This is a genomic window from Bacillus smithii (genome assembly GCF_001050115.1).
GTDB classification, from domain to species: Bacteria; Bacillota; Bacilli; order Bacillales; family DSM-4216; genus Bacillus_O; species Bacillus_O smithii.
In genome coordinates this window covers 2,344,360-2,459,702 of record NZ_CP012024.1, presented here as the reverse complement: position 1 = coordinate 2,459,702, position 115,343 = coordinate 2,344,360, and the positions used below count along the sequence as shown (strand labels likewise).

The window sequence follows — 115,343 nt, the reverse complement described above, 5'->3', positions numbered from 1 at the left end:
CGGAGATAGACAAAAAAACACCGCAACCAAAAGCGAAAAGGAGCCGTTCCTTTATGCCGGGAGATGAAGTAAAAGTGTTGTCCTTCGGTCAAAAAGGAACGATACTCGAAAAAGTCGACGGGAACGAATGGCTCGTTCAAGTCGGCATTTTAAAAATGAATGTCAATGAATCGGATCTTGAATACATTCCTTTGCAAAAAAAGGTCGATCCGAAACCGTTGGCTACCGTAAAGGGAAAAGATTATCATGTGGGCTTAGAACTGGATTTGCGCGGGGAACGCTATGAAGATGCTTTGATAAAAGTAGAAAAATACATTGACGATGCCGTATTGGCCGGATATCCGCGTGTTTCCATTATTCACGGGAAAGGAACAGGGGCTTTAAGAAAAGGAGTACAAGAGCTGTTGAAGCGTCATCGATCAGTGAAAAGCATCCGTCTCGGAGAAGCGGGGGAAGGCGGCAGCGGCGTCACAGTGGTTGAACTGAAGTAAAATCCATATTGGCAAGTCTTCACCTTTTTCCTTCTCTTTAAACAAGCTCCACAACGTATTGGGGAGATGAAACAATGGAAAAATTGGCCAAAGTGCTGCTTGTTTGCTGCGGAGCATTTTTTATTCTTGGAATCATATATTTAGTCTTTTTTGCTTAAAAAGGTCGAACCTCTTTCGATTTTGGAGGGAGGTTCGATCTTTTTTCTTTGATTGTAAATAGGATAAATATATTGTATAATTCGTATATAATATTTTAAATTTTCCAAAAAATATCGAAGGGGGAGTTCGATGACGGATAAACCATGGCTTAAACATTATCCGGAGGAAATTCCTGCTACACTTTCATATGAGCCTATTCCGATTCAATCCTATTTAACTCGAGCAGCCGAAGAATATGCCGAGAACACGGCCATCCAGTTTATGGGGAAGAAAATGACCTTTCTAGAAGTGTATGAATCTGCTTTAAAGTTAGCGGGATATTTGCGCAAAATTGGCGTGCAAAAAGGAGACAGAGTGGCGATCATGCTTCCTAATTGTCCCCAAAGCGTGATCGGATACTTCGGTGTACTATACGCTGGTGGCGTCGTCGTACAGACAAATCCGCTCTATATGGAAAGAGAACTGGCATACCAAATGGAGGATTCAGGTGCAAAAGTGATTTTTACGCTGGATGTTCTTTACCCCCGAGTGGCGAAGATCATGGACAAGACGGACATTGAACATGTCATTGTCACAGCTATCAAAGATTATTTACCCTTTCCTAAAAATACTATCTATTCTCAAATGCAAAAAAAACAAACAGGAATATTGGTAAAAGTGCATCATAGAGGGAATATTCATTTATTTGATGTGGTTTTGAAAAACGAAACGGCGAATGAAATCGATGAAGATTTCGATTTTGAAGAAGATCTTGCTCTTTTGCAGTACACGGGGGGAACAACGGGATTCCCAAAAGGGGTCATGCTGACTCATAAAAACCTTGTTGCAAACGCTTCCATGATTGACGCTTGGCTGTACAAGTGCCGCAAAGGGGAAGAATCGGTATTGGCGCTGCTCCCATTTTTCCATGTTTATGGAATGACGGCTGTCATGATTTTATCCGTTATGCAAGCTTATAAAATGATTATATTGCCGAAATTTAATGTCAAAACGACACTAAAGACGATTGAAAAAGAACGTCCCACTTTGTTTCCCGGTGCGCCAACGATGTACATTGGTTTGCTCAACCATCCTGATATCAGCAAATATGATCTTTCCTCCATTAAATGCTGTATTAGCGGATCGGCTCCATTGCCGTTAGAAGTCCAGAAAAAATTTGAAGAAGTGACAGGCGGAAAATTAGTGGAAGGTTACGGATTAAGCGAATCTTCTCCTGTTACCCATGCCAATTTACTGTGGGGCAGAAAGGCGGAAGGAAGCATAGGGCTCCCTTGGCCGGATACAGATGCAGCTATTTTATCGCTGGAAACCGGAGATCCGCTTCCCCCTCATGAAATTGGCGAGTTGGCTGTAAAGGGGCCGCAAGTGATGAAAGGGTACTGGAATCGTCCCGAGGAGACAGCGGCCGTTTTGCGAAACGGCTGGCTTTTGACAGGGGATATCGGTTACATGGACGAAGAAGGATTTTTTTACATCGTCGACCGCAAGAAAGATATCATTATTGCAGGAGGCTATAATATTTATCCTCGCGAGGTGGAAGAAGTTCTGTACGAACATGAAGCGGTTCAGGAAGCTGTCGTAGCCGGGGTTCCGGATCCTTACCGTGGGGAAACTGTCAAGGCCTATGTTGTACTGAAAAAAGGCGCGGTTGCAACGGAAAAAGAGTTGGATGCTTTTGTCAGAAAACGTTTGGCAGCCTATAAAGTACCACGAATTTACGAGTTTCGGGAAGAATTGCCGAAAACCGCAATGGGAAAAATATTGCGGCGTGCTCTTACAGAAGAAGAAAAAGAAAATTTAGGCAAAAACGAAAAAGAAAGCTGAATAAGAAAAAATAATGATGAACCTTTCTATTGACAGTATGGGAGAAAAAAGATAAGATTCATTTATGAATGAATGATCATTCATAAATGATGATGTGTAGTTTGAAAGGGGATTGTCTTGAGAAGAAACAAACCGAAATACCATCAAATCATTGACGCGGCCGTGATTACGATTGCCGAAAACGGTTATCATCAAACACAAGTTTCAAAGATCGCCAAGCAGGCGGGAATAGCCGACGGCACCATTTACTTGTATTTTAAAAATAAAGAAGACATTTTAATTTCATTGTTTCAAGAAAAAATGGCGAATTTCATCGAAAAAATTAAAGAAGTCATAGCAGGGAAACAAACGGCTGCAGAGAAAATATTCATGATGATAGAAAATCATTTTCGAATTCTTTCTCAAAACCCGAAATTGGCAGTAGTAACGCAGCTGGAACTAAGGCAGTCCAATCAAGAATTACGCCGACGCATCAATAATGTGTTGAAAGAATATTTAGATTTTATAGAGCAAATTCTTCGCGAAGGAGTGGAAAGCGGGGAATTTGCTCCTGATCTTGATACTCGCATAGCTCGTCAAATGCTGTTTGGGACGATCGATGAAATCGCTACAACATGGGTCATGAACAAACAAAAATATGACCTTGTGGCTCTCACACCAACTGTAGCCAAACTGTTATTAAAGGGGTTTTTAGGAGAAAAATGATTTTCCGTTGTATAAGGGGATGGTAAGGAAATGGAATATCTTTCATGGCAACGACAAGGAAATGTGGCGGAAGTGATTTTGGATCGCCCGCCTGCAAACGCTTTAGCGAATGAGGTCATTTCAGAATTGGATTTGCTCTTGGATGAATTGGAGAACGAGCAGAATGTCCGAGTGGTACTTATTTACGGAAAAGGGAGATTTTTTTCCGCGGGAGCGGATATTAAGGAATTTGCAACTGTCAAAGATGGCAAAAAATTTTCTTCTCTCGCTTCTCATGGGCAGCAAGTGTTTAATCGCATTGAACATTTCTCCAAACCTGTAATTGCCGCTATTCATGGAGCGGCATTGGGCGGAGGTTTGGAATTAGCCATGAGCTGCCACATTCGCCTTGTGACGGAAAATAGCAAATTAGGTTTACCGGAGCTTAGCCTTGGGTTAGTCCCTGGTTTTGCCGGCTCCCAGCGACTGCCTCGTTATGTCGGTACCGGAAAGGCAGCCGAGATGCTTTTTACAAGTGAACCGATTTCGGGAAGTGAAGCGGTTCAATGGGGGCTTGCCAACGATGTTTGCAAGGAGGAAGAACTTCTACCGCGGGCACGGGAATTAGCAGCAAAAATTGCGAAGAAGAGTCCGCTTTCACTGAAAGCGGCTATTGAACTATTAAATTATTCCAAGCAAGGCGATTTTCAAAAAGGGATGGAGAAAGAAGCTGAATGGTTCGGCAAAGTTTTTGAATCGAAAGATGGGCAAGAGGGGATAAAAGCTTTTATCGAAAAACGAGCTCCTGTTTTTAAAGGAGAGTAGACATTTTGTCCATTTAATTATCCGAACATTATTAAAAGGATGAATATTATGATATTGGAGGGAGACGAATGAACATCTTTGTGTTGTTAAAAAGAACGTTTGACACGGAAGAAAAAATCACGATTACCAATGGATCCATTGATGAAGAGGGTGCGGAATTCATCATCAATCCATATGATGAATACGCCGTTGAAGAAGCTATTCAAATCCGTGATGCTCACGGCGGAGAAGTGACTGTTGTAACCGTCGGAGGCGAAGAAAGTGAAAAACAACTGCGCACTGCTCTTGCGATGGGAGCTGACAAAGCGGTTTTAATCAATGTTGAAGACGATTTAGAAGACGGGGACCAATTTACAACGGCGAAAATTTTGGCTGAATTTTTAAAAGATAAAGAGGCGGATGTGATTTTAGCGGGGAATGTGGCGATAGACGGCGGCAGCGGGCAAGTGGGGCCGCGTGTAGCAGAACTATTAGGCATTCCATATGTGACAACGATCACTGAGATTGAAATAAAGGGGACGCAAGCAAAATTGATCCGTGATGTGGAAGGGGATTCGGAAGTCATTGAAACTTCCCTGCCGTTGCTCGTAACGGCACAGCAAGGATTAAACGAACCTCGTTATCCGTCGCTTCCCGGAATCATGAAAGCGAAGAAAAAGCCGCTTGATGAATTAGAACTGGATGATTTGGATCTTGAAGAAGAGGATGTTGAACCAAAAACGAAAACGATTGAAGTGTTTCTGCCTCCAAAAAAAGAAACAGGAAAAATATTGGAAGGCGATTTAAGTGATCAAGTAAAAGAGCTGGTTCAATTGCTGCATACGGAAGCAAAAGTAGTGTAATGGAAAGGGAACAAGAAACAGGAGGGTCGAATATGGCACGAAAAGTGTTGGTATTAGGAGAAGTTCGTGAAGGAGCACTCAGAAACATTTCGTTTGAAGCTTTGTCTGCGGGTAAAACAATAGCGGAAGGCGGAGAAGTAGTTGGCGTCATCATAGGTGATTCGATAAAAAACTTAGGGGAACAGCTTATCCATTACGGAGCGGATCGAGTGGTTGTGGTTGAGAATGAACAATTAAAACAATATACACCAGATGGATATGCTCAAGCTTTTTTGGCAGTGGTCGAATCAGAAAAGCCAGATGGCATTGTTTTTGGCCATACGGCACTGGGGAAAGATTTGTCCCCTAAGATCGCCAGCAAACTGAATACAGGGCTGATTTCCGACGCGACGGCGGTCGAAATTGCAGGGGGAAACATCGTCTTTACTCGCCCGATATATTCGGGAAAAGCGTTTGAAAAGAAAATAGTCACGGATGGAATCGTTTTTGCTACAGTCCGCCCGAATAATATTATACCTCTTGAAAAAGATGAATCCCGGACCGGCGAAGTCACATCTGTTCAAGCCGATATTAAAGACATACGCACCGTGGTAAAAGAAGTGGTGCGGAAAGCGAGCGAAGGAGTAGATTTAACGGAAGCTAAAGTGATTGTTTCCGGGGGACGCGGCGTAAAAAGCGCAGAGGGCTTTAAAGTGCTGAAAGAACTGGCGGATGTCCTTGGCGGTGCGGTGGGAGCTTCTCGAGGAGCGTGTGATGCGGGATATTGCGACTACTCTATGCAAATTGGACAAACGGGAAAAGTGGTTACGCCTGATCTTTATATTGCTTGCGGCATATCGGGAGCCATTCAGCATTTGGCCGGGATGTCCAACTCAAAAGTGATTGTAGCCATTAATAAAGATCCGGAAGCAAATATTTTCAGCGTAGCCGACTACGGAATCGTTGGAGACTTGTTTCAAGTAGTGCCGATATTGACAGAAGAATTCAAAAAATTAAAGATAGCTTCTTCGTAATCCAATCAAAAAACGGCCATGGATTTGTCGAGGCCGTTTTTTGATTGGATGTTTGATTAAAAACGTTCGTCCGCTGCTTTTGTAATAGAGATAAAGAATAGAATTCAAGTAGATCGGGGAAAATGCAAATTGCAAACAAAAAATTAGCATTCCAATTTAAAGGATGGTATACTGTCCCTAGTACCTGAAAGGAAATAAGGAGGATTGGTAATAATGGCTATTGTTAAAGCTACTGATCAAACATTTGATTCTGAAACAAGCAGCGGTCTTGTTTTAGCTGATTTTTGGGCTCCGTGGTGCGGACCTTGTAAAATGATTGCTCCAGTTTTGGAAGAAATTGATGCAGAAATGAATGATAAATTAAAGATCGTGAAACTGGACGTGGATGAAAACCAAGAAACGGCCAGAAAATTCGGTGTTATGAGTATCCCGACTTTATTCTTGTTTAAAGATGGAGAAATAGTGGATAAAGTCATCGGATATCAACCGAAAGAAGCGTTAACTGAACTCATTAATAAACACGCTTAATGAATGTTGCCGCACTCATAATTCTCCGTCATTTCGAGGAATGCGGTAAAATCGAAGGTAAGCATCTCAATGTTATTGAGTTGAGGGCTTGCCTTTTTATTTTGGATCAGCATGATTTTGGTTTTTTATGAAATGGAAAAGACTTAACTTTTTTCAATGAAAGGAATATTAACGAGTGTCTCAACAGGACGATGACAACCGTTTTCTTGAAAATGACTGTTTTACTTTTTCCAAATGAAATAGGGTGACCCGTTTCATTTGGAAAGGGTAGCCTTCTTAAAATGAGAAGAATGGCGGGTGAATCGCCGAGTATGCATGCCAAAACAGCCAAAGCAAGAAAAAAGCGGGTGCGTGATTGTTTTCTCCATTCGTTTGCGAGAAGTCTCCCATTTTCACGGTGAAACGAATCAATACAGAAGAAACGAAAATGGTGTCGGCGATCCAATGTATGAACATGAACGTTTTTGAACATGGGAAAACATAAAATGGTTCTTGTATATAGGCAATCGTTCAGCTAAAATATACGAGTCTTTAAAGAAGCTCTCACTACAAACAGATGAAAGTGAGATTGGTTCACCAGGTGGTCCAGGAGGTGGCGATCATGAACGATATAATCAAGCATAAATTAGCTCTTCTTCCCGACCAGCCTGGCTGCTATTTAATGAAAGACCGTCATGGAACGATCATTTACGTCGGAAAAGCAAAAGTGTTGAAAAATCGGGTGCGCTCTTATTTCACCGGGTCTCATGACGGGAAAACCCAGCGGCTGGTCAACGAGATTGAAGACTTTGAATATATTGTAACCTCTTCTAACATTGAAGCGTTAATATTGGAAATGAATTTAATAAAGAAGCATGATCCGAAATATAATGTCATGCTCAAGGATGACAAAAGCTATCCTTATATAAAATTGACGGCGGAACGGCATCCTCGCCTGATTACAACAAGAAAGGTAAAAAAAGATAAAGGCAAATATTTTGGACCATATCCCAATGTGGGAGCGGCGAATGATACGAAAAAGCTGCTCGATAGGCTATACCCTTTGCGAAAATGTTCCACTCTTCCCGATCGAGTCTGCTTATATTATCATTTGGGCCAATGTCTAGCTCCTTGTGTCAATCATGTCCCAGAAGAAACATACAAAAAAATGACGGAGGAAATTACCCGTTTCTTAAATGGCGGCTATCAAGAGATTAAAGATGAATTGATGAAAAAGATGTCTGAAGCGGCGGAAAATCTCGAATTTGAACGAGCAAAAGAATATCGGGATCAAATTGCCCATATCGAGGCGACGATGGAAAAACAAAAAATAACAACAAACGACTTTACGGATCGTGATGTATTCGGTTATGCCGTTGACAAAGGCTGGATGTGTGTTCAAGTCTTTTTCGTCAGACAGGGGAAGCTGATCGAAAGAGATGTTTCGATGTTCCCCATTTACAATGAAGATGAGGAAGAATTTTTAACCTTTCTCGGACAATTTTATTCCAAAGCCCATCATATAAAACCGAAAGAAATTTTGCTGCCTGAAAACGTGGACATCGAGTTGGCGGAACAACTGATTCAAGTCAAAATGATTCAGCCGAAAAAAGGGCAAAAAAAAGAATTAGTTAAGATGGCGGTAAAAAATGCGGCGATCGCTCTTCAAGAAAAATTCTCGCTTATCGAAAGAGACGAAGAAAGAACGATCAAAGCTGTTGAAAAACTAGGGGCAGCGATGGGAATATCCACCCCATTGCGAATTGAAGCATTTGATAATTCGAATATTCAAGGCACGGATCCTGTTTCCGCCATGGTTGTTTTTATCGATGGAAAACCTGAAAAGAAGGAGTATCGCAAATATAAGATTAAATCTGTTCAAGGTCCGGACGATTATGAATCAATGCGAGAAGTGGTTCGAAGACGATATACAAGGGTATTAAAGGAACAATTGCCGCTTCCCGATTTAATTTTGATCGATGGTGGAAAAGGGCAAGTCGAAGCCGCAAAAGATGTATTGGAAAATGAACTCAATTTGTCGATACCGGTTGCAGGGCTTGCTAAAGATGAAAAGCACCGCACATCAGAGTTATTATTTGGCGATCCTCTGCAGATTGTCCCATTAGAGCGGAACAGTCAAGAGTTTTATTTGCTGCAAAGAATTCAGGATGAAGTGCATCGTTTTGCCATTACCTTTCATCGGCAGCTGAGGGGAAAAACAGCTTTTCGATCCGCACTTGATGATATTGAGGGAGTCGGACCGAAAAGGAAAAAACTTCTGCTAAAACATTTCGGATCATTAAAAAGAATGAAAGAAGCAGAATTAGAAGAGTTTACGAAAATCGGTATTCCCGAAAAGATCGCCCGCAACATTAAGAAAAAGTTGAAATAGCGCGTTGTCATAAAAATCCCATTATGCTATAATATCCTAAAATTAAATAAAATCACTTTCATACGTAAAAGTGATGATAGAGGCGCGGAGTTCAAGAGTACAAGCTTGGAGAAGAATGAGCTTCCATGAAAAGTTTGGAAAGGGGACGGCCGCCGAAGCAGTGAAAGGCTCATTCCTTTTTCTGCTGGTTCTGTGTTTAAGAAATGCAGAACTGTCAAGATGGTATCGTCTTGGAGAGCTATCTCACGCTTGATGTATTTTCTTATTACATCTTCACAGGCAATGAGATTTGGTTCTCATTGCCTGTTTGCGTTTTAGAAGTGAATCAATGAAAAGGCAGGGGATCTTTGTTGGGACTCATTGTTCAAAAATTTGGAGGAACATCTGTCGGTGATATAGACAGAATTTTCAATGTGGCCAATCGTGTAATCGAAGAAAAAAAGAGAGGAAATGATGTGGTGGTAGTCGTTTCCGCAATGGGGAAAACGACCGACCAGCTTGTCCAACTCGCTAAGGCCATCGATGATCATCCTCCCAAAAGGGAAATGGATATGTTGCTGTCGACTGGAGAACAGGTGACGATTTCGCTTTTGACAACTGCTTTGATCAAAAAAGGGTTTGAGGCCATTTCATTCACTGGATGGCAAGCCGGCATTCAGACGGAAAAACTTCACGGGAATGCGCGTATACTCAATATTGAAACAAAAAAGCTGACTAGTTTGCTTGAAGAAGGAAAGATAGTGGTCGTAGCCGGTTTTCAAGGCGTCACAGAAGACGGTGAAATTACGACTCTCGGGCGAGGAGGATCGGATACAACGGCGGTGGCGCTGGCGGCGGCGTTGAAAGCGGAACGCTGCGACATTTATACCGATGTGACTGGCGTGTTCACCTCAGATCCAAGATATATCAAAGGGGCGAGAAAACTTTCTTCCATTTCTTATGATGAAATGTTGGAGTTAGCCAATTTAGGAGCAGGTGTTTTGCATCCGCGCGCGGTTGAATTTGCAAAAAATTACAGCATCCCGCTTGTTGTAAGATCGAGCATGGAAAGGGAAAATGGAACGATCATTGAGGAGGAAATATCGATGGAACAGAATTTGGTGGTAAGAGGCGTAGCATTTGAAGATGACATTACGAGAATTACCGTAGAAGGCTTAAAGGATGAAATCAACAGCTTATCCTCCATTTTCGGCGTTCTGGCGGATCATGGCATCAACGTCGATATTATTATTCAAAGCCGCATCCATGATCAAACTGGCAGTGTGTCGTTCTCTATCAAAACGGATGATTTGCATGACACCATCCATGTATTGGAACGAAATAAAGAAAAGCTTGGATTTGATTCTATTACATATGAGGAAGGACTGGCAAAAGTATCTATTGTAGGATCCGGAATGATTTCCAACCCAGGAGTTGCCGCTGAAATGTTTGCCATTTTGGCTGAAAACCATATCTCTGTCAAAATGGTCAGCACTTCGGAGATTAAGGTGTCTACAGTCATAGATCAAAAAGATATGGAAAAAGCCGCTCAAGTCCTTCATGATGGTTTTGGGCTTGCTCAACAAAAAACAAAAGCGACGATCTGATCGTTGTCAAATGATTAAAAGACGGATGTTTTATTGCCCATCCGTCTTTTTGGCTTATGTAGAAAAAAGAAAGAAGCTGGGGAAAGCAGATTCTCGAAACCATAGTTTCTAAGACAACTATTTTAATGCAAATAGACGAGAAAAGATGCCGTTATTCCCATTTCACGAGAAGACGGACTTTTTTGGAACGTTTATGTACCTCTTCTATCGCTTCGGCAGTCACGTTTTTCTGCGTTTGAATTTGTTCCGCTAAAAAACCTGCTTCCAACGAAAAAAATGGTTCAGAATATATGTCAAATTTTCGTAATACAATAGGACCTGATAATTCAAACAGCAACTCTTTTTTTTCTTCTTTTATCACCTGGAGCGTTCCCCAGCAAGCTTCTTCAAAAAAAGAGCAGATTTCATCTATAGATAGAAGAGGAAATTTTCTTGCAAGCTGTTTTCCTGCCCAATAGAAAATGTCCGCCGTGTCTTTGCCGAATATTTCCGGTAACAAAATATCCCGGTACAGCTCATAGGCGAACATCGAAACAGATTGCGGCTCTTGTGGAATAATGTCTTTATGATTCTCCATTTGAAATCCCTACTTTCTGTATCCATTATATACAAGACTGATGGAGATGAAAAAACTTTTTTTCATTCCACGATCGATTTTTTATAGGTGTGGAATATTTGTCTCTAAGCTGAAAAATATTTATATTCTGCTAAAATACATTCTGTTGAATTGATCGACTTTTTTTATAATTGGTCATTTTATTAATATAGAAAAATATGTAGACGTTTTCTTGACGCTTTCCAGTGATGGGGTTACAATGAACTTGTCAAATAATTGTTACAAAATGATGGCAGTTGCCAGAAAACATTTCTTTTTGTAGAAATGTTGATTGGCGGCTCATAACCAAGGGGGGTACCGTATGGCAGGAAATCGTGAATTTTTTAATCGAAGGCTTCATTCTTTACTAGGTGTAATTCCGATAGGATTATTCCTGACTGAACACTTGATTGTGAACCATTTTGCCACTAGGGGAGCGGAATCTTTTAACCGTGCGGCGAAGTTTATGGAAAGCTTGCCGTTGCTTTATTTATTGGAGATCGTGTTAATCTTTTTGCCGCTCTTATATCACGCAATTTACGGCTTATATATTGCGTTTACGGCGAAAAATAATTTGGGAAATTTCGGTTATTTCCGAAATTGGATGTTTTTCTTGCAGCGTTTAACAGGAATTTTTACGCTCATCTTTGTTGTATGGCACGTTTGGGAAACACGCGTTCAAGCAGCCATGGGGGAAGAAGTTAACTATGATATGGTAGCTAATATTCTATCAAATCCATATATGCTAGCTTTTTACATAGTAGGGGTTGTATCGGCCATTTTCCATTTTTCGAACGGCTTATGGTCTTTCTGCGTAAGTTGGGGAATCATTGTGACGCCTCGTTCTCAACGCGTTTTCACGTATGTTTCACTGTTGGTATTCGTATTGCTTTCGTATGTCGGCCTTTCTGCTTTGTTCGCTTTTGTATGAGATAGGCAGATGGATGATGTACATCATTAGGTAAAAAAGGAGTGAGTGTCCATGAGTAAAGGAAAGATCATCGTAGTTGGAGGCGGCTTAGCCGGCTTAATGGCAACAGTGAAAATAGCGGAGTTAGGAACTCCGGTGGATATATTTTCATTAGTTCCGGTAAAGCGTTCTCACTCTGTTTGTGCTCAAGGTGGCATTAACGGAGCTGTCAATACAAAAGGTGAAGGAGATTCGCCATGGATTCATTTTGATGACACGATTTACGGAGGAGACTTTTTAGCCAATCAGCCTCCTGTAAAAGCAATGTGTGAAGCGGCGCCTGGAATTATCTCGCTGTTTGACCGCATGGGCGTTATGTTTAACCGGACACCGGAAGGATTGCTTGATTTCCGCCGTTTCGGAGGAACTCAACATCATCGCACAGCATATGCCGGTGCGACAACTGGACAGCAACTTTTGTATGCTCTTGATGAACAAGTGCGCCGCTATGAAGTAGCGGGATTAGTAACGAAGTATGAGGGCTGGGAATTTCTTGGCCTTGTCTTGGATGATGAAGGAGTTTGCCGGGGCATCGTAGCACAAAACTTGACTACTATGGATATTCAAACATTCCGTGCTGATGCCGTTATTATGGCTTCCGGCGGACCGGGAATCATTTTTGGAAAATCTACAAACTCCATGATCAATACTGGTTCTGCTGCATCGATCGTCTATCAACAAGGCGCTTATTATGCTAATGGTGAATTTATTCAAATTCACCCGACCGCGATACCGGGAGATGACAAACTTCGTTTGATGAGTGAATCTGCCCGTGGTGAAGGCGGCCGTATATGGACATATAAAGATGGAAAACCATGGTATTTCTTGGAAGAAAAATATCCGGCTTATGGAAACCTTGTTCCGAGGGATATTGCTACACGTGAAATTTTCCACGTCTGCGTTGACTTAAAACTTGGAATCAATGGGGAAAACATGGTATATCTTGATCTTTCCCACAAAGATCCGCATGAATTGGATGTAAAATTGGGCGGTATTATCGAAATCTATGAAAAATTCATGGGTGAAGATCCGCACAAAGTTCCAATGAAAGTATTCCCAGCGGTTCACTATTCAATGGGTGGACTATGGGTTGATTATGAACAACGTACAAATATTCCAGGGGTATTCGCTGCAGGTGAATGCGATTATTCACAACATGGAGCGAACCGCTTAGGAGCTAACTCATTGTTATCGGCCATTTACGGTGGAATGGTTGCCGGACCAAATGCTGTGAAATATATCAATGGCTTGGAAAAAAGCTCTGATGCTATATCTTCTACTTTATTTGATCGTTACAGAAAACGAGAAGAAGAAAAATGGAATCAAATTCTTAAGATGGACGGAACGGAAAATGCCTATGTTCTTCATAAAGAACTCGGCGAATGGATGACCGCTAACGTAACGGTTGTGCGTTACAATGATAAACTATTAAAAACCGATGAAAAAATAGTTGAATTGATGGAACGCTGGAAAAATATCAATATTAACGATACTGCTAAGTGGAGTAACCAAGGGGCCAGCTTTACACGTCAATTGAAAAATATGCTTCATCTTGCTCGAGTCATTACCATTGGTGCTTATAATCGAAATGAAAGCCGTGGAGCCCATTATAAGCCAGAATTCCCTGATCGTAATGATGAAGAATGGCTAAAAACAACAATGGCGAAATTTACTGGAGAAGACAGTGCGCCAGCTTTCCACTATGAAGATGTCGATATATCTTTGATTAAACCGCGTGTTCGTGATTACACGAAAAAACACTAAACTATGGAGAAAGAGGCGACATAATGATGAGTGAAAAGAAAACGATCCGCTTAATTATAACTCGCCAGGATAATCCGGATTCAGCCCCTTATGAAGAAGAATTTGAAATTCCTTATCGTCCGAATTTGAATGTCATTTCCTGCTTAATGGAAATTCGCCGCAATCCGGTCAATGCTAAAGGGGAAAAAACAACTCCGGTTGCTTGGGATATGAACTGTTTGGAAGAAGTGTGCGGAGCTTGTTCGATGGTGATCAATGGAAAACCGCGTCAAGCATGTGCTGCTTTGATCGACAAATTGGAACAACCTGTTCGTCTTGCGCCGATGAAAACATTTCCGGTTATTCGCGATTTGCAAATCGATCGCAGCCGTATGTTTGATTCGTTGAAAAAAGTGAAAGCTTGGATTCCAATTGATGGAACTTGGGATCTTGGACCTGGCCCACGGATGCCTGAGAAAAAACGCCAATGGGCTTATGAATTGGCAAAATGCATGACTTGTGGTGTTTGTTTAGAAGCGTGCCCAAACGTTAACAGTCATTCAAACTTTATGGGACCTGCTCCACTGTCACAAGTACGGTTATTTAACGCTCATCCAACCGGTGCTATGCACAAAGACGAACGTCTTGATGCTATCATGGGGGATGGCGGTCTTGCAAACTGCGGAAATGCGCAAAACTGTGTACAAGCATGCCCGAAAGGCATCCCGCTCACAACTTCCATTGCGGCGCTAAATAGAGAAACGACCATCCATTCCTTTAAAAAATTCTTCGGAAGCGATTATATGGTGTAATGTCTTTCCAAAAGCCTCAAAAGCCTTCAACCAAGTGTTGGAGGCTTTTTTTACAGACCTAAAGTCCAGAATAGATCATATTGCCTTAATAAGCGAGAGTTAGTCAGATTCATATGTGAATTTTATATGGTGAGATGAGAATGCCCTTTTCTTTTGATGATGAGAATTTTTTGGAAAGGATTTTATACCATATTTAATCACTTGAGCTAAAACAATACCTTGCATGGAATCCACATTTTGGAAGTGAATCACAAAAACGCAGTATGAGCATATAAGAATACAATGAAAGAAAAATGGTCAGGTGGGGGATTATATTATTTTTGTCGGACAATGATCGATCATGCTGTTCTTAAAAAAGAACGTTGATGGCAGACTGAAGCGAATGTCTTAGGAGAAAAAACTATTTTTCGCCTATTTCGCAACCCTTGCCTTTGTGAAGTCACTGATATGCTGGATTTTTCATATGATATCATGACGACGCTAGACCCATCCCTTTTGTTTTAAAGCTGGCGAAGGCAAGGAGGGTAATTATAGTTGAAGGATCGCGAATTTTCACATAAACCATTGCTGACCAAAAGAGAAAAAGAAGTTTTCGAGCTATTGGTTCAAGATAAAACAACAAAAGAAATCGCCAAAGAACTATTCATCAGCGAGAAAACTGTCCGGAACCATATTTCGAATGCCATGCAAAAATTAGGTGTCAAAGGTCGTTCTCAAGCAGTAGTCGAACTCCTACGTATGGGTGAATTAAAACTATAGCGGCGACCGGCGTGTCAATGGGCATGCCGGTTGTCTGTCTGTCCATACTTGAATACGTTAACGTACGACTATAGGTGATTTTTCGGATCATTAACAGATATGTTGATCATTGTGATTTCATCTATCTGTTTGATCTCAACGATTTTAACACTGTACAACCAACGATTATTGGATGCGCAAGTTTTTGAAGCTGTTTATTCAATAAGTTTTTGAGTTTACCATGGATGAATGATTTCAAACAAGGCCAAATGCCTTTTTATGAATCTTGAATCTGTATTAGAATTCATCAATGCCTTAATCCAACCCACCAAAGGACTTGCATTTAAGTGAGGAACAGCTGCTTTTCGTTGGTAAGGATAATATAAATGAACCTTTTATCAACATTCGTTAAAAAGATGTTGAGAGCCGGTAAACAGAATGGAGCATTCAAGTAAATCAGTTCTTTCAGATGCTGTAGCCTTTTAGAATTCATTTGCTGTGCATCTGATGGCAGCTGTTTTTTCGAAGAGGAACAATGGACTGGCTTATGTGGAATTTTTTAACACTTCCAGTCCTATCTTTTTGTTTACGGTATGCATCGTTTTGAAGGAAAAGCCCGTCTCATAACGAAGGAATGTTTTGGAAAGAAGAATAGAGTGAAGGGGAGAAACTGAAGTAGAAATTTGTGACGTAGATCGGAAAACACATGTTCAAATTACGTTTTCAATCGATCTGTGGTTTGGGATGGTGAATGGCAAAGTTGTAACCAGCTATCAGTCTACCCCATTCAGCTCGATCTGTTAAAAAAGAATATAAATAGAATAAAGAGATTGCTTCAAAATGGTGGGATTTCCTTTTGGGGCAATCTCTTGTTTTTGCGCAGTTACTTACTTATATAATTTCAATAAGATTTGGCTATGTTTTAAAATCCCCTTAGTAAAAGCAGAAATAACAGGATCGTCTTTGGTATTCAGAAAACTTCTTTCTCGATCCAATTTGATCTGTGTTTATCGGATTAAAACGTAAAATGTTAATTCATTTTTATTCAAAAGCTTTTCTTAAATTGCAATATTAAATGCAACAAGTATTGAAAGACCAGATAACCCATGATTAAGTAGAATCGGGACACTCTGCGCAACTTGACGTGGAGTGGCGGGCATGGTAGCCTGGTTGGCCCAGCCAGTACCGTATACCTGGCTTCATGGCTGGTAGCCATGCCCGCAGAGGCTCTTTGTCAAGTTGCTAAAAACCAACCCTTTGGGTTAGCTGGCTTAAGGTTAAGAAGCTAAGCCAGCTAACTCTATTTGGAAACACTCCTCAGGTGTACGATAATTGAGGATCTTCCTTGGAAGATGGTTACACCAATTTTCAACATAGGTAATGGTTTCGTCTGCCACAGAGGAAATGGGTCTCCCCTTTGGTATGAAGCGCCTAATAAGGCCATTATGACGCTCGTTGGTTCCTCGTTCACAGGATGTGTAAGGGTGTGTAAAATAAACCTCTGTTAGATCTTTTTCAACACTAAGGCCGAGGTCAGCAAATTCAGAACCGTTATCAGCCGTAATGGTTTTAAACACTTTAGAGAACCGATTACCATAAGACACTTTCAACTGAGATATGACTTCTGAAACGGATAGACTATCCTTGGCTGTCACTCTCAAAATTATTTCTTTACGGGTTTTGCGCTCAGTAAGAGTCAATAAGGCCTGATCTTTAGTCTTCTTGCCTATAACCGTATCAATTTCCCAGTGACCAAACTCTTGGCGTTCATTGACTTCAATTGGTCGCTCATCGATACTGCGTCCTAAGATCTTCTTATTCTTCCGGTTACGTTTTTTCTTGGTGTTCAGGGTAATTTTCATAGGTAGGTCAATGTTTTTAACGCCTATAAGTCCTAGATCAATATAGTTATAAAGGGTCTTGGTGCAAACCATTTTGTCTTTGAATTTCCCATCACGTTTGGCTCTCCCACATACCGCATCAGGAGACCATTTCTTATCAAGGATCTGAGTTTCGGCATACTTAATAAACTCGATGGCATCGTCTAGTTTTAGCTTGCGGCCACAGGCTTTCCTGTTTCTCTCATAGAGAAGTTGACCTGTGTCTGGAAAATAGACATGAACAATTTTCCCGTTGCTTTTTCTTTGTGGCACTGTACCTCTTCTTAACTCACGGGAGATGGTGCTTTTGTGACAACCAACATAATCTGCAATCTCCTGTTGAGTCTTACCAGCAGCGTGTAAGGCCGCAATTTTCCCACGGTCATAAGCCGTTAAGTGTTTGAAATGCCGAGCTCCTATGGTAGAATTAGTAATTGCCATAGATAAATCCTCCGTATCGATATTGTTTTAGTCGACTTAATCATACGTGGTTTATCTATGGTTTTTCATTTTTTATGCTTGTTGCATTTGATTATACAACTAGCCTTCAAAAGCTTTTTTGTAAACAAGAGAAAAATTACGAGAAATATCATAAGAAATCGAAATCATTATATTCCTATAGAAAGTGAAAATGGGTATTTATAACTCTTATCCTGAATCCGTGACAAAACATCTTTACAATGGTCGCAAACCGTTGATACGATAAGGAAAAACGACGTTGACGATTCTTCATCAAGTAGGTGATGTGATGAAAGATTTCCCGATTCGGTTTGTATTGACAGATGAAGCGATTACCCCAAGTGCTGGGCTTGCTCTCGTTGGCTACTTACTCCATCGAACGAAACTGGATAAACGGGTAAACGCACTTCGGCTTCCAACGGTTCGTCGAGAAGTGCACATTTCCCATAGCGATGTCATTCGCTCGATGATTGGCTTGCTTGCCACAGGAAAAACGGATTTCGATCATATCGAAGCGTATCGTCAGGACGATATCTTTTCGGCATCGATGGGGATTCAGCACGTGCCTTCCTCTCCAACCTTGCGACAACGACTCGATCAGCTCGCTTGTCTTCCGATGACCGAAACGATTCTTTGGGAGGAGTCCATACGTCTGTTGATTCAACGACATGCCACTTTGTCCCCTTGTTGGACCAAAGGAAAGACGACATGGCTTCCCCTTGATATAGATGGTTCCCCATTTGACAACTCCGATACGAAAAAAGAAGGAGTCAGTCGAACGTATAAAGGATTTGACGGTTTTACACCGTTGTTTGCGTATGCAGGGAAGGAAGGGGATCTCGTTCATGCCGAGTTGCGTCCAGGGAAACAACATGTGCAAGACAACATGCCCTCGTTTTTAGTCACCGCTATCCGTCGAGCTCGTCAACTGACTTCATCTCGTCTGCTTGTTCGCATGGATGCAGGAAACGATGCAGAAGCGAATGGGCACGTATGCCTAAAGGAAGACGTGGACTTTGTCATCAAGCGAAACTTACGCCGAGAATCGAAAGCGCTTTGGTTCCAGATCGCTTCGCAAAAGGGCAAACGTGTCGATGATGGACAAAGCGAAGGAGTACAAACCTATGAGCTATGCCTTCCACAGAAGGCAGCGATCGATGGAAACACGTATACGTACGTTCAAGTCACCCAAGTGACGGAACGGACGATGGAACGCAATGGACAGCTGATGCTCGTTCCTGATTATGAAGTGGAAAGCTATTGGGTGCGGCTCAAAGGATACGAGCATGTTCGAATGAGCGATGTGCTCGCGTTGTATCATGACCATGCGACAGGCGAACAGTTTCATAGCGAACTGAAGAGCGACTTAGATTTAGAGCGGCTTCCATCTGGGAAGATGAAAACGAATGCGCTCGTGTTGGTCATGGGAGCCTTCGTTTACAATCTTCTTCGTCTGATTGGACAAGATCTATTAAGCGATCCGAGACATCCGTTGCACCACAAAGTGAAACGCCGCCGCATCAAGACGATTATTCAGACGGTGATCACGATGGCAGGGCGACTCGTCCGTCGATCACGACAGATCTGGATGAAACGGACGCGAAGGAGTGGCTATAGCGAGCCCCTACTGAACGTCTATCAGAAATGGAGAGAGGCAAGATAACGAACGAATGTTCGGGCACTGATGTCCAACGTCACTCCCTGTGCTTTTTTGTCTATTTTTTTGGTTCGTATACCTAAAAAAAGAGATTTGTTCCATTTTCGGAAATAGAGATGACATAGGTCATAAGCATAAAAAGGGTTTTATGGATTATCAATCCATCAAAATTACAACAAAATCAAAGTCGATTTCAATTCATCACGGATTCAGGTCCTAATGTATATTGGAAAAATTTAGAGGTTGATTTTTGTGCGATTCAGCAATCATTGATGGATGGCCATGAAACGAGAATCCCTCCAGGTACATACCTCATAAATAGGCCGATTGAACAAGAGAATATGCGCCTGATTGGTGAGGAAAGAGGCAAATCTAAATTGGTTCAAACGGACACCACTCAGCCTGTGCTCATCACAGGTGGCGTTCCATACATATCTGATTTATACATCGGTCATTCTTCCCTTCCTTCTTCTAAAGAGAAAGTTCCCAATGGCACCGGAATCTACTTAAAAACTGGATTACGAGACGGAGCGGTTCTGGAACGATTGTATATTGAAAGTAATACTAGCGGCATCTATCTTCGTGAAAACAGCAAAGTTCATCTCTATTCTTCCTCTATTCGTGATATCCGTATTACTCGTTTTCGTCACTCCGCCATGTATTTGGCAAGCAGGGGAAATACAGGAAATGTCATATCGAATATATATGCGGTGAATTGGAATGACTACAACAAAAAAACAAAACTGCAAGCGAAATACGGTATGGTACTAAAAGGATTTGATGATGGGATTATTATGCAGTTGAATATCGAACATGGTTTATACGGCAAGGGGATCATTCTAAGCGGAAGCAACATCGATCTCGACAGCATTCACTTTGAAGGATACGAACCGAGTGAAAACTATGGTTCTTTTTTCTATATAGACGGAGATTCGAAAACCACTATCCGAAACACATCTCTTGTCTACAGCCGATTCGATGAAAAGAAAGCGCCGAATTACTCCATTCTTTCCGTAGGGAATAACGCCAACATCGTCATGGACGGTTTTCGTGAAAGAAAAAATAACGTTATCGGATCCCCTCGTTTACGAAAATTTTACGGGACCTCTACAATCGAAAACAAAGCGAGTATCAAAGCGGATAATTTTTATATGGAAGACAGGCTGTTTCGAACGGATGATTACTTTCCCATCCATCCTGTGATCCCGATCGTACGGCAATACAATAATGAACGATATTTTTGGATGGAAGGAGACACAAGGCATTTTGTGAAATCATCCATGCCCCAAAGCGGCACCTATCAAAAAGGAGATATTGTTCATAACGCAGATGCCGCTAAACAACTGGCTAAAGGCAAACCATTTGTCGAAGAATGGATTCGTCTAACAAACGGAAACCGCCATATATTAGGAAAAGACTGGATGAAAGTCAAAAAACAAGTAAAATAGCTTTTCTTTTTTCTCTTTCAACAAGCTAAAAGTCGGTACCCCATAAGGAATAAATCTTAGTGGGATGCCGGCTTTTTTTATTTAAAAGTAGTTTAGAATAAATAAATATGCATGTGATAATCAGTTTGTCTATTGGAATACCAATTACTTTTATATGAAAGCGACTATCCAACCATGTGATTACAAATTTTTCCGGTTTAGTAAAAATGAATCTTGATTTCTTACGTTTGTGTTGGTATACTCAAGTTACTACCTTGTTTTGCAAGTCAGTATCTTTTTTTGGTTAGGTAACTTGTTTAACAAGATACCGTGTTTGATCATGGTTCTGATCTTCCTAAGTTTTGGCAAGATAGAGGAATGTGTGGTGAATGATCTTTGTCATTAAAAAGTCAATTGCTGAAAGGAGTTTTAGAAGGATGTATTTTGGCGGTGATTGCCCGTGAAGAAATTTATGGGTATGAATTAAGCATGAAGCTGGTCGAGTATGGATTGACGTTTGTGAGTGAAGGAAGCATTTATCCGGTGCTTCTGCGCATGCAAAAAGAGAATCTTATTTCTGGAACTCTGAAAGATTCTCCGAACGGTCCAAAACGAAAATATTACCGGTTGACCGATTCAGGGCGACAACAGTTGGAAGAATTTAAAGAAAATTGGATGGACCTGAAGGTTGCAGTCGATCATATTTTGAATCAAAGGAGTGAGAACCATGACAGCAGAAGAGATGATCCAAGTAAACAATGAACGACGGAAGCAATTGAACGAGGAAAACAGGAAGTATTATGAAAACATGCTTGTTTATTTGCGGCTCAGTTCCATTCCGGAAAAAAAGACGGAGGAACTGCTGCTGGAAATGCTGGACCATTTGCTGATCGCCCAAGAAGAAGGGCGGTCGGCGGAAGACGTATTTGGCAAAAATCCGGAATCCTATTGCAAAGAAGTCGTGCAAACAATGGGCAAACAATCGTATTTCAGGTTCAGTCGTTTTGCCTTCATCTTTGGGATCGGCTTGTATATTGTTTTTTTCATAGACGGCATTTCCCGATTGATCATTTATCCTTTGTTAAACCAATTTACCGATCTGCCTCCGGTAAAAGGGTTTTCTGTTGATTATTTCTTTACACCTATTTTTATGTGTCTTGTCTTCGACATTATTTTATTGTTTCTGAGGGAATCCACGTTTAAGAAATTTAGCGTCCGCGTATTATTAGGATATGTTTTTCCTATTACGATCGCCTATTTTTTACCGCTCGTCATCTATTTTTTCTTAAAAGATATTCTGCCTGTCATTCCGATACCTGCATGGGCTAGTTTGCTGATCGGTCTTTTGCTTTGGAGGATCCATAAAGTTGTGTTTAAGCATGTGGATATATTTTGACAGATATTTTTCTAATGGCAAAAAGGTCATGTAAAGACGCTTTTAACAAAAGAAAGCTCTCTCGACAATTGAGGAACGGATGAGTGATTAAAAATGGAAGAAAGTTGTACACATCTGAAAGAAACCGGGATGACTTTTAGCCATAAGAGTGAGTTTCTTGTCTGTTGTTTTTGAAAAATAAGGATATTCCCACATTGTTCCGTGAAAAAATAGGCGGATCTTCACTCTTGAAAAACAAAGTAAAAAACGAGAAAATGTTTGATAGACTGCTGAAGCTTCTTTTCTCATAGAGTTCGTTTAGAAATGAAGAAACTAGGAAACTTTTAGAGCGAAAAGAATGTCGGTTTAGGAATGAAAATTTTCATATATACATAAAGAAATAGAACAAAGAGGCATTCTCAATGGCTCATGGAGATAAAGGATATAGTCTTTGAGTTTTGAAGCATTTCTTTTCAGAAATTGAAAAAACGAACGAAACGTTTGTAAAACGGCGCTGCCAATTTGCCAATAAGAAAATATTGCGGAAGATCCGTTCGTGCCGTTTAAGGGAGAAAAAATGAAAAAAGTGTTTCAGCAGCAATGGTTTTTATCGCATATTTAGAGAGTGATCATCTAAAACGGATGACATGATCAGAAAGATGCAACCAGAAAATACAAAAGAATGAGGCGAGATACGTTGATAAACAGGCCAATAGGTGTAATAGATTCCGGAGTTGGGGGTCTTACAGTTGCTATTGAGATCATGAGGCAGCTCCCTCATGAAACGATATATTATATTGGTGACACAGCCAGATGTCCTTATGGGCCTAGACCCGTGGAAGAGGTCAAACAATTTACTTGGGAAATGACCCGCTATTTGCTTCGTTATGATATCAAGATGCTCGTGATCGCTTGCAATACAGCAACGGCTGCTGTTCTCGACGAGATTAGAGAAGCACTCGACATTCCGGTTATTGGAGTCATTCATCCCGGAGCGAGAGCGGCTATTAAAATGTCAAAACATTTTCGTATTGGGGTTCTAGGTACGATCGGCACTATTAAAAGCCGTGCGTATGAAAAAGCTCTTCATTCTATCAATAAGAATGTAAAGATCTTTCCGCTTGCATGTCCTAAGTTTGTTCCTTTGGTAGAAAGCGGGGAATATCATAGTGCCATGGCCAAAAAAATTGTAGCGGAAACATTGCTGCCGCTCAAAGATAAACAATTGGATACGTTGATATTAGGCTGCACTCATTATCCGCTTCTTGAACCCATTATTTCGTCATTCATGGGCGAAAATGTTGCGGTGATTAGTTCAGGAGAAGAAACAGCAAGAGAAGTGAGCGCCATATTGCATTATAAAGAACTTTTAAACATGGAGAAATCTTGTCTCCCTAATCGATTCTTTACAACTGGATCTAAAGAGCTGTTTTATAAGATCGCTTCCGATTGGCTCCAAGATCCAACGATAGATGTTTCTACGATTCGTTTAGATGAAAATGAACTCGTTTTTTAAACTGCGGCGAATTTCTTTTGGAAAACGGTCTAATTTTCCTCACCAGCTCGTATACATGTAGTACAAACTGTGTGAGGAGGTTTCATGATGGTCAAAAAGAAAACTCTCGTCGCGGCGGCTGTCATTTTATCGTCTATTTATTTGACAGGATGCGGATTGCTCGGCAGCAATGAAAAGAAAGAGAACATTGATCCACCGCAAAAAGTAACTTATTTAAAAGAGGACGGGTCCTTAAAAGAATTGCAACATCAATCTGCTCAGGACATGAAAAAAGAAGACGTAATGATGACAGATTTGTATCTGATAGATAAAAACGGTTATGTAGTATCGCAGACGCTGCCGCTTCCCAAAACGCAAAGCATCGCCAAAGAAGCGCTTGAATATCTAGTAGACGACGGGCCGGTGTCAAATATGCTTCCGAACGGGTTCAGAGCGGTGCTGCCGGCCGGCACGGAAGTACGAAGCGTTCAAATTAAAGATGGAAAGGCCATCGCGGACTTTTCTCCTGAATTTAAAGAGTACAAAGCGGAAGACGAAAAGAAAATTTTACAGGCTATTACTTGGACGTTGACGCAGTTTGACGCGGTGAAAAAAGTCGAACTGAGAGTGGACGGCCAGCCATTAAAAGAAATGCCAGTGGATGGGACAGCGATTGATCCCAATGGATTATCCAGAAACATCGGAATTAATTGGGATGTTGAAAACGTGGTCGACATCACGAATACAAGACCGATCACCGTTTATTATTTAGCTCAAGACGGAGAGAATTATTATTACGTCCCCGTCACAAAAAGAGTGAGCAACAATAATAAAGATAATGTTACGGCGGTCGTCAATGAGCTCATCAAAGGACCAAGCCCTTCGTCTGAACTGGTAAGCGAATTTATGCCGGATGTGAAACTGATTAGTGCTCCGGTGGTAAAGGATGGAAAAGTCACATTAAATTTTAATAAATCGATTTTAGGTAGTTTCGAGGAAAAAATGATCTCCAAAAATACGTTAAATCCTCTTGTGCTTTCTTTGACAGAACAGAAAGGGATTAAAAGTGTAACCGTTGAAGTGGATGGCAAGACAAACTTAGTAGACGACAAAGGAAAACCCATCAGCGAAACCGTTTCAAGGCCCGAGCATGTCAACACCGGTAGTTTCTAAAAAAATTTTTTTGGTATATTATATAATAGATCAAAACAGAGGTTGGCAAATGCCACCTCATTTTTATTGGACATATCGAAAAAGCGAAGCGACTGAAGAGTCAATAAAAAATCGTTCTCACGGTAATGGTGGAAGTTTCGGCCTTGCGGGGATTTTGCCGTGGGACAGGAGCTGCAGCTTAAAAGGAGGATCTATGGTGCGAGTAGATGGAAGACAAAAAAATGAATTAAGAGCGGTTAAGATCGATACGGATTTTTTAAAACATCCGGAAGGCTCCGTGCTTATCACCGTTGGAGATACACGGGTTATTTGCACCGCTAGTATCGAAGACCGTGTTCCCCCTTTTATGAGAGGGTCCGGTAAAGGATGGATTACAGCGGAATATTCCATGCTGCCACGGGCAACTGAGCAAAGAAATATAAGAGAATCTTCCAAGGGAAAAGTATCAGGAAGAACAATGGAAATTCAACGATTAATTGGGAGAGCTCTTCGGGCGGTTGTCGATTTGGAATCCATTGGCGAAAGAACGGTATGGATCGATTGCGATGTCATACAAGCAGATGGCGGAACACGCACCGCTTCGATTACCGGCGCCTTTGTAGCGATGGCAATGGCGTTGCATCAATTATCTATTCAAAAAGAAATGTCGACTTTTCCGGTAACCAATTTTCTGGCTGCTACTAGCGTAGGCATTTTACATGGAGAGGGAGCAGTATTAGATTTAAATTATAAAGAAGATAGTGAAGCAATGGTGGATATGAATGTGGTCATGACTGGATCCGGAGATTTTGTAGAAATTCAAGGAACAGGAGAAGAGTCCACATTTTCCCATTCGCAGCTTCAAGAATTATTGTCATTGGCAGAAAAAGGGTTGCAAGAATTGATCGACATTCAAAAGCAAGCGCTAAGCGAAATAGCAGTGAAGATAGAAAGAAATATGTCAAAAGGTGGAGAAGCAAATCGATGATGCGAGAAGTTGTGATCGCCACGAAAAATAAGGGGAAAGCACTTGAATTTGAGCAAATGTTTCAACCGTTTCAGATTCAGGTAAAAACGCTTCTTGATCTTCCTGAATTCCCGGAAATCGAGGAAACGGGTGCGACATTTGAAGAAAATGCGATCATCAAAGCGGAATCGGTCATGAAAGAGACAAAAGCCATGGTTATGGCAGATGATTCAGGTTTGGTGATTGACGCGTTAGACGGCCGGCCGGGCGTGTATTCGGCCAGATACGCAGGTCCTGAAAAAGATGATGAAGCCAATATACAAAAGGTGTTAAGGGAATTGGAAGGAGTTCCTCTTTCAAAACGGACAGCTCGTTTTTATTGTGCTCTGGCTCTTGCAATTCCGGGACGAGAAACCATAACAGTGAACGGGACATGTGAAGGATTCATCACCTTTGAGAAAAAAGGGGCAAATGGGTTCGGATATGACCCTATTTTCTTTGTCCAAGGTTATGAGCGTACGATGGCGGAATTGCTTCCAAATGAAAAAAATAAAATCAGCCACCGCGCCGAAGCGTTGGCAAAAATGAGAACGATATTGGAACAATTGGAAAGGGAAAGTGTACTATGAAGCTTCTAGTTGTAAGTGACAGTCATGGGGACACGGAAATTTTAAAAGATTTAAAAGCACGCTACGAGCAAGAGATGGATGCCATGTTTCATTGTGGTGATTCTGAACTTCCGGCAGACAGTGAAGTAATGAAAGGCTATATTGTGGTTAGAGGAAATTGCGATATGGATGATCGCTATCCTTATGATATCGTGGAAGAGATAAAGGGTAAGAGAATATTTATGACACATGGACATCGCTACGATGTCAAAGCGTCTTTCTCGAAACTGAAACAGAAAGCAAAAGCAAACAAAGCTGATTTTGTGTTTTTCGGTCATTCTCATCAAGCGGTAGCGGAAAAAATAGGCGAAACGTTGTTTTTGAATCCGGGGAGCATTCTCTTGCCGCGAGGTAGAAAAGAAAGAACCTATGCAATCGTGGAATTGGATGGAGACGATTCGGTTGTTTATTTTTATAACGAACAACATCAGCTGTTAACGGATTGACAAGCGGCATTTAATACATAGAGAAGAACAAACTGGCAATGGTTTTGCCTTTTGTTCTTCTTTATCTGAAAAAATAATCGAATGTTCTTTTTCAACTTTTTATAAAAACGGGAAAAAATTTTTTCGGTTTAAGAAATTTTAAGAAATTTTGGCTAGTTGTATAATCAAATGCAACAAGCATAAAAAATGAAAAACCATAGATAAACCACGTATGATTAAGTCGACTAAAACAATATCGATACGGAGGATTTATCTATGGCAATTACTAATTCTACCATAGGAGCTCGGCATTTCAAACACTTAACGGCTTATGACCGTGGGAAAATTGCGGCCTTACACGCTGCTGGTAAGACTCAACAGGAGATTGCAGATTATGTTGGTTGTCACAAAAGCACCATCTCCCGTGAGTTAAGAAGAGGTACAGTGCCACAAAGAAAAAGCAACGGGAAAATTGTTCATGTCTATTTTCCAGACACAGGTCAACTTCTCTATGAGAGAAACAGGAAAGCCTGTGGCCGCAAGCTAAAACTAGACGATGCCATCGAGTTTATTAAGTATGCCGAAACTCAGATCCTTGATAAGAAATGGTCTCCTGATGCGGTATGTGGGAGAGCCAAACGTGATGGGAAATTCAAAGACAAAATGGTTTGCACCAAGACCCTTTATAACTATATTGATCTAGGACTTATAGGCGTTAAAAACATTGACCTACCTATGAAAATTACCCTGAACACCAAGAAAAAACGTAACCGGAAGAATAAGAAGATCTTAGGACGCAGTATCGATGAGCGACCAATTGAAGTCAATGAACGCCAAGAGTTTGGTCACTGGGAAATTGATACGGTTATAGGCAAGAAGACTAAAGATCAGGCCTTATTGACTCTTACTGAGCGCAAAACCCGTAAAGAAATAATTTTGAGAGTGACAGCCAAGGATAGTCTATCCGTTTCAGAAGTCATATCTCAGTTGAAAGTGTCTTATGGTAATCGGTTCTCTAAAGTGTTTAAAACCATTACGGCTGATAACGGTTCTGAATTTGCTGACCTCGGCCTTAGTGTTGAAAAAGATCTAACAGAGGTTTATTTTACACACCCTTACACATCCTGTGAACGAGGAACCAACGAGCGTCATAATGGCCTTATTAGGCGCTTCATACCAAAGGGGAGACCCATTTCCTCTGTGGCAGACGAAACCATTACCTATGTTGAAAATTGGTGTAACCATCTTCCAAGGAAGATCCTCAATTATCGTACACCTGAGGAGTGTTTCCAAATAGAGTTAGCTGGCTTAGCTTCTTAACCTTAAGCCAGCTAACCCAAAGGGTTGGTTTTTAGCAACTTGACAAAGAGCCTCTGCGGGCATGGCTACCAGCCATGAAGCCAGGTATACGGTACTGGCTGGGCCAACCAGGCTACCATGCCCGCCACTCCACGTCAAGTCGCGCAGAGTGTCCCGATTCTACTTAATCATGGGTTATCTGGTCTTTCAATACTTGTTGCATTTAATATTGCAATTTAAGTTTAAGAAATTTTTTCGGTTTGTACAAAAAAATGATTGACATTTATTTTGGATGTTAATATAATTAAAAATGTCCTTGATGAAATTGAAAAAATGTCCCAGTAGCTCAGCTGGATAGAGCAGCGGCCTTCTAAGCCGTCGGTCGGGAGTTCGAATCTCTCCTGGGACGCTAAAATTGTATAAACGCAGTATTGACGCGGTATTGTGACGTTTACATAAGCGTTAAAATAACGCTAAATGCTGCCGAGACGATGAACGTCTTGCCTAGTGAACGTTGGACGATATGTAACGTATCGTTCGACGGTAGCCGTTAAAGGAGGCTACACACAATGGCAAGGCGTTTTTTGTATGCCAGGAAAATGGCGGATAATAAAGAAGCGACCAAAATAAAAGGAAACAAAGATTTAACTTCGGCTGGAGTGTTTGAATGATTGATTAGAGCAAAATCGGAAGTGAAGTGATGCGGCATGATTACAAAATTTGATAAAATGCCACCAAGATAAAAAGAAGCCCGGAAACAAGAGATGAGTATTTACCTAATAGTTTGGAGATCGTTCCCTTTCCGATTTTATTACCAAGCCAAATCGTGATAATTCCCCATATGGTGATGCTGATTACTGTGGGCCAGATAAATAAATGATTGGAAATGGCCGCCCCGAAACCAGTGATAATATTTGAAAAGGAAAGAGTGAATCCGAGAAAGATGCCTTGACGGATTCCAAGATTTTGAATCTTTATATGTTGTTTTTTACCGAAAATCAATTGATGACCGTATTCACTATAAACAATAAATAGACCAATGCTGCATAAGACACTGAATGAAACCCACGCAGCCTCCTCCGAAGAAATATATCTAGAAATAAATGGTCCTAAATATACACCAACTAATGCAGTGACAAATCCAATCAAATTGACAATGAAGTTAATCCAAAAAGGAAATCGAATTTTTTTTAGACCATACGCTATTCCTACAGTCGTGTTATCCAAATTAGAACTGATTCCAATGAGATTGATAATTATAAAAAGTGTGAACCAATCCAAATTATGATCCCTCTCTTTTCGAAATGTCATTTCTCCGTAAGTATAGGTATATGAACATATATCGTTTTCAAGGCTAGTCTTATCCTATGATGAAAAGATGAAATGATATAGGACAAACACAGAGGGTCATTAATGTCATATATAAAATTAGACTTTTGATTGGCGTTGGACAAACACGAGTCAGTCAAGACTTTGTGGGAATTTTTTTGGTTCGCTGAAAATAGATGTAAGTCATAGGTTAGCGAACCATTTTTTTGAATTTCATCCGTAAGCGCTTTCGGACTCTCATCCCTTGCCATGACAGACGAATATGTATACCTTTTTTTACCATCCCTTGAATTCAGACAGGGCATGATAGATCGGAGTCCCGGACGATTGCTGTAAATATGGCACGTTATTCCGCGTTACCTCTGGAAGAAGACGGCGGATGCGTTGTTTCGCCTTGTTCACGATCGTCTGTTTGGTAGATGCCGTTTCCTCCGCCGGATGCGACGATTCTTCTCCTAAACGATGTCCGAAAAGACGAATCCCATCCATCCGGGCAATCATTGCCTTGAAAAACGCCCTGAGTCCCTTGTCTGTCCAACTGCGGCGGTATTTCACCCGATACGCCAGCTGGCTCATCACGCTTTCAGCCCTCCCCATCGGATACATGCCCGTTGTGTCCACTCCTTGCTCCTTCAGCCATTCCCGGTAATCACGGATGCATCCCGGCATCGATTCGATCCGGTGGATCAAGGCAGCCAGCTGTTGTTCTTTCGCTTCGTCCCCCAGCGTGCCGAGGGCGCTGTTCAGTTCCACAAGCAGCTTCTCTTCATCCTGCTTCGCCAGCTTTTGCCGAATCGCCTGCCACCGTGGATGGCCCGAGAGGCATTGGCGCAACTCACGCGCCACGTGGAATCGATCCAATTGGAAGCAGACCCGTCCTTTGAAATACTCCCGGCACGCGGTAATCCATGGAGCGCCGTCCCCGTTGATGACAAGAAGATCCCGACACGGATCATAGGCATATTCGTTCATCAAAAATTCCTCGAAGCCTTCCCACACCTCCCCCTTGCCTTCATGGACGTAATGGCGCTGATTCACGAATTCGATCCGTGAGCCGTTGCGCTTCCATCCTTCGTGAACGGTCAGGATTTTGTCTTCCTTGGCCCGTTTTCCCTTCCCTTGGAGAGAGACAAACAGTCCATCGGCCTCCACAAACAGCACCCGTCCATATCGCTGGTCAACCGGGCAGTGCAGCGGAACTTCAGCCTCGAGCACCAACTGGCGGATCGTCTCATGGCTCATCACCGGATACCCGACCATCTGGGCAAGCGTATGAGCCGCTTTGCGATAGGAAGAGCACTCCACAGCCAATCCCATCGCCGTTTCTTCTAGACAAGGGCTGATTGACTGCGATCCATCAAACGCTAAAAAGGAATCAAGCAAAAACGTGTAACGGTTTTGTTCTCGGTCTAAATAGTAGTTTCGCTCAAAGGTAACTTCGCCAAACAAGGTTTGAATCGTGGTGCGTCGTTTGTCTTTCAAGTGGTACCGGCGCTTGTCCCGGGTTTCCGCCAATTGTCGGTCGATGTCCTCCAACAGAGCCGTAAACAGCTCGGTGAAGGCGTTTTGCAAGGCTCGAAACAAATCAAGTTCGATCTCTTTCCATGTCAACGAATTTGTGGTAAGATGTTGTTGAATATTCATGGGACTCTCTCCTCCTGTTTGATGGTGTGAACAATGATCATCTTACCAGGGAGAGAGTCCTTTTTTCATGTTTCCTGCTTGGGATCCTACCGCACTTTGCTTGGTGGCCCCGATGAGGGGGATTGCGAACCTACGTTCCCAACCCCCTCATCGGGGAATTCTAAGAATTTCTCCCACAAACATTTTACTCACACGACAAACACTGTTGACTTCACGCCATTTTTCGGTTTGATAAAATATATGAATTTATATAAAATCATATCCGAAAGAAAAGCGCAGCTGGCAGGCATTAAGAAAAAAAGGTCGGTCATATTCGAAGTAAAATCATTATCGGCATGAACAACGCGAAAGAAAGTGGCCGATTCACAAGAAAAGTATAATAAATATGAGAGCGAGATGCTGGATGGATGATCATGGAAGTCATTAAGCTTTTGTTGATAAAGTCAGCTTTAGTCGAATGTGCCGGGGAAAACTTGCCAAAGTGATCGTGAAAACGATTTCTTTTGTTTTTTCTGCGTTTCCGTGCTAAACTTATGGCAACTCCATTTGAAAAAGGCGGTTCATATAAGAATGGGCAGAAGAAAGAAAAATCTCCAAAGATTTGATAATGTTGTTGTATTGCCTGGTACACGGGAAAGATTGGTTGAAAAGGGAATCCAAGCTTTGCAGGAAAAAAATTATGAAGAAGCTTCTGATTTTCTTATAAAGGCTTTGCATTTTTCCGAGGATCCCGGTGACGATGAGATTCAAATGGCCTTGTTGCTTGCCCTTTATGAATGTGGTCAATATGATGAGGCGAAAGAATTGTGCGAAGAAATGCTTCAAGCGGGAAACGGCGATTATTACGATGTAATGGATTTATACATATCAATTCTCTTTCAAATGAAGGAATATCAGCGAGCTTACATTACGCTATCTGCTCTCTGTGAGGAAAACCAAATTCCTTCCGATAAAAAAGAGCATTTTGAGAAACTTTTGCAAATAAGCCGGAAAATGGCTTCTACTTCGGCGATAAATGAATATCAATCTGACTTTGACCGTGCACCTAAATTGTTTTACGAGGATGAATCAATTGAGCAGCAAACGTTAAAAGCGGCGGAGCTAGTTCAACGAAATATTGCTCCGTATCTAGACGAATTGATTGATATCATCGGGGATGCACATTCCCATCCATTTTTGAAAACTCTTCTCCTCAATATAATGAGGGAGAAGGGAGTGGATAAAGAAATTTTCGTTCGAAAGCTTCATTTTTCAAAACGATTGATCCCAAATCAGTTGGAAGAAGTTTTTCAAATGACCTATTACAAACAAGTTTTAACCAAATTAGAGGAAGCCGTTTCTCAATCTAATCCCGTATTGTTTTCCCAATTAACAGAATTGGTGAATCGCCACTTTTTTCTTCTTTATCCATTCGAACCTGAGTTCAGCGTGGACACTTGGGCTGCCTGTACGCTCCAATTGGCTTGTGAATATTACGGGGAAGCGGAAGAAGCAGAAATTCTATGTCCGCAGCTCTTCTCTCATGACGATGCTGATCGAGAAAAATGCATGGCTTATTTGAAAGAGTTAGATGAATTTTCTGCTCCCGTCTCTTAGCTTTTTATTGAAAGACTTAGTACGTATGTTATAATGTAATGGTTATAATATGTACTTTTCTGCTTGGCTTTCTTTTTGTACACTAAAAGTACGAAATTGATAAATGATTCATTTTTCAACTATCAACTTATAGATTTGTTGTGGAGGGAATTGTATGTCAGTGAAATGGGAAAAACTAGAAGGAAACCAAGGTGTCCTTACTGTAACGGTGGATGCCGACAAAGTGAATGAGGGATTGGACTATGCCTTCAAAAAAGTCGTCAAAACGATTAATGTCCCTGGTTTCCGCAAAGGAAAAATACCGCGTCCTTTGTTTGAAAAACGATTCGGAGTAGAATCGCTTTACCAAGACGCGCTCGATTATATCTTGCCGGAAGCTTATGCAAAAGCGGTGGAAGAATCCGGAATTGAACCGGTTGATCGTCCGGAAATCGACATCGAACAACTGGAAAAAGGAAAAGAGTTAATTTTTAAAGCAACTGTCACAGTTAAACCGGAAGTAAAACTCGGCGAGTATAAAAACTTAGAAGTGGAAAAAGTAGATACAGAAGTAACAGACGAAGATGTTGAAAATGAATTAAAAGCATTGCAAGAACGCTATGCTGAACTTGTCGTAAAAGAAGACGGCAAAGCAGAAGAAGGAGATACGGTTGTTATTGATTTCGAAGGGTTTGTTGACGGCGAGCCGTTTGAAGGCGGTAAAGCGGAAAATTATTCGCTTGAACTAGGTTCCGGCTCTTTCATTCCTGGCTTTGAAGATCAATTAATCGGAACGAAAGCAGGGGATGAAAAAGATGTGGAAGTCACATTCCCTGAAGAATACCATGCTGAAGAGCTTGCTGGAAAACCTGCCGTGTTTAAAGTGAAAGTTCATGAAGTAAAAGCGAAAGTATTACCTGAGCTTGATGATGAATTTGCAAAAGATGCGGATGAAGAAGCAGAAACGTTGGAAGATTTGAAAGCAAAAATTAAAGACCGTTTGAAACATCAAAAAGAACATGAAGCGGAACATGCTTTGCAAGATGCAGTGGTTGAAAAAGCAACAGCCAATGCAGAAATCGATATTCCTGAAGTCATGATCGAAAATGAAATCGATCGGATGATGCAAGAGTTTTCTCAAAACCTTTCCGCTCAAGGAATGAACCTTGAATTGTATTATCAATTCTCTGGTCAATCGGAAGAAGATCTTCGCAATCAAATGAAAGAAAATGCTGAAACTCGTGTTCGGACAAGCTTGACGCTTGAAGCCATTGCGAAAGCAGAAAATATCGAAGCCAGCGAAGAAGACGTAGAAAAAGAATTGCAAAGAATGGCCGATCAATTTAACCTATCAGTAGAAGACATTAAGAAAGCACTCGGCGATCTGGAAAACTTAAAAGCAGATTTAAGAATCAATAAAGCAGTTGAATTTCTTGTGGAAAATGCAAAAGTTGTTGCATAATAGTAGTAAAACGGTATAAAAACAAGGCGCGGGTTATACGTGCCTTGTTTTATACACCAATACATAAAATATTTTTAAAATATTTTGGTAATGAGCTCGGCATATTGCACATTATATATAACACTAAGCTTTTTATTTCGTGTCTTGTGTAAAATGTGTTAAAATGCTGTACATAACTCTTTGAAGGCTTTGAAACAACGGAACGTGGCAAAGCGAAGACTCGGCAATAATTGGTTTAAGAAGAATTGAGGGGTGAAGTAAATTGTTTAAATTCAGTGATGAGAAAGGACAATTGAAATGTTCTTTCTGTGGCAAAACACAAGACCAGGTCCGTAAGCTGGTCGCCGGACCGGGTGTTTATATATGTGATGAATGCATCGAATTGTGTACGGAAATTGTGGAAGAAGAATTGGGAACCGAGGAAGAAGTAGAGTTTAAGGATGTGCCGAAGCCGCGTGAAATCCGTGAAATTCTCGATGAATACGTCATTGGGCAAGACCAAGCGAAGAAATCTTTGGCTGTTGCTGTCTATAACCACTATAAGCGGATCAACTCCAACAGTAAAGTCGACGATGTAGAACTGGCAAAGAGTAATATTTGTTTAATCGGTCCTACTGGGAGCGGCAAGACTTTGTTAGCGCAAACATTAGCGCGTATCTTAAATGTTCCTTTTGCGATTGCCGATGCGACTTCTCTTACGGAAGCAGGGTATGTCGGAGAAGATGTAGAAAATATTCTTTTGAAACTGATTCAAGCCGCCGACTATGATGTAGAAAAAGCGGAAAAAGGAATTATTTATATTGATGAGATCGATAAAGTCGCCAGAAAATCGGAAAATCCGTCCATCACCAGGGATGTTTCCGGTGAAGGAGTTCAACAGGCTTTATTAAAGATTTTGGAAGGAACAGTGGCAAGTGTTCCGCCTCAAGGAGGAAGAAAACATCCTCATCAAGAGTTTATCCAAATTGATACGACTAATATTTTGTTTATTTGCGGCGGGGCCTTTGACGGCATTGAACAAATTATCAAACGCCGTCTCGGTCAAAAAGTGATCGGTTTCGGATCGGATCCAACGAAAGGAGAAATCGAAGAAAAAGATCTGCTTTCCAAAGTGGTTCCGGAAGATTTGCTGAAGTTCGGATTAATTCCGGAATTCATCGGCCGCTTACCGGTTATCGCTAGTCTGGAACCTCTTGACGAAGAAGCGTTAATTCAAATTTTGACGAAGCCGAAAAATGCGCTCGTCAAACAATATCAAAAAATGATGGAACTTGATCATGTTGAATTAGAATTTGAACAAGAAGCACTTGTTGAAATCGCAAAAAAAGCAATCGAAAGAAAAACGGGTGCACGTGGATTGCGTTCCATCATCGAAAGCATTATGCTGGATGTAATGTTCGATTTGCCTTCAAGAGAAGATATTTCAAAGTGTATCATAACAAAAGATACCGTTTTAAATAACAGCATGCCAAAGTTAATCGGGACGGACGGAAGAATTATTCAAGAAACAGAAGAACGAAAAACGTCTGCATGACGAAGGAGCCGATGTGTTCGGCTCCTTTTTCCCCTATTTATGAGAAAAAGATAAGCTTCCCCGCTTCACTTGATCAAACCTGTTATCTGTTCGACGATTGAACCGTGAAAACGGTGAAAATGGTCGGCGCCAGGCGCTTTTGATTTATGTTTATTCCCCTCGTGTCCAGGAGATACTAGCCGTATATCGATGGTTAATCAGGAGGGGGATATAGTATGAATTGGACAGGTATTGCATTAATGATTCAAATGTTTTTTGGTGTCGTCATAGGGCTGTATTTTTGGAATTTGTTGAAAAATCAACGCACCCAAAAAATATCCATTGACCGTGAATCAAGAAAGGAAATGGAACAGCTTCGGAAAATGCGGTCGATTTCCTTAACGGAGCCTTTGTCGGAAAGAGTCAGGCCTACTTCTTTTTCTGATATCATCGGACAAGAAGATGGTATAAAAGCTTTAAAGGCAGCGATATGCGGTCCCAATCCTCAACATGTCATTATTTATGGTCCTCCCGGGGTCGGAAAAACAGCGGCGGCCCGTTTGGTGTTGGAAGAAGCGAAAAAAAATCCGAAAACGCCATTTTCTCCATCGGCCGTATTTGTGGAGATGGATGCGACTACTGCCCGGTTTGATGAACGGGGAATAGCTGATCCGCTTATAGGGTCTGTGCATGATCCCATTTATCAAGGAGCCGGAGCCATGGGACAAGCAGGCATTCCCCAACCGAAACAAGGAGCTGTAACCAACGCTCACGGCGGCGTCCTTTTTATAGATGAAATCGGTGAGTTGCATCCTATTCAAATGAATAAATTGTTAAAAGTGTTGGAGGACAGGAAAGTTTTTTTGGAAAGCGCCTATTATAATGAAGAGAATACACAAATTCCTGCCCATATCCATGATATTTTTAAAAATGGCTTGCCTGCGGACTTTCGATTAATCGGAGCGACAACCAGAACGCCTGAGGAAATACCGCCGGCGATTCGTTCTCGCTGTATGGAAGTGTTTTTTCGAGGATTAGAACAAGATGAGATCATCCAAGTAGCCAAAAAAGCTGCAGAAAAGGTCAAAATGAGCATGAGCGACAGTGGATTGAAAATTTTGAGCTCTTATGCACGAAACGGCCGTGAAGCCGTTAACATTGTTCAAATTGCAGCCGGCTTGGCGATAACGGAAGGCAGGAGAGCCATTAAGGATAAGGATATCCAATGGATCGTGCAGTCTAGCCAAATGACGCCCCGTTATGAACAGAAAATTAAAGATCATTCTGCAGTCGGCATTGTGAATGGTTTGGCTGTAATGGGATCGAACAGCGGAGCTTTGTTGGAAATTGAAGTGGCTGTCATCCCGGCAGCCAAAAAAGGGACGCTGACGATTACTGGCATTGTCGAAGAAGAAAGTATAGGCGGCCAAGGAAAATCCATACGGCGAAAAAGCATGGCAAGAGGCTCGATTGAAACTGTACTCACGGTTTTACGATCAATGGGTGTGCCTTGCCATCAATATGACATTCATGTGAATTTTCCAGGCGGAATTCCGGTGGATGGACCGTCCGCAGGAATTGCCATAGCCACCGGTGTTTATTCCGCTATTTACAAGATGCCCGTTTCTCATAAGATTGCTATGACTGGAGAGATCAGCGTCCACGGGACAGTAAAGCCAATTGGAGGCGTTATGCCGAAAATAAGGGCTGCCAAACTGGCGGGTGTCGAGAAAGTGCTTATTCCGAAAGCGAACATGCAGGAAATCATCAAAGAATTCGATGGTATTACGATTATTCCTGTGGAACATATTCGCGAAGTCATTGAACAGGCGATTGAAAAGAAAGCAGATGCAGAAGGAACGATTACGCATTGGCATAATAACCAGGAAATGCTCTGAATTTGTTAGGTCGTTCGTATGGCCTTCTGAAAACGGCTTAGCTTTTGGAATACAATCGAATATCCGTACTATGTGATGATGTAATGGCAGGATCTGTGTTCTTTTTGTTTGAATTTCTATAAATGGAGCGGGGAAGTCTGCTTGCATGAAGAAAGAAACATCCGTTTTCGGCAAGCGATCATAGAAAAGCATCATTCAGTTTCAAGACCTCCAAAGGGTTCCATTGGATTTTTCTGATTCAGCTGCATTTGATTAGAAGAATTCCAAATGGACAGGTGTTTATAAATAAGTTAGAATTGTACAAAGATCATACGAAAGTAACATAGAGATTACGGAGGTGCCAATATGAGTGAACAAACGGTCTATTCCATCCCCCTCCTTCCGTTAAGAGGATTATTGGTTTATCCTACAATGGTTTTGCATTTGGATGTTGGCCGCGAGCGTTCGATTGAAGCGCTGGAGCGTGCCTTGATGGATAATCATTTGATTTTTTTAACGACCCAAAAAGATATGAATATAGATAATCCCTCTGAAGAGGACTTATATAGGATAGGAACGTTGACAAAAGTCAAGCAAATGTTAAAGCTTCCGAACGGAACGATCCGCGTGCTTGTGGAAGGTCTTCGACGGGGCAGAATTAAAGAGTTTTATCATGAAGAAAAGTATTTTCACGTCGTCGTTGAAACCTTTGAAGAAGAAAAAATGAAAGATATCGAAACACAAGCTTTGATGCGAACGCTGCTGGATTCTTTTGAACAGTACATAAAGATGTCGAAAAAAATTACCGCTGAAACGTTCACGACCGTTTCGGACATTGAAGAACCGGGAAGGCTTGCTGATATAATCGCTTCCCATTTGCCGATTAAAATCCATCAAAAACAAGAAATATTGGAAACAGTGGCGATCAAGGAGCGGCTGCAAAAATTAATCGACATTCTCCATAACGAAAAAGAAATATTAAATCTTGAGAAAAAAATTGGACAGCGCGTAAAGCAATCTATGGAACGCACCCAAAAAGAATATTATTTGCGGGAACAAATGAAAGCTATTCAAAAAGAGTTGGGCGACAAAGAAGGGAAAACCGGAGAAGTCGAAGAGCTTACGAAACGAATTGAAGATGCCGGAATGCCTGAACATGTAAAAGAAACAGCCATGAAAGAACTCGGCCGCTATGAAAGCATTCCGACCAGTTCGGCGGAAAGCGCAGTGATCAGAAATTATCTAGAATGGCTGATTACGATTCCTTGGTCCAAAGCAACCAAAGATGACTTAAACATAAAAAAGGCCGAACGTATATTAAACAGGGATCATTACGGCTTAGAAAAAGTAAAAGAACGGGTTTTAGAATACTTAGCTGTCCGAAAACTGACACGATCCGTTAAGGGGCCGATATTATGTCTTGTAGGACCGCCGGGTGTAGGAAAAACAAGTCTCGCTCGTTCCATCGCAGAGTCGCTTAATCGTAAATTTGTCCGCGTCTCCTTAGGCGGTGTACGGGATGAATCTGAAATTCGCGGGCATCGCCGAACTTATGTGGGGGCCATGCCGGGACGAATTATAAGAGGGATGCAAAAAGCGGGGACAATCAATCCGGTATTTCTGCTGGATGAAATTGACAAGATGTCGAGCGATTTTCGCGGCGATCCATCCGCGGCCATGCTCGAAGTACTCGATCCGGAACAAAATCATGCATTCAGCGATCATTTTATTGAAGAACCATATGATTTGTCGAACGTGATGTTTATTGCGACAGCGAATGATTTATCAACGATTCCAGGACCATTGAGAGACCGTATGGAAATTATCAGCATTCCTGGTTATACGGAATTGGAAAAGATTCATATTGCAAAAGACCATCTTCTTCCTAAACAATTGAAAGAAAACGGATTGAAGAAGGGACAGCTGCAAATTCGAAACGATGCCATTCAAGACATTGTTCGCTATTATACAAGAGAAGCGGGTGTTCGCGGACTTGAACGTCAGTTGGCGGCCATATGCCGGAAAACGGCAAAAATGATTGTAGCCGGAGAGAAAAGGCGTGTGATCGTGACAGAAAATAATCTGGAAGAATTTTTAGGGAAAAAGATATTCCGTTATGGATCAGCGGAAAAAGTGGATCAGATTGGCGTAGCCAACGGACTAGCCTACACCCCTGTTGGTGGCGATACACTGCAAATCGAGGTTTCTTTGGCGCCGGGAAAAGGAAAGCTAGTTTTAACAGGAAAACTAGGAGATGTGATGAAAGAGTCGGCCCAAGCTGCTTTTAGCTATGTCCGCTCCAATGCGAAAGAACTGGGCATTGAAGAAGATTTCCATGAAAAATATGATATTCACATACACGTACCGGAAGGCGCCGTTCCAAAAGACGGACCTTCGGCAGGAATTACGATGGCAACTGCTCTTGTTTCTGCATTGACGAATCGCCCCGTTCATAAAGAAGTTGGAATGACGGGAGAAATAACGCTTCGTGGCAGAGTACTCCCGATTGGCGGACTGAAAGAAAAATCGTTGGGAGCTCATAGAGCGGGATTAAAAACGATTATCGTTCCTCAAGAAAACGAAAAAGATTTAGATGATATTCCGACAAGCATTCGGAAAGATTTGCATTTTGTGCTTGTTTCTCAAATGGATGAAGTGCTAAAAACGGCGTTGGCGGGTGATAACCAATGAACGTTCATGAAGCCGAATTAGTGATCAGTGCTGTCAAGCCCGAACAATATCCGAAAGAGGATCTTCCGGAATTTGCGCTTGCGGGTCGTTCAAATGTGGGGAAATCCTCTTTTATTAACAAAATGGTCAATCGCAAAAGTTTAGCCAGAACATCATCCAATCCGGGAAAAACACAAACGCTTAATTTTTATCGAATCGAAAACAAGCTTTATTTTGTGGATGTTCCGGGCTACGGATATGCAAGGGTTTCCAAAAAAGAGAGAGAAGCATGGGGGCAAATGATTGAAACTTATTTGACGACGAGAAAACAATTGAAATTGGTGTTGCTTTTAGTGGATTTGCGCCACCCACCGACAAATGATGATGTAATGATGTACGATTTTTTAAAATACTATGATATCCCATGCATGGTCATTGCCACAAAGGCGGACAAAATTCCAAGAGGAAAATGGCAGAAACATGTGAAGCAGGTCAAACAGACATTGAAATTCGATCCGGCTGATGAAATCATCATTTTTTCTTCGGAGACCGGAGAAGGAAAAGATAAGACTTGGAATCTTCTTGAAGCCTATTTGCGTTAATTCGGAGTCGTTATGAGCGGCGTCTTGCGATTTTAGCATTGCTGCTGTTTCTGTTTAAAGGTTTCAGAATGTCAATAAGGAGGCATGCATTGCCTCCTTATTTTCGTTTTACAAATAATAAGTAAGCTCCTACTAGAATGAGCAGTATTGGCCAAAAATGCCATAAATCTTCTTGCCCGCTCCTCAGCAATCCAAGCCAAGCAATGACATTTTGATAAAAGAGCGACAATAGGGCAAGAATGAAAAATAACATACTGTATAGGAAGCCCTCTTTTGTTTTTTGAGATTGAAGAAAGAAACCGATGGCGATGATCAAAACAAAAATTCCGATCTGATCAGGCCAATTTGGAAACTGACGAACAAGATGAAAATGGATGCCAAAACCTGTCAAAATAACGCCAGGCAGAATAAACTGATAGTCTTGTCCGCCATAAGCTTGAAAAAGAAAAGCCAATCCAACAATTAAGAGAATGGTCGGCCAAGTAAAAAAGCCATCGAATAATAGGATATTGGATTTTTGCAGATAAAAATAAGCTCCAAATCCCATTAAAATGATCCCTGGGAAAAAACGCTGTTGTTTCATTCGTAAATCCATTCCTTTCGAAAAGGTCAATGATTTGATTCTTTCGGGATAGTTTGGTATTGTAAACTTGAAATTAAAAATAAATATAATATGATAATTATTATAAAAATGGATGTCTTTCCATTTAGCCATTTTAAGGGTAAAACTAATATCTATGTTACCATATGTTCATAATTTTTTGATTCAGTAATTTTTGAACATGGTATAATAAAAATAGTATTGATTTTTGGGGGTGTCACTGTCGGCCATGCATATCATAGTAGCAGGACTTCACTATAAAACGGCCCCAGTCGAAATAAGAGAACGGCTTACTTTTGACGCAAATGATCTGGATGAAGCGCTTCGCACGCTGAAAAACAAAAAAAGCATTCTGGAAAGCGTCATTCTTTCTACTTGCAACCGGACGGAGATTTATGCGGTCGTAGATCAAATTCATACTGGACGCTATTATATAAAGGAATTCCTTTCCGAATGGTTTCATATCGAAATGGATGAATTCGCGCCGTTTCTCTTTGTTTATGAAGAAGCGGACGCGGTTGAACATCTTTTTAAAGTAACGTGCGGTTTAGATTCTATGATTGTCGGGGAAACGCAGATTCTCGGACAGGTACGCGATAGTTTTCTGCAAGCACAGCGTTCTGAAGCGACTGGAACGATTTTTAATCAATTATTTAAACAAGCGGTTACATTGGCTAAAAAAGCTCATTCTAAAACAGAAATTGGAGCGAATGCCGTTTCCGTCAGTTATGCCGCCGTGGAACTGGCGAAAAAAATATTTGGAAACTTAAACGGCAAACATGTATTAATTCTCGGTGCGGGAAAGATGGGGGAATTGGCCCTTAAAAATCTGCAAGGAAGCGGAGCGACGAAAGTAACGGTCATCAACCGTACGTTCGAAAAAGCTGCCTCGTTAGCGGAGCGATTTTCGGGGACGGCGAAAGAACTGCGGGAATTGCAATGTGCTCTTTTAGAAGCGGATATCCTCATCAGTTCAACCGGATCAAATGACTTTGTTATTTCAAAGGATATGATGTCCGGAGTCGTTAATTTGAGAAAAGGACGGCCTCTCTTCATGGTCGATATAGCGGTTCCGCGGGATATCGATCCGGAAATTCATGAGCTTGAAAATGTCTTTTTGTATGATATTGATGATTTGGAAGGCATTGTAGAAGCGAATATGGCAGAACGGAAAAAAGCAGCTGAAAAAATCATGATCATGATAGAAGAAGAAATTTCGGAATTTCATGAGTGGCTGAATATGCTTGGTGTGGTGCCTGTTATTGCGGCGCTTCGGAAAAAGGCGCTTGCCATACAAGCAGAAACGATGAAAAGCTTGGATAGAAAGCTACCCGATTTGACCGACCGTGAACGGAAGATTATTAATAAACATACAAAAAGCATTATTAACCAGTTGTTAAAAGATCCAATCCTGCAAGCGAAAGAATTGGCAGGACAAAAGGGCGCAAAAGAGAAATTGGAGTTTTTTACAAAAATCTTTAATATTGAGGAACAAGTGATAGCAGAAAATCAGCAGAAAGCAGAAGACGTAAAAACGGGGGCCATCGTGGCTTCTTCTTATCAAGTGTAAGGGGTTCATTTATGGCTTTTGTACACGGTATGACAAGATTGCATGAACTCATGATTCTATTGTATGCGGTCAGTATTTTGCTCTACTTCATTGATTTTCTTCATCGAAATCGGAAGGCGAATTCGTTCGCCTTCTGGACTTTAGCGATTGTTTGGGTGCTTCAAACAATTTTTTTGTTTCTTTATATGTTCAAGACAGGAAGGTTTCCGGTCCTGACCATTTTTGAAGGGCTTTATTTTTATGCATGGGTGTTGATCACATTTTCATTATTGATCAATCGGTTTTTACGAATGGATTTTTTGGTGTTCTTCACCAATATACTTGGATTTGCCATTATGGCGATTCATACATTTGCGCCTATGCAAATGCAATCGGACGCAATGGCAGAAAGATTAGTCTCTGAGCTTCTGCTGATTCATATTATAATGGCGCTGCTTTCTTACGGGGCTTTTTCGCTGTCCTTTATTTTTTCGTTGTTATATTTGCTGGAGTACCGGCTTTTGAAAGAAAAAAAGTGGAGTCAGTGGTTGTGGCGGATTGGCGATTTGATGAAGCTTGAGCAGCTGTCCTATATATTAAATGCAATTGGCGTGCCAATGCTTCTATTGTCGTTGATTTTAGGGCTGCAATGGAAATTCACAAAACTCCCTAATGTGGAATGGTATGATCCAAAAATTATCAGTTCTTTTATTTTATTGATTGTTTACAGCATGTTCCTTTACTTTAAAGTTCGAAAAAACAAGCAGGGAAAAGCGCTCGCTTTATTCAATACAGCTGCGTTTCTCATTGTACTTATCAACTTCTTTTTAGTCAGCCGCTTATCGGCATTTCATTTTTGGTATATGTGATTGAAGGAGGCCGTTATGAGAAAAATTATCGTAGGGTCGCGTAGAAGCAAATTGGCGCTGACACAAACCAAATGGGTCATTCAACAATTAAAAAGGCTAAATCCTTCCTATGAATTTGAAATAAAAGAGATCGTGACAAAAGGCGATAAGATTCTTGACGTTACCTTATCCAAAGTGGGCGGGAAAGGATTGTTTGTCAAAGAGATCGAGCAGGCCATGCTGAACAAAGAAATTGACATGGCTGTACATAGCATGAAAGATATGCCTGCATATTTGCCGGAAGGGCTTACGATCGGCTGTATTCCTGAACGGGAAGATCACCGTGATGTCTTGATTTCTAAAGACGGGCTCACGCTGGACCAATTGCCGGCTGGGGCGAAAATTGGGACAAGCAGTTTGCGGCGCGGAGCTCAAATCTTGGCGCACAGACCGGATGTGAAAATTCAATGGATCCGCGGAAATATTGACACACGTCTAAAAAAATTGGAAACCGACGACTATGATGCGATTGTTTTGGCCGCTGCCGGCTTGTCGCGCATGGGCTGGACAAAAGATGTCGTGACACAATTTTTAGATCCGGATATTTGCCTCCCGGCTGTTGGACAAGGGGCGCTAGCCGTTGAATGCCGGAAAGACGATGAAGAGCTTTTATCCCTTCTCCAAGGATTAAACAGTACGGATACCGCCCAATCAGTCGCTGCTGAACGAGCTTTTCTTCAAAAAATGGACGGCGGATGCCAAGTGCCGATTGCCGGATACGCTCATGTAAAAGGAGAAGAAGTAGCATTGACTGCACTTGTTGCCTCACCAGATGGGAAAACCGTTTACAAAGAAATGGCGGCAGGAAAAAATCCCGAACAAGTGGGGGAAGAAGTCGCTCGTCGCATGATTCGAATGGGAGCCAAACAGCTGATTGATCAGCTTGCTAGGGAGTGAGCTTTATGGGAGGGAGTCTTCCATTAGCCGGAAAGCAAATTTTGATTACCCGCGGCCAAAAGCAAGCAGCTGGTTTTGCTGCCGAAATTGAACAGCTTGGCGGTACTCCCCATGTTGTACCGTTAATCGCGTTTCAACCTGTTCACGATCAAAGGGAAGAAGAATTTTTGCGAAGGCTCGAGATGTTTGACTGGGTGATTTTCACAAGCAAAAACGGTGTGGATTTCTTTTTTCAAATTCTGTCGGAAAGAGACGTTAACCCGCAAAAAAGCCTATTAGCCAAATTTGCCGTGGTAGGGGCAAAAACAGAACAAGCTTTAAATAAACATGGCTTTCATGCGGATTTTGTTCCCGACCGGTATACGGCAGATGAGTTTGTCCGCTGCATTCAAAACGGACGTTTTCGTGCTGAACGCGCGCTCATACCAAAAGGAAATTTATCCAAAGAATCTATCGCAAGAGCGTTGCGGTCAACTGGTGCGTCTGCGGAAGAATGGATAGTCTATGAAACGATTTTCCCAAAAGAATCGGAAGAGAAGCTCGTTTCATTGTTGAATCACGATATTTTGGATGTCGCATGTTTTACAAGTCCATCGACCGTTCGCCATTTTATGAGAGTAGTAGAAGAGCATCAATTAAAACGACACTTAACACGGATTTTGTTTGCCAGCATTGGTCCGGTCACCAGTAAAGAGCTTAGGCAATACCGTCTTCCTGTGCATATTTGTCCAGGTGAGTATACGATGGATGCCTTGCTGGCAGAAATTTGCGCTTTTTACCAAAAGGAGGAGACATAATATGGAACTGCAATTTAAACGTCATCGCCGTCTTCGTCAATCGTCGAATATGCGTGCTTTAGTGCGTGAAAATTTCGTTCGAAAAGAAGACTTAATTTATCCAATCTTTGCGGTTGAAGGAGTCAATATAAAAAACGAAGTGAAATCGATGCCTGGTGTTTACCAATATTCCATCGATCGTCTAAAAGAAGAAATGGATGAAATTGTGGAATTAGGGATTAAATCGGTGATCGTTTTTGGTGTACCGAAAGAAAAAGACGAAGTGGGATCAGGGGCCTACCATGACCATGGCATCGTTCAGGAAGCGATTCGCTATATTAAAAGCCATTACCCGGACATCGTCGTAGTGGCGGACACTTGTTTATGCGAATACACAAGCCACGGCCATTGCGGCGTTGTAGAAGGCAGTCAAATATTAAATGATCCGTCTCTTGATTTATTGGCCAAAACAGCAATAAGCCAAGCAAAAGCAGGGGCGGACATTATCGCTCCTTCCAATATGATGGATGGATTTGTGGCGGCTATCCGCAAAGGTCTGGATGAATCAGGATTTGAATATGTGCCGATTATGTCTTATGCGGTGAAATATTCCTCCAGTTTCTACGGACCTTTTCGCGATGCTGCCGATTCTACTCCGCAGTTTGGCGACCGCAAAACTTATCAAATGGATCCGGCCAATCGTCGTGAAGCGCTTCGGGAAGCGGAGTCAGATATTGAAGAAGGCGCAGACTTTTTAATTGTGAAGCCTGCGATGTCTTATTTGGATATTGTGAGAGACGTCCGTAACAGCTTTAATGTGCCGATTGTCGCTTATAATGTCAGCGGTGAGTATTCGATGGTCAAAGCGGCCGCTCAAAACGGATGGATCGATGAAAAAGCCATTGTGATGGAAAAATTAACGAGCATGAAACGTGCAGGTGCCGATCTCATCATTACTTATTTTGCAAAAGATGTCTGCCGTTACCTTCAAGAGGATTCTGTTTTGTAATTAAGAAAATGGGGGATAAACATGCGTTCTTACGAAAAGTCCAAACAAGCTTATAAAGATGCCGTTAAACTCATGCCCGGTGGAGTCAACAGTCCGGTCCGTGCTTTTAGATCGGTCAATATGGATCCGATCTTCATGGAGCGGGGAAAAGGCTCCAAAATCTATGACATTGATGGAAATGAATATATTGATTACGTTCTTTCCTGGGGTCCGCTTATTTTAGGACATGCAAACGATCAAGTGATTGAAGCCATTAAGAAAACGGCCGAAAATGGAACGAGCTTTGGTGCGCCTACGATTATGGAAAATAAATTGGCAAAACTCGTTCAAGAACGAGTTCCATCTATAGAGATCGTTCGGATGGTGTCTTCCGGTACGGAAGCCACGATGAGCGCGCTGCGGCTGGCAAGGGGATATACGGGACGAAATAAAATTGTAAAATTTGAAGGATCGTACCATGGACACGGCGATTCTTTGCTGATCAAAGCGGGTTCAGGAGTGGCTACTCTCGGGCTTCCTGACAGTCCGGGAGTGCCTAAAGGAGTAGCTGAAAATACGATTGCTGTCCCGTATAACGATCTGGAAGCTGTTAAGCAAGCTTTTGAAAAATACGGTGAAGACATCGCTTGCGTGATCGTGGAACCGGTGGCAGGGAACATGGGCGTTGTTCCGCCGGTTCCAGGATTTTTGGAAGGGCTGCGGAAAGTGACGAAGGAATACGGATCGCTTTTGATTTTTGATGAAGTGATGACAGGTTTCCGGGTCGATTACCATTGTGCTCAAGGATATTTCGGAATAACACCGGATCTCACTTGTTTAGGAAAAGTCATTGGAGGCGGACTGCCTGTTGGCGCTTTCGGTGGACGAGCGGACATCATGGAGAAAGTAGCACCGAGCGGCCCGATTTACCAAGCCGGAACACTTTCCGGAAATCCTCTTGCGATGACAGCAGGATATGAAACCCTTCGTCAGCTTACTCCTGATCTTTACAAAGAATTTGTCCGTAAAGCAGACCGGCTGGAAGAAGGCATTCACGCAGCGGCTGAAAAATACGAAATCCCGCATACTATCAATCGTGCCGGTTCGATGATTGGTTTGTTCTTTACGAACGAAAAGGTGATCAACTATGAAACAGCGAGAACATCTGATTTAGAGCTGTTCGCCAGCTACTATCGGGAAATGGCCAATGAAGGGATCTTTCTGCCTCCTTCTCAATTTGAAGGAATTTTCCTATCGGCTGCCCATACGGACGAAGACATTGAAAAAACGATTGCTGCTGCTGAAAAAGCGTTCAAAAAGATTAGAGGATAAAGCGCTTGAGCAGAGAGAGCGACAATCAAGCTTTGCTAAATGAACCGCAAAATGGTTCAAATGCTCGTTAAAGGATGCAAGTTAAGATTGTTTCAAATAAAAATTATTATGGGGTGGCCTAAAAGCCCCCTTTTAAAAACAAGAAAACCCGACGAGATGATATCATTCTTGTCGGGTTTGTTTATGTGCGCCCGGCATGTACATGAACTATAGGGTGTAAGTCCCGAACCCCGAAGACAGAAGTAGAGGTTAGCCAAGAGCAAGGGTGTCCGTGGTGACGCGGAATCTGAAGGAAGCTGGAGGCAAAACACCGGTCCGAGGAACACGAACCTCATATAAGGCTAGGTATGATTGAGTGAGTTTGCATAACAAAACAAAGCTCTTTCTGTCGAAGGTCATATCGAGTAAATGAGGCGGATAGATGGTGTGAAAGTGCATGTACTTACCCGGGGAGGTCTGGCGGATATGTGAAGTACTCTTCATAACCTACTTAGTGATAAGTAGCTGAACCGTCAGAAGTCAGCAGAGGTCATAGTATTAGTTGGTCTAGAACAACTAAGAAGGACCGAACAATTAAGAGAGAATAGCCCTTGGTATTCAGTGAGTCATGATGAACACAGAAAACGTAGTACCTCACTTGAGGGAGGAAGCGGTGAATCCCGTGGGAGACCTCTTGGAGGGTGGAGTGACCACTGGCATAAAGAGAACAGCTATTCACGGAAGTTATAAAGACTTGCGTCAATTATCTTAATTGAACCGCCGTATACGGAACCGTACGTACGGTGGTGTGAGAGGACGGGAGTTAATCGCTCCCTCCTACTCGATTTCTAGGAGTTCTTTTTGAAGGAGTCTTGTTTCAGAAAGTGTCTGGGTGATGGCAACCGCCAGAATTCGATGTTCACTTTTACCGGCACTGGCAATGAAAATTTGCGGATCGTCCGCGGAGGGCAAGTGAATTTTGCGATCATCAACGCTGCCTAATACATGAAAAAAGCGGTGTTCCCGGAATATTTTACTGAATTTGGGCAGTTTATTTCCTTCTTTGATAAAAAATCAATTATTACGCAAATAAACATATTCCAGAAAACTTGAGCATAGATTGAAAATAAAGCGAATCTTGAGAGCAGCGGGTCTTTGTTTTAGGGCTGATGAAAAATCGGCTACTGGATGGAAAACTTCGATGACGTACTTGAGCAGAATCAAAGGATACCGGATTTTTGCTGATAGTAAGTTCTTTTATAAAACAGTTTGAACTTGGAAAGGAGGAATCCGTTTGGTACAGAATGATCAATCAAGTTTGCGCTTTTCTTTGGAAGAAACGCTTTGGTTTCGAAAGGGACAGGAAGTAGAGGAATTGATATCCATTTCTTTGGATCCAGAGATTGTAGTTGAAGAACAAGAAAATTTCGTTGTCATTCGAGGGCAGTTAAGGCTGTCGGGTGAATATCTTTCCGTAGAAGAAGCAATCGAAGAGGAAGATCAGTTAACCAATGGGAAGTATGTTCAAGAAGTGAGGGTGGACGACGAAGGAGGGATGGAGTTTTTCCACGGCTTCCCCATTGATATATCGATTCCAAAAAGCAGGGTGCATTCATTGGAAGATATTGAAGTAAGCATTGAAACGTTCGATTATGAAATACCGGAAAAATCTTGCTTAAAGCTGACAGTGGATTTAACGATTGACGGTACAGCCGCAAGACAGACAGATAACGAGACGTTCTCATTGGAAGAAGAAATAGAAGAAGTGGAGGTGTTTCCTCGGGAACGGCATCAAGAAATATTAGAAGAGGAAAAGAACGAACAGGAAAGAATTTACCCGCTTTTTTCGGAACAAGATGCAGAACTAGAGGAAGAAGAAGGAACGTTTTATGCTGAAGCAAAAAGAAAGGAAAAAACAGAAAACTTTCCAGAGGAGGAAGAAGAAGCTTCTATAGGAGAAAGGTTTTCGGAAGAGGAAGAATGGAAAGAACTGAAAAATCAATCAGGAGAGGCGCCACGTAAAGAGCAAGCTGATCGAAAGGAAGGGTATTTCGAAAAAGAACCAGCATTTTTTGATTCGGAAGAAGAAAACATATTCATTGAAAATGCAGCCGAACACAAAGGTGAAACGTCTCATCAAAGTGAAGCGGAGGAAAACGAATCGACGGAAGAAGAGGATTCGAAAGAACAAGAAGAGAAAAAACCTAAACAAAAGATGTTCAAAAAGAAAAAGCATTATGAATCCATATCGCTCAAAGAATTTTTTGCCAGGAAGGATGAAGAGAAGCCTGCAAAATTAAAAGTTTGCATTGTCCAAAATGGTGAAACGATTGACCAAATTGCGGAGCGGTATGAAGTAAGCGTTCAACAAATTATAAAGGAAAATCAGTTAGAAACGACACAAAGTGTCTCCGGAGGGCAAGTTCTGTATATTCCGGAATCCAAAACGGCAAAACATTAGACGTCGAGCAGGTTCATTCCTGCTCGCTTCTTTTAAAGCAGGTGAAGGTATGGAGGATATGCAAGCGATACTTCAAAACTATGGATTATCTCTGACCTTCTATGAGCTTTTTGGGAAAGTGGCGAAGGTCCATACCGATAAAGGAGTGTTCGCCGTCAAAAGAATTCCAGCAAACGAGGGGATGGAATTTATCCGCTCGCTTCAACTTCTGTTTCAAAAAGGCTATCATCGCCTCGTTCCGGTTTATCCGACATTGGATGGACGCTACGGGGTTCTTTATGGCCATCATCTTTATTATTTAATGCCCTGGCTAACCGGCAATGAAAAGGAAGGGAGAAGCCAACGCCATCAGCAAATGTTCCGTGAGCTCGCAAGACTCCACACTTTGTCCACACGGGAAATACCGGTGGATCAGGAGGAAAGAAAGCAGCACTTTGAAAGAATGAAAGCAGAGTGGGAGAAACAGGAAGAATTTTTAGAACAATGGATCACAAGCTGTGAACAAGAAATTTATATGTCGCCTTTTCAACTGTTATCCAGTTTGTACTATATTCAAATTTTGCAAGCTCTTCAATTCTCAAAAGAAAAGTTGGAAGAGTGGTATGAAGCGTCAAAAGAAAATAAAACGGTGCGTACGGTGATCATACACGGAAAACTGTCGCCGGAACATTTTCTTTATAATGAAGACGGACTAGGTTATTTCTCCAACTTTGAACGTTCACAAACGGCCCTTCCGATTCGGGATCTTCTTCCGTTCTTATCCCGGACCCTAAAAACGTATCCAACAAAGCACGACGAATGTTTGGAATGGATTATGACTTATTTTGCCTATTTTCCGTTGAAAGAAGATGAAATGTCGTTATTTCTTAGTTATTTATCTTACCCCGGACAAATTTTATCGACTCTGGAAAAGTATTCGGAAACCGATGTGAATAAGGATGAAAAACAGTTTGTCCGCACTCTTCAACATGACTATTGGCAGCTTCGAAATGTAGAATATATCGTCATGCGGATATTGGAGAATGAACAAGCAAAAAAAGAAAAACAGGGAGGCAATTCTTCATAAAAAATGTAAAGTGGCATGAAACGGTGAGCTTTGCTGCGGTTGTTTGGAAGGAACTTTTTTCGTTTTGTTTCATGTGAGGATGGAAGTCTTTAACAACGGCTCCCCGCTTTTCGTTGGAATGGGCATAGCAGCCTTCTTTTAGAAATGAAGACTCTAAATCCATTCCCAATATAAGGCAATGGCAAGAAGGACAAATATTGAGAGTAAAATAACATCAAAAGTGGTCGGCAAAAAAATCGTCCGAATCGCTTGGAAAATGGTAAAGGGAATGATTAATTGCCGAGCAACTGCTCTTACGACTTGGAGCCATGGCGGCAAGAGGAGAGGATTATACTTTTTTCGCATACTGGACACCTTCCTGAGTAGTGTACTATATCCTATGTCAATCGGGATAATTGGTGAGGAAACAAAAAAAGCCGGCTTAAAGTTCAACACTCTTTCTACGAGCACTTATGATTCTTGTTAGAACCGATATGCTCCCTGTTGCAGAAAGATTGAACTTTTATGCCAGCTTTTTGTTTTATTTGGTTATAGACTGTTCTGAATTCGTCCCCCAATGTTTTTCCGTACTTACTACAGGATGAGTGGAGAAGCGATCAAATTCTTTTTCTGTTTTGGATATGACAACCGTTGCAACTGCATTTCCAATGATATTCGTAATGGCGCGCGCTTCTGACATAAATCGATCGACGCCGATTAACAATGCGATTCCTTCAACGGGTATCATCGGAAAAGCTGAAAGCGTCGCTGCGAGCGTAATAAAACCAGAGCCAGTCACCCCAGCTGCTCCTTTTGAGGTCAACATCAAAAGAGCAAGCAGCATAATTTGATGTCCGATGGTTAAATGAACCCCGTAAGCCTGGGCAATAAACATCGCTGCCATCGATAGATAGATGGCTGTTCCATCCAAATTAAAGGAGTAGCCGGTTGGAACGACAAGACCCACAACGGATTTAGAACAACCGAAATTTTCTAATTTTTTCATTAAAGTCGGTAAAGCGGATTCAGAAGAAGACGTACCTAAAACGAGCAGTAGTTCTTCTTTAATATAAGCGATAAATTTTAAAATATTAAATTTAAACAATTTGGCAATCAATCCGAGAATAATAAAAACAAATAGGAACATAGTTAAGTAGATGGAACCCATCAGTTTTCCGAGGTTGACAAGGGATCCAACTCCGAATTGTCCGATGGTGTAGGCCATGGCTCCAAATGCAGCAATCGGAGAAAATTTCATAATCATATTGACAATTTTAAAGAAAATATCTGTTAATTGTTCAAACAATTTGATGACAGGTGATACTTTTTTTCCCAAGGACGCTGCTGCGAGTCCAAATAAGACAGCAAAAAATAAAATAGGAAGTAAATCGCCTTTAGCCAACGCTCCTACAACGCTGTCCGGAATGATGCTGGAAATAAAATCAATAAAACCGTGCCCTGTTTCTTTTGCTTGTGATACATACTGGGAAATATCTTCGTGTTTAGCACCGGATAAATCAAAGCCTTTGCCTGGTTGGACGATATTGACGACGATCATGCCGATCGCTAATGCTATAGTGCTGACGACTTCAAAATAAATAAGGGCCTTTCCGCCGATCCGTCCGACTTTTTTCATATCTCCCATGCCGCCGATTCCTGTGACAACGGTTAAGAAGATAATAGGCGCTATCAACATTTTAATTAATTTAATGAACCAATCAGCTAAAATTTTTAGCTTTGATGCAAATTCTGGAAATAGGATGCCGACAATGATTCCTAATAAAATTCCAATAATAACCCTTACGGTTAAATTATTGAAGTTGATCCTCACTTTGGTGTTCCCCCTTTTCGTGATCGCTTTCAAAATCTATTATATAACAGGTTTAAATCTTCGTCATTACTATATAATAATATTTTTTGCAAATTTTTATCGAAACGAAATATTCGAAAAATAGTTTAAACTTCTCAACTTCCGTTTTAATTTTTATATCGAAAAAGACAACAGCATTGTCTAAAAAACAGGAAAAATGGCGATAATCATTGACGAACTGGTGGCAAATTCGCTAATATAATGGTTGAAACAGAAGGAACGCTGTTATTGCGACAACGAAAAAAGATAAAAGCTGAATGATAATATAGTATCGATTAATGGCTTGGAAAGGGAGGAGTACGGTGATCACCGCTCTTTTAGAGAGGGAATCCATGGCTGAAAGATTCCTGAGCGGATTCATCGGAAGGTCGCCCTCGAGCTGCTTCTGTGAAACGATTTAGTAGCCGAAGCCGGGAAAACCCGTTATCCGAAAGAGTGCCGGATTTCGATCCGGAAAAAAGGTGGTACCACGAAGACAACTCCTTTCGTCCTTTTGGCGATGGGAGTTTTTTATTTTGAATTGAAAAGGAGGAAACGCTGTGGAGAATCACGATGTGAAGATGCCGCCAAAGTATGACCCGCGCGCTGTAGAAGCGGGAAGATACGAATGGTGGGTAAACGGTAAATTTTTTGAAGCAAAAGATGATCCAGAAAAACAACCTTATACGATTGTGATCCCGCCGCCCAATGTGACCGGAAAGCTTCATTTGGGGCATGCTTGGGATACTACTTTGCAAGACATTTTAACGCGTATGAAACGCATGCAAGGTTACGATGTCCTTTGGCTTCCGGGCATGGACCATGCAGGAATTGCTACGCAGGCAAAAGTGGAGCAAAAACTTCGGGAAGAAGGAAAGTCCCGCTACGATCTAGGCCGGGAAAAGTTTTTAGAGGAAGTTTGGAAATGGAAAAAAGAGTATGCCGATTTTATTCGTAAACAATGGGCTAAACTCGGCCTTGGCCTGGACTATAGCCGTGAACGTTTTACTCTCGATGAAGGACTTTCAAAAGCGGTTAGAAAAGTGTTCGTTTCTCTTTACCGCAAAGGGCTCATTTATCGCGGAGAGTACATCATCAACTGGGACCCGGTGACGAAAACAGCTTTGTCCGATATTGAAGTCGTCTATAAAGAAGTAAAAGGCGCTTTCTACCATATGAAATATCCGCTCAAAGACGGTTCTGGCTATATTGAAGTGGCGACTACCCGTCCGGAAACGATGCTGGGTGATACGGCGGTAGCTGTTCATCCGGATGATGAACGGTATAAGCATCTTATTGGCAAAACGGTGATTTTGCCGATCGTTGGCCGGGAAATCCCGATTATCGGCGATGAATATGTCGATATGGAATTTGGCTCCGGAGCCGTAAAAATTACGCCGGCGCACGATCCGAATGACTTTGAAGTGGGCAACCGCCATAATTTGGAACGGATATTAGTCATGAACGAAGACGGCACCATGAATGAGAATGCCCTTCAATATCAAGGAATGGACCGTTTTGAATGCCGTAAGCAGATTGTTAAAGATCTAAAGGAACAAGGTGTTCTTTTCAAAATTGAAGAACACATGCATTCAGTTGGGCATTCTGAACGAAGCGGCGCAGTTGTTGAACCATTTTTATCAACACAATGGTTCGTGAAAATGGAACCGTTGGCTAAAGCGGCTATTGAATGGCAAAAAGGGAAAGACAAAGTTCACTTTGTACCCGAACGATTTGAAAAAACGTACTTGCATTGGATGGAAAACATCCGCGATTGGTGCATTTCCCGTCAGCTATGGTGGGGCCATCGAATTCCGGCTTGGTATCATAAAGAAACCGGTGAAATTTACGTTGATATGGAACCGCCTAAAGATATTGAGAATTGGGAGCAGGATCCGGACGTTCTTGATACATGGTTCAGCTCGGCGCTTTGGCCATTTTCCACTATGGGTTGGCCGGATACAGAAGCATCGGATTACAAACGCTATTATCCGACTGATGCTCTTGTCACTGGGTATGATATCATTTTCTTCTGGGTCTCAAGAATGATTTTTCAAGGATTGGAATTTACTAGGAAACGGCCGTTTAAGGACGTTCTTATTCATGGACTTGTCCGTGATGCGGAAGGCCGAAAAATGAGCAAATCGCTTGGAAACGGGGTAGACCCGATGGATGTCATCGATCAATACGGGGCTGATTCACTCCGCTATTTCCTTGCAACGGGAAGTTCTCCGGGACAAGATTTGCGTTTCAGTATTGAAAAAATTGAGTCTGTCTGGAATTTTGCCAATAAAATTTGGAACGCTTCCCGGTTTGCCATGATGAATATGAACGGGCTCACGTATGAAGAAATTGATTTAACCGGAGAGAAATCAGTGGCGGACAAATGGATTTTAACCCGCTTGAATGAAACCATCGAGCTTGTGACAAATCTTGCTGAACGCTATGAATTCGGGGAAGTCGGCCGGGTATTATATAATTTTATTTGGGATGACTTCTGCGATTGGTATATCGAAATGGCCAAATTGCCTCTTTATGGCGATGATGAAGTGTCCAAGAAAACGACTCGTTCCGTTTTAGCGTACGTATTGGATCAAACGATGCGGTTGCTGCATCCGTTCATGCCGTTTATTACCGAGGAAATATGGCAAAATCTTCCTCATAAGGGAGAGTCGATTACCGTTGCGAGCTGGCCGGTCGTTCGTCCGGAACTTTCTGATCCGGAAGCCGCTGATGAAATGAAGCTTCTGGTGGAAATCATTCGTTCTGTCCGCAATATTCGGGCGGAAGTGAATACGCCTCTTAGCAAGTCGATTAAAATGGTGGTACAAGCAAAAGATGAACATATTTTGTCCGTTCTGGAAAAAAACCGTGTGTATCTTGAACGTTTTTGCAATCCAGAAACGTTGACGATTGCAACGGACATAGAGGCTCCGGAAAAAGCGATGACGGCGGTTGTAACGGGAGCGGAAATTTTCTTGCCGCTTGAAGGCTTAATCAACTTGGAAGAAGAGATTGCCCGATTGAAAAAAGAATGGGAAAAATGGAATAAAGAAGTGGAAAGAGTACAGAAAAAACTCAGCAATGAAAACTTCGTGAAAAAGGCGCCTCAAAAAGTGGTTGAGGAAGAGCGTCAAAAAGAAAAAGACTATCTCGAAAAACGAAAAGCTGTCGAAGAAAGAATTAACGAATTACAAAATTTATAATAGCCAGCAGAATGTGCTTTCCGTAAAAGAAAAAGGACTGGAAAATGAGGAGGAATGGATTTGCTTCTGCAAAGCCATTATTCCCCCTTCCTTCCAGTCTTTTTTTGTATTCTTTTTTGAAATCGTTTTTCTCAAGTAGTATTGTAATAAAGGGGGGATTGAAAAATGATTCATACATACGAAGAAGCGTTAGAATGGATTCATGGACGATTGAAGCTTGGAATAAAACCGGGTTTAAAGAGAATGGAATGGATGATGGAGAAGCTTGATCATCCGGAGCGCCGCTTGAAAGCCGTACATGTCGGAGGGACAAATGGCAAAGGGTCAACGGTTGAAATGATCCGCTCCATTTTGCAAGAAGCGGGCTATCATGTCGGAACTTTTACTTCCCCGTATATCGAACAATTTAACGAACGAATCAGCGTGAACGGCAAACCCATTAGCAATGAAGAGATTGTCCAGCTGACCAATGTGATTAAACCATTGGCGGAAGAACTGGAAAATACAGAATGGGGTGGTCCATCAGAATTTGAAGTCATTACGGCGATGGCTATTTATTATTTTGCCAAAATCCGCCCGGTTCCTCTAGTCATTTTTGAGGTGGGTATGGGAGGACGATTTGATTCCACCAACGTGATTATTCCGATATTGACGGTGATTACGAATATTGGAATGGACCATATGGAGTATTTGGGGGATACTGTTGAAAAAATTGCATTTGAAAAGGCAGGAATCATTAAAAACGGAATCCCTGTGATCACGGCGGTCCATCAAGAGGATGCTCTTGCTGTCATTCAAAATAAAAGCAAAAAAGGCCGTTCCAGCCTTTATCGATTGGGGAAAGAGTTCTCGGTCGAACATGTTGCTTCTGTTCCGGAGGGTGAAAAGATCAACCTCTCATCCGTTTTAGGAAGCTGGGAAGATTTAATTGTCGGATTAAAAGGAGTCCATCAAGTCGAAAATGCTGCTCTTGCATTAATGGCGGCTTCCTACTTGAAAACGTTCTTTTCTTTCTTAATTGAAGAGGAGCATATTCGCGACGGATTAAAAAATGCGTTTTGGCCAGGAAGAATGGAAGTTTTGTCCGAGAAGCCTTTAGTCATGATGGACGGCGCTCATAATCCTGACGGGATCAAGGCGCTTACCGAAACGATAAGGCAGCGTTATTCGGAATATAAACTCACGATTCTTTTTGCGGCGCTGAAAACGAAAAAAATAGACGACATGGTGCGATCGCTTGAAGAAATCGCGGATGAACTTGTTTTTGCCACATTTGATTTTCCGAAAGCAGCCGGACCAGAAGAATTTTCAGGCTGCAACGGAACGTATATTGGAGAAGGGTGGCCGTCTTTCTTGAAGGAAAAAACAGCCTCTCTTCAAGGAAACGAAATGCTCATGATTACAGGCTCGCTGTATTTTCTTTCAGAAGTGAAAAAAGCATTCCAAAAAAACAAATAAAGTGACACTTCCATTCATGGAACATGAATGGTTAGTGGAACCAATCGGGCATTAGGGGCAGTTGTCCTCCAATTGGAGCTCTATTAGTCCTATATGTTCTGGAGAGGAAGGAACTTACTGCCCCTTCATGCGGGATAAAGTGACACTTCCATTCATGGAACATGAATGGTTAGTGGAACCAATCGGCATCAGGGACAGTTAGCTTTATTGAGAAGAGGTCTTACTGCCCTTTGCAGGAAAAACGATCAGGAAGACTCGTAGCGGGTCTTCTTTTTTTGCTCGAAATAGTTTTCTTGTTGTTGAATCAAAATTGTTATTCTCATATAAAAATCGACTGTCCGGGCGAAGGAGAAACTATTTTTTGATAGCTTTTTTATCCAACGATTATTCTACCATTCGACACGTATTTTCTTGATTAAAGATTTGTCGTCATAACGAGTCAATAAATCCATTTTGATGATAGCAAGGGAATCTACATATGCGGCCTTCCCGTGATGCAACAACTACCCTTCAAAATAACGTTTATAAGTCAATGGCGATGCCATAACTTAGAGACTTCATCAACTATACATAAGAAAAAATTTTTGCTTGCTATTGAAATAAAGTTTTGTAATGATCTTGAGAGAATGATTCGTGATCTTAACATTTTTGGCGGAAAATAAGGGACATTTCGAGTGGGCAAGCGAATATTTTAGAAAATTTACGACCGTTTTCTCATGCATGCCTTGCGAAAATAGAAAAGCAGTGAAAAAATTTGACGACAAACTGCCTTTAAAAGACGACAAAACTCTTGTTCTTTTTTTGATTGAGTGTGCTAGGATAAGGCAATAAGAATGCACGGGGAGGGCAGGCAAATTGGACGAGCAAAAAAATCGCACGATCAAAATTGTACTAGATGGGAAAGAATCGGAAAAGAAGAACTCAATCACTCATCGTTGGAATACCAGTCAAAAGGAGACTGCTGCGGCGATTGAAAAAAACAGTGGCGAAGAAAATGAATCTTTTGCGTGGGTCCTTCCAGAAGAAGAAGTTCAAAAAATGGGAGAGGATCAAGGCTTTCATAAAATAGAATATGTTTCAACCTCTAAAGGAAAGAAAAAAAGCGGAAAAAGATCAGTGGGAGGAAAACAGGCTGCATCGCTTGCGTTATCCATAGTCAGCGCTATGATTGTCGGCATCATGCTCGGCTTTGTGATTGTTAAAGTTGTCACGAATGCGGATGCGGGAACACCGGTTAAGCAGGTCCGCTCTTCCCAGCAAGGAACTGTGCCGGCAAAAAGCAATAAGGAGGAAACGCTTGTACTTCCAGAACTTTCGGCGTCGATTGTTCAGGGAGGTATTTTCAGCAAAGAAGAAGCAGCGCAAGAGGTGCTGAAAAAAGTGAAAGATAAAGGGGTCCCTGCCGAAACGTTCATGCAGGATGGACAATACGTTCTTCTATTGGGTACGGCTGGATCGATTGAAGATGCAAAGAAGTTAGGCAGTCTTTGGAAAGAAAAAAAAGTGGATGTTTATGCGAAAACTTTTACGATACCGGAAAGAAAGATCCAAGCTGCTAAAAGCGACACTGGCCTGGTGGAGCAATACGTTTCTTTGTTTCAGCTGCTTTCGGCGGAGAGTGCCAATATTGTTCTGAACAAAGGAGCCGATTTAGCCAATCGAGACATCATTCAATCTAATTTGCAAAAAGTAGAAAAACAAACTCCTAAAACAACTGCTTTAAAAACCATGCAAAAATCACTATTAGAGGCTGGAAAGGATATCGTTCATTTGAGCAAGCAAGCGGATCGACAAAAAGGCATTGATGCCCAAGAACAACTGTTGAAATTTATCGGCGCCTATTCCTCTGCAAAGTAGTTTTTGATTCTTTGCAGGGCGTCCGTCAAAACGGAAAGTCAGTTGGATGCAGTATTGAATTCGCTTCGATAAGGATCTGGTTTTTGTTGTTCTGTCGCTTAAACGGTGAGTAAAATCAAGTAAACTAAAAGTAGATAACTCTAAACAAGCAACATTGTATTTTACGTCGGGACTCCAATTAGGGATTTTGGTGGTTGAAACGGCTGGTTAAGAGCAACAATTAAAGGAAAACGTTGTACTTCCATAAAATAAGGGAGGTACTGGAATGATCGTTTCAAGCGTAATATCAGTATTGTTTTTTGCAATGGCAATGTTTGGGGTAGTCAAGTTTACTCAATTACTTAGTGGCAAAAAGAATTTAAAACATAACTAGCATTGTTTTTTTCTAGGGATTCCTAAAATAAAGGAATCCCTAAATTTTTGCTTTAATACTTATTATCACGACCTTAGTTTTACAGGTAAAGAAAACTTTTGCTTGCTGTTTGTCAACGGTAAATCGGACTGAGTGAAGGATGAACAAAGTAGAATTTAAGGAGTTGACAAACTAACTACACCCGAACCCTCTTGGAATTGTCTGAATTTTTTGTTTTTATACCCTGTAAATTTTTTAAATGAAAGAATGACAAAACAGTTTCCTATGTTTACAAAAAACAAAGGATTGGTCCTACTTAAATCGTCAAAATTTAAAGTAAAAGATGAATGGTGAAAGGATTGTGTGAGTAAAATGTTTGTGGGAGAAATTCTTAGAATTCCCCGATGAGGGGGTTGGGAACGTAGGTTCGCAATCCCCCTCATCGGGGCCACCAAGCAAAGTGCGGTAGGATCCCAAGCAGGAAACATGAAAAAAGGACTCTCTCCCTGGTAAGATGATCATTGTTCACACCATCAAACAGGAGGAGAGAGTCCCATGAATATTCAACAACATCTTACCACAAATTCGTTGACATGGAAAGAGATCGAACTTGATTTGTTTCGAGCCTTGCAAAACGCCTTCACCGAGCTGTTTACGGCTCTGTTGGAGGACATCGACCGACAATTGGCGGAAACCCGGGACAAGCGCCGGTACCACTTGAAAGACAAACGACGCACCACGATTCAAACCTTGTTTGGCGAAGTTACCTTTGAGCGAAACTACTATTTAGACCGAGAACAAAACCGTTACACGTTTTTGCTTGATTCCTTTTTAGCGTTTGATGGATCGCAGTCAATCAGCCCTTGTCTAGAAGAAACGGCGATGGGATTGGCTGTGGAGTGCTCTTCCTATCGCAAAGCGGCTCATACGCTTGCCCAGATGGTCGGGTATCCGGTGATGAGCCATGAGACGATCCGCCAGTTGGTGCTCGAGGCTGAAGTTCCGCTGCACTGCCCGGTTGACCAGCGATATGGACGGGTGCTGTTTGTGGAGGCCGATGGACTGTTTGTCTCTCTCCAAGGGAAGGGAAAACGGGCCAAGGAAGACAAAATCCTGACCGTTCACGAAGGATGGAAGCGCAACGGCTCACGGATCGAATTCGTGAATCAGCGCCATTACGTCCATGAAGGCAAGGGGGAGGTGTGGGAAGGCTTCGAGGAATTTTTGATGAACGAATATGCCTATGATCCGTGTCGGGATCTTCTTGTCATCAACGGGGACGGCGCTCCATGGATTACCGCGTGCCGGGAGTATTTCAAAGGACGGGTCTGCTTCCAATTGGATCGATTCCACGTGGCGCGTGAGTTGCGCCAATGCCTCTCGGGCCATCCACGGTGGCAGGCGATTCGGCAAAAGCTGGCGAAGCAGGATGAAGAGAAGCTGCTTGTGGAACTGAACAGCGCCCTCGGCACGCTGGGGGACGAAGCGAAAGAACAACAGCTGGCTGCCTTGATCCACCGGATCGAATCGATGCCGGGATGCATCCGTGATTACCGGGAATGGCTGAAGGAGCAAGGAGTGGACACAACGGGCATGTATCCGATGGGGAGGGCTGAAAGCGTGATGAGCCAGCTGGCGTATCGGGTGAAATACCGCCGCAGTTGGACAGACAAGGGACTCAGGGCGTTTTTCAAGGCAATGATTGCCCGGATGGATGGGATTCGTCTTTTCGGACATCGTTTAGGAGAAGAATCGTCGCATCCGGCGGAGGAAACGGCATCTACCAAACAGACGATCGTGAACAAGGCGAAACAACGCATCCGCCGTCTTCTTCCAGAGGTAACGCGGAATAACGTGCCATATTTACAGCAATCGTCCGGGACTCCGATCTATCATGCCCTGTCTGAATTCAAGGGATGGTAAAAAAAGGTATACATATTCGTCTGTCATGGCAAGGGATGAGAGTCCGAAAGCGCTTACGGATGAAATTCAAAAAAATGGTTCGCTAACCTATGACTTACATCTATTTTCAGCGAACCAAAAAAATTCCCACAAAGTCTTGACTGACTCGAAAGGATTGAAGGATTTGTACTATAAGGTGAATATTGGTAAAATAGACGTGTATCTCCCTGACATGAAAGGAACGTGAAGGTATGCAAAAATTGATTTTGGCTTCTAGTTCTCCACGCAGAAAAGCACTTCTTCAAAGACTGAATATCCCCTTTACAGTTGAAATCAGCCATGTAGAAGAGAAGATCTCACCAGAAGCTCCCCCTGATGAAGCGGTAATGTCTCTTGCCCTCCAAAAAGCAAAAGCAGTGGCATCTCATGCACCGGAAGCTTTTGTTATTGGAGCTGATACAATGGTGTCTATTCACAATCAAATTTTAGGAAAACCGAAAAGCCGTGAGGAAGCTAAGAACATGTTGAAGATGCTGTCTGGACAAACCCACTCCGTTTATACCGGAACAGCCATTGTACATGGGGAGCAGCAACGCGTTTTCTATGAACGGACGGATGTTACCTTTTGGACATTGCCTGATGATGTAATAGATGACTATCTCAACAGCGGGGAATCGTTTGATAAAGCGGGTGCATACGGAATCCAAGGTCTGGGGTCAATATTCGTCAAAGAAATTCATGGCGACTTTTTTTCGGTGGTAGGACTGCCAATAGCAAGGGTATTCTGGACATTAAAAGAAATGGGATATCGGCCATTTGTTTCATGAGATGAAAGAGGAAGACAGAGCCTTTCATCTAAGAAAGTGGCATTGGAGCTGTTGTAAAAACGGATTGGCTTGTCAGGAACCGCTATTACACGCAAGTTTATTTCTATGCGAATCTTCCAAAAAGAAAAGACACCCCTGAAATTTTCCTTGTCATGGCTTGCCCGATCTTTTACCAAGGAAATGAAGGCATCGTATTGGAATCCCCTTTATTAGAACCTCTGATATAACGGGGATGATCACGATACCGTTCTATTCTTTCCTCCTCATTTTACAAATAGAAAAGTCCGGCGAACCAAAGCACAATTCCTTTTTTGACTCCGTTTTCATGAGTGAGCGGAGAACAGATGATAAACCAATATTGATACAAGGAGGATCAAATTTGTCAAAAGAATCGCTTAGGATCCATAACGTTCCACGTGAAGATCGGCCGCGGGAACGACTGATATTAAAAGGAGCGCACAGCTTGTCCAACCATGAATTGATCGCCATTCTTCTTCAGTCGGGGACAAAAGAAGAGTCCGTCTTGCAGCTGGCAAATCGGCTATTAAATCAGTTCGAAGGATTACGAATGTTAAAAGATGCTACTTTAGAAGAAATTACCTCTATTAAAGGAATTGGTCGGGCGAAAGCTGTTCAAATCATGGCGGCGCTGGAACTGGGCAGACGTATCCACAGTCTTTCATTAGACGAACGGTATGTTATCCGCTCTCCCGAAGACGGTGCAAATTATGTCATGCAAGAAATGCGGTTTTTAACACAAGAACATTTCGTGTGCCTCTTCCTTAACACCAAAAATCAAGTTCTCCACAAACAAACCATTTTTATCGGTAGTTTGAATGCTTCGATTGTTCATCCTAGGGAAGTGTTTAAAGAAGCGCTTCGCCGCTCCGCTGCCTCCATTATTTGCTTTCACAACCACCCATCCGGTGATCCGACGCCTAGCCGAGAAGATATTGAGGTGACCAAACGTTTAGCTGAGTGTGGAAAAATCATCGGAATTGAAGTTCTCGATCATCTCATTATCGGCGACCAAAAATACATTAGTTTAAAAGAAAAAGGCTACTTATAATGCTATGATTTTTCTGGGGGTTACGCTATAATATAATTTATGATTTTTACAAGTTTTTTCGAATTCCAATGGAGAATAGGGCCATCAGAATCTAGAGGGTTAGGCGCGTTTTGAAAGCCTTGCCTTGGTTTTTTCTGCTCACATTGCCGCTGTGGGAGAAACGACAGTTTATCAAGTTGTGGCACTAAAGGGGCATCAGTTGGAATGAGAACCACAAAAAGGCAATTCAAGCATTCGAACTGGTTCGCTTCTTTAACAGTCTTTTTTAAAGCGGGAAATCCTATTAGGCAGCAAAAAAACGTGCTTACCTAATGGATGGCTTTTGCAGAGATCACATTTTCAATTGCTATTTCGTATCAGTTAGAAAGGGAGATACAACAATGTTTGGAATTGGAGCAAGAGACTTAGGAATCGATTTGGGAACGGCCAATACACTTGTTTATGCAAAAGGAAAAGGAATTGTCGTACGGGAGCCTTCCGTGGTCGCCATTCAGACAGATACAAAACAAATTGTGGCAGTGGGAAATGATGCTAAAAATATGATCGGACGGACTCCTGGAAATGTGGTGGCTACTCGTCCGATGAAAGACGGAGTCATCGCGGATTACGAAACGACAGCTACCATGATGAAGTATTACATTTCTCAAGCAACTAAGAATAAAGGCTTTTTTACGCGAAAACCATATGTGATGGTATGCGTTCCTTCGGGGATTACGGCAGTGGAAGAAAGAGCCGTGATCGATGCCACTCGTCAAGCGGGTGCAAGGGATGCCTATACCATTGAAGAACCGTTTGCAGCGGCTATAGGCGCTAATTTGCCGGTATGGGAGCCGACGGGAAGCATGGTTGTGGATATTGGCGGAGGAACGACTGAAGTAGCGATTATTTCCTTGGGCGGCATCGTGACGAGCCAGTCATTAAGAGTGGCAGGTGATGAAATGGATGAAGCGATCATTGCGTACATTCGTAAGCAGTATAATTTATTAATTGGAGATAGAACAGCGGAAATTGTTAAAATGGAAATCGGATCGGCAGATGGTGAAGCGGAAGTCGAAAAAATGGATATTCGCGGCCGAGACCTGTTAACAGGATTGCCACAAACGATTGAAATTTCCGCGAAGGAAATTGCCACTGCCTTAAAAGATACCGTCTATGCTATTGTGGATACCGTGAAAAGCACGTTGGAAAAGACTCCTCCGGAACTGGCTGCTGATATTATGGATAGAGGAATTGTATTGACTGGGGGAGGAGCTCTGCTTCGCAATTTAGACAAAGTGATTAGCCAAGAAACGAATATGCCTGTGATCATTGCCGAAAATCCTCTTGATTGTGTAGCCGTTGGAACGGGTAAAGCGCTCGATCATATTCATATGTTCAAAAATAAAGCAAGATAAGATTGATTTTTATCGCAAATAGGATTCCCTTCCGCCCGTGAAAATGGGGCGGCAAGCGGCAAAAGAGGCGGCTGGCGCACAGTAAATAAAAAAGTTTTCTCATTCTTGAAACCAGCTGCCCCTGTTTTTTTGCCGATTGGGAAGCCTATCTGCTGATGACTTTTGATTTCATCCGTTGATGAAAAAAGGATAAAATAGAGGTGTACTTCATGCCACAGTTTTTTTCGAATAAACGTCTTATAGTTCTTCTTGTCAGCATTATCGTTCTCGTGGCATTGATCGGATATTCCCTGCGCAATAAAGCAAATATCTCTTGGCCGGAACAATTTGTAAAAGATATTGTTGGTTTAGGACAATCCGTTGTTTCAAAGCCTGCTGGCGCTATAACGAATTTTTTTGAAGATATTCAGAATTTAAAAAATACATATCAAGAGAATGAAAAGTTAAAAGCCCATTTAGCACAATTGGGGCAAATTGAAAGTGAAGTTAACCGATTGAAAAAAGATAATCAAGAGTTGCGGGCAGTCTTGAAAAAACAAGAAAGCCTGTCAGATTATAGCGTTATACAAGCAACGGTCATTGCGCGTAATCCGGACCGGTGGTTTGATCTTGTCACGATCGATAAAGGAAAAGCGGCAGGGGTAAAACCCGGTATGGCGGTTCAAACGGCGAATGGATTGATCGGCAAAGTAAAAAGTGCGGCAAAGTTTACGGCTTCGGTTGAATTGTTGAGTGCGCAAGATCCAAAAAACAGAATTTCAGCGGTGATTCAATCGAAGAAAAACGTTTACGGCCTCATTGAAGGTTACGATCAAGATAAAGGATATTTGCTGTTAAAGGATATCCCGTTCAATGCGAAAATTAAAAAAGGAGATAGCGTCATCACTTCTGGACTTGGCGGTGTTTTCCCGAAAGGGCTTTTAATTGGCAAAGTGAAAAAATTGGTGCCGGACCAATTCGGTCTGACGCAAACAGCTTATATCAAACCGGCGGCAGATATGTATGATCTTGAACACGTGATGGTTGTCAAACGGAAAATGAGAACCGCGAGTATGGCTTCAGATAATTCACAACAGCAGCAAAGCACAGTTGATGGGGAGGGGGAAATGTGAAACAGTTTCTTCTTCCTCTTATTATGGTTGCATGTTTCCTGAGTGAAAATGTGTTTTTTAACTGGACCCCGGAATCTGTGCTGGATGGCAGGTGGATATTAGCTCCCCGTTTTTTTGCGGTGGCTCTTATTTTAATGACGATTTTTTACAATCGATCCACAGCCATAAAATATGGATTTATATTTGGTCTGCTATTTGATGTGTTCTATACCGAAATGTTAGGTGTCTATATGTTTGTTTTCCCGTTTATTGTTTATATTACATCCAAATTGATGAAGGTCTTGCAAAGTGATTTTTTGATCGTTGCTTTGGTTGTGGTGATCGATCTTTCCGTTTTAGAATCCATACTTTATGCTTTAAATTTATTAATCCAGCGCACGGATCTTACATTTGGACAATTTTTGTCTGATCGGCTATGGGCGACTCTTATTCTGAATCTTGCTTTTTATCTAGTATTCGGAGGACTGTTAAAAAATGTGTTCACTCGTTTGAGGCGAGAGATTTTGGATGCGTAAAGCAATGTTTCATTTTTAGTGGGAATGGACGATATGGTAAAGCCCCCCTGTATCAAAAAGCACGTTGGAACCAACGCAACAAAGAATGCGAAACGAATCGTTCTCTTTTATATGGAATTCACATAATCGGAACATGACTATAAAAAAGGAAAACGCCGAATGGATGTCGAATTACTGGACGACAGAGGTGAACAGTGCGCCATGAAGAAAAGCCAAAATGTTGTGATGAAAGGAACAAAGGACGGATTGACCCTTCATTTAAATGATCGTTGTTCCTATGAAGAACTGCTTGAAGAATTGCAGGAAAAAATATTGTTGGATCATCAAGACGACGATTCACCGCTTATCTCCGTGAAAATCCAAACAGGCAATCGTTATTTGACAGACCAACAAATTAATCAAATTAAAGAGTTGATCGGTTCAAAAAAGAATTTAATTGTAGAAGATGTTTCCATGAATGTAGTCTCAATAGAGGAGGCTATGCGATGGAAACAAGAAAGCGAAATTATCACCATCGCCAGCATTGTTCGTTCAGGTCAAGTGATCGAAGTTCCGGGTGATTTGCTGTTGGTTGGAGACGTCAATCCTGGCGGTATGGTGATGGCGGGCGGCAATATTTTTATTATGGGATCCTTAAAAGGGATTGCTCACGCCGGATGCTATGGCAATGATGAAGCGGTTATTGTCGCTTCAAAAATGGTTCCAACACAGTTAAGGATTAGCAACTGTTTAAATAGAGCTCCTGATGAATATAGCGAAGATGAGAGTCATGAAATGGAGTGTGCCTACATAAATGAATCCAACCAAATTGTCGTCGATCGTTTGCAAGTTTTAAAACATCTTAGACCAAATATTACGAGATTTAAAGGGGGACAATAAAGTGGGTGAGGCGATCGTCATAACATCTGGAAAAGGCGGAGTCGGAAAAACAACCACTTCTGCCAATTTAGGGACAGCTCTTGCTCTATTAGATAAAAAAGTATGTTTAGTAGATACAGATATTGGACTACGAAATTTAGACGTGGTATTGGGATTGGAAAATAGAATTATTTACGATTTGGTGGATGTTGCAGAAGGGCGTTGTAAAATTCATCAGGCTCTCGTGAAAGACAAGCGGTTTAATGATCTGCTTTTTCTGCTTCCAGCTGCGCAAACGAGCGACAAGTCGGCTGTTTCTCCGGAACAAATAAAAAAGCTGGTTGAAGAATTGAAACAGGATTTTGATTATATCTTAATCGATTGTCCTGCAGGCATTGAGCAAGGCTATCGAAATGCAGTGGCAGGAGCGGATAAGGCCATAGTGGTTACCACTCCCGAAAAATCGGCGGTACGGGATGCTGATCGGATCATTGGTCTTTTGGAAAAAGAAAGTCATATTGAGCCACCTAAGCTTGTGATCAATCGCATTCGCAGCCATATGGTGGAAAATGGTGAAATGTTGGATGTCGATGAAATTACAACCCATTTGTCCATTGATTTGCTCGGAATCGTGGTAGATGACGATGAAGTGATTAAATCTTCGAATGCAGGGGAACCGATTGCACATGATCCGAATAATCGGGCGTCTATTGCTTTTCGGAATATTGCCCGGCGAATCCTCGGTGAATCCATCCCTCTTCAACCGCTTGAAACAGAAAAAGAAGGAGTTTTTTCGCGAATTAAAAAGTTTTTTGGCATTCGGAGCAAATAAATTTTGAAAGAACATTTTCAGGAAACGATTCGGCTTTGCTTTGGGATATTCTGACCAAAGAAGAGGCCGATTTTTTTTGTCTCTCCTTTCTTTGAAATGATGGGCAATAGTCATACTCTCTCTGGACAAGTCATAAGATGGAACATAAACGGAGCAAAGAGGGATGAGAGATGAAGGATCGAAAAAAGGAAATTAAGAAAAGAATTGCGAAACGAAACAGGGAAAAACGACGTCAAGCCAATCAGCGCGCCTTTCAGCCTATCAATATGGCATTTGGAGAAGAAATGGAATTTGATCACCAAGCCATTGATTACGAAGCTCCAAATGATGAGTACAGGCCTTTCGTGAAAAAGGAATGGTTTCTCTTTAAAATATTGGCTTCGGGAGCGCTTGTTTTGGGGACCGCGATTGTATTTAAAAGCCAATCACCTGTGATGGTCGACAGTCAAAAGTGGATACGCCAAGCAATGGAAACAGACATTCAGTTTGCCTCCATTGCCAACTGGTATGAAAAACAGTTTGGGAAGCCCTTGGCCATATGGCCGCAGAAAGAAAAAACAGTCACAGTGGACAAACCAAAAAAGGATTTGGCCGTTCCGGCGTCCGGAAAAGTGGTGGAAACATTTCAAGCGAATGGAAAAGGAGTCATGGTGAAGACAGGAAAAGGGGAAGTAGTAGATGCGATGAAAGATGGGCTTGTCATCTTTGCCGGGAAAGAAGCCGAAACGGGGAATACAGTAGTCATTCAGCATCCTGATCAATCCGAATCTTGGTATGGGCAATTGCAATCCATTTCTGTGGAGCCCTATCAACGCGTTCAGGCGGGGGAAGCAATCGGAAAGGCGAAAGACCGGGCAGACGGAACTTCTGGTGAATTTTATTTTGCAATCAAACAAGACGATCATTACATCGATCCAAACAAGGTGATCAAATTTGAATAAAGCCGTCACTTTTTTTTCAAAAATTCATATTCATCCTCTTCTTTGGCTGGTGATCGGAATTAGCGTTGCCACTGGATACTTTTTCGATTTAATCATGGTGTTATGTATTATTGCCATCCATGAAATGGGGCACTTTTTTACAGCCCTGTTTTTTTCGTGGAGAATCAGAAAAGTATCGTTGCTCCCGTTCGGCGGAGTGGCGGAAATGGATGAACACGGAAATCGACCTTTGCATGAAGAATTGCTGGTCGTCATCGCTGGTCCGATTCAACATGTATGGATGATGGGATTAGCCGCACTGTTGTATTCTTTTCATATAGTTCCGAAAGTATTTTATGATGATTTTCTTATGTACAATTGGATGATTCTTTGTTTTAATTTATTGCCGATTTGGCCGCTGGATGGCGGAAAATTAATCTTGCTCATACTGTCAAGAGTCAAAACTTTTTTGAGCGCTATGCAGTGGACAGTCGTTAGTTCCTTTTTTTTGCTCGTTTGCCTGCATGCAATGGTTTTGATATGGGCTCCGTTTCAACTCCATCTTTGGATTGTTCTCTCATTCTTATATTTTTCGCTTTGGCAAGAATGGAAACAACGTCATTATGTGATGATGCGCTTTTTGCTTGAACGTTATTACGGAAATCGAAGGGGGATACATCAGCTTAAACCGATCACTGTATCGAGCGATACGGTTTTATCGACTGTATTAATGCAGTTTCAACGGGGAGTCAAACATCCGATCATTGTGATGGAAAATGGAGAAGAAAAAGGAAAATTAGATGAAAATGAAGTGTTACACGCCTATTTCTCTGAAAAACAAACAACGGTGAAAATTGGCGACCTTCTTTATTATTATTGACGGGTGCTGACGAAATGAGTAAAGTATAGTGGACGAGGTGCTGTTTTTCCATTTACATGATAAATCTTTTTTTGACAGACGTACATGGATCGAATATGGATGTGACCAATCGGTTATGTTCAGATTTTTGCTGAGATATCAAGGAAGGTGGAATGTTTCTTACAGATAGATTTGAGACATTTGCACCTATTTTTTTATCTTCCAGCGACAAAAAGTTTTTTTGTTTTAATGTGGATATGTTGAAAAGGGTGGAATGATGAATCAAATTATCGTAAGTGCAAAAGGCCGGGAAAAGCGCATGGCAGTTCTCCGCGACGGAAAAGCGGATCAATTTCATATTTTTCAGCCTTCGCATCAATCCATTGTCGGAAATATTTATTACGGGGTTATCCAAAAAATTGAGCCGGGCATGAACGCTTGTTTTGTCGATATCGGAATCGGAAAAAACGGTTATTTGCCTAAAGATCAAATTCCTGATTCCCGCCAATTGCCGATTTCACAATTAGTGTTCGAAGGGGAAAAGATAGCGGTTCAAGTAAAAAAAGATGCCACTGATCATAAAGGTCCTGAGTTGACGGCCCTCATAGAATGGCCCGGGATGTATTTAGTCTATATACCGGCAGGAAATCATATCGCCGTTTCAAGAAAAATGGGTCAAGAAGAACGAGAAAACTGGAAACAATGGGCACAACAAATGAAAAAAGAGCAGGAAGGCGTCATTTTAAGAACTTCTGTTGCCGCTGGTGAAAAAACAGAAATTGAAAAGGAATGGGTGGCGTTGCGGGAAATGCATAGAAAGGTATTGTCCCAAATACCGAATAAAAAAGCCCCTTCTTTATTATTTCAAAGAGATCCGTTTAAGGAAGAAGCGATCGCTCAAATGATCAGATTAAAGAGCGGGTCGCTGATTGTGGACGATCCTGCTTTTCAAAAGTTGATTACTAGCGATGCCCGTTTCTCCAGTCAACATTGGCGTTGTGAGCTTCATCATCATCCGCAAGATCTTTTTTCCACTTTTGACCTTGATGCGGAGATACAAAAGGCATTAAAACAAATTGTCTGGCTTCCAAGCGGCGGATATGTCATTATTGAAAAAACGGAAGCGATGACAGTTATTGATGTAAATTCGGGGAAATATACGGGGAAAAGCGATTTTCGTCATACTGCTTTTCTCTCAAATATCGAAGCAGCAAGGGAAATTCCAAGGCAGATTCGATTGCGTGATATAAGCGGCATCATTTTAATCGATTTTATTAATATGGACTCGGACAAAGATAGAGAACAAATCCGGGCAGTGCTGGAGGAAGAAACAGCAAAGGATCCGAAAAGCGTGAACGTGTACGAATTTACTTCTCTCGGATTACTCCAGCTGACAAGAAAGAAAACGAAAAACTCCCTGCTGGAAACGTTGACGGAGCCTTGCCCTGTTTGTATGGGGAAAGGAAGAGTTTTAAGCGCAGCAACGACTGCTTTTCAAATGGAGAGAGCTCTTTTCGAATATGCGAGACAGGATCAAGAAGCTGTTTTGCTTGATGTAACGGAGGATGTCAAAAAAGCATTTGCCGGCGAACAAAATGGCGATCATTTTCATTTAGAGAATCTTCTAAAGAAAAAAATATTCTATAGGATTGTCAATCGGCCACATCCTTTTGGAGAAATCAGCCGACTGGGAACAGAGGAAGAAATGAAATTGCTAGGAGAAAGACCGAAAAAAGGTTGACACTCTTTTATAAAAGATGGTAAAATCTCAATGTTATTATTGTAGCACCCGTGCTACAACCGCTCATAACAGGTTTTAAGTTTTCGCTTTGCGAAACACCTGCCATTGGCGAGTCTTAGTTATTAAGGAGGTGCAGTAAATGTACGCTATTATTGAAACTGGCGGAAAACAGTTGAAAGTGGAAGAAGGTCAAACTGTTTATATCGAAAAAGTGGATGCTGCTGAAGGAGAAACTGTGACTTTTGACAAAGTTTTATTCGTAGGCGGCGAAGATGTAAAAGTAGGTACTCCACTTGTAGAAGGTGCAACGGTCACTGGCAAAGTGGAAAAACATGGCCGCGGCAAAAAAATCGTTGTTTTTAAATATAAACCAAAGAAAAATTATCGCCGCAAACAAGGTCATCGTCAACCTTACACAAAAGTCGTGATTGAAAAAATCAACGCGTAAGGCGATATAAGATGATAAATGTCGTGATCGAAAAAGATCGTTCCGGCAAAATTCGTTCATTTACAATGGACGGACACGCCGATTTTGCTGAATATGGCCAAGATATCGTTTGCGCGGGGGCATCAGCTGTGTCATTCGGGGCCATTAATTCCATCATGGTGTTGACAAATGTGGAACCGGAGATTGAACAAAAAGGCGGCGGAGGTTTTCTCCGTTGCGTTATTCCTGAAACGACGACGGGAAAAGAATTGGAAAAAGTTCAGTTTCTTTTGGAAGCCATGGTGGTGTCCTTGCAAACGATTGAACAGCAGTACGGAGATTTTATCAAGATCGTATTTAAAACTGTAGGAGGTGGAAAGAATGCTTAAATTAGATCTTCAGTTTTTTGCATCGAAAAAAGGGGTTGGGTCTACTAAAAACGGCCGCGACTCTATCGCAAAACGCTTGGGCGCTAAACGTGCGGATGGACAATTTGTAACAGGCGGTTCTATTCTTTATCGCCAACGCGGTACAAAAGTCTATCCTGGCGAAAACGTTGGCCGTGGCGGAGACGACACGCTATATGCTAAAATTGACGGCGTTGTTCGTTTTGAACGATTCGGTCGTGACAAAAAGAAAGTTAGCGTCTATCCTGTTGCGAAAGAAGCATAATCCTTTTTCTGTTAGGGGTGCCCAAAGGGAAACTTTTGGGCGCCCTCTTTTTTTGTTTTAAGGAGCATCGGAAGCGGTAAAAAGCGTTTGGTCGTTCATTGGTTGCATGCAGCTGCTTTTTAATAAGCAATCCTCTGTATCTCATTTCAATCTTTTCTGTTATACTTCATAATGAAGAAGAATGGGAAAACCATTGAGTGTGGGATGGTTACTATATGACAAAATAGGAGTAAAAGAATGAATAATGACTGGACGCTGCTGGAAGTTTTAAAATACGTGCGGCATGATTGGATGAATCGCATCCAGTTAATCAAGGGCAATCTTGATTTAGGACATACAGAAAATGCAAAACGTGTGATTGACGAAATTATTTTAAATAGCCGTCAGGAAACAAGGCTGACCAATTTAAATTTGCCATGTTTGGCTGAATGGATCATGACTTACAATTGGCGGTCTCGACAACTGACGCTAGAATACGAGATTTTGGATGATTATCGCAACGTTTCGTTAAACGATCAGCTCATAACAAAATGGATGTGCACTTTGTGCCAAGAAATCGAAAAGAGGGTGGATCCTCGAGGAGAGAATCATTTATTTCTTTCTATTCAAGAAAGAGGCAAGGCGCATTGTTTCTTTTTTGACTTAAGTGGGATAATAAAAGACAGCCATGAACTGGAAAGATGGATTGAGCAATCCGTCAAATCGCTTTTCGAAACAGAGGTGGAATTCATCGAATCAACAGATGAGAACTTGCAATTTCAAGTTTGTTTTTCTCCTATGGAAAGATAATCATCAAGTGTGGCTGGCACAGGACATAACCATTCTGTTTTGAAAGAAGTCCAATGATGATGAAGAAATAAATGGATTCTGGATGCTTAGGTGAGCAGTCCCCAGCTCTCCCTCGTGTTAAAAAAATTTGCAGCGCTCTTCAAAAAAGAGCGGCAACCTTTTAATAAAGATAAACTTTGTCAAAGAAGACCATCTGTTCTTCGTTTTTTTGATAAGCGATCTTTACACACGTATAAGATAAAAAACTTGTATGGTACCATTTAGAATAAAACGATCTTCAATAGACTTTATTGGGAAGTAAATGGAGGTTTTCTATGTTTGTCGATCAAGTCAAAATCTATGTTAAAGGCGGAGACGGCGGAAATGGCATGGTAGCGTTCCGACGTGAAAAATATGTGCCTAAAGGCGGTCCTGCCGGGGGAGACGGCGGCAAAGGAGCCGATGTTGTGTTCGAAGTCGACGAAGGACTGAGAACGTTGATGGATTTCCGCTATCAGCGCCATTTTAAAGCGCCGCGCGGAGAAAACGGAATGAGTAAAAATCAGCATGGAAAAAATGCGGAGGATATGGTGGTCAAAGTACCGCCGGGAACGGTTGTGATCGATGATGATACAAAAGAAGTCATTGCCGATTTAACGGAACACGGCCAGCGTGTAGTGGTAGCTAAAGGAGGAAGAGGAGGAAGAGGAAATACCCGTTTTGCCACTCCCGCGAATCCGGCTCCGGAAATTTGCGAGAAAGGCGAACCGGGAGAAGAACGATATGTCGTTCTTGAATTAAAGCTCCTTGCCGATGTTGGTCTTGTCGGTTTTCCAAGTGTAGGAAAATCTACGCTGTTATCTGTAGTGTCACGCGCAAGGCCTAAAATTGCCGATTACCACTTTACGACGATCGTTCCTAACCTTGGCGTGGTAGAAACAGAAGACGGCCGCAGTTTTGTGATGGCTGACTTGCCCGGGCTGATTGAAGGAGCCCATCAAGGGGTTGGATTAGGACACCAATTTTTGCGTCATATTGAGCGAACGCGTGTGATTGTCCATGTGATCGATATGTCGGCGTCAGAAGGTCGAGATCCATATGAGGATTATGTAACGATCAACAATGAGCTAAAAGAATATAACTTACGGTTAACCGAAAGACCACAAATTATTGTGGCTAATAAAATGGATATTCCAGAAGCACATGAAAATTTAAAACGGTTTAAAGAAAAACTTCAAGAAGACTATCCTGTTTTTCCTATTTCAGCTGCAACGAGAGAAGGAATACGGGAGCTATTGTTTGCGATTGCGGATAAGCTGGAAGAAACACCTGAATTTCCTCTTCATGATGCCGAAGAAAAACAAGGCGTTCACCGAGTCGTGTATAAATACGAACGGCCTGAAGAGGAGTTTACCATTACAAGAGATCCTGATGGCGCCTTTGTTCTGAGTGGGGCAAAAATTGAAAAGCTGTTTAAAATGACAGACTTTACCCGTGATGAATCCATCCGACGCTTTGCTAGACAAATGAGAAGCCTCGGAGTCGATGAGGCTCTCAGAGCAAAAGGAGCGAAAGACGGGGATACTGTCCGTTTATTGGATTACGAATTTGAATTTATCGAATAATGATGGAGTCGGGCCGGACTATTCGTTAAGCTATGTTCGGCCGAAGATTCTTTTCCACTAGCACTGCCAAAAGTTTTATTTTATCGCAATTGGGGGAAAATGCATTGCGAAAAAAGGATCTGAATCAAAAATTTTACTTAGTTCGTGAGGATGTCCTGCCGGAAGCCATGAAAAAAACGTTGGAAGTGAAAGAACTTTTGGAACGCGGAAAAGCCGATTCGGTCCAAGATGCTGTAAACAAAGTTGATTTAAGCCGGAGCGCCTTTTATAAATACAGGGATACCGTATTCCCTTTCCATACGGTTGTAAAAGAGAAGATCATTACGTTGTTTTTTTATTTGGAGGATCGTTCAGGGACGCTGTCACAATTGCTCGAGGTAGCGGCTCGTTTCCATTGCAATGTGCTGACCATCCACCAGACGATTCCCATTCAAGGCCGGGCGAATGTCACTCTTTCGCTTGACGTGACCAATATGTCAACGGACTTGGATGACTTGCTCAACAAGCTGAAAAAACTGGAATTTGTCGAAAAAGTGGAAGTGCTAGGTTCGGGTGCATAAAAATTAGGTATATTATTCCCACATTAAGGGACAGTAAGCCCTTTTTAGGAGATGTGCAGGAGAAAAAAGAGAAGGGGAAAAGGTCTAACTGCCTCTAAATGCCCGATTGGTTCCACTAACCATTCTTGTTCCCGCATGGAGGGGCAGTTGCCTCTGATGCCTAAATAGCTCCATTAATCATCCGTGAAACACCGATGGGAGTGTCACTCCATTTTTCATAATTTTCTTGACAGAGGGAGAGAGAAATCAAATGAAGATATCTTATTTAGGACCTGCGGCGACATTTACAGATTTAGCCGTTTGTTCTGCTTTTCCAAAAGCGGAAAAAAAAGCATGCATGACCATTCCGGAGTGTATGGATGAGGTTATGGAAGGAAAAGCGGATTTGGCAGTAGTACCGCTGGAGAATACTTTGGAAGGAACCGTGAATTTAACCATTGATTATTTAACCCAGGAAGTCGATTTAAAAATTATTGCAGAGTTGATTGCCCCCATTCGGCAGCATTTATTAATGCATCCTCAAAATGCAGAGCGTTGGAAGAACATCGAAAAAGTGATGTCTCATCCTCATGCCATTGCCCAATGCTATAAGTTTTTACATACATATTTTGAGAAAGTGCCATGTGAAGAAGCAGCATCGACTGCTGCCGCTGCACGTTACGTAAGTGAACATCCGGAAGAGCTCACCGCTGCGATTGGGAATTCATTATCCGCCGAAAAATACGGCTTAACCATCGTGAAGGAAAATATTCACGATTATGATTTCAACCATACCAAATTTATTGTGCTGTCCAAAGAAGAACAAAAGCTGGAATTACCTTATGAGTCTGGTGTGGAGAAGACGACGATTATGGTCACATTGCCATCGGATCAAGCGGGGGCGCTTCATCAAGTGTTATCAGCGCTTGCTTGGCGAAAAATCAACTTGAGCAAGATTGAATCCAGGCCGGTCAAGACCGGACTGGGAAACTATTTTTTCATTATCGATATTAATCAAAGGATGGACGACATTTTGCTTCCCAACGCCTTTGCTGAGATGGAAGCGCTGGGTTGTACAGTCAAAGTTCTTGGAAGCTATTTATCGTATCAAATTTAAATATGGAAAACGGGCATCCAGCCAAAAAGGCTTTTGATGCCCTTTTTTCATAAATGAAATGAAAAGAGCGATTAAGCCAGGAAATTCAATAAAACCTTTGCGGGTGCTCCGAGGCGTCAAACTATTCGTCTAAGAGAAATCCTGCTTTTTTCAGGGCTTTTTCCGCTGCGTCAAGAGTGCGGGAATCCTTGGCACTGACAGTATGGAGATGCACACCGTCGGTCAACTCCGACAAAAAGGCAGCGTTCGTTTCGCGAATTCTGGCCATAAACTGTTCGACCTCTTTGCGATTGGATACCATTATGGATGCTGTTAAATCACCGTATACAGGATGTTCGATTTTCACATCTTTTACGGTAAGACCATAGTCCACAAGCAAATTAAGCTCCGCTTCCGCTTCATCCGGAGAATGATAACAGGCGATCGTCCGCTCAAAAACGCCATCATTGCCTGACTGAGGTAAATACATATATCCTTGGCTTGTGGCAATAATCGGTTCATTTCTTGCTTTTAAAATAGTAATATCGTTAACAATCACTTGACGGCTAACGTTGGTTTTTTTCGCTAGTTCGCTTCCAGTGATCGGATCAGACGATTGTTTTAAATACTGCAAAATAAGCGTTCTTCTTTCTTCCCCTAAAATTTTTCTGCCGGAAGACAACAAAATCCCTCCAATTGCTTCAATATCTTTTAGCCGATTTTCTACTACGATTGTATCATAGTTCGTTGAGCTAGCGAACCCGGAGAGAACCGGCGAGCGATGTCATAAAGTGTTTTTGCCAGCTCTATGATATCAACATCAGGCGTTTGATCGCTGAAGGATATTCGGAAAAACTGTTTTGCAGAAGCATCAGGTTCTCTCATGGCGGTAATCGTTTTGGTTCCTTCTCCTTTTCCTTCTGAACACGCACTGCCGGTGGAAATGGCAAAGCCAAGCCGGTTGCATTCGAGCATGACAAGCTGCCCTTCTATTCCGTCCATGGTCATTCCGATAATGGATGGAAGCTGGACGCTTTGTTCCGCCTCATAAATGGTGTATGGGAAGTCTGGCAAGGCGGAACGAAAAAGTTTACGCTTTCTTGAGCATTCTTTCCAGTAAGATGGAGGATCTGTTTTGGCAGCAGCTAACGCGAAGGCGGCAATTCCGGGTACGTTGATCGTTCCGCCACGGAATCCGTCTTCTTGCGAAAGAAGCGGAAAGACCGGTTCATAGGAGCAGTCTGGGCGAATATAGACGGCTCCGACTCCTTTCGGTCCGCCGATTTTGTGAGAAGCAACGGAGAGACTGTCCACATAAGGAATGATTTCTCGTATATCGACTTTTCCAAAAGATTGGACGCAATCTGTGTGAAATAACACTTTTTTTCGATCGATAAGCCTGCTGATTTCCTGTATAGGTTGAAGTGTTCCGATTTCTTGATTCACGTGTTGGATGGAAATCAATATCGTGTCAGGACGAAGATTTTCAAGGACTTGTTCGGTCGATATTTGACCGTTTTTTTCCATTTTCAGTTTGGTTATTTGAAATCCCTCTTTTTCCAGAAAGTGAACGGCGGAAAGGACAGAAGCATGTTCACTTTCAGCCGTGATGATATGGTTTCCTCTGCCGATTTCCCGCGCTTTTCTGGCTAGTGATATGATGGCAAGCAAATTGCTTTCTGTTCCTCCTGAAGTAAAAAAAAGTCCTTTAGGTTCTACACCCATTTGTTCGGCAAGAATGGAGCGGCCGTTCTCCAATACGTCCCGGGCGCTGATCCCGATGTTATGATGGCTTTTGCTGTTTCCAAAATATATTTTGCTGATTTCCACATAGGCAGAAAGAGCTTCTTCGTCCATTGGAACAGTGGCCGCACAGTCAAAATATTTCATTTTTCCCACTCCTTTCGATTCTGTCAAAAAAAACGATTTCAAAAAATGCTTGTCAATAGTTTAATTTTATGCAAATATATGTGTCAAGACATCTGTAAAAATTCAAATAAAAATCTCCGGGGGAGTATAGAGGAAAATGTTACAGGCGTGTAGAGACAAAAAGGAGAGATAAAGAATGGAGAAAGAAGCGGATGTAGTGATTATCGGGGGAGGGGTGGCGGCTCTTCAGCTTGCTCGCTATCTTCATCCGCAATTTCATGTAGTGATCATGACAAAAAGCAAAATCCGAAACAGCAACTCTTACAAGGCACAGGGAGGGATTGCTGCGGTTGTTTCCGAGACGGATCGATTGGATTTGCATGTTCAGGATACGTTAGTTGCCGGAAGGTACCACCAATCTACTAAAGTAGTGGATAGCCTCGTGCGGGAAGGTTCTGAAGTGGTGAAAGAGTTAATCAAAAGCGGTCTTCCTGTTGACCGGAATGAAACGGGAGAGGTGGCGTTAGGACTTGAAGGAGCCCATAGTCGCCGCCGAATTGTTCATTGCGGCGGGGATGCAACAGGTCGTTATTTAATTGAATTTTTATTGGATCGGTTACCGCCAAATGTTGAAATAGTGGAGAATGAGCTGGTTTTTGAACTACTGCTTACAAACGATCGAAGCCGATGTATCGGCGTAGCGGCAAAATCAGTTGACGGTTCTGTTCATCGCTATTTTGGCCGTCATATTGTTCTGGCAACAGGGGGAGCAGGCGCACTTTATCCGTATACATCCAATCATCCGCGAATGATCGGAGATGGAGTGGCGATGGCTTACCGAGCTGGAGCGGCAGTGGCTGATATGGAATTTGTTCAGTTCCACCCAACATTGTTATACGTAGATGGAGCAACAAAAGGTTTAATTTCAGAAGCGGTAAGAGGAGCCGGAGCTATTTTACTGGACAGTAAAGGAAGGCGGATCATGGAAGGAGTTCATCCACAAAAAGATTTGGCTCCGAGACATATTGTCGCCTATGAGATTTACAAAAGAAGAGCAGAACAGCAGGACGTTTTTTTAGATATAAGCGGAATATCTCATTTTGAAGAAAAGTTCCCGAGCATTTCTCAATTATGCCGCGAGCAGGGTGTGGATCTTAAGGAAGGAAAAATCCCGGTAGTGCCCGGAAGCCACTTTTTAATGGGCGGAATCGTCATCGATTCCTTTGGACGAACTTCGGTCAATGGATTATATGCGATCGGGGAAACAGCATCCAGCGGGGTCCATGGAGCCAATAGGCTGGCCAGTAATTCTCTTTTAGAAGGGCTTGTGTTTGGGAAAAGAACAGCTGAGTTTATCAACCATGAATCTCACGTTTCGTCGATACGATCCGTTCTTTATGACTATCCGTTGAAAGTGAAAGAAGACGAAATGCCAAATCTCGATTCAGAACAGTTGAAATGGAACATGATCGAAAATGTAGGCGTCATCCGAGATGAAGCCGGACTTAACAGACAATTGAATTGGCTGCCGGTTCAGTTTTTGGAATCTTTGATGGAACAATCTTTGGAAAGGCTATCAATCGAACAAATTCAAACGATTTTTATGTTTATCAATAGTTTTATCATGACGAAGTCGGCATTGATTCGGAAAGAGAGTCGCGGTGCCCACATACGAAGCGATTTTCCAAATGAAGACCTTTTTTGGAAAGGTCGGCGCATTATCCATGAACAAACGAAAATAACATGGAGGAGAGGGTCTTATGAATCGCATCAAACTGGAATCCATGCTTAAAGATTTTTTTATCGAAGATATTGGGGACGGGGATATAAGTGCAGAAGCCATTTTTACGGCTGATGATCGCGGCTCTTTTTACTTTTTGTCAAAGGCGGACGGCGTTTTTTGTGGCAGTGATGTCATTAAGACAGGTTTTCGTCTGATCGATCCCACTTCGGAGGTAACCGTATATCGGAAAGATGGCGATGTTGTGGAAAAAGGAGAACTCATAGCTGAAATCAAGGGTGCGATGCGCGGCCTTCTCCAAGGCGAAAGGGTGATCTTAAATTTGATTCAAAGGATGTCCGGGATTGCCACAGTAACGGCTAAGGCAGTTGAAATCGTTAAAGGGACGGGGGCGAATATTTGCGATACAAGAAAAACAACTCCCGGTCTAAGGATGCTTGAAAAATATGCCGTTCGAGTAGGCGGAGGCTATAACCATCGCAAAGGACTTTTTGATGCCATTATGTTAAAAGATAATCATATTGCATTTGCAGGGAGTATTTTGTCTGCGGTGAAAAGGGCAAAACAGTTTGCCGGGCACACGACGAAAGTAGAAGTGGAAATTGAAACGAAAGAACAGCTGCTGGAAGCGGTAGAAGCCGGTGCCGATGTTATTATGTTTGATAATTGCACTCCGGAACAAATACGCGATTGGATCATTTATGTGCCGAATCATATTCGTACAGAAGCTTCAGGAGGCATTACTTTGTCGAATTTGAGAGCGTATGCCGAAACGGGTGTACAATGGATTTCTCTTGGCTTTTTGACCCACTCTTACCAAGTGCTCGATATCAGCGCAAAGGTGCAGCCAAATTTTATATCTTAAAAGGGGGATTGGATGATGAATTTGTTGCAGGCGCTTCAACAAACAACGGTGATTCCGGAGCATTATAACAAGATGACCATTCAAGAGATGGAAGAAAGAGTCCGAGAATTGAAAACTCGTTTAGGAGAACGATTGTTTATTCCCGGGCATCATTATCAAAGGGATGAAGTGATTCAATTTGCGGATGCCGTTGGAGATTCTTTTAAGCTTGCGAGGATTTCCGCTGATAATAAAAAGGCGGAATACATCGTCTTTTGCGGTGTTCATTTTATGGCGGAGACGGCTGATATTTTGACCGCGCCTGATCAAAAAGTGATATTGCCCGATAGGAAAGCCGGCTGCTCGATGGCGGATATGGCGGATATCCATCAAACAGAGAGGGCATGGAACAAGCTGGCGAATTGGTTTGGCGACACCGTTTTGCCATTAACATATGTGAATTCCACGGCGGAGATCAAAGCATTTGTTGGCAGAAACGGCGGAGCCACGGTCACTTCTTCCAATGCCCATAAAATATTGAAATGGGGATTCTCGCAAAAAGAACGAATTCTGTTTCTCCCGGACCAACATCTTGGACGAAATACCGCTTATGATTTAGGTGTCGATCTTCAACAAATGGCTCTTTGGGACCCGTTGAAAGACGAATTGATCTACGATGGGGATGTGAATGAGATTAAAGTGATTTTATGGAAAGGGCATTGTTCTGTACATGAAAATTTTACTATCCATAATGTCCGGGAAGTACGGAATAAATATCCGAACATCAATATTATCGTACATCCGGAATGTCGTCGGGAAGTCGTGGAGGCTTCGGATAGCAGCGGTTCCACGAACTACATTATCCAAACAATTGAAAAAGCGGCGCCGGGAACATCTTGGGCGATTGGAACAGAAATGAATCTCGTCAGTCGTCTGATCAAACAACATCCGGATAAACATATTATTTCCCTTAACCCGAATTTTTGCCCGTGTATGACGATGAACCGTATTGATCTTCCCCATCTGCTTTGGTCATTGGAGTCCATTTACAAAGGAGATTCCGTCAATTTCATCAAGGTGCCTGAACAAGTAGCGATTGAAGCCAAACTTGCGCTTGAACGAATGCTTGCACTTGCATGATTCAAAATGGCCGCCTATCATGTCTTTCCGAGCAGGAAAGGCATATTTTTTGGGGAAAAAACATAAATTTTTGTGTAAGTTCAATCGCATTTTGGGATCTGAGGCATACAATATATGGACTTACGCCTAAGGAGGGAAAAATGTTGAAGATCCATATAGTGCAAAAAGGTGATACGCTGTGGACGATCGCAAAAAAGTACGGCGTGTCTTTTGAAGAATTAAAAAAGATAAATTCTCAGCTCTCCAATCCGGAAATGATTATGCCTGGCATGAAAATTAAAATACCCGGAACAGGGGGAAACGTAAAAAAAGGGCCCAGCCATCATCATGGCCACCATGGACATCATGGAAAAGAAATAAAAAAATACGAACATCCATTTAAAGAATCGAAACCTCCTACTATTCCAACCGCAGAAACGCCCAGCCAAGTCACCAAAAAAGAAGTCCCGAAAGAAAAGCCCAAACATGTCGCCCCCATAATGCCGCAGCCAATCGTTCCGGATATAGAAATCAATCAGCATTTTGACGTGACAATGGAGCAAATGAACAAACAAATTAGTCAACAAACGCAAAAAGAAATTCATAAGGTGCCGCCCAATATATTTCCCGGACTGGAGGAGTCAGTGGAATTCACGGAAGAAAAGGAATCATCGTCTCATCATCATCAAATCGCCCAATTTGAATGTGGCGGGAACTTTCCATATGTAAGTCCATACTATACGAATTGTTATCCCGCTCCCGTCCCGGTTTATCCGTATCAACCGCAGTGGTCGCATCCCGTCCCGGTTGTTCAACCTGCCGCGAATCCGGTTTTTCACCAGCCTTCCTATCCGTACGGACTTCCCGGAGCGGGGATGAATGAACCAATGGAAGAGTCCTCCTCAGCGCTGCTGCCTTTTACGGAAAGTCAGGCTCCAGGAATGTATCCTCCGGGTGCTTACGGGAACCAGCCGAATTATGTTCCGATTTCCCCAGTGGCACCGGGAACTGGATATGATCCTTATTATGGTGCTTCTTATCCTGGTGCAGTCTATCCGCCGATGCCAAATCAACCGATGCCAAATCAGATGCCAAACCAACCAATGCCAAATCAACCAATGCCTTATCAACAGGCAGGACCGACGGAGGGTAAATGGTCAAATGATTGCCATTGCCAAGATCAAAGCGGACAACAAATCCCGTCTTATCCAGGAGGGACTTTCATGCCGGTTCAGCCGGCGCCTTATCAGCCCCTGTATCCGCAGGCACCATACGGTTTTTATGGCCAGCCCAGTTCAGGACCGGCGGCTCCTTACGGGGAACAGGGATATCCGCCGGCGTCTGATCAAAATTCAGATTTTAGGACCTCTAGAACGGATGATGAGAGTCATGATGATGATCAATGATGTATGTAGTGGGGACGATTTTAGTCATCGTCTCCTTTTATCTGTTCAAAATGTGTTGAAAGAACCCGTGCTGTCCTATAAGCCTATAAAAGAAGGAAAATGGAAAATTTTTTTGCCGTCAGGACCATGGTTTCTGAAGGAATTTTCTTCAGAAACAAAATGGAAACAACAACAAGCACTTATTCGTTCGCTTCATAGCGTTCATTTTTTAAAAACAGCAGAGCCTCATCCTATGCAAACGGAAGAAGTCATCTCCTTTCAAAAACGATTTTATGGCGTTTTCCGATGGATCGAATCATCCATTCCCCCTTTTTCCTATAAAAGAGAAGAAGAAAGAATTCAAGCTCTTTCTGTTTTAAATGAATTCCACGCTTGCACAGAGACATTTTATTCCTCTTTTTTGTCTGTTATTTCGCAGTTTGATCAAACAAAAAAATGGAAAGAGAGGCATCATGAATTTGAGGCCAATAGAAAGAAACTGGAATGGTATTTATCTTTGAACGCGATCAAAAAGTATTTATGGATGGGGGAACGAGCGATAGAGGCAATATCGAAATTCACGATACAAGATGAAATGGCGATCATTCACGGAGACGTCGCCCATCATAATTTTATCAAAGATCGCTCTAATCGCTTGTTTATTACGGATTTCGACCTGATTGCCATTGCTCCGAAAACATATGATTACATTCAGTTTGCCATGAGAGTTTTGCCCATTCTTCATTGGGATGAATCCCTTCTTTGGAAACATCCTTTTTTGGACAAATATCAAGATGATCCATTTTTTCTTGCTCATTTGCTGTTTCCAAGCGATATCTTTAGAGAATGGAACCGTTTTTTCAAACGCCCTCGAAGCGGTCATTTACCGTATTTATATCAAATAACCGTCAAGGAAATGGACGAACGCACGGCCTTTTTTAACAAAATATTCGCTAGAATGTTCAAATGACGTATCGTTTTTCGAATCCATTCCCTCGTATAGTTTTTTTTAAGCCCCGCACACTATAAAATGAGCTGATTGTCGAGCTCACTATGTGGCAAAAGAGGGGATAATGGTGAAAAAAATTTACCAATCTCTCGTTTCGGGAGTGATGGTTTTGAGTCTTGCCGCTTGTTCAGGAGGAGAAGACGCTTATGGAGGCGACCGGGCCAATTATCATCCAAAGGGTGTTTTTTCCAACGAAGGGCATGGCGGCGATACGAATGACCGGCATGATGGCCCGATGACAGAACTGTATGACCACTCTGTCGGCAGAGAAGGTCAGGCCATTCGTGAACATAAAAGAAGATATTTGCAAGTGCGTGATGATAACGGAAATCCTCCCAACCCGACCGTTCCGCTTGCGAAAGATGATAAAAACTTTTGGGCCAGAGATAATCAGTTCAGTCGTAAAGATGCAAACTATCATGGACATTTGCAAACTCAATTGCCTCAGACCAAAAATTCATATTATCAAGCTTATGAAGGGAAAATGGCAGAGAGACTGGCCGCTAAAGCGGTAAAAGTCAATCATGTTCAAGATGCAAGAGCCGTCGTTTATAACAAAGATGTGATCATTGCGGTCATAACCGAAAACGGATCGGCTAAAGAAAAAGTCAAATCAAGCGTCAAAAAAGCAGTCCAACCGTATTTAAACGGGCGCCGATGCACTGTTGTTACGGGTATAGGCAATTTCGGCCGCGTTCGCAATATAGATAATGAACTAAGGGACGGCGGACCAAAAGATCAAATAGAACTTGATTTAAAAGAAATGATGCGAACTTTACGCCATCAGGAAAGATAAAGAAAAAGGGGATGTCCCGAAAGTCAGTAATATGACACAGGGGCACCCCTTTTTTGAGTAAAGCTTTCTATCGTGAAATTCACTCGCTTTCCGTGTGTCTTCTCGCTCTCGGGCCTCGCCTGGTCCGCTTTTTCCACTGATTCTCGCCCACCGCGGTCATCTACAATTTCACTTAGTTAATGCCAAACAGCGCTTTTTCCATTATTCCGTAGAAATCAAAGAGGAGACCGGCACATCCATTATCATTCGGCGTTGGAAGGAATAAAAAGCAAAAGCGAAGAAGAGGAAGAGCCTTTGGTCTGTCGAGGCTGCGCTCGTGTTCGCCTGAACGGTCCGTAATCCCCAGGAACTTACCAAAAGGAAATAAAATGTGCTATATTATTGTCGGAAAAACAGATTTGAGAGGGGTATTTAGGATGGCAGGTCATTCTAAATGGAAAAATATCCAACGGAGAAAAAATGCGCAGGATGCGAAAAAAGGGAAAGTGTTTCAAAAGCTGGCGAAAGAAATCTACGTAGCCGCCAAAAGAGGGCTTCCTGATCCTGACGCTAACCCTGCTTTACGGCTTGTCGTTGAAAAGGCGAAAGCGGCAAACATGCCAAATGACAATATAAAACGAGCCATTGAAAAAGCTCGCGGCAATCAAAATGGAGAAAATTACGAGGAAATTGTGTATGAAGGATATGGCCCCGGCGGTGTTGCCATCATGGTCACGTGCTTGACTGACAACAAAAACCGCACGGCATCAAATGTGCGGATGGCTTTTTCGAAAAATGGAGGAAATCTTGGGGAAACAGGCTGTGTTTCCTATTTGTTTGACCGCAAAGGCTATTTGGTCATTGAAAGAGAAGATTTGAATCTCGACGAAGATGATATGCTTCTGCAAGCTATTGAAGCCGGAGCGGAAGAAATGGAAACGAGCGAGGAAGCTTTTGAAATTTATACGGATCCGGAGAACTTTATGGAAGTGAAAGAAAACTTGGAAAAAGCGGGATTTACTTTTGCAACCGCTGAAATCACGATGGTTCCGCAAACTTATACGGTGCTTGATGATGAGCAATCAGCCAAAATGGAAAAATTGCTCGACATGCTCGAAGACAACGATGATGTGCAAGAAATTTATCATAACTATCAAGAAGCTTAATAAGTTTCATCCATCATCCATTTGGAGCAAGGCCTCGTTTTTCGATTTTATATAAAAGCTTTTTACGTGAGCGTTCATGATAAAAAAAGGACATGTTGGCAATCTGCGATAAACGCGTAGAATGTCGGCATGTCCTTTTTTGCTGTATCATTTAGAAGATGATGGTTTCGGTTTCCCGCGATTGATGAGTCTTGCGACATCGATCATCGAGAAAGGCAAGAAGCGGTATTTTCGGTAAGCCATATATCTTGGCTCCCAGTTTGGATCATATTTTTCTTTGAATTTTCGCAGTCCGGCGAAATGGTAAATATATTGAATATGATGAAACATATGGGAAGCAATCCGTTCCGGCCAAAAAGCAGTTTCGGTTTGGCCGACATTGGAAAGCGGCGTCATACCTAAGTTGAATGTGGTATAGCCGTGTTCTTGTGCCCATTCAATCATGGCAATCAATAGACCGTCCATAATGCCGGGAGGAGCATCGGGTACATATCGCATTAAGTCGATGGAAATAATTCCTTCCTGGTAAGTCGGCATTAAGCTGGCAAAGGCCATGATCTTTCCTTCTTCCGTTTCCAATACCGCGACGGGGGCAAGCGAGAGATAGTCTCGATCAAAATAACCTAAAGAAAATCCTTTTTCTTTTTTCTTGCCGAGCCATTGATTAGAGACTTCTTCAAGATTATGGAAAAATTCGTCTGTAAATGGTGGTTCCACCATCCGAAAGCGTATATTTTCTCTTTTTAATCTGTTTTTGGTGGATCGAAGTCCTGCCTTTCGCTTTCCTCTCAAGGAAAATGAAGTTAAATCGACGATCGCTTCCTCTCCCAGTTTAAAGAAGGAGTTGCCAAAGTCATGGTACATCGGCATGTATTTAGATTGGACTTGATAAAAAATGATATGATAACCGAAACGATCCGCTTTTTTATAAAGATCATTCAACAATGAATAAAACGAGTCTTCGTTTCCCACCGGATCGCCAAGCACCACCACTTTATCGCGAATGATCGAAAATTGAATAAAGGCATTTCCATCTTTGGACAAGAAAAAGGATTTGTCCCCTAAAAACGCCAAATGGCTTAAATAATTTCCCCCATAATGATGAAGCAATTCCAAAAGCTTCTCATCGGAAACTTCCATTTCGAATTTTTCGTTGTGCTTGGATTCAAAAGTGTAATAAAAAATGATATTCAGAATGAGGAAGATAGCGGTGCTCATTCCAAATGTCAATTCGACATCATTTTTTTGTACGGTCATTCCTAGTTCATATGCATAATCAGGAAGACTGTTTAACGTAATAAAGTAGATCCAATAAAACAACATAAACAAGCCGACAAGAACCAGTTTCCGGACCCCCGTTACAGGACGGCGGATGCGGTCGAACTTTTTCTTCGAGTAGCCAAAAAGCAAGATCATGCCAATCAGCCAAATAACCTCTAAAACGGTTCCCGCTGTTAAGAGAACAAAAAGAAGCGCCAGAACAAAGCTGTTGAAAACAAAGTGGCGAGCTCTCTTCGTCCCTAAATAAACCCCTTTGACACTTAATATCAAAGTGATGGAAAGAGCGACCAGAAAGGCGTCAAACAATAATTTGATATAACGAGTATAATCTTTGCCGGCGATTGAATGATCAAAATGATAAGGCTCAATTCCATATAAAAATAAGTAGACTCCGCTCAAAAACACCAAAATGGAAAAAGACAAATACGGAATTTTTTGCACCCAGCTTTTTTGCAAGGACAAGACGACGCTCGAAGTATCAATCGCCGGTCCAAGAATCGGTTTCATTTCCGGCTTTTTCAATACGTTGCCGCTGAATTCGTAAATGGTAAAGATAAGCCCGAGAAGAAAAGGCAAAAAGTAATAAACAGTACGATACAATAACAGAGCGGATACAATCGTTTCTTCTTGATAGCCCAATTCTTGAAAACCGATTAAATAAATAACATCAAAAGCGCCTAAGCCTCCGGGAATCATACTGATTAATCCGGCAGCAGCTGAAGTGAAGAAAATGCCGCAAGCTGTTCCAAACGGTACATGGATCCCCAAAACCCGCAACGAAAAAAAGGCGACAATGGCCGCTGACAGCCATTCGATAATAGAAGCGACCATATATTGTACCGATAAAGTGAAAGAAGTAGCGTCTTTCCCTTTGATGCGAGACAGAAGAAAAAAGGCGGGCAAATAGAGCGCGATGACGACTACTACGATGTCGAGCCACTTTTTGCTGGCAAGCAGAGGTTTGGCATGAAAAAAGTTCAAGAGCACGAATAGACAATAAAACGACAAGCCGGCAAGGGTGCCTGTCGCCATCCAAGCAATTCCCCTCAACAGCTTAGATTCTTCTTTCGTATGCTGCTTATACAACATCATTCTTAATCCCGCGCCGATGATGCCGCCAAAGCCCAAAATTCCGTTAAGCGTATTGGCAATCCAAGAGATGCGGAATATTTTTCCCGTACGAATATTCAAGTTCAAAAAACGAAGAAGAAAGAAATCATAAAGAAACATCGTACTGACCGCGAGCAAGCCTAATAATACAACTACCGTCACTTGGTAGGATGAAAGACTTTTTAATAAGCGGATGGAATCGCTAATGGAGATGTTGGAAAGTTCTCTTTTTCCTTGAAAAAAGACAAATACAATGATGGCTAATGAAAAGAAAAATTTTGCTGAACTGCGTAGCCTTTTGAATGTAAGGAATTGTTGCAATATGATCTTCTCCTTTGCTCCGCATAGTCCGTCCGTCAGTTCGTTTCGCTGCGTCAGCGACGACAGACGCTTTTTCCTTCCTTCATTCTATAATAAGTAAGCCAAAGATAGAATTTTTTTCTTCCGCTGTCAAGAGGCCGTATCCTTGGCAAAATGAGAGAAAACAAGGGATAGTCGTCCGTTGAAAGGACTATATTTGCTCTTTCGATTATGATTATATTTCTCCTTTTTGGAACAAACTATCAACAAGAGTTCATTACATTTAGGTGGTGTTTACATGACGCTGTTTACAAGAATCAGTTTCATGCTGTTATTGGTAGCAGGAGCGTTCTTCCTTACGATTTTCCACGATGAAGCCAAAACGGATACGAGCAAAAAATCGGCCGAGAGTGAAGAAAAGCCAATAAGTACTGCAGTTGTCGTGTCGCCCAATGTTTCTGAAAAAACGATGACCGTGATTTTAGACAGAATTTATTTGGATGGAGAGGTCAGCGAAGAAATCCGGACAGAGCCGTTCATTTCTATTGGGGATATACTTGAACGTTATAAAAACTGGAAATTAGTAGAAATGGATGATACAGAAGCTGTGTTTCAAAAAAAAATAAACGATATATCTCCTTTATTAAAAGCTAACGGATATTTTGGCATTACGGACAAAGGGGTTTTATCCATTTTCAAGGGAAAACCGGAAGGAAAAAACGCCCAAATTATTCAATCTTTTTTTCAAATTGATGTCCATAAACTTGAAAGCGGCGTTCAAAAAGAATTACGACACGGAATTCCTATTAAGACAAAAGAAAAATATACGAAAGTGATTGAAACGTTTAAACCGTACTCTATCGAAAAATAAAAGCAGGATGATTTTATAAGATCCTTTGTTCATTTCAATCCAAGCTTTTGGATACAGTATTCAATTACAGTCGTTTTCAAGAAAATAAACGACCTTTCCTCGACTTAACACCGAGAAAAGGCCTTTTTATTTTTACTTATATAGAGCTCGCGGCAAAAAAGCCGTGAAAAGGAGAGTGCTGAAAATATTGTTATCTTGCTGTCAAAGGGAATTTGACTATTCAGATTCAAATGACTTTCTGAAAAAGATTAGAAACGAACCCGATATAACAAGGATTCGTTTCTCGTAGTGATTTGTTTGTCAAATATATTGGTAGGCAGGTGACAGCGGTCCCCTAAAAAGATCGTTCTTTCAACTAGCGATCCGTTAGACCGATGTCCGGTTGAAGTTTATTTAAAAGAAAGACCGGCTGCAACTTCCATTTGCTGATCTTTCACTTCTAAAACAAATTGTAAAATATCTTCTGCTGCATGCGGATTGATGAATTTTCTTTGACTATCGATAATATGATTGAGTTTTTCTCCATTATTTTTAAGCAATTCGGTCATTGTCTGTTTGATATCGTCCGTCTTATTGCACACTACTCCCAAATTTGATTTTTCGGCAAAGTAGGGGTTGTCTTCTTCTTGGCCGGGCAACGCACCGGTTATAATCATCGGCGTATTGGAAGCAATGGCTTCAAACATGACGTTCGGACTCCCTCTTGTAAACACGATATCAGAGGCAAACATCAGTTCATGGATATTTTTCGTGAAACCGTAAATCTCTACTTTGTCTCCATATTGTGGAAAAAGGGATTGCTCTAACTTTGCTTTCAGCTTCGCATTTCTCCCTGCCACAATTTTGACGGTGCAATCAAAATGATCGAGCAAAATTTCCGCAATCTTCTTCATATTGCCTACACCTTCGCCGCCGCTCATAATCAAGCATTTTAAAGGGGCGCCTTTTTGATAACGGACCTTTCTATTGGTGTTGTTTCTGAAAAACCTGGAACGAACCGGAAATCCTAAAATTTTTATATTCTCCGCTGGAATGCCGTATTCCATACACTTATCCGCCGCTTCCACGGTCGGGCTGATGATATAATCAGCTCGAATATCTGCCCATAACGGGCTAATGTTGACAAGATCAGCTATCAGTGTAATGAATGGGATTTTAATATTTTGTTTCTCTAAAATATTTAAAATCGAGCCGTTAAAATTAGGGTGCACCGACAAAATCAAATCGGGTTTTACTTCGTCCAGCAAATGCAGGAAGTTATTTTTGATTAATCCTTCTATAAAATAGTTGATTAACGTTGGGTTATCAGCTGATATGTTATATACCATCTTCCATAAATTTTCGGCTTTTCTCGTGATCGGTCCATATAGTTTGCCGATCGACAGCAGAGTTTGTCCGCCAAGCGAAAAGCCATCCACAACGTGTATGTTGATGTCATGGTCCCTTCCAATTTTTTCGCATAAAGATTCTGTAATGCTTTTATGCCCATGACCTGTATGATCAGAGGAAATGATCAGCACTTTTACGCCCATTTTACCAAGCCTTTCTTCACATTGTATAATATAATCATACCAATAAATGATAGGGAGAATACTAAAATTTTCTTCCATTTTGATCAAGCAAAAAAAAGAAAACACTTTTGAATTCCTGAAGGTAGTATTGTACTACTCAAAAATAAAACGGAGTTCTTTCTGTGTTTTCACTAAAAAAGACTTCCAAAATAGAAATATGTTCTTGCTCCAAATAGTATGTAAAGAAAAAATAGACGGCTGTCTTGCATTCATCCCTGTTTAACCAATAAAAAAGCAGGATGAACCTTAGTCATGATCTTTTGTTTGAAATGATCTGTAGATATAATATCATATTGATGAAATGCCAAAGAAGTTTTTTTGCAAACTGCACTTCCATTGGCTGGACGAATCTGAAAGGAAATGCATGTTGACAATAGCTGCCGCATCTTGCTGCATAAGAAATCTTGTATTATAGAAATCCAATTCGTGTTGACGATCTTAAAGCAAACCATATCATCAAATTTTTAGACAAAGGAGCTTTCATTATATTTGAAACGTACGAAATGGAGAATCATCTATACGATCTTTGTTTTTATTGCCCTTGCGGCATTTGACAATATCATCATTGGATTATTTCCTCCGCTGTTTCGCTATATAGCAAAAGATTTACATGTGGAAGTTGCGAAATTAGGAGTTGTTTCAGCTGTTAACATTTTAGTTACAGCGGTTTCCTCCGTTTATTGGGGGTATCTTTCCGGAAAATATAAACGTAAGAGACTGATTATGATTGGGACCTTTATTTGGGTCATATCTGTATTTTTAACGGCCTTTAGCCAAAGTTACGGGCAGCTTTTACTGTTTCAAATCATAACAGGAATCGGTTTAGGCTGTATTGCTTCTATTGGTTTCAGTGTTTTAACGGATTATATCCCCTATCAAAAGCGGGGGATGGTGTTAAGCCTTTGGGGCATGGCACAAGGCTTAGGCGGTATTTTAGGGTCTCTGATGGCTTCTTTAACGGCCATAAATACGAGTTGGAGATGGCCTTTTGAAATCGTTGGGTTGATCGGTTTTTTTCTCATTATTCTTTACGTTTTTGTAGAAGAACCGTCCAGAGGCCAGTCAGATCCTGAGTTGAAAGATTTGATGAGAAATGGACAATCTTACAACTACATAATAGAGGCCAAGCATCTTCCCGCTATTCTTCTAAAAGGCAGCAACGTGTTTTTGTTTTTGCAGGCATTTTTTATGAATATTGCAACGGGTAGCCTCATTTGGATTCCAACTTTATATATTTATAAAATTCAGCAGCAAGGGTACAGTTTGGAAACAGCCATGATTGCATCAGGTTATCTTTATGCGATTTTTCAAATCGGCGGGATGACTTCCGCTTATTTCGGCCATCTTGGTGATCAGTTGCAAAAGAAAACGTTTAAAGGAAGAGCTTTATTAACGGCTGTTTTCGTATTTCTGACGATGCCTCTTTATATACTCATGTTTTTCATTCCGTTGGATCATCTGTCATTGCCGAATGATCATAATGCTTTATCGGTTTTAGGCGGTTTAATCACACAAATATTCACAAATCCATGGATTGCTTTATTGTTTGCTTTATCGCTTTTGGCATCCGCAGCTCAATCTGCCAACACGCCAAACTGGCTGGCGCTGATAACAGATGTGAATCTTCCTGAGCACAGGGGGACAGCATTTAGCGTCGCTAATCTTTTCAATAGTTTAGGCAGAACTGTCGGTAACGTAGGAGTTGGAATTGTGCTTGGCATCGTTTCTACTTCTTATCATGAACCATATAGTTATATGATCACGTTGTCACTGCTGCAGCTGTTCCTTGTTCCGTCTGCATTCAGTTATATTTTAATGGCCAATCAAAATGTATCTGACATCAAACGAGTGAAAAAAATCTTGAAAGAAAGATCGTAGCGGCTGCATTGTCTAAAGTCGGCAAATGATACGGAAAGATAAGGGTTCCGTATGGCGAAAGCAGGATCGCCGCTTTTCTTTTAAAAAAATAAATTCCGTCGGTTTCTTGGTTTCGTTTTTGATTGGTCTGTTTTTTGTTTTCTATTTTTCTGTTAGAATAAGAACAGATGTTTTGTTAAAGGAGATGAAGGGTGGAATCTACTTCGGCTTCCGTCATTGCCGATTAGTTGCCGCAACGGCTGTTATAAAAGTTGCACGGTCTTGTTTCGGCCGTTTTGACAACATAGAAGGATAGGAGCGAATGCTGCGCTTCTTTTCTTTTTTGTTCCTGACAGTCCCATTCATTCTCTCCCGTTTTTTTCGCTTCACAAATCAAGATGTGGTACAATCATGGTTAGCATAAAAGGAGAGAGTTGGTTTGTTTGAATATATTAAAGGTGTTATTGAATATGTAAGTCCTGAATATATCGTCGTTGATCATCAAGGAATAGGCTATCAAATCATGATGCCGAATCCATTTGTGTTTTCAAAAGAGCTGGGACGCGAGAAAAAAGTGTACATACACATGCATGTACGGGAAGATTTGCTTGCTTTGTACGGTTTTGAGTCAGCCGAAGAAAAAAAGTTATTTCAAAAATTATTAAATGTCTCAGGTATCGGTCCAAAAGGAGCTTTGGCCATTTTGGCTTCGGGAGCCCCTCAACAAGTGATCGCCGCCATTGAAAACGAGGATGAAAAATTTTTGACGAAATTTCCTGGCGTTGGCAAGAAAACGGCAAGACAAATGATTTTAGACTTAAAAGGCAAATTGCAAGATGTCGTTCCTGATTACTTTCCTAATTTATTTTCCTCCTCATCACCTGAATCTCCTGCTGAATTTTCTCCTGAATGGGAGGAAGCCGCTCTTGCATTGGAGGCGCTTGGGTATTCCCGCAACGAAATTCAAAAAGCGGCTCATGTGTTGAAAGGAAAAGCCCTTTCAACGGATGAATATATAAAGAAAGCTTTACAAGTGCTGTTGAAAATATAGAGTGACATTTCCTGCCGTGAAGTGGAAGCAATCGGGCAGCATGTGAGGCAGTCGTCCCTTAAAAAGGATGTCTTCTGTGCTGCAGTCCCAAGGAAGGGGAAGGGACGTATTGCCCGTTAATATGGGATATAAGGAGGGAGGAGATGAACGGTGGAGGAAAGGATTGTGTCGGGTGAAGCAGATTGGAAAGAAGCTGCAATGGAACCGAGTCTGCGCCCGCAAACGCTGAAGCAGTATATTGGTCAAGACAAAGTAAAGAGAAATTTGGAAATTTTTATTGAAGCCGCTCGAATGAGACAGGAAACTTTGGATCATGTGCTTTTGTATGGCCCGCCGGGATTGGGAAAAACCACGCTGGCTCAAGTAATCGCTAATGAAATGGGTGTCCGTCTGCGGTCGACTTCAGGACCGGCGATTGAGCGTCCGGGTGATTTGGCGGCTATTTTGACGTCGCTTGAGCCCGGAGATGTTTTGTTTATTGATGAAATTCATCGTCTTCCAAGGGCCATTGAAGAGGTGCTTTATCCTGCCATGGAAGATTTTTGCTTAGATATCGTCATCGGCAAAGGTCCAAGTTCTCGTTCTGTCCGGCTTGATGTACCTCCTTTTACGCTTATCGGAGCGACGACGAGAGCTGGATCGCTTTCAGCTCCTTTGCGGGATCGATTTGGTGTCTTAAGCCGGCTTGAATATTATAATCAAGAGCAGTTGAAAGAAATCGTTTTGCGGACCGCCGATATTTTCCATACGGAAATTGAAGAGAGAGGGGCGATGGAAATCGCCAGACGCTCGCGGGGGACGCCGCGAATAGCGAATCGCCTGCTAAAGCGAGTTCGCGACTATGCACAAGTTCGCGGAAATGGATTGATTACGTACGATATTGCCGCTGAGGCGCTTGAGTTGCTGCAGGTGGATCAAATGGGGCTGGATCACATTGACCATAAGCTGCTTTTAACCATCATTGAAAAATTTCGCGGCGGCCCTGTTGGTTTGGATACAATTGCGGCAAGCATCGGCGAAGAACCGGGTACAATAGAAGATGTATATGAGCCGTATTTACTGCAAATAGGTTTTTTACAACGGACGCCTAGGGGAAGAATGGTTACGGAACTTGTTTATCACCACTTTCAAATGGAGGTTCCTAAAGAATGAGCGGTTTAGGAAAAACATTGATGATTGTTGGAGGCATTGTTTTTTTGGTCGGTTTTCTCATGCAGTTTATCAAAATTGGGAGACTGCCGGGAGATATTCTCATAAAAAAAGGGAATATGACCTTCTATTTTCCCATTGCTACGTCCATACTATTAAGCGTCCTGTTGTCCGCGATCTTCTATTTTTTGTCGCGTTTTAACCGGCCGTAGCATCTTCATTCAAGGCTTATGGTCGTTTGGAATACCCAATCATTTTGCCAATCGCAGGCGGCCTGCCTCGATTTGGCAAAAGATGTTCTTCAATCCTGCATATAGGATGGGAAACGTTTAGAAACAAGAATTTTTCTGCTTAGAAAAGATTGAATTGAAAAGGTGACATCGAATGAATGTAGAAGATTTTGATTTTGAATTACCAGAAGAATTAATAGCCCAAACTCCTTTAAAAAATCGTTCAGAAAGCCGGCTGATGGTGTTGGATAAGGAAACGGGTGAAATCAAGCATGATATTTTCAAAAATTTATTGCACCATCTGAATCCCGGTGATTGTTTAGTATTGAATGATTCAAAAGTTCTTCCGGCTCGATTGTATGGAGTAAAGAAGGATACGGGTGCTCATATAGAAATTCTGCTTTTAAAACAATTGGAGGGGGATCGCTGGGAAACGTTGGCGAAGCCGGCCAAAAGGTTAAAAGAAGGAAGCCAAATCATTTTCGGAGATGGTCAATTGACAGCGGAGTGCGTTGGGAAGCTCGATCATGGCGGCAGAGTGATCGAATTTCATTATGACGGCATTTTTTACGAAATTCTTGATCAGCTTGGAGAAATGCCGTTGCCCCCTTATATAAAAGAAAAGCTTGAAGATCAAGACCGTTATCAAACCGTGTACGCAAAAGAACGCGGGTCGGCTGCCGCACCGACAGCTGGACTTCATTTTACGGAGGAACTTCTTAAGGAGATTGAATCTGCAGGAGTTCATCTGGCTTTTCTTACTCTGCATGTAGGTCTTGGAACGTTCCGCCCTGTGTCGGTAGATAGGGTGGAAGATCATGATATGCATGCCGAGTTCTATCAAGTGTCTAAAGAAACGGCGGATTTAATTGAAAAAGTTCGTAGAGAAGGCGGGAAAATTTATAGTGTTGGAACTACTTCAACTCGAACGCTCGAAACAATTGCCAGGGATCACGACGGAAAAATTGTTCCCGCTAGCGGTTGGACGGATATTTTTATTTATCCGGGATTTCAATTTCGCGCGATCGACGGGTTGATTACGAATTTCCATCTTCCTAAATCGACGCTGATTATGCTTGTGAGCGCCTTGGCAGGGAGAGAAAACATCCTGAATGCCTATGAAACCGCCGTGCGGGAAAAATATCGTTTCTTTAGTTTTGGAGACGCGATGTTTATTAAATAAATTGATTTGGCAGACAAAGTTAGCATCAAAAGAGGAAGGAGCATGGAACATTGCCAGCCATCAAGTATGAATTATTGAAAACTTGTAAGCAGACGGGTGCAAGGCTTGGTAGAGTGACGACGCCGCATGGAAGTTTTGAAACGCCCATGTTTATGCCCGTTGGAACGTTAGCGACAGTGAAAACCATGTCCCCGGAAGAATTAAAAGAGATGGGGGCTAAGATTATTCTAAGCAATACGTATCATCTTTGGTTAAGGCCCGGCCATGATATTATCCAAGAAGCGGGCGGCCTTCATTCCTTTATGAATTGGGATGGAGCGATTTTAACCGATTCTGGCGGTTTTCAAGTATTCAGCTTGAGCAAACTTCGTCGCATTGAGGAAGAAGGAGTGTATTTCCGCAATCATTTAAATGGGGAAAAACTGTTTTTATCTCCTGAAAAAGCGATGGAAATTCAAAACGCTCTTGGATCAGACATTATGATGGCATTTGATGAATGCCCTCCTTATCCGGCTGAGTTCGATTATATGAAAAAGTCGATAGAAAGGACTTCGCGATGGGCTGAGCGCTGCCTGAAAGCTCATAAAAGACCGGAAGACCAAGGGTTGTTTGGGATTGTGCAAGGGGGAGAGTATAAAGAACTTCGTCGGCAAAGTGCCAATGATTTAGTGTCTCTTGATTTTCCGGGCTATGCGATCGGTGGACTGTCGGTGGGAGAACCGAAAGAGGTCATGAATGAAATGCTGGAATTCACGACGCCGCTTTTGCCGGCTGATAAACCACGCTATTTAATGGGAGTAGGGTCGCCGGATTCTTTAATTGATGGCGCCATTCGGGGAATTGATATGTTCGATTGTGTACTTCCAACGCGAATTGCCAGAAACGGTACGCTGATGACGAGCCAAGGTCGGCTTGTGGTGAAAAATGCAAAATACGCTCGCGATTTTCGGCCGATTGATGAGCAATGTGATTGCTATACGTGCAGAAACTATTCGAGGGCGTATATCCGTCATTTAATTCATACGAATGAAACATTGGGAATTAGGTTGACGACTTACCACAATCTTTATTTTCTGTTAAAATTAATGGAGAAAATCAGACAAGCTATCCGGGAAGACCGGCTTGGTGATTTTAGAGAAGAGTTTTTTGAACAGTACGGTTTTAATCGTCCTGATGCCAAAAACTTTTAAAAAGGAACGTAAGCTTGAACCTCAAGCTTTGAGTGTTTATTGTACTTAGAAAGGGGTGAATGGATTGGGTAGTTTAGGAACATTTTTGCCTTTAATTATCATGTTCGTTCTGTTTTACTTCTTGCTTATCCGTCCTCAGCAAAAACGGCAAAAGCAAGTCATGAATATGCAGAACAGCTTGGAAAAAGGAGATAAGATCGTTACGATTGGCGGTCTTCATGGCATCGTCGATTCGCTGGATGAAAATACGATTGTCATTCGATGCGGAGATGGCAGCCGTTTGACATACGACCGGTCAGCGGTTCGTGATGTGATTGAAAAAGCCAAAAGTTCTTCGACGAACTCGTCTTCAACAAACTCGTAATAAAAAAAGAAGCAATTTGGTCATTCGAATTGCTTCTTTTTTATGGATAGATTAAAGCGCAAAACAGAGGTCAGAAACTTGCTAAGACTCTTTCGTTTTCCCGCCGGAAAGATTGACGCCCAATACGCTTCCTAGCATGGCGGTGGCGATATAGCAAAGATGGAAGATGAGTTGCTTTAAAGAAAAGATGGAGTCGTATCCGAGAAACTGATATAGAAAAATAATGGAACTATAAATGATTCCTGTAAATGCTCCGAGAAGCAGTCCTTTTTCTTTCCCTTTTCCCCCCGTGATGTACCCCCCGATAAATAAACTGAAAAAAGATATAATGGTGACCAATAATTGAATGGAATGTTCCGTTAATTGCGATAACCGTAAAATCGTAGCAAAAATAAGGCTGCTGGCTATGGCCATGATCAGGATCGCGATGACTCCGTATAACACTGCACTAATTTGCCTTTGCATAAAATGGCTTCTCCTCCCGCCTGAAAATTTCAATTTTTCCCAGTACAAGCATATGCGCTTCATTGTTAGGTTAGAAGCAAAAGTTAATAGAAGCCAAGTTCCCGACTTATTCCGTCATTCTTTGACCATTATTCACACATACTAAAAAAGGTGAGCGACAAGAAGAGGGAGTTTGGTGAATTCCTGGACAATCCATTTTATCTTGATAAGAAAGCCTCTCCGCTAAGAACCGATGAAGAGAGTCAACAATCTTAGCCAATGGACAAGAGCGAAGAAATTGAGTCAAACGGCTTTGTTTTCATCGTTAGGCGGACAATTTGCGGTTTTTCTTAAGCATGGCCTTTATGAAGAAGGAAGAGCAAGGTTGAAAAGGACTGATTTCCCTCTTTTTAAGTGAACCGAATGGAACCTTGCTTCGTTCATCATTTTTGCATGAAAGCCAGTTTGAGTGAAATTATATCCATTTTTTTATAATGGGAATTTTCAGCAAATCTCTTTTTTTAATAAGGCCAGCTGCACCGGAAATGATGATGTAAAGGACGGAAGTGAAAGTGGCTCCCGCCAAAAAACGAATGAATGGACTTTCCATGGTGAGTACATATTGATCTGCCAGTTTGGAGAATATAATGACAACCACGACGACAAATATAAAATGAAGATAATCTCTTACATAAATCGTTAAAGATAATTTTTTAACGGCTGTCATTAGATGAAGCAACGTCACTAACATGGTTCCCGTCACAATCCCAAGTGCCGCTCCGTAAATGCCGAATGAAGGCTGGGAGGCGAGTACGAAAATAACGGCCAATTTTACAAAAGAGCCGATAAAGCTGTTGATCATCGCTGCATCCGCAAGATTCAGCGCCTGCAGAACCGCCTGAAGAGGTCCTTGATAATACTGGAAAAGAAAGAAAGGAGCCATCAATTGAATAAACACTGCCCCTTTATTTGATCCATACATTAGCTGCATCAATGGTTCGGCATACAAATAAAGAATAATGACAGCCAGTCCTCCGGTGACTAGACAAAATCGCAAAGCTTCTTGAACTTGGTATTCCAAAAGCCGATAGTTTTTATGGGCATTGGCCTCGCTGATCGCCGGTACTAATGAAGTAGATAAAGAAGTGGTAATAAAAGAAGGCAGCAGTAATAGCGGCAACGCAAAGCCCGTTAACATCCCGTATTGCTGCGTGGCCACACCGGAGGCGATTCCAGCGATGGCCAGACTGCGGGAAACGACAATCGGTTCTAAAAACCACGACAAGGAGCCGATCAGTCTACTGCCCATCGTCGGAATACCCACAATCATTAATTCTTTAAAAACATCTCCCCCTGAAAAAATGGTTTTCAAAAAATGGTTTCGCACGCGGAATCTCTTTTTCATTTTAAACATGGTAAACAGATATAACAGGGATCCAAGTTCGCCGAGCACGGAGGCGATCATCGCTCCTGCGGCCGCAAACTCAACGCCGTATGGTAGGAAGGCTTTTGTCATAACGGCGATGAGAGCGATCCTAATCGCCTGCTCCAATACTTGTGATATTGCGGATGGTTTCATATTTTGCCTACCTTGAAAATAGCCCCTTAAAACCGAGGAGACGGCAACGACAGGGATAACGGGAGCGATGGCCAGAAGCGGATAGAAAGTCCGTTCATCTGTAAACAAAGTTTTGGAGATAAAAGGCGCACATAACAGCAATCCCGGTGTAAAGACGAGCGAGAGAGAAATCGTGACTCCAAGTGAGACGACAAGGATTTTCTTGATCCTCCGAAAATCGCCTCTTGCTTCAGCTTCCGCCACACTTTTGGAGATAGCCACAGGAAGCCCCATTTGCGTCAATGTAACCGCTAGTATAAAAGTTGGGTAGGCCATCATGTATAATCCGACTCCCTCTTCGCCGATGGACCGAGCGATCACAATTCTATTGATAAACCCTAAGATTCTGGTCACAAAGGTCGCTATTAATAATATGAGTGTTCCTCTAAGAAACTTCGACATTTTCCTCCCTGCCTTCTCAACTGTACCGTTATCTTTTACAATGATATATATGCAAACAAATGGACAAAGCATGACAAGATGTTCATTTATCGGAAAAGGCGGGATGAAAATGAAAAAAAATCATCACCCATATCAGCGGTTTTATCATCGATTAACACCAGCTCTTGTCAGCAAGGTGGAAGAATTTCGGCTGTTAGGCTATGAGTCGGTTCAACTGGATTCATTATGGAATTATTTCATCAAGAAAAAATGGAAGAATGCCCAACAAGATGTTCGGATCTATCAATTAGTAAGCGATATTATTGCACTGAAACCTGGAGATTTTATGAATTATGCAACGGTGGAAGCGTATCGTTCCTCTCCTTTGTTGACAGATCAAAATCGAGAAGAAATCCAATACCTTTTTCATCCACAAAAAGAACGATGATAAATTGACAGCTTCTTTTTTCTGCTTCATAATAAATACGTTGAGCGATTCTGGTGCCTTATTCGCCAGAATTTTTTTGTATCTTTGCAGTACATATTTAAGGAGGCTTTAATTGGAATGGTAAAGCGGAGCCGTATTGTTGCCTTTTTTTTGATTGTGATTCTAATCGGAAGCTTGGCGGGGGCAACAACTAAAAATATTTTGAATCATATCAGGCTGGGCCTTGATTTGCAGGGCGGTTTTGAAGTTCTGTACAAAGTCGAACCAGCGAAAAAAGGACAAAAAATTACGGATAAAGTAGTAGCGGATACAGCCGAAGCCCTTGATAAGCGGATTAATGTTCTCGGGGTAAGCGAACCGAGTATTCAAATTGAGAATGGTCATCGCATCCGCGTCCAGCTGGCAGGGGTGGAGGATCAAAATCAGGCTCGTGAAATGTTATCGACTCAAGCTAACTTGACGTTTCGCGATGTCAATGACCATGTGATGCTTGATGGTTCGGATCTTGTCTCCGGAGGAGCGAAGCAATCATTTTCGCAGGATGGCAAGCCGAACGTTGTGCTTAAATTAAAGGACCGGAATAAATTTAAAAAGGTCACTCAAAAAATTGTAAGCATGGCTCCCAATAACCAGCTTGTCATTTGGCTTGATTTTGAAGAAGGAAAAGATTCCTTTAAAAAAGAAATTCAGAAAAAACATCCGAAATTTATATCCGCGCCTAACGTAAACGAAGTATTAGACACGGATCAAGTGACGATCGAGGGCAACTTCACCACCAAAGAAGCCCAAAACCTTGCTTCTTTGTTAAATGCTGGCGCATTGCCGGTGAAGCTGAAAGAAGTTTACTCGACATCGGTCGGCGCCCAATTCGGTGAACAAGCGTTGCATGATACCGTTCTTGCCGGAATCATCGGGATTGCGATCGTTTACTTATTTATGATTTTTTACTATCGGTTGCCGGGTATCATCGCTGTGATTGCCCTTTCCATCTATATTTATTTAGTACTTTTGATATTCGATTGGATGCACGCCGTGTTGACCCTTCCGGGAATAGCGGCTTTGATCCTTGGGGTTGGAATGGCGGTCGATGCCAACATCATCTCGGCTGAACGGGTGAAGGAAGAGATAAGGGTTGGAAAAAGCATTCGGTCTGCCTTTCAAGCCGGTAATAAAAACTCTTTATTGACCATAATTGACGCCAATATTACGACTCTTTTGGCGGCTACCGTTCTCTTTTTCTTCGGGACAAGCTCTGTCAAAGGTTTTGCGACCAGTTTAATTGTCAGCATCATCGTCAGCTTTATCACCGCTGTCTGGTTATCGAGAGTTTTGCTTGGATTAATTGTTCAAAGCGGACTGGTCAAGAACCGTCCAGGATGGTTTGGAGTTCGCAAAAAAGATATCCACGATATAAAAGAAAACGTAGATACATTAGATTTGAGTACGAAATTTGACCGTTTTGATTTTGTCAAGCATCACCGCAAGTTTTTTGCTTTTTCATTGATTTTGATCATTGCCGGTATGATCGTGTTGGGAATCTACAGGTTGAACTTGGGTATTGATTTTACGAGTGGAACGAGATTGGAAATTATGGCGAATCAGCCATTGACGGAGGAAAAAGTAGCGAATGAGCTGAAGGCTGTCCATCTGAAAGCAGATCGAATTTTGATATCCGGCGATAAGAAAAATATCGGGACAGCAAGATTTAAAGAAGCGTTGACCAAAAAAGAAATTGCCCAAGTAAAAGAACATTTCCACAAGAAGTTTGGAAACGAGCCGAATGTGAGCAGCGTATCTCCTATTGTCGGAAAAGAGCTGGTGAAAAATGCGATTTACGCTTTGATCATCGCTTCCATAGGGATCGTTATCTATCTTGCATTTCGCTTCGAAATTTACATGGGGATTTCTTCCATTGCGGCCTTGCTGCATGACGTATTTGTGATTGTATCCGTCTTTAGTTTAACGAGACTGGAAGTAGATCTTACATTTGTCGCCGCCGTGTTGACAATCGTCGGTTATTCCTTAAATGATACGATCGTCACGTTTGACCGGATTAGGGAAAATCTGAAAAAACGCCGCCGCATTAAATCGTATGATGAATTGGCTGATATTGTAAACCGCAGCTTGCGGCAAACGTTGACCCGTTCGGTGAATACGGTTTTAACCGTGTTGATTACTGTTGTGGCGCTGCTTCTTTTCGGAAGCGAATCGATTCGCAATTTCTCCATTGCTCTTTTCATCGGATTGATTTTCGGAACCTACTCTTCCTTGTTTATTGCCGCTCAATTATGGTTGGTGATGAAAAAAAGAGAATTGAAGAAGAAAGGTTCCTTAAAAACGTATAAAGAAAAACGCAAATGGAGCGACGAACCGCAAGTATAAATGAAATAAATAACATCTTTTAAAAGCTGCAGGATCATCCTGCGGCTTTTTTCATGGCATCGAACTGTGGGGGGTGAATCCGTCATTGAAAGCAGAATATGAGTTTTGTATAATAGGATGAGTTGAGGGGTGAACGTATGTTAAAACCAAAAACCCGATGGATTGTTCGGAAACATCTCTCGGATGAGACTGTTCGAACATTGTCAAATGAACTGGCTATCAGCCCTCTTTTGGCCGAACTGTTAGTGAACCGTGGTATTACCGAGGTAGAATCGGCACGGTGTTTTTTATTTGATAAAGGAGAAAGCTTTCATGATCCATTTCTCTTAAAAGATATGGATAAGGCAGTTCGTCGCATAAAAGAGGCCATTAAAAACGAAGAAAACATTTTGGTATATGGAGATTATGACGCCGATGGTGTGACAAGTACATCGGTTATGGTTACCGCTCTACAAGATTTAGGAGCGAATGTTGATTATTACATACCGAATCGATTTACCGAAGGATACGGACCTAATGAAAATGCTTTTCGATTGGCAAAATCGCGCGATATTCATTTGATCATTACCGTAGATACGGGGATAGCGGCTGTGAAAGAAGTGGCTCTGGCAAAGGAATTGGGTATGGATGTCATTATAACGGACCATCATGAACCTGGTCCTGTCATTCCCGAAGCATTTGCCGTTATTCATCCCAAGCATCCGGAAGGAAATTATCCGTTTCCTTATTTGGCAGGTGTAGGAGTGGCATTCAAGACGGCACACGCTTTATATGGCGAGCTGCCGGAGAATCTATTAGATTTAGCCGCCATCGGGACAGTTGCTGATTTAGTGCCGCTTTTGGGAGAAAACCGTTCTCTTGTAAAAGCAGGCTTAAAAAAACTGCAGCAGACAAGTCGTTTGGGCATTCAAGCGATTTGTCGATTAAACGGCGTATCCTTAGAAGAGATCAATGAAGATACTATTGGTTATATGATAGCCCCTAGACTGAATGCCGCCGGAAGATTGGATTCTGCTTATCCCGCCGTTGACTTGCTTCTTGCGGAAGATCAAGAAACGGCTCTTTCCATTGCAGAAGAGATTAATCGGATGAATGCAGATCGGCAGCAAATGGTAAATGAGATGACGAAAGAAGCAGTGGAAATCGTTGAAACTTCCTATCCGCCAGACCGGAATCCCGTCCTTGTGATCGGGAAAGAAGGTTGGAATCCCGGCGTTATCGGGATTGCTGCTTCTCGGCTTGTTGAAAAATACTATCGACCCGTTATTATTTTAAGCTTTGATCGGGAAAGCGGGCTTGCAAAAGGATCTGCCCGCAGCATTCAAGGATTTAACTTGTTTGATAGCTTATCGGAGTGCCGCGATCTATTGCCCCATTTTGGCGGACATACGATGGCAGCAGGAATGACGATGAAAATCGAAGACGTAGATCGATTGCGCAGCCGAATGATCGAATTGGCTCGAGAACAGCTGAATGAGGAAGATTTTATACCACAAACGGAAGTGGATATGGCCATAAACTTGGAGGATGCCGAGCTGTCGATGATTGAAGAACTTCAGCTGCTTGCCCCTTTTGGTACGGAAAATCCGAAGCCAACGTTTTTACTGGGGGATCTGGCTTTTCGCAACATGCGGAAAATCGGTGCAGATCAATCTCATTTGAAAATGCAGCTCGCCAGTGGTGACGCCTCTTTGGACGCTATCGGTTTCGGCATGGGAGAAATGGCTGATCACATAGCTCCTCAATCGAAGGTTTCGGTTATCGGAGAACTTGGCATCAACGAATGGAATCATATCAAAAAGCCGCAGATCGTCCTGCAGGATATTCAAGTAAAGGAATGGCAGCTGTTCGATGTCAGGGGAATGCGGCAACTCGATAAGTGGATGGATCTTGTTCCGGATGACAGGATTTTGATTGTCTTTCATGAAGACACGATAGCCCGGCTTCGACTTCAACCTCTTGAAAAAGATCTTGTCGTCGTTTCTAATTTGGAAACAGCCGCTAATCTCGATATTTCCGGTCGAAATATCGTTTTTATGGATTTGCCTCCAAAAAAAGAATATATGGAAATCTTGCTTTCTCATAAGAGTCCGAACAGAATTTATGCCCATTTTTATCAAGAAAAGCAGCATTATTTCAGTACAGTGCCCACAAGGGAGCATTTTAAATGGTATTATGCTTTTCTTCTCAAACAGAAAACTTTTGATTTAAAACGATACAGCGGCGATTTGGCTAAATACCGGGGATGGTCGAAAGAAACGATTGAGTTCATGTCCAGAGTGTTTTTAGAACTCGGATTTGTTACAATAGAAGATGGCCTTATTTCATTAAATGAAGCGCCGGCTAAGCGAGATTTAAATGAATCCAAAGCTTATCGCGAAAAACAGGAGCAATATCAAATCGAGAACGAACTGTTATATTCAAACTACGAACAATTGAGAGATTGGTTTAATCAATATTTTTATTTGTCTCAAAATCATGAGGAGGAAACTAAAACATGGATTTGAAAAAGTATATTGCTGTCGTGCCTGACTGGCCTCAGCCTGGAGTGCAATTTAAAGATATCACGCCGCTCATGGATAATGGCGAAGCGTTTAAATTTGCGACTGATCAAATCGTAGCCTATGCAGAAAAGAAAAAAGTAGATATAGTCGTAGGACCTGAAGCGCGTGGGTTCATTGTAGGCTGTCCTGTTGCTTATGCTCTTGGAGTTGGATTTGCGCCTGTAAGAAAAGAAGGTAAGCTTCCTCGAGAAACGGTAAAAGTGGAATATGGCCTTGAATATGGAAAAGATGTGTTAACCATCCATAAAGATGCCATTAAACCGGGGCAAAGAGTATTGATTATCGATGACTTATTGGCAACCGGAGGAACAATCGAAGCAACGATTAAACTGGTGGAACAACTCGGCGGTATCGTTGTTGGCATTGCCTTTTTAATCGAATTGGCCTATCTGGAAGGACGCAAGAAGCTGGACGGGTACGATATTCTGGCGTTAATGAAATACGAATAAACGACTCTCTTTTATGAGAGTTTTAAGGTATGGCACTCTTTTTTCGAGTGTTTTTGCTGATGCTACTCGATCAAATGTAGAGAAACGCTCATTTTTGATGGAAAACGCTTGGACAATTTTGTTTTAAGCGGTACAATAATGTTACTAGCCGAAGACGAAAAAATGGATGAAAAGCCCTTTTTATAAGGGCTTTTTGGTCTTCTTAAAAAGGTCGAACGATAACGAAAGATGAATCCTTTTCATTGTCCAGCGGGCAAGGCAGAGAAAATGGCGGCTCAGATTGGCAGGAGATAATGGCGAAAAGGGCTGTAATAAAGATTAATCGACAAAATTCAACATTCTTTTCAATAAATTTGAATAGATGACTTTACATCTATTCTTTTTTTAAAGATAATAGAAAAATAAAGTTATTTTTAAAACTCAATACCCAAATATTTTTAAAATTACAAAGGTGAGTATTTATATGGCGAAAGATCAGGTATTAACCGCCGAACAAGTAATCGATCGGGTGAAACAATATTTAAATGAAGAGCATGTAGCTTTAGTATATAAGGCCTATCGTGTGGCAGAAGAAGCGCACAAACATCAATACCGGAAATCCGGGGAACCTTATATTATGCATCCGGTGCAGGTTGCGGGCATTTTAGCGGATTTGGAAATGGATCCTGCAACAGTGGCAGCGGGTTTTTTGCATGATGTCGTGGAAGATACGGAAATGACCCTCGAGGATTTAAAGAGGGAATTTAATGAAGAAATTGCCATGCTTGTGGATGGAGTTACGAAGCTCGGCAAGATTAAATATAAGTCTCATGAAGAACAGCAAGCGGAAAATCACCGGAAAATGTTTTTGGCCATGGCTCAAGATATTCGAGTGATTTTGATTAAGCTTGCTGATCGTCTGCATAATATGCGTACGTTGAAACATTTGCCGGCTGAAAAACAGCGCAGAATCGCCAATGAAACGCTGGAAATTTTCGCCCCGCTTGCTCACCGGCTGGGAATTTCTAAAATCAAGTGGGAGTTGGAAGATACCGCACTTCGCTATTTAAACCCGCAGCAATATTATCGAATTGTCAATCTGATGAAGAGAAAGCGGGCAGAGCGCGAAGAATACTTGGAAGAGGTCGTTGAAGAAGTGAGGGAGCGGCTGAAAGAAGTCTCGATTGAAGCGGAAATATCAGGCCGTCCTAAACATATTTACAGCATTTACCGAAAAATGGTCATAAAAAACAAACAATTCAATGAAATATACGACTTATTGGCTGTAAGAATTTTGGTCAACAGCATCAAAGATTGTTACGCGGTGCTTGGAATCATTCATACATGCTGGAAACCGATGCCGGGGCGTTTCAAAGATTATATTGCCATGCCGAAGCCTAATATGTACCAATCGCTGCATACGACTGTCATCGGTCCGAAAGGCGATCCTCTGGAAGTTCAAATCAGGACTTTTGATATGCATCGCATCGCTGAATACGGGGTTGCTGCCCACTGGGCATATAAAGAAGGAAAAACGCTTGATGAAAACTCTTCTTTTGAAAAGAAACTTTCTTGGTTCCGTGAAATTCTTGAGTTTCAAAAAGAATCGGCCAATGCGGAAGAATTTATGGAATCGCTGAAAATTGACTTATTTTCCGATATGGTATTTGTATTTACTCCAAAAGGAGATGTCATCGAGCTTCCGTCCGGATCTGTTCCGATCGATTTTGCCTATCGCATCCACTCGGAAATCGGCAACAAAACGATCGGTGCAAAAGTCAATGGAAAAATGGTGACTCTTGATTACAAGCTGAAAACTGGGGACATCGTGGAAATATTGACGTCCAAGCATTCTTACGGTCCAAGTCAAGACTGGATTAAATTGGCCCAAACGTCCCAAGCGAAAAATAAAATTAAACAGTTTTACAAGAAACAACGGAAAGAAGAAAACATTGAAAAAGGTCGGGAGCTTGTAGAAAAAGAAATCCGCAATATGGATTTTGATTTAAAAGAAGTAATGACGCCGGAAAATATTAAAAAAGTAGCTGAAAAATTCAATTTCTCATCGGAAGAAGATATGTACGCAGCTGTCGGCTATAATGGCATTACCGCTGCCCAAATCGCCAATAGATTGACGGAAAAATTGAGAAAACAGAGAGATGAAGAAATCAGTGTTCAAGAATCGGCGATCAAAGAGCTGAAAACATTCCCGACTACTAGTAAAACGAACGTCGGTGTTCGCGTAAAAGGAATCGATAATTTGCTGCTCCGACTTTCAAGATGCTGCAATCCGGTTCCTGGAGATGACATCGTCGGCTATATTACGAAAGGACGCGGTATTTCCGTTCATCGTGCGGATTGTCCTAATATCCATACTGAAGAGACGAAAGATCGTTTAATTCCGGTCGAATGGGAAAGCAATCCGGAAAATCATAAAGAATACAACGTAGAAATCGAAATATCGGGTTATGACCGCCGCGGTTTATTAAATGAAGTCCTCCAAGTGGTCAATGAAACAAAAACCAATATTTCAGCGGTTACCGGCCGATCCGATCGCAATAAAGTAGCTAGAATACACATGTCGATTTTCATACGCAACGTCAGCCACTTGCATAAAGTGGTGGAACGAATTAAGCAATTACCAGACATTTATGCGGTAAGAAGAATTATGAATTAAGGGTGTGGAAAATGAGAGTCGTACTGCAAAGAAGCAAAGAAGCTTCCGTCGAAGTGGACGGAAAAACGGTCGGACAAATTTCATCCGGTTTTGTCCTTCTAGTTGGAATCACTCATGAAGATACAGAAGAAGACGCCGCTTATTTAGCGGAAAAAATTGCCGGGCTAAGAGTATTCGAAGACGATAAGGGAAAAATGAACTTATCCATCCTTGATGTAAATGGAGAAATTCTTTCCATATCGCAATTTACTTTATATGGCGATACGAGAAAAGGACGGCGTCCCAATTTTATGAACGCCGCTAAACCGAGCCATGCAGAGCCTTTATATGATCGTTTTAATGAATTATTGCGCGAAAAAGGCGTGCACGTGGAAACCGGCCGATTTGGAGCGATGATGGACGTCAAATTAGTCAACGATGGGCCGGTCACCTTAATATTGGAAAGCAAATAACGTGATTTTAAGAGGATGGCCGACTGGCCGCCTTTTTATTGTGAAAAATAAGAAATGAGACCGTTGTAAATGCCGGTTGTTGCCTGCTCTTGATAGGGAAGGGTGATAATGGTTTGCTCTTCCTGTGGATTGCTTAAAAAACCAAGTTCAAGCAAAACAGAAGGTTGACTGTTTTCTCTTAGTACGTAAAAATCGCCTTTTTTAACGCCGAGAGAAAAAAGCGGACTTGCTTTTTTTACTTGCATTTCCACCGCTTGAGCCAGCCTTTGTTGATAAGGCTGATAGTAATAAGTGGTAAAGCCCCGAATATTTTGATTGTGGTTGCTGTCAAAGTGGATGCTTATGAAGGCATCGGCTCCCAAAATTTGGGACATGGCCACTCTCGAAGCCAGCGGAATATAGGAATCATCCTCTCTTGTTAAAAAAACATGCGCCCCAGCCCGTTCCAATTTTTCGTATAAACGTTCTGCTGTTTCCAACGTTAAAACTTTTTCCATAGTGCCGCTTGCTCCTTTTGTTCCTCGGTCTTTTCCTCCATGCCCCGGATCAAGGACGATGGTTTTTCCTTTTAGAACGCTTGGATCCAGTGCTGATTGGGAAGAAACATTGGCTTGACGAACAGCGACTACCCAGCTGGCTATATACCCTGTCTGTCCTTTCGATAAATCAATTTCATACCAATTTCCAACCTCTTTGTTGATCGGATAACGATCACCCGCATTTGCTTTTGCCGTAACAGCGGAATCGGTAGATGGTTCAGTTCGAATATTGGTATTGTTGTAAAGAACGACGGCCATCCTATTGTTCAAAACGTTTTCTTTTTGATCATTGAGGCGAATAAATTGTTGATTTACCCAAGCTGTTTGGTTTTGGTATTCGATTTGCACCCATTCATTTTTCGTTTGTTCGGCCTTCACTGAATCTCCGCTATTCAACTTTCCGACAATATCTCCTTGCTCTGAAGGAATGTTTCGAACGTTGACGTGGTCCGCTATGATGATCCCTTGTCGGCTGAAATCGCTCTGTTTTTGAGCCAACGTAGTTAAGTAGCCGGCGATCCATCCTTTTGTTCCATTCTTTAATTCAATTTTGTACCAGCCGTTTTGTGATTCCAGCACAGAATAGGTTTCGTTGTTTTTTACGTTGCCGATGATTCCAAAAGAATAGCCGGGACCTTCCCGAACATTGACGACATCGGTGTTTACGGTGATGCTGTTTGCGTAAGCCAAGCTAGTCTGAAGCAAAACAATCAAAAGCGACAAAAGAAACAACGTCAAAAAACGCGTATCCATCACTCACCATCCATGTCTGTTTTGATTCTGATCCGTCTTTTGAAAGGAACTCACTGTTTCAATTCTTCTTTTTCAAAAAAAATCCTGTTTTTTTATGAAAAATTAGGAAAAAGGAAATAATAGAAACAATCTCTTTGCGGATGGATCAGATTTTACGAAAGGCAGGTATCATCATGCGGGCAAACGATAAACAAACAATGGTCTCAAGTGAAAACAAGCCTTTATTTGGCATCCGTTTCCATGATCGAATAGATAGAGAAGAAGCGAATTTATGGGAGCTTGCTTCTGAATTCGGTGTCTCTCTGAACGAAATCAAGCGGATAAAAAAGAGGCTTGAACGTTCTTGAGAAATTCCTTATACTAAGGACATTGGCATGTGCGAATTCTATCAAACACATATAGATAAAACCAATGAGGGAGAAGAGTAGTTAAAAACGCATGCAAAGAGAGGAAATGCCTTGGGCTGAAAGCGTTTCTGCATGGCTGTTTAACGAAAAACACTCCTTAGGTTTCCCTCTGAACTTTTAGTAGGAGGGAACGCAGATGGCGTTAACGGACAAAGTGGGAGCAATTTTCGCTCCAATTAGGGTGGTACCACGGGAATCTACTCTCGTCCCTTGTTTTGGCAAGCGCAAGCAAGGGGCGAGAGTTTTTTATTAGCCCGATGGGTTCATCCGTAAGAACTCATGTACATAGTGGTTAGGTACGAAGGAGGAGAAATCATGATACAAATTCCAAGAGGCACTCAGGATATCCTTCCGGGAACTGTAGAAAAATGGCAGTGGATTGAGCAAACGGCCAAAGAGGTTTGTCGGACCTATAATTATTCTGAAATTCGTACTCCGATTTTTGAACACACTGAGCTTTTTCAGCGGGGGGTCGGAGATACAACGGATATTGTGCAAAAAGAAATGTACACGTTTGAAGACAGGGGCGGACGCAGTCTGACGCTTAGACCGGAAGGAACCGCTTCTGTCGTCCGTTCTTATGTGGAAAATAAAATGTACGGAGATCCTAATCAGCCTGTTAAGCTGTTTTACACAGGGCCGATGTTTCGCTACGAACGTCCTCAGGCCGGACGTTTTCGCCAATTTGTCCAGTTTGGGGTTGAAGCGATTGGAAGCGAGGATCCGGCTATAGACGCTGAAGTCATTTCAATTGTCATGACTATTTTCAAAAAGTTAGGTCTAAAAAATATTCAACTTGTCATAAATTCGTTGGGCGATAAAGAAAGTCGACTTGCTCATCGGGAAGCTCTTATTCAGCATTTCAAACCTCGGATCGGTGAATTTTGTGCTGATTGTCAAAATCGGCTGGACAAGAATCCGCTGAGGATTTTAGACTGCAAAAAAGATCGCGACCATGAATTGATGAAGACGGCTCCATCGATATTGGATTATTTAACAGAACCTTCCAGAAAGTTTTTTGATAAAGTTCAATTTTATTTAAAGGAACTTGGAATTGAATTTATTGTAGATCCTACGCTCGTCCGCGGATTGGATTACTACCATCATACCGCTTTTGAAATTATGAGCAATGCTGAAGGATTCGGTGCCATTACGACTTTATGCGGCGGCGGACGATATAACGGACTTGTCCAAGACTTGGGAGGTCCGGAAATGCCGGGAATTGGCTTTGCATTCAGCATCGAACGGCTTTTGCAGGCACTTGAAGCGGAAAAAGTCAAATTGCCTGTAGAACGAGGTCTCGATTGTTTTCTTGTTTCTTTGGGAGAGGAAGCAAAAGATTATTCCGTCAAGCTGTTGCAAGAGCTTCGCCATGCCGGAATTCGGGCCGATAAAGACTACCAAGATCGAAAAATGAAAGCTCAGTTGAAACAGGCGGACCGGTTAGGCGCTCGCTTTGCGGCGATTTTAGGTGAAGACGAATTAAAGAAACAGGTGGTCGTCCTAAAACAGATGGAAACAGGTGAGCAAAGAGAAGTTCCTATTGACCGGCTTGTTTCTGAATTAAAAGAAATATAAAGTACGAATCGATCTGTATATCGACCCCTCTGCAAAACAGAGGGGTAAATGCCAAGATCAATGAACCATTTCATCTATGTCTATCAATTGAGGAGGAGAAAAGATTGTTTGGAAGAACTCATTATTGTGGAGAAATTACGGACCAGCACATTGGTGAAGAGGTCGTTTTAAAAGGATGGGTGCAAAGAAGAAGAGATTTAGGCGGCTTGGTTTTTGTGGATCTGCGTGACCGGACGGGAATTGTCCAAGTGGTATTCAGCCCGGAAACATCAAAAGAAGCTTATGAAACAGCAGATAAAGTTCGGAACGAGTATGTTCTTGACATAAAAGGAAGAGTGGTGGCGCGCAGTCGTGAAACGATCAACCCCAATATTAAAACTGGGACCATTGAAATTCAGGCGAATGAAGTGACGATTTTAAGCGCAGCCAAAAATCCGCCGTTTACGATTGAAGACCGGACCGAAGTTTCGGAAGATGTGCGCTTGAAATACCGTTACTTGGATTTGCGTAGAAATACGATGTTTGAAACGTTTCAAATGCGTCACAACATTACAAAATCGGTTCGCAGTTTTCTTGATGAAGAAGGATTTATCGAGGTAGAAACGCCGATTTTGACAAAAAGCACACCGGAAGGAGCACGCGATTATTTAGTGCCGAGCCGGGTGCATCCGGGAGAATTTTACGCACTTCCGCAATCTCCCCAAATTTTTAAACAGTTGTTAATGGTGTCGGGATTTGATCGCTACTATCAAATTGCTCGTTGTTTTCGAGATGAAGATTTGCGCGCTGACCGCCAACCGGAATTTACTCAAATCGATATCGAAGCAAGCTTTTTAAGTCAAGAAGATATTATGGACTTGACTGAACGAATGTTGAAACGATTAATGAAAGAAGTCAAAGGGCTGGAAATCACCGAACCATTTCCGCGTATGACTTATGCAGAAGCAATGAGCCGTTATGGTTCCGACAAACCGGATACCCGCTTTGGCATGGAACTGATCGATGTCTCTGAAATTGTTAAAAATTCAAGTTTTAAAGTATTTGCCAATGCCGTAGCTCAAGGCGGGCAAGTAAAGTTAATTAACGCCAAAGGAGCTGCAGGCCAGTATTCCCGAAAAGATATCGATCAGCTGGCAGAATTTGCAGCGCGTTACGGTGCTAAAGGTCTCGCATGGCTAAAAGTAGAAGATGGAGAATTAAAAGGACCGATCGCCAAATTTTTCAGCGAAGAAGAACAAGATCAGCTGAAGAAAACGGCGGAAGCAGAGAGCGGTGATTTGCTTCTTTTCGTCGCAGATAAAAACTCAATTGTGGCCGATGCTCTCGGTGCTCTTCGTCTTAAACTTGGAAAAGAACTAGGTCTGATCGATGACAATCAATTTAATTTCTTATGGGTAACCGATTGGCCGCTCCTTGAGTATGACGAAGAAGATGGAAGATATTACGCTGCCCACCATCCGTTTACGATGCCTTTCAGAGAGGATTTGCCGTACCTTGAAAGCGAGCCTGAAAAAGTACGGGCTCAAGCATATGATA

At 42.0% G+C, this 115,343-nt stretch carries 97 protein-coding genes, 1 tRNA gene, 1 riboswitch and 3 other annotated features (2 of these 102 only partly in view); of the genes, 84 read left to right on the top strand and 14 right to left on the bottom strand.

What is annotated here, in order from left to right:
• The 10 genes from BSM4216_RS11525 to BSM4216_RS11485 all read left to right on the top strand — a co-directional run.
• Positions 1 to 491 carry the final stretch of an endonuclease MutS2 gene (locus BSM4216_RS11525; protein ID WP_048623798.1) on the top strand. 1,864 nt of this gene lie to the left of the window's left edge, so 491 of the gene's 2,355 nt are visible here — the last part of the coding sequence; its start codon lies off the left edge, out of view; the stop codon is at positions 489 to 491.
• 288 nt (positions 492 to 779) lie between these two features.
• Positions 780 to 2,474 carry a long-chain-fatty-acid--CoA ligase gene (locus tag BSM4216_RS11520; RefSeq protein WP_048623797.1) on the top strand — a complete coding sequence of 565 codons (1,695 nt, stop codon included), beginning with the start codon at positions 780 to 782 and terminating at the stop codon, positions 2,472 to 2,474.
• Between the two features lie 117 nt (positions 2,475 to 2,591).
• Entirely contained in the window at positions 2,592 to 3,179 is a 588-nt protein-coding gene (locus tag BSM4216_RS11515; protein ID WP_048623796.1) for a fatty acid metabolism transcriptional regulator FadR, read from the top strand.
• A gap of 30 nt (positions 3,180 to 3,209) precedes the next feature.
• Positions 3,210 to 3,983, top strand: a complete 774-nt coding sequence (locus tag BSM4216_RS11510) for an enoyl-CoA hydratase (RefSeq protein WP_003355580.1) — start codon at positions 3,210 to 3,212, stop codon at positions 3,981 to 3,983.
• A 68-nt stretch (positions 3,984 to 4,051) separates the two neighbouring features.
• Complete coding sequence (locus tag BSM4216_RS11505) at positions 4,052 to 4,825, top strand: electron transfer flavoprotein subunit beta/FixA family protein (RefSeq protein WP_048623795.1); 774 nt, start codon at positions 4,052 to 4,054, stop codon at positions 4,823 to 4,825.
• 32 nt (positions 4,826 to 4,857) lie between these two features.
• Entirely contained in the window at positions 4,858 to 5,838 is a 981-nt protein-coding gene (locus tag BSM4216_RS11500; protein WP_048623794.1) for an electron transfer flavoprotein subunit alpha/FixB family protein, read from the top strand.
• Positions 5,839 to 6,051: 213 nt separating this feature from the next.
• Entirely contained in the window at positions 6,052 to 6,366 is a 315-nt protein-coding gene (gene trxA / locus BSM4216_RS11495) for a thioredoxin (protein WP_003355576.1), read from the top strand.
• Between the two features lie 297 nt (positions 6,367 to 6,663).
• Entirely contained in the window at positions 6,664 to 6,834 is a 171-nt protein-coding gene (locus tag BSM4216_RS16765) for a hypothetical protein (RefSeq protein ID WP_156179253.1), read from the top strand.
• Positions 6,835 to 6,967: 133 nt separating this feature from the next.
• On the top strand, positions 6,968 to 8,737 hold the full coding sequence (uvrC, locus tag BSM4216_RS11490) for an excinuclease ABC subunit UvrC (protein WP_048623793.1): 1,770 nt from the start codon (positions 6,968 to 6,970) through the stop codon (positions 8,735 to 8,737).
• Positions 8,738 to 8,806: 69 nt separating this feature from the next.
• Positions 8,807 to 8,986, top strand: a riboswitch (Lysine riboswitch).
• A 101-nt stretch (positions 8,987 to 9,087) separates the two neighbouring features.
• A complete protein-coding gene (locus BSM4216_RS11485; protein ID WP_048623792.1) occupies positions 9,088 to 10,323 on the top strand; it encodes an aspartate kinase in 1,236 nt (411 codons plus the stop codon).
• Positions 10,324 to 10,474: 151 nt separating this feature from the next.
• Here BSM4216_RS11485 and BSM4216_RS11480 read toward each other — a convergent pair whose 3' ends face one another.
• Positions 10,475 to 10,900 (bottom strand): YslB family protein, encoded by a 426-nt coding sequence (locus BSM4216_RS11480; protein WP_003355572.1) that lies wholly within the window; start codon positions 10,898 to 10,900, stop codon positions 10,475 to 10,477.
• A 340-nt stretch (positions 10,901 to 11,240) separates the two neighbouring features.
• On the opposite strand from BSM4216_RS11480, the gene BSM4216_RS11475 reads away from it, so the two are divergent.
• From BSM4216_RS11475 to BSM4216_RS11460, 4 genes are all read left to right on the top strand, one after another.
• Positions 11,241 to 11,849: a succinate dehydrogenase cytochrome b558 subunit gene (locus BSM4216_RS11475; protein WP_003355571.1), complete on the top strand. Its 609-nt coding sequence runs from the start codon at positions 11,241 to 11,243 to the stop codon at positions 11,847 to 11,849.
• Positions 11,850 to 11,900: 51 nt separating this feature from the next.
• Entirely contained in the window at positions 11,901 to 13,652 is a 1,752-nt protein-coding gene (sdhA, locus tag BSM4216_RS11470; protein ID WP_048623791.1) for a succinate dehydrogenase flavoprotein subunit, read from the top strand.
• A gap of 26 nt (positions 13,653 to 13,678) precedes the next feature.
• Positions 13,679 to 14,443 carry a succinate dehydrogenase iron-sulfur subunit gene (gene sdhB, locus BSM4216_RS11465; protein WP_048624509.1) on the top strand — a complete coding sequence of 255 codons (765 nt, stop codon included), beginning with the start codon at positions 13,679 to 13,681 and terminating at the stop codon, positions 14,441 to 14,443.
• A gap of 534 nt (positions 14,444 to 14,977) precedes the next feature.
• Positions 14,978 to 15,202: a helix-turn-helix domain-containing protein gene (locus BSM4216_RS11460; RefSeq protein ID WP_003355567.1), complete on the top strand. Its 225-nt coding sequence runs from the start codon at positions 14,978 to 14,980 to the stop codon at positions 15,200 to 15,202.
• 1,256 nt (positions 15,203 to 16,458) lie between these two features.
• Here the strand turns inward: BSM4216_RS11460 and BSM4216_RS11455 are convergent.
• A complete protein-coding gene (locus BSM4216_RS11455) occupies positions 16,459 to 17,502 on the bottom strand; it encodes an IS30 family transposase (RefSeq protein ID WP_048622401.1) in 1,044 nt (347 codons plus the stop codon).
• 307 nt (positions 17,503 to 17,809) lie between these two features.
• Between BSM4216_RS11455 and BSM4216_RS11450 the strand changes: the two genes are divergently transcribed.
• From BSM4216_RS11450 to BSM4216_RS11400, 11 genes are all read left to right on the top strand, one after another.
• Positions 17,810 to 19,183, top strand: coding sequence for an IS1380 family transposase (locus tag BSM4216_RS11450; RefSeq protein ID WP_048624384.1), 1,374 nt, complete (start codon positions 17,810 to 17,812; stop codon positions 19,181 to 19,183).
• 371 nt (positions 19,184 to 19,554) lie between these two features.
• Positions 19,555 to 20,625 carry a hypothetical protein gene (locus BSM4216_RS11445; protein WP_156179252.1) on the top strand — a complete coding sequence of 357 codons (1,071 nt, stop codon included), beginning with the start codon at positions 19,555 to 19,557 and terminating at the stop codon, positions 20,623 to 20,625.
• A gap of 375 nt (positions 20,626 to 21,000) precedes the next feature.
• Positions 21,001 to 21,366 carry a PadR family transcriptional regulator gene (locus BSM4216_RS11440; RefSeq protein WP_048623789.1) on the top strand — a complete coding sequence of 122 codons (366 nt, stop codon included), beginning with the start codon at positions 21,001 to 21,003 and terminating at the stop codon, positions 21,364 to 21,366.
• Positions 21,332 to 22,000: a DUF1129 domain-containing protein gene (locus tag BSM4216_RS11435; protein ID WP_048623788.1), complete on the top strand. Its 669-nt coding sequence runs from the start codon at positions 21,332 to 21,334 to the stop codon at positions 21,998 to 22,000. Before BSM4216_RS11440 ends, BSM4216_RS11435 begins: the two co-directional genes overlap by 35 nt.
• A 679-nt stretch (positions 22,001 to 22,679) precedes the next feature.
• Positions 22,680 to 23,495: a glutamate racemase gene (gene racE, locus BSM4216_RS11430; RefSeq protein WP_048624508.1), complete on the top strand. Its 816-nt coding sequence runs from the start codon at positions 22,680 to 22,682 to the stop codon at positions 23,493 to 23,495.
• An 84-nt stretch (positions 23,496 to 23,579) separates the two neighbouring features.
• Positions 23,580 to 24,647: a GerMN domain-containing protein gene (locus BSM4216_RS11425; protein WP_048623787.1), complete on the top strand. Its 1,068-nt coding sequence runs from the start codon at positions 23,580 to 23,582 to the stop codon at positions 24,645 to 24,647.
• 196 nt (positions 24,648 to 24,843) lie between these two features.
• The gene (gene rph / locus BSM4216_RS11420) at positions 24,844 to 25,614 is read left to right on the top strand and encodes a ribonuclease PH (RefSeq protein ID WP_040341994.1); all 771 of its coding nucleotides are present in this window, start codon (positions 24,844 to 24,846) and stop codon (positions 25,612 to 25,614) included.
• Positions 25,614 to 26,222, top strand: coding sequence for an XTP/dITP diphosphatase (locus tag BSM4216_RS11415; RefSeq protein WP_048624507.1), 609 nt, complete (start codon positions 25,614 to 25,616; stop codon positions 26,220 to 26,222). Before rph ends, BSM4216_RS11415 begins: the two co-directional genes overlap by 1 nt.
• Positions 26,219 to 26,707, top strand: a complete 489-nt coding sequence (locus tag BSM4216_RS11410) for a metallophosphoesterase (protein WP_048623786.1) — start codon at positions 26,219 to 26,221, stop codon at positions 26,705 to 26,707. The genes BSM4216_RS11415 and BSM4216_RS11410 overlap by 4 nt, the downstream gene beginning before the upstream one ends.
• A 255-nt stretch (positions 26,708 to 26,962) precedes the next feature.
• Positions 26,963 to 28,006, top strand: coding sequence for an IS30 family transposase (locus tag BSM4216_RS11405; RefSeq protein ID WP_048622401.1), 1,044 nt, complete (start codon positions 26,963 to 26,965; stop codon positions 28,004 to 28,006).
• Positions 28,007 to 28,320: 314 nt separating this feature from the next.
• Positions 28,321 to 28,394: transfer RNA gene (locus BSM4216_RS11400), tRNA-Arg, on the top strand.
• A 302-nt stretch (positions 28,395 to 28,696) separates the two neighbouring features.
• Here the strand turns inward: BSM4216_RS11400 and BSM4216_RS11395 are convergent.
• A complete protein-coding gene (locus tag BSM4216_RS11395; protein WP_048624506.1) occupies positions 28,697 to 29,266 on the bottom strand; it encodes a manganese efflux pump MntP in 570 nt (189 codons plus the stop codon).
• A 324-nt stretch (positions 29,267 to 29,590) separates the two neighbouring features.
• A complete protein-coding gene (locus BSM4216_RS11390) occupies positions 29,591 to 30,958 on the bottom strand; it encodes an ISLre2 family transposase (RefSeq protein WP_003355652.1) in 1,368 nt (455 codons plus the stop codon).
• A gap of 570 nt (positions 30,959 to 31,528) precedes the next feature.
• On the opposite strand from BSM4216_RS11390, the gene BSM4216_RS11385 reads away from it, so the two are divergent.
• The 6 genes from BSM4216_RS11385 (at position 31,529) to yihA (ending at position 40,657) form a co-directional block, all read left to right on the top strand.
• Positions 31,529 to 32,554 (top strand): tetratricopeptide repeat protein, encoded by a 1,026-nt coding sequence (locus BSM4216_RS11385; RefSeq protein ID WP_048623785.1) that lies wholly within the window; start codon positions 31,529 to 31,531, stop codon positions 32,552 to 32,554.
• A gap of 154 nt (positions 32,555 to 32,708) precedes the next feature.
• The gene (gene tig / locus BSM4216_RS11380) at positions 32,709 to 33,995 is read left to right on the top strand and encodes a trigger factor (protein WP_048623784.1); all 1,287 of its coding nucleotides are present in this window, start codon (positions 32,709 to 32,711) and stop codon (positions 33,993 to 33,995) included.
• Positions 33,996 to 34,257: 262 nt separating this feature from the next.
• Positions 34,258 to 35,529, top strand: coding sequence for an ATP-dependent protease ATP-binding subunit ClpX (gene clpX / locus BSM4216_RS11375; protein ID WP_003355551.1), 1,272 nt, complete (start codon positions 34,258 to 34,260; stop codon positions 35,527 to 35,529).
• Between the two features lie 215 nt (positions 35,530 to 35,744).
• Complete coding sequence (lonB, locus tag BSM4216_RS11370) at positions 35,745 to 37,406, top strand: ATP-dependent protease LonB (protein WP_048623783.1); 1,662 nt, start codon at positions 35,745 to 35,747, stop codon at positions 37,404 to 37,406.
• 345 nt (positions 37,407 to 37,751) lie between these two features.
• Positions 37,752 to 40,076 carry an endopeptidase La gene (gene lon / locus BSM4216_RS11365; RefSeq protein WP_048623782.1) on the top strand — a complete coding sequence of 775 codons (2,325 nt, stop codon included), beginning with the start codon at positions 37,752 to 37,754 and terminating at the stop codon, positions 40,074 to 40,076.
• Positions 40,073 to 40,657 carry a ribosome biogenesis GTP-binding protein YihA/YsxC gene (gene yihA, locus BSM4216_RS11360; RefSeq protein ID WP_003355547.1) on the top strand — a complete coding sequence of 195 codons (585 nt, stop codon included), beginning with the start codon at positions 40,073 to 40,075 and terminating at the stop codon, positions 40,655 to 40,657. Before lon ends, yihA begins: the two co-directional genes overlap by 4 nt.
• Positions 40,658 to 40,754: 97 nt before the next feature.
• On the opposite strand, the gene BSM4216_RS11355 is transcribed toward yihA, so the two are convergent.
• Positions 40,755 to 41,240, bottom strand: coding sequence for a LiaI-LiaF-like domain-containing protein (locus BSM4216_RS11355; RefSeq protein WP_003355546.1), 486 nt, complete (start codon positions 41,238 to 41,240; stop codon positions 40,755 to 40,757).
• Positions 41,241 to 41,487: 247 nt separating this feature from the next.
• On the opposite strand from BSM4216_RS11355, the gene hemA reads away from it, so the two are divergent.
• The 8 genes from hemA (at position 41,488) to ysxE (ending at position 51,214) form a co-directional block, all read left to right on the top strand.
• A complete protein-coding gene (gene hemA / locus BSM4216_RS11350; RefSeq protein WP_048623781.1) occupies positions 41,488 to 42,828 on the top strand; it encodes a glutamyl-tRNA reductase in 1,341 nt (446 codons plus the stop codon).
• An 11-nt stretch (positions 42,829 to 42,839) separates the two neighbouring features.
• Positions 42,840 to 43,676 (top strand): cytochrome c biogenesis protein CcsA, encoded by an 837-nt coding sequence (gene ccsA / locus BSM4216_RS11345; protein ID WP_048623780.1) that lies wholly within the window; start codon positions 42,840 to 42,842, stop codon positions 43,674 to 43,676.
• 15 nt (positions 43,677 to 43,691) lie between these two features.
• Positions 43,692 to 44,612: a hydroxymethylbilane synthase gene (gene hemC / locus BSM4216_RS11340; protein ID WP_003355543.1), complete on the top strand. Its 921-nt coding sequence runs from the start codon at positions 43,692 to 43,694 to the stop codon at positions 44,610 to 44,612.
• A 5-nt stretch (positions 44,613 to 44,617) separates the two neighbouring features.
• The gene (locus BSM4216_RS11335; protein ID WP_048623779.1) at positions 44,618 to 45,409 is read left to right on the top strand and encodes a uroporphyrinogen-III synthase; all 792 of its coding nucleotides are present in this window, start codon (positions 44,618 to 44,620) and stop codon (positions 45,407 to 45,409) included.
• A 1-nt stretch (position 45,410) separates the two neighbouring features.
• Positions 45,411 to 46,397 (top strand): porphobilinogen synthase, encoded by a 987-nt coding sequence (hemB, locus tag BSM4216_RS11330; protein ID WP_003355541.1) that lies wholly within the window; start codon positions 45,411 to 45,413, stop codon positions 46,395 to 46,397.
• Positions 46,398 to 46,418: 21 nt separating this feature from the next.
• Positions 46,419 to 47,708: a glutamate-1-semialdehyde 2,1-aminomutase gene (gene hemL / locus BSM4216_RS11325; protein ID WP_048623778.1), complete on the top strand. Its 1,290-nt coding sequence runs from the start codon at positions 46,419 to 46,421 to the stop codon at positions 47,706 to 47,708.
• A 1,273-nt stretch (positions 47,709 to 48,981) separates the two neighbouring features.
• A complete protein-coding gene (locus BSM4216_RS11320) occupies positions 48,982 to 50,148 on the top strand; it encodes a LysM peptidoglycan-binding domain-containing protein (protein WP_048623777.1) in 1,167 nt (388 codons plus the stop codon).
• Between the two features lie 49 nt (positions 50,149 to 50,197).
• Positions 50,198 to 51,214, top strand: coding sequence for a spore coat protein YsxE (gene ysxE, locus BSM4216_RS11315; RefSeq protein WP_048623776.1), 1,017 nt, complete (start codon positions 50,198 to 50,200; stop codon positions 51,212 to 51,214).
• Between the two features lie 153 nt (positions 51,215 to 51,367).
• Here ysxE and BSM4216_RS11310 read toward each other — a convergent pair whose 3' ends face one another.
• A complete protein-coding gene (locus BSM4216_RS11310; protein ID WP_040341825.1) occupies positions 51,368 to 51,559 on the bottom strand; it encodes a hypothetical protein in 192 nt (63 codons plus the stop codon).
• 175 nt (positions 51,560 to 51,734) lie between these two features.
• The gene (locus tag BSM4216_RS11305) at positions 51,735 to 53,024 is read right to left on the bottom strand and encodes a dicarboxylate/amino acid:cation symporter (RefSeq protein ID WP_048623775.1); all 1,290 of its coding nucleotides are present in this window, start codon (positions 53,022 to 53,024) and stop codon (positions 51,735 to 51,737) included.
• A 314-nt stretch (positions 53,025 to 53,338) separates the two neighbouring features.
• Positions 53,339 to 53,559 (top strand) — a binding site (T-box leader).
• A 64-nt stretch (positions 53,560 to 53,623) separates the two neighbouring features.
• Here BSM4216_RS11305 and BSM4216_RS11300 point away from each other — a divergent pair.
• The 21 genes from BSM4216_RS11300 (at position 53,624) to pheA (ending at position 77,092) form a co-directional block, all read left to right on the top strand.
• Positions 53,624 to 56,248, top strand: coding sequence for a valine--tRNA ligase (locus BSM4216_RS11300; protein ID WP_371836637.1), 2,625 nt, complete (start codon positions 53,624 to 53,626; stop codon positions 56,246 to 56,248).
• Positions 56,249 to 56,413: 165 nt separating this feature from the next.
• A complete protein-coding gene (locus BSM4216_RS11295) occupies positions 56,414 to 57,706 on the top strand; it encodes a bifunctional folylpolyglutamate synthase/dihydrofolate synthase (protein WP_048623773.1) in 1,293 nt (430 codons plus the stop codon).
• Between the two features lie 855 nt (positions 57,707 to 58,561).
• A complete protein-coding gene (locus tag BSM4216_RS11285) occupies positions 58,562 to 59,563 on the top strand; it encodes an SPOR domain-containing protein (protein WP_048623771.1) in 1,002 nt (333 codons plus the stop codon).
• Between the two features lie 907 nt (positions 59,564 to 60,470).
• Positions 60,471 to 61,838, top strand: coding sequence for an ISLre2 family transposase (locus BSM4216_RS11280; RefSeq protein WP_003355652.1), 1,368 nt, complete (start codon positions 60,471 to 60,473; stop codon positions 61,836 to 61,838).
• 230 nt (positions 61,839 to 62,068) lie between these two features.
• Positions 62,069 to 62,644 (top strand): Maf family protein, encoded by a 576-nt coding sequence (locus BSM4216_RS11270; protein ID WP_048623769.1) that lies wholly within the window; start codon positions 62,069 to 62,071, stop codon positions 62,642 to 62,644.
• A 379-nt stretch (positions 62,645 to 63,023) separates the two neighbouring features.
• Positions 63,024 to 63,713, top strand: coding sequence for a RadC family protein (gene radC / locus BSM4216_RS11265; RefSeq protein WP_003355529.1), 690 nt, complete (start codon positions 63,024 to 63,026; stop codon positions 63,711 to 63,713).
• A 380-nt stretch (positions 63,714 to 64,093) separates the two neighbouring features.
• Entirely contained in the window at positions 64,094 to 65,107 is a 1,014-nt protein-coding gene (locus BSM4216_RS11260) for a rod shape-determining protein (protein ID WP_048623768.1), read from the top strand.
• Positions 65,108 to 65,316: 209 nt separating this feature from the next.
• Complete coding sequence (gene mreC / locus BSM4216_RS11255; protein WP_003355527.1) at positions 65,317 to 66,219, top strand: rod shape-determining protein MreC; 903 nt, start codon at positions 65,317 to 65,319, stop codon at positions 66,217 to 66,219.
• Positions 66,216 to 66,734: a rod shape-determining protein MreD gene (gene mreD, locus BSM4216_RS11250; protein WP_003355526.1), complete on the top strand. Its 519-nt coding sequence runs from the start codon at positions 66,216 to 66,218 to the stop codon at positions 66,732 to 66,734. The genes mreC and mreD overlap by 4 nt, the downstream gene beginning before the upstream one ends.
• Positions 66,735 to 66,935: 201 nt before the next feature.
• Entirely contained in the window at positions 66,936 to 67,613 is a 678-nt protein-coding gene (minC, locus tag BSM4216_RS11245) for a septum site-determining protein MinC (protein ID WP_003355524.1), read from the top strand.
• 1 nt (position 67,614) lies between these two features.
• On the top strand, positions 67,615 to 68,424 hold the full coding sequence (gene minD / locus BSM4216_RS11240; protein WP_003355523.1) for a septum site-determining protein MinD: 810 nt from the start codon (positions 67,615 to 67,617) through the stop codon (positions 68,422 to 68,424).
• A gap of 170 nt (positions 68,425 to 68,594) precedes the next feature.
• Positions 68,595 to 69,365 carry a M23 family metallopeptidase gene (locus BSM4216_RS11235; RefSeq protein ID WP_048623767.1) on the top strand — a complete coding sequence of 257 codons (771 nt, stop codon included), beginning with the start codon at positions 68,595 to 68,597 and terminating at the stop codon, positions 69,363 to 69,365.
• Complete coding sequence (locus tag BSM4216_RS11230) at positions 69,358 to 70,224, top strand: M50 family metallopeptidase (RefSeq protein WP_048623766.1); 867 nt, start codon at positions 69,358 to 69,360, stop codon at positions 70,222 to 70,224. Before BSM4216_RS11235 ends, BSM4216_RS11230 begins: the two co-directional genes overlap by 8 nt.
• A gap of 256 nt (positions 70,225 to 70,480) precedes the next feature.
• Positions 70,481 to 71,944: an Rne/Rng family ribonuclease gene (locus BSM4216_RS11225; RefSeq protein ID WP_048623765.1), complete on the top strand. Its 1,464-nt coding sequence runs from the start codon at positions 70,481 to 70,483 to the stop codon at positions 71,942 to 71,944.
• Positions 71,945 to 71,991: 47 nt separating this feature from the next.
• Positions 71,992 to 72,070: a sequence feature (ribosomal protein L21 leader region), on the top strand.
• A gap of 13 nt (positions 72,071 to 72,083) precedes the next feature.
• Positions 72,084 to 72,392 carry a 50S ribosomal protein L21 gene (gene rplU / locus BSM4216_RS11220; RefSeq protein WP_003355519.1) on the top strand — a complete coding sequence of 103 codons (309 nt, stop codon included), beginning with the start codon at positions 72,084 to 72,086 and terminating at the stop codon, positions 72,390 to 72,392.
• Between the two features lie 11 nt (positions 72,393 to 72,403).
• The gene (locus tag BSM4216_RS11215) at positions 72,404 to 72,760 is read left to right on the top strand and encodes a ribosomal-processing cysteine protease Prp (RefSeq protein WP_003355518.1); all 357 of its coding nucleotides are present in this window, start codon (positions 72,404 to 72,406) and stop codon (positions 72,758 to 72,760) included.
• Complete coding sequence (gene rpmA / locus BSM4216_RS11210; protein WP_003355517.1) at positions 72,753 to 73,043, top strand: 50S ribosomal protein L27; 291 nt, start codon at positions 72,753 to 72,755, stop codon at positions 73,041 to 73,043. Before BSM4216_RS11215 ends, rpmA begins: the two co-directional genes overlap by 8 nt.
• Positions 73,044 to 73,280: 237 nt before the next feature.
• On the top strand, positions 73,281 to 73,832 hold the full coding sequence (locus BSM4216_RS11205; protein WP_003355515.1) for a Spo0B C-terminal domain-containing protein: 552 nt from the start codon (positions 73,281 to 73,283) through the stop codon (positions 73,830 to 73,832).
• A 314-nt stretch (positions 73,833 to 74,146) separates the two neighbouring features.
• Positions 74,147 to 75,436, top strand: a complete 1,290-nt coding sequence (gene obgE, locus BSM4216_RS11200) for a GTPase ObgE (protein WP_048623764.1) — start codon at positions 74,147 to 74,149, stop codon at positions 75,434 to 75,436.
• Between the two features lie 104 nt (positions 75,437 to 75,540).
• On the top strand, positions 75,541 to 75,996 hold the full coding sequence (locus BSM4216_RS11195; protein ID WP_048623763.1) for an ACT domain-containing protein: 456 nt from the start codon (positions 75,541 to 75,543) through the stop codon (positions 75,994 to 75,996).
• A gap of 250 nt (positions 75,997 to 76,246) precedes the next feature.
• Positions 76,247 to 77,092, top strand: a complete 846-nt coding sequence (gene pheA, locus BSM4216_RS11190; protein WP_003355511.1) for a prephenate dehydratase — start codon at positions 76,247 to 76,249, stop codon at positions 77,090 to 77,092.
• 121 nt (positions 77,093 to 77,213) lie between these two features.
• Here pheA and BSM4216_RS11185 read toward each other — a convergent pair whose 3' ends face one another.
• Both BSM4216_RS11185 and BSM4216_RS11180 read right to left on the bottom strand, forming a co-directional pair.
• The gene (locus tag BSM4216_RS11185; protein ID WP_048623762.1) at positions 77,214 to 77,753 is read right to left on the bottom strand and encodes a transcription repressor NadR; all 540 of its coding nucleotides are present in this window, start codon (positions 77,751 to 77,753) and stop codon (positions 77,214 to 77,216) included.
• A gap of 44 nt (positions 77,754 to 77,797) precedes the next feature.
• Positions 77,798 to 78,961: an IscS subfamily cysteine desulfurase gene (locus BSM4216_RS11180; protein WP_048623761.1), complete on the bottom strand. Its 1,164-nt coding sequence runs from the start codon at positions 78,959 to 78,961 to the stop codon at positions 77,798 to 77,800.
• 175 nt (positions 78,962 to 79,136) lie between these two features.
• On the opposite strand from BSM4216_RS11180, the gene nadB reads away from it, so the two are divergent.
• The 7 genes from nadB to BSM4216_RS11145 all read left to right on the top strand — a co-directional run bounded on the left by nadB (position 79,137) and on the right by BSM4216_RS11145 (position 86,979).
• Positions 79,137 to 80,732 (top strand): L-aspartate oxidase, encoded by a 1,596-nt coding sequence (gene nadB / locus BSM4216_RS11175; protein ID WP_048623760.1) that lies wholly within the window; start codon positions 79,137 to 79,139, stop codon positions 80,730 to 80,732.
• On the top strand, positions 80,701 to 81,546 hold the full coding sequence (gene nadC / locus BSM4216_RS11170; RefSeq protein WP_048623759.1) for a carboxylating nicotinate-nucleotide diphosphorylase: 846 nt from the start codon (positions 80,701 to 80,703) through the stop codon (positions 81,544 to 81,546). Before nadB ends, nadC begins: the two co-directional genes overlap by 32 nt.
• 15 nt (positions 81,547 to 81,561) lie before the next feature.
• On the top strand, positions 81,562 to 82,665 hold the full coding sequence (gene nadA, locus BSM4216_RS11165; protein WP_048623758.1) for a quinolinate synthase NadA: 1,104 nt from the start codon (positions 81,562 to 81,564) through the stop codon (positions 82,663 to 82,665).
• Positions 82,666 to 82,808: 143 nt separating this feature from the next.
• Positions 82,809 to 84,050 (top strand): SafA/ExsA family spore coat assembly protein, encoded by a 1,242-nt coding sequence (gene safA, locus BSM4216_RS11160; protein WP_156179251.1) that lies wholly within the window; start codon positions 82,809 to 82,811, stop codon positions 84,048 to 84,050.
• Positions 84,034 to 84,999 carry a hypothetical protein gene (locus tag BSM4216_RS11155; RefSeq protein WP_048623756.1) on the top strand — a complete coding sequence of 322 codons (966 nt, stop codon included), beginning with the start codon at positions 84,034 to 84,036 and terminating at the stop codon, positions 84,997 to 84,999. The genes safA and BSM4216_RS11155 overlap by 17 nt, the downstream gene beginning before the upstream one ends.
• A gap of 103 nt (positions 85,000 to 85,102) precedes the next feature.
• Positions 85,103 to 85,834 (top strand): YhcN/YlaJ family sporulation lipoprotein, encoded by a 732-nt coding sequence (locus BSM4216_RS11150; RefSeq protein ID WP_048623755.1) that lies wholly within the window; start codon positions 85,103 to 85,105, stop codon positions 85,832 to 85,834.
• 416 nt (positions 85,835 to 86,250) lie between these two features.
• A complete protein-coding gene (locus BSM4216_RS11145) occupies positions 86,251 to 86,979 on the top strand; it encodes a YebC/PmpR family DNA-binding transcriptional regulator (RefSeq protein ID WP_048623754.1) in 729 nt (242 codons plus the stop codon).
• 147 nt (positions 86,980 to 87,126) lie between these two features.
• Here BSM4216_RS11145 and mprF read toward each other — a convergent pair whose 3' ends face one another.
• Positions 87,127 to 89,691 carry a bifunctional lysylphosphatidylglycerol flippase/synthetase MprF gene (gene mprF / locus BSM4216_RS11140; protein ID WP_048623753.1) on the bottom strand — a complete coding sequence of 855 codons (2,565 nt, stop codon included), beginning with the start codon at positions 89,689 to 89,691 and terminating at the stop codon, positions 87,127 to 87,129.
• Between the two features lie 277 nt (positions 89,692 to 89,968).
• Between mprF and BSM4216_RS11135 the strand changes: the two genes are divergently transcribed.
• Positions 89,969 to 90,541, top strand: a complete 573-nt coding sequence (locus tag BSM4216_RS11135; protein WP_048623752.1) for a BofC C-terminal domain-containing protein — start codon at positions 89,969 to 89,971, stop codon at positions 90,539 to 90,541.
• 389 nt (positions 90,542 to 90,930) lie between these two features.
• Here the strand turns inward: BSM4216_RS11135 and BSM4216_RS11130 are convergent, their stop codons facing one another.
• Positions 90,931 to 92,178 carry an MGDG synthase family glycosyltransferase gene (locus BSM4216_RS11130; protein ID WP_003355497.1) on the bottom strand — a complete coding sequence of 416 codons (1,248 nt, stop codon included), beginning with the start codon at positions 92,176 to 92,178 and terminating at the stop codon, positions 90,931 to 90,933.
• A 423-nt stretch (positions 92,179 to 92,601) separates the two neighbouring features.
• Between BSM4216_RS11130 and BSM4216_RS11125 the strand changes: the two genes are divergently transcribed.
• The 7 genes from BSM4216_RS11125 (at position 92,602) to yajC (ending at position 99,136) form a co-directional block, all read left to right on the top strand.
• A complete protein-coding gene (locus BSM4216_RS11125; RefSeq protein WP_174521033.1) occupies positions 92,602 to 93,990 on the top strand; it encodes an MFS transporter in 1,389 nt (462 codons plus the stop codon).
• A gap of 418 nt (positions 93,991 to 94,408) precedes the next feature.
• Positions 94,409 to 95,020, top strand: a complete 612-nt coding sequence (gene ruvA / locus BSM4216_RS11120) for a Holliday junction branch migration protein RuvA (protein ID WP_003355495.1) — start codon at positions 94,409 to 94,411, stop codon at positions 95,018 to 95,020.
• Positions 95,021 to 95,170: 150 nt separating this feature from the next.
• The gene (ruvB, locus tag BSM4216_RS11115) at positions 95,171 to 96,172 is read left to right on the top strand and encodes a Holliday junction branch migration DNA helicase RuvB (RefSeq protein WP_048623751.1); all 1,002 of its coding nucleotides are present in this window, start codon (positions 95,171 to 95,173) and stop codon (positions 96,170 to 96,172) included.
• Entirely contained in the window at positions 96,169 to 96,381 is a 213-nt protein-coding gene (locus tag BSM4216_RS11110; protein WP_003355492.1) for a DUF2905 domain-containing protein, read from the top strand. The genes ruvB and BSM4216_RS11110 overlap by 4 nt, the downstream gene beginning before the upstream one ends.
• A gap of 172 nt (positions 96,382 to 96,553) precedes the next feature.
• Positions 96,554 to 97,582 carry a tRNA preQ1(34) S-adenosylmethionine ribosyltransferase-isomerase QueA gene (gene queA / locus BSM4216_RS11105; protein WP_048623750.1) on the top strand — a complete coding sequence of 343 codons (1,029 nt, stop codon included), beginning with the start codon at positions 96,554 to 96,556 and terminating at the stop codon, positions 97,580 to 97,582.
• Positions 97,583 to 97,632: 50 nt separating this feature from the next.
• Positions 97,633 to 98,772 (top strand): tRNA guanosine(34) transglycosylase Tgt, encoded by a 1,140-nt coding sequence (gene tgt, locus BSM4216_RS11100; protein WP_003355490.1) that lies wholly within the window; start codon positions 97,633 to 97,635, stop codon positions 98,770 to 98,772.
• Positions 98,773 to 98,836: 64 nt separating this feature from the next.
• Positions 98,837 to 99,136, top strand: a complete 300-nt coding sequence (yajC, locus tag BSM4216_RS11095; RefSeq protein ID WP_040341803.1) for a preprotein translocase subunit YajC — start codon at positions 98,837 to 98,839, stop codon at positions 99,134 to 99,136.
• 81 nt (positions 99,137 to 99,217) lie between these two features.
• On the opposite strand, the gene BSM4216_RS11090 is transcribed toward yajC, so the two are convergent.
• The gene (locus tag BSM4216_RS11090; RefSeq protein WP_048623749.1) at positions 99,218 to 99,601 is read right to left on the bottom strand and encodes a TIGR04086 family membrane protein; all 384 of its coding nucleotides are present in this window, start codon (positions 99,599 to 99,601) and stop codon (positions 99,218 to 99,220) included.
• A 454-nt stretch (positions 99,602 to 100,055) separates the two neighbouring features.
• A complete protein-coding gene (spoVB, locus tag BSM4216_RS11085; RefSeq protein ID WP_048623748.1) occupies positions 100,056 to 101,600 on the bottom strand; it encodes a stage V sporulation protein B in 1,545 nt (514 codons plus the stop codon).
• Between the two features lie 109 nt (positions 101,601 to 101,709).
• Between spoVB and BSM4216_RS11080 the strand changes: the two genes are divergently transcribed.
• From BSM4216_RS11080 to dtd, 6 genes are all read left to right on the top strand, one after another.
• Positions 101,710 to 102,027, top strand: coding sequence for a post-transcriptional regulator (locus tag BSM4216_RS11080; protein ID WP_003355485.1), 318 nt, complete (start codon positions 101,710 to 101,712; stop codon positions 102,025 to 102,027).
• 117 nt (positions 102,028 to 102,144) lie between these two features.
• Entirely contained in the window at positions 102,145 to 104,409 is a 2,265-nt protein-coding gene (secDF, locus tag BSM4216_RS11075) for a protein translocase subunit SecDF (protein ID WP_048623747.1), read from the top strand.
• A gap of 137 nt (positions 104,410 to 104,546) precedes the next feature.
• Positions 104,547 to 106,916, top strand: a complete 2,370-nt coding sequence (gene recJ, locus BSM4216_RS11070) for a single-stranded-DNA-specific exonuclease RecJ (RefSeq protein ID WP_048623746.1) — start codon at positions 104,547 to 104,549, stop codon at positions 106,914 to 106,916.
• Positions 106,907 to 107,422 carry an adenine phosphoribosyltransferase gene (locus tag BSM4216_RS11065; protein WP_003355482.1) on the top strand — a complete coding sequence of 172 codons (516 nt, stop codon included), beginning with the start codon at positions 106,907 to 106,909 and terminating at the stop codon, positions 107,420 to 107,422. Before recJ ends, BSM4216_RS11065 begins: the two co-directional genes overlap by 10 nt.
• A gap of 463 nt (positions 107,423 to 107,885) precedes the next feature.
• The gene (locus tag BSM4216_RS11060; protein ID WP_048623745.1) at positions 107,886 to 110,078 is read left to right on the top strand and encodes a RelA/SpoT family protein; all 2,193 of its coding nucleotides are present in this window, start codon (positions 107,886 to 107,888) and stop codon (positions 110,076 to 110,078) included.
• An 11-nt stretch (positions 110,079 to 110,089) separates the two neighbouring features.
• The gene (gene dtd / locus BSM4216_RS11055; protein ID WP_003355480.1) at positions 110,090 to 110,530 is read left to right on the top strand and encodes a D-aminoacyl-tRNA deacylase; all 441 of its coding nucleotides are present in this window, start codon (positions 110,090 to 110,092) and stop codon (positions 110,528 to 110,530) included.
• A 35-nt stretch (positions 110,531 to 110,565) separates the two neighbouring features.
• Here dtd and BSM4216_RS11050 read toward each other — a convergent pair whose 3' ends face one another.
• Positions 110,566 to 111,822: an N-acetylmuramoyl-L-alanine amidase family protein gene (locus BSM4216_RS11050; protein ID WP_048623744.1), complete on the bottom strand. Its 1,257-nt coding sequence runs from the start codon at positions 111,820 to 111,822 to the stop codon at positions 110,566 to 110,568.
• Between the two features lie 173 nt (positions 111,823 to 111,995).
• On the opposite strand from BSM4216_RS11050, the gene BSM4216_RS16890 reads away from it, so the two are divergent.
• From BSM4216_RS16890 to aspS, 3 genes are all read left to right on the top strand, one after another.
• On the top strand, positions 111,996 to 112,169 hold the full coding sequence (locus BSM4216_RS16890) for a hypothetical protein (RefSeq protein WP_040341976.1): 174 nt from the start codon (positions 111,996 to 111,998) through the stop codon (positions 112,167 to 112,169).
• Positions 112,170 to 112,224: 55 nt separating this feature from the next.
• Positions 112,225 to 112,443 (top strand) — a binding site (T-box leader).
• A gap of 98 nt (positions 112,444 to 112,541) precedes the next feature.
• Complete coding sequence (hisS, locus tag BSM4216_RS11040; protein ID WP_061778474.1) at positions 112,542 to 113,807, top strand: histidine--tRNA ligase; 1,266 nt, start codon at positions 112,542 to 112,544, stop codon at positions 113,805 to 113,807.
• A 104-nt stretch (positions 113,808 to 113,911) separates the two neighbouring features.
• Positions 113,912 to 115,343, top strand: partial view of an aspartate--tRNA ligase gene (gene aspS / locus BSM4216_RS11035; protein ID WP_048623742.1) — the 5' portion only. 344 nt of this gene lie beyond the right edge of the window; 1,432 of the gene's 1,776 nt are visible here — the first part of the coding sequence; the start codon lies at positions 113,912 to 113,914; its stop codon lies off the right edge, out of view.

Coding starts and splice junctions, on each gene's coding strand:
- BSM4216_RS11355 (WP_003355546.1), bottom strand. CDS start 41,240: ATGAAACAACAGCGTTTTTTCCCAGGGATCATTTTAATGGGATTTGGA.
- BSM4216_RS11180 (WP_048623761.1), bottom strand. CDS start 78,961: ATGAAATATTTTGACTGTGCGGCCACTGTTCCAATGGACGAAGAAGCT.
- BSM4216_RS11270 (WP_048623769.1), top strand. CDS start 62,069: ATGCAAAAATTGATTTTGGCTTCTAGTTCTCCACGCAGAAAAGCACTT.
- BSM4216_RS11500 (WP_048623794.1), top strand. CDS start 4,858: ATGGCACGAAAAGTGTTGGTATTAGGAGAAGTTCGTGAAGGAGCACTC.
- BSM4216_RS16890 (WP_040341976.1), top strand. CDS start 111,996: ATGCGGGCAAACGATAAACAAACAATGGTCTCAAGTGAAAACAAGCCT.
- ccsA (WP_048623780.1), top strand. CDS start 42,840: ATGGCTTTTGTACACGGTATGACAAGATTGCATGAACTCATGATTCTA.
- trxA (WP_003355576.1), top strand. CDS start 6,052: ATGGCTATTGTTAAAGCTACTGATCAAACATTTGATTCTGAAACAAGC.
- BSM4216_RS11425 (WP_048623787.1), top strand. CDS start 23,580: ATGATGGTCAAAAAGAAAACTCTCGTCGCGGCGGCTGTCATTTTATCG.
- BSM4216_RS11510 (WP_003355580.1), top strand. CDS start 3,210: ATGGAATATCTTTCATGGCAACGACAAGGAAATGTGGCGGAAGTGATT.
- BSM4216_RS11410 (WP_048623786.1), top strand. CDS start 26,219: ATGAAGCTTCTAGTTGTAAGTGACAGTCATGGGGACACGGAAATTTTA.
- tig (WP_048623784.1), top strand. CDS start 32,709: ATGTCAGTGAAATGGGAAAAACTAGAAGGAAACCAAGGTGTCCTTACT.
- BSM4216_RS11235 (WP_048623767.1), top strand. CDS start 68,595: ATGAAGGATCGAAAAAAGGAAATTAAGAAAAGAATTGCGAAACGAAAC.
- BSM4216_RS11505 (WP_048623795.1), top strand. CDS start 4,052: ATGAACATCTTTGTGTTGTTAAAAAGAACGTTTGACACGGAAGAAAAA.
- secDF (WP_048623747.1), top strand. CDS start 102,145: ATGGTAAAGCGGAGCCGTATTGTTGCCTTTTTTTTGATTGTGATTCTA.
- hemC (WP_003355543.1), top strand. CDS start 43,692: ATGAGAAAAATTATCGTAGGGTCGCGTAGAAGCAAATTGGCGCTGACA.
- BSM4216_RS11405 (WP_048622401.1), top strand. CDS start 26,963: ATGGCAATTACTAATTCTACCATAGGAGCTCGGCATTTCAAACACTTA.
- BSM4216_RS11080 (WP_003355485.1), top strand. CDS start 101,710: ATGAAAAAAAATCATCACCCATATCAGCGGTTTTATCATCGATTAACA.
- BSM4216_RS11390 (WP_003355652.1), bottom strand. CDS start 30,958: ATGAATATTCAACAACATCTTACCACAAATTCGTTGACATGGAAAGAG.
- BSM4216_RS11065 (WP_003355482.1), top strand. CDS start 106,907: ATGGATTTGAAAAAGTATATTGCTGTCGTGCCTGACTGGCCTCAGCCT.
- lon (WP_048623782.1), top strand. CDS start 37,752: ATGAGTGAACAAACGGTCTATTCCATCCCCCTCCTTCCGTTAAGAGGA.
- BSM4216_RS11150 (WP_048623755.1), top strand. CDS start 85,103: ATGGTGAAAAAAATTTACCAATCTCTCGTTTCGGGAGTGATGGTTTTG.
- BSM4216_RS11415 (WP_048624507.1), top strand. CDS start 25,614: ATGCGAGAAGTTGTGATCGCCACGAAAAATAAGGGGAAAGCACTTGAA.
- BSM4216_RS11145 (WP_048623754.1), top strand. CDS start 86,251: ATGGCAGGTCATTCTAAATGGAAAAATATCCAACGGAGAAAAAATGCG.
- hemL (WP_048623778.1), top strand. CDS start 46,419: ATGCGTTCTTACGAAAAGTCCAAACAAGCTTATAAAGATGCCGTTAAA.
- BSM4216_RS11335 (WP_048623779.1), top strand. CDS start 44,618: ATGGGAGGGAGTCTTCCATTAGCCGGAAAGCAAATTTTGATTACCCGC.
- minC (WP_003355524.1), top strand. CDS start 66,936: ATGAAGAAAAGCCAAAATGTTGTGATGAAAGGAACAAAGGACGGATTG.
- nadB (WP_048623760.1), top strand. CDS start 79,137: ATGGAGAAAGAAGCGGATGTAGTGATTATCGGGGGAGGGGTGGCGGCT.
- obgE (WP_048623764.1), top strand. CDS start 74,147: ATGTTTGTCGATCAAGTCAAAATCTATGTTAAAGGCGGAGACGGCGGA.
- BSM4216_RS11280 (WP_003355652.1), top strand. CDS start 60,471: ATGAATATTCAACAACATCTTACCACAAATTCGTTGACATGGAAAGAG.
- BSM4216_RS11450 (WP_048624384.1), top strand. CDS start 17,810: ATGAAAGATTTCCCGATTCGGTTTGTATTGACAGATGAAGCGATTACC.
- BSM4216_RS11135 (WP_048623752.1), top strand. CDS start 89,969: ATGACGCTGTTTACAAGAATCAGTTTCATGCTGTTATTGGTAGCAGGA.
- rpmA (WP_003355517.1), top strand. CDS start 72,753: ATGCTTAAATTAGATCTTCAGTTTTTTGCATCGAAAAAAGGGGTTGGG.
- sdhA (WP_048623791.1), top strand. CDS start 11,901: ATGAGTAAAGGAAAGATCATCGTAGTTGGAGGCGGCTTAGCCGGCTTA.
- BSM4216_RS11385 (WP_048623785.1), top strand. CDS start 31,529: ATGGGCAGAAGAAAGAAAAATCTCCAAAGATTTGATAATGTTGTTGTA.
- BSM4216_RS11225 (WP_048623765.1), top strand. CDS start 70,481: ATGAATCAAATTATCGTAAGTGCAAAAGGCCGGGAAAAGCGCATGGCA.
- pheA (WP_003355511.1), top strand. CDS start 76,247: ATGAAGATATCTTATTTAGGACCTGCGGCGACATTTACAGATTTAGCC.
- BSM4216_RS11300 (WP_371836637.1), top strand. CDS start 53,624: ATGCCGCCAAAGTATGACCCGCGCGCTGTAGAAGCGGGAAGATACGAA.
- rplU (WP_003355519.1), top strand. CDS start 72,084: ATGTACGCTATTATTGAAACTGGCGGAAAACAGTTGAAAGTGGAAGAA.
- BSM4216_RS11295 (WP_048623773.1), top strand. CDS start 56,414: ATGATTCATACATACGAAGAAGCGTTAGAATGGATTCATGGACGATTG.
- BSM4216_RS11090 (WP_048623749.1), bottom strand. CDS start 99,601: ATGCAAAGGCAAATTAGTGCAGTGTTATACGGAGTCATCGCGATCCTG.
- hemA (WP_048623781.1), top strand. CDS start 41,488: ATGCATATCATAGTAGCAGGACTTCACTATAAAACGGCCCCAGTCGAA.
- BSM4216_RS11520 (WP_048623797.1), top strand. CDS start 780: ATGACGGATAAACCATGGCTTAAACATTATCCGGAGGAAATTCCTGCT.
- queA (WP_048623750.1), top strand. CDS start 96,554: ATGAATGTAGAAGATTTTGATTTTGAATTACCAGAAGAATTAATAGCC.
- BSM4216_RS11110 (WP_003355492.1), top strand. CDS start 96,169: ATGAGCGGTTTAGGAAAAACATTGATGATTGTTGGAGGCATTGTTTTT.
- spoVB (WP_048623748.1), bottom strand. CDS start 101,600: ATGTCGAAGTTTCTTAGAGGAACACTCATATTATTAATAGCGACCTTT.
- BSM4216_RS11205 (WP_003355515.1), top strand. CDS start 73,281: ATGAATAATGACTGGACGCTGCTGGAAGTTTTAAAATACGTGCGGCAT.
- ysxE (WP_048623776.1), top strand. CDS start 50,198: ATGGAGGATATGCAAGCGATACTTCAAAACTATGGATTATCTCTGACC.
- lonB (WP_048623783.1), top strand. CDS start 35,745: ATGAATTGGACAGGTATTGCATTAATGATTCAAATGTTTTTTGGTGTC.
- BSM4216_RS11475 (WP_003355571.1), top strand. CDS start 11,241: ATGGCAGGAAATCGTGAATTTTTTAATCGAAGGCTTCATTCTTTACTA.
- BSM4216_RS11455 (WP_048622401.1), bottom strand. CDS start 17,502: ATGGCAATTACTAATTCTACCATAGGAGCTCGGCATTTCAAACACTTA.
- mreC (WP_003355527.1), top strand. CDS start 65,317: ATGCCACAGTTTTTTTCGAATAAACGTCTTATAGTTCTTCTTGTCAGC.
- hemB (WP_003355541.1), top strand. CDS start 45,411: ATGGAACTGCAATTTAAACGTCATCGCCGTCTTCGTCAATCGTCGAAT.
- uvrC (WP_048623793.1), top strand. CDS start 6,968: ATGAACGATATAATCAAGCATAAATTAGCTCTTCTTCCCGACCAGCCT.
- sdhB (WP_048624509.1), top strand. CDS start 13,679: ATGAGTGAAAAGAAAACGATCCGCTTAATTATAACTCGCCAGGATAAT.
- BSM4216_RS11060 (WP_048623745.1), top strand. CDS start 107,886: ATGGCGAAAGATCAGGTATTAACCGCCGAACAAGTAATCGATCGGGTG.
- BSM4216_RS11050 (WP_048623744.1), bottom strand. CDS start 111,822: ATGGATACGCGTTTTTTGACGTTGTTTCTTTTGTCGCTTTTGATTGTT.
- BSM4216_RS11310 (WP_040341825.1), bottom strand. CDS start 51,559: ATGCGAAAAAAGTATAATCCTCTCCTCTTGCCGCCATGGCTCCAAGTC.
- yihA (WP_003355547.1), top strand. CDS start 40,073: ATGAACGTTCATGAAGCCGAATTAGTGATCAGTGCTGTCAAGCCCGAA.
- BSM4216_RS11435 (WP_048623788.1), top strand. CDS start 21,332: ATGACAGCAGAAGAGATGATCCAAGTAAACAATGAACGACGGAAGCAA.
- recJ (WP_048623746.1), top strand. CDS start 104,547: ATGTTAAAACCAAAAACCCGATGGATTGTTCGGAAACATCTCTCGGAT.
- nadA (WP_048623758.1), top strand. CDS start 81,562: ATGAATTTGTTGCAGGCGCTTCAACAAACAACGGTGATTCCGGAGCAT.
- BSM4216_RS11480 (WP_003355572.1), bottom strand. CDS start 10,900: ATGGAGAATCATAAAGACATTATTCCACAAGAGCCGCAATCTGTTTCG.
- dtd (WP_003355480.1), top strand. CDS start 110,090: ATGAGAGTCGTACTGCAAAGAAGCAAAGAAGCTTCCGTCGAAGTGGAC.
- BSM4216_RS11155 (WP_048623756.1), top strand. CDS start 84,034: ATGATGATGATCAATGATGTATGTAGTGGGGACGATTTTAGTCATCGT.
- BSM4216_RS11260 (WP_048623768.1), top strand. CDS start 64,094: ATGTTTGGAATTGGAGCAAGAGACTTAGGAATCGATTTGGGAACGGCC.
- nadC (WP_048623759.1), top strand. CDS start 80,701: ATGAATCGCATCAAACTGGAATCCATGCTTAAAGATTTTTTTATCGAA.
- BSM4216_RS11215 (WP_003355518.1), top strand. CDS start 72,404: ATGATAAATGTCGTGATCGAAAAAGATCGTTCCGGCAAAATTCGTTCA.